109 protein-coding genes and 2 tRNA genes (2 of these 111 cut by a window edge) are annotated in these 112562 nt (G+C 65.1%); 53 read left to right on the top strand and 58 right to left on the bottom strand.

From position 1 onward, the window contains the following. The 3 genes in view from hisA to GQ651_RS02005 are tightly spaced (at most 43 nt apart) and all read left to right on the top strand, a layout consistent with a single transcriptional unit that may run on beyond the window. Positions 1-209 carry the final stretch of a 1-(5-phosphoribosyl)-5-[(5-phosphoribosylamino)methylideneamino]imidazole-4-carboxamide isomerase gene (hisA, locus tag GQ651_RS02015; protein WP_160762544.1) on the top strand. It extends 511 nt beyond the left edge of the window, so the window shows 209 of its 720 coding nt (coding positions 512-720); its start codon lies beyond the left edge, outside the window; it ends in the stop codon at positions 207-209. A gap of 43 nt (positions 210-252) precedes the next feature. Then, positions 253-1014: an imidazole glycerol phosphate synthase subunit HisF gene (hisF, locus tag GQ651_RS02010; protein WP_160762543.1), complete on the top strand. Its 762-nt coding sequence runs from the start codon at positions 253-255 to the stop codon at positions 1012-1014. Further along, positions 1011-1325, top strand: coding sequence for a phosphoribosyl-ATP diphosphatase (locus GQ651_RS02005; protein ID WP_160762542.1), 315 nt, complete (start codon positions 1011-1013; stop codon positions 1323-1325). The genes hisF and GQ651_RS02005 overlap by 4 nt, the downstream gene beginning before the upstream one ends. Here the strand turns inward: GQ651_RS02005 and GQ651_RS02000 are convergent. The 4 genes from GQ651_RS02000 to rlmB form a co-directional block, all read right to left on the bottom strand. Next, positions 1319-1753 (bottom strand): CoA-binding protein, encoded by a 435-nt coding sequence (locus tag GQ651_RS02000; RefSeq protein ID WP_160762541.1) that lies wholly within the window; start codon positions 1751-1753, stop codon positions 1319-1321. The two genes, GQ651_RS02005 and GQ651_RS02000, sit on opposite strands and share 7 nt — an antisense overlap. 167 nt (positions 1754-1920) lie before the next feature. Next, the gene (locus GQ651_RS01995) at positions 1921-2376 is read right to left on the bottom strand and encodes a YHS domain-containing (seleno)protein (protein WP_160762540.1); all 456 of its coding nucleotides are present in this window, start codon (positions 2374-2376) and stop codon (positions 1921-1923) included. Between the two features lie 108 nt (positions 2377-2484). After that, positions 2485-2811, bottom strand: coding sequence for a hypothetical protein (locus GQ651_RS01990; RefSeq protein WP_160762539.1), 327 nt, complete (start codon positions 2809-2811; stop codon positions 2485-2487). An 8-nt stretch (positions 2812-2819) separates the two neighbouring features. After that, positions 2820-3593 (bottom strand): 23S rRNA (guanosine(2251)-2'-O)-methyltransferase RlmB, encoded by a 774-nt coding sequence (gene rlmB / locus GQ651_RS01985; RefSeq protein WP_160762538.1) that lies wholly within the window; start codon positions 3591-3593, stop codon positions 2820-2822. 143 nt (positions 3594-3736) lie between these two features. On the opposite strand from rlmB, the gene GQ651_RS01980 reads away from it, so the two are divergent. Beyond that, positions 3737-3820 (top strand) — tRNA-Tyr (locus GQ651_RS01980). A gap of 187 nt (positions 3821-4007) precedes the next feature. Here GQ651_RS01980 and GQ651_RS18870 read toward each other — a convergent pair. From GQ651_RS18870 to GQ651_RS01965, 4 genes are all read right to left on the bottom strand, one after another. Beyond that, positions 4008-4133: a hypothetical protein gene (locus tag GQ651_RS18870; RefSeq protein ID WP_264464678.1), complete on the bottom strand. Its 126-nt coding sequence runs from the start codon at positions 4131-4133 to the stop codon at positions 4008-4010. A 12-nt stretch (positions 4134-4145) separates the two neighbouring features. Then, a complete protein-coding gene (locus GQ651_RS01975; protein WP_160762537.1) occupies positions 4146-4427 on the bottom strand; it encodes a hypothetical protein in 282 nt (93 codons plus the stop codon). 29 nt (positions 4428-4456) lie between these two features. Continuing rightward, a complete protein-coding gene (locus GQ651_RS01970; protein WP_160762536.1) occupies positions 4457-4972 on the bottom strand; it encodes a sensor histidine kinase in 516 nt (171 codons plus the stop codon). A 129-nt stretch (positions 4973-5101) separates the two neighbouring features. Next, a complete protein-coding gene (locus GQ651_RS01965; protein WP_160762535.1) occupies positions 5102-7387 on the bottom strand; it encodes an arginine/lysine/ornithine decarboxylase in 2286 nt (761 codons plus the stop codon). 458 nt (positions 7388-7845) lie between these two features. On the opposite strand from GQ651_RS01965, the gene GQ651_RS01960 reads away from it, so the two are divergent. After that, complete coding sequence (locus tag GQ651_RS01960; RefSeq protein ID WP_160762534.1) at positions 7846-8871, top strand: methionine synthase; 1026 nt, start codon at positions 7846-7848, stop codon at positions 8869-8871. A 395-nt stretch (positions 8872-9266) separates the two neighbouring features. Here the strand turns inward: GQ651_RS01960 and GQ651_RS01955 are convergent, their stop codons facing one another. The 5 genes from GQ651_RS01955 to GQ651_RS01935 all read right to left on the bottom strand — a co-directional run bounded on the left by GQ651_RS01955 (position 9267) and on the right by GQ651_RS01935 (position 13836). Continuing rightward, positions 9267-9962 (bottom strand): aspartate/glutamate racemase family protein, encoded by a 696-nt coding sequence (locus tag GQ651_RS01955; RefSeq protein WP_160762533.1) that lies wholly within the window; start codon positions 9960-9962, stop codon positions 9267-9269. Further along, positions 9962-11248 carry a TRAP transporter large permease gene (locus tag GQ651_RS01950; protein ID WP_160762532.1) on the bottom strand — a complete coding sequence of 429 codons (1287 nt, stop codon included), beginning with the start codon at positions 11246-11248 and terminating at the stop codon, positions 9962-9964. The genes GQ651_RS01955 and GQ651_RS01950 overlap by 1 nt, the downstream gene beginning before the upstream one ends. Beyond that, on the bottom strand, positions 11248-11769 hold the full coding sequence (locus GQ651_RS01945) for a TRAP transporter small permease (RefSeq protein WP_160762531.1): 522 nt from the start codon (positions 11767-11769) through the stop codon (positions 11248-11250). Before GQ651_RS01945 ends, GQ651_RS01950 begins: the two co-directional genes overlap by 1 nt. Before the next feature lie 21 nt (positions 11770-11790). Beyond that, the gene (locus tag GQ651_RS01940) at positions 11791-12771 is read right to left on the bottom strand and encodes a TRAP transporter substrate-binding protein (protein ID WP_160762530.1); all 981 of its coding nucleotides are present in this window, start codon (positions 12769-12771) and stop codon (positions 11791-11793) included. A 219-nt stretch (positions 12772-12990) separates the two neighbouring features. Next, on the bottom strand, positions 12991-13836 hold the full coding sequence (locus GQ651_RS01935) for a MurR/RpiR family transcriptional regulator (protein ID WP_160762529.1): 846 nt from the start codon (positions 13834-13836) through the stop codon (positions 12991-12993). A 301-nt stretch (positions 13837-14137) separates the two neighbouring features. Between GQ651_RS01935 and GQ651_RS01930 the strand changes: the two genes are divergently transcribed. From GQ651_RS01930 to GQ651_RS01920, 3 genes are read left to right on the top strand one after another with little or no spacing between them, the layout of a single operon-like run. Next, positions 14138-14920, top strand: coding sequence for a citryl-CoA lyase (locus GQ651_RS01930; protein WP_160762528.1), 783 nt, complete (start codon positions 14138-14140; stop codon positions 14918-14920). Beyond that, positions 14917-16230: a phenylacetate--CoA ligase family protein gene (locus tag GQ651_RS01925; RefSeq protein ID WP_160762527.1), complete on the top strand. Its 1314-nt coding sequence runs from the start codon at positions 14917-14919 to the stop codon at positions 16228-16230. Before GQ651_RS01930 ends, GQ651_RS01925 begins: the two co-directional genes overlap by 4 nt. Positions 16231-16270: 40 nt before the next feature. After that, positions 16271-16852 (top strand): VOC family protein, encoded by a 582-nt coding sequence (locus tag GQ651_RS01920; RefSeq protein WP_160763912.1) that lies wholly within the window; start codon positions 16271-16273, stop codon positions 16850-16852. 229 nt (positions 16853-17081) lie between these two features. Here GQ651_RS01920 and GQ651_RS01915 read toward each other — a convergent pair whose 3' ends face one another. The 10 genes from GQ651_RS01915 to GQ651_RS01870 all read right to left on the bottom strand — a co-directional run bounded on the left by GQ651_RS01915 (position 17082) and on the right by GQ651_RS01870 (position 28118). Then, a complete protein-coding gene (locus tag GQ651_RS01915) occupies positions 17082-18254 on the bottom strand; it encodes a serine hydrolase domain-containing protein (protein WP_160762526.1) in 1173 nt (390 codons plus the stop codon). After that, positions 18251-19084 carry a CPBP family intramembrane glutamic endopeptidase gene (locus tag GQ651_RS01910; RefSeq protein WP_160762525.1) on the bottom strand — a complete coding sequence of 278 codons (834 nt, stop codon included), beginning with the start codon at positions 19082-19084 and terminating at the stop codon, positions 18251-18253. Before GQ651_RS01910 ends, GQ651_RS01915 begins: the two co-directional genes overlap by 4 nt. 135 nt (positions 19085-19219) lie before the next feature. Beyond that, positions 19220-19852, bottom strand: coding sequence for a TetR/AcrR family transcriptional regulator (locus GQ651_RS01905; protein ID WP_160762524.1), 633 nt, complete (start codon positions 19850-19852; stop codon positions 19220-19222). Positions 19853-20158: 306 nt separating this feature from the next. Beyond that, a complete protein-coding gene (locus tag GQ651_RS01900) occupies positions 20159-21193 on the bottom strand; it encodes a class 1 fructose-bisphosphatase (protein WP_160762523.1) in 1035 nt (344 codons plus the stop codon). Between the two features lie 332 nt (positions 21194-21525). Beyond that, entirely contained in the window at positions 21526-23169 is a 1644-nt protein-coding gene (locus GQ651_RS01895) for a ComEC/Rec2 family competence protein (protein WP_160762522.1), read from the bottom strand. A 283-nt stretch (positions 23170-23452) separates the two neighbouring features. Further along, entirely contained in the window at positions 23453-24397 is a 945-nt protein-coding gene (gene tal, locus GQ651_RS01890; protein ID WP_160762521.1) for a transaldolase, read from the bottom strand. A gap of 77 nt (positions 24398-24474) precedes the next feature. Then, on the bottom strand, positions 24475-25143 hold the full coding sequence (locus tag GQ651_RS01885) for a nucleoside/nucleotide kinase family protein (protein ID WP_160762520.1): 669 nt from the start codon (positions 25141-25143) through the stop codon (positions 24475-24477). Next, positions 25130-25906 (bottom strand): ATP-binding cassette domain-containing protein, encoded by a 777-nt coding sequence (locus GQ651_RS01880; RefSeq protein ID WP_160762519.1) that lies wholly within the window; start codon positions 25904-25906, stop codon positions 25130-25132. The genes GQ651_RS01885 and GQ651_RS01880 overlap by 14 nt, the downstream gene beginning before the upstream one ends. Continuing rightward, positions 25906-26976 (bottom strand): ABC transporter permease, encoded by a 1071-nt coding sequence (locus GQ651_RS01875; protein WP_160762518.1) that lies wholly within the window; start codon positions 26974-26976, stop codon positions 25906-25908. Before GQ651_RS01875 ends, GQ651_RS01880 begins: the two co-directional genes overlap by 1 nt. A gap of 122 nt (positions 26977-27098) precedes the next feature. Further along, positions 27099-28118, bottom strand: coding sequence for a sugar ABC transporter substrate-binding protein (locus tag GQ651_RS01870; RefSeq protein WP_160762517.1), 1020 nt, complete (start codon positions 28116-28118; stop codon positions 27099-27101). Positions 28119-28273: 155 nt separating this feature from the next. Here GQ651_RS01870 and GQ651_RS01865 point away from each other — a divergent pair, with 155 nt between their 5' ends. The 4 genes from GQ651_RS01865 to GQ651_RS01850 all read left to right on the top strand — a co-directional run bounded on the left by GQ651_RS01865 (position 28274) and on the right by GQ651_RS01850 (position 33619). Then, complete coding sequence (locus GQ651_RS01865; protein ID WP_160762516.1) at positions 28274-29461, top strand: ROK family transcriptional regulator; 1188 nt, start codon at positions 28274-28276, stop codon at positions 29459-29461. A gap of 302 nt (positions 29462-29763) precedes the next feature. Then, complete coding sequence (gene dctP / locus GQ651_RS01860; protein WP_227257931.1) at positions 29764-30858, top strand: TRAP transporter substrate-binding protein DctP; 1095 nt, start codon at positions 29764-29766, stop codon at positions 30856-30858. 91 nt (positions 30859-30949) lie between these two features. Further along, positions 30950-32260 carry a TRAP transporter small permease subunit gene (locus tag GQ651_RS01855; RefSeq protein WP_160762514.1) on the top strand — a complete coding sequence of 437 codons (1311 nt, stop codon included), beginning with the start codon at positions 30950-30952 and terminating at the stop codon, positions 32258-32260. A 3-nt stretch (positions 32261-32263) separates the two neighbouring features. Further along, positions 32264-33619, top strand: a complete 1356-nt coding sequence (locus GQ651_RS01850) for a TRAP transporter large permease (RefSeq protein ID WP_160762513.1) — start codon at positions 32264-32266, stop codon at positions 33617-33619. A gap of 233 nt (positions 33620-33852) precedes the next feature. Here the strand turns inward: GQ651_RS01850 and map are convergent, their stop codons facing one another. Together map and sfsA are read right to left on the bottom strand one after the other, a co-directional pair. After that, positions 33853-34665, bottom strand: a complete 813-nt coding sequence (gene map / locus GQ651_RS01845) for a type I methionyl aminopeptidase (RefSeq protein ID WP_160762512.1) — start codon at positions 34663-34665, stop codon at positions 33853-33855. Positions 34666-34738: 73 nt separating this feature from the next. Beyond that, entirely contained in the window at positions 34739-35446 is a 708-nt protein-coding gene (gene sfsA, locus GQ651_RS01840) for a DNA/RNA nuclease SfsA (RefSeq protein ID WP_160762511.1), read from the bottom strand. Positions 35447-35493: 47 nt separating this feature from the next. On the opposite strand from sfsA, the gene GQ651_RS01835 reads away from it, so the two are divergent. Genes GQ651_RS01835 through GQ651_RS01825 form a run of 3 tightly spaced genes read left to right on the top strand, consistent with a single transcriptional unit; the run spans position 35494 to position 37909 of the window. After that, positions 35494-36228 carry a competence/damage-inducible protein A gene (locus GQ651_RS01835; protein WP_160762510.1) on the top strand — a complete coding sequence of 245 codons (735 nt, stop codon included), beginning with the start codon at positions 35494-35496 and terminating at the stop codon, positions 36226-36228. After that, entirely contained in the window at positions 36225-36959 is a 735-nt protein-coding gene (locus GQ651_RS01830; protein WP_160762509.1) for a GNAT family N-acetyltransferase, read from the top strand. The genes GQ651_RS01835 and GQ651_RS01830 overlap by 4 nt, the downstream gene beginning before the upstream one ends. After that, positions 36956-37909, top strand: a complete 954-nt coding sequence (locus GQ651_RS01825; protein WP_319637287.1) for an OmpA family protein — start codon at positions 36956-36958, stop codon at positions 37907-37909. The genes GQ651_RS01830 and GQ651_RS01825 overlap by 4 nt, the downstream gene beginning before the upstream one ends. Before the next feature lie 77 nt (positions 37910-37986). Here GQ651_RS01825 and GQ651_RS01820 read toward each other — a convergent pair whose 3' ends face one another. Beyond that, the gene (locus GQ651_RS01820) at positions 37987-38892 is read right to left on the bottom strand and encodes a LysR family transcriptional regulator (RefSeq protein ID WP_160762507.1); all 906 of its coding nucleotides are present in this window, start codon (positions 38890-38892) and stop codon (positions 37987-37989) included. A gap of 226 nt (positions 38893-39118) precedes the next feature. Next, complete coding sequence (locus GQ651_RS01815; RefSeq protein ID WP_160762506.1) at positions 39119-41140, bottom strand: NADPH-dependent 2,4-dienoyl-CoA reductase; 2022 nt, start codon at positions 41138-41140, stop codon at positions 39119-39121. A 133-nt stretch (positions 41141-41273) separates the two neighbouring features. Here GQ651_RS01815 and GQ651_RS01810 point away from each other — a divergent pair, with 133 nt between their 5' ends. Next, positions 41274-42224, top strand: a complete 951-nt coding sequence (locus GQ651_RS01810) for a hypothetical protein (RefSeq protein ID WP_160762505.1) — start codon at positions 41274-41276, stop codon at positions 42222-42224. Between the two features lie 3 nt (positions 42225-42227). On the opposite strand, the gene upp is transcribed toward GQ651_RS01810, so the two are convergent. From upp to GQ651_RS01785, 5 genes are read right to left on the bottom strand one after another with little or no spacing between them, the layout of a single operon-like run. After that, the gene (gene upp, locus GQ651_RS01805; RefSeq protein ID WP_160762504.1) at positions 42228-42860 is read right to left on the bottom strand and encodes a uracil phosphoribosyltransferase; all 633 of its coding nucleotides are present in this window, start codon (positions 42858-42860) and stop codon (positions 42228-42230) included. Then, on the bottom strand, positions 42857-43840 hold the full coding sequence (locus GQ651_RS01800) for an adenosine deaminase (RefSeq protein WP_160762503.1): 984 nt from the start codon (positions 43838-43840) through the stop codon (positions 42857-42859). Before GQ651_RS01800 ends, upp begins: the two co-directional genes overlap by 4 nt. Then, the gene (locus GQ651_RS01795) at positions 43837-45045 is read right to left on the bottom strand and encodes a phosphopentomutase (RefSeq protein WP_160762502.1); all 1209 of its coding nucleotides are present in this window, start codon (positions 45043-45045) and stop codon (positions 43837-43839) included. Before GQ651_RS01795 ends, GQ651_RS01800 begins: the two co-directional genes overlap by 4 nt. Continuing rightward, positions 45045-46346 (bottom strand): thymidine phosphorylase, encoded by a 1302-nt coding sequence (locus tag GQ651_RS01790; protein WP_160762501.1) that lies wholly within the window; start codon positions 46344-46346, stop codon positions 45045-45047. Before GQ651_RS01790 ends, GQ651_RS01795 begins: the two co-directional genes overlap by 1 nt. Position 46347: 1 nt before the next feature. Next, entirely contained in the window at positions 46348-46734 is a 387-nt protein-coding gene (locus tag GQ651_RS01785; RefSeq protein WP_160762500.1) for a cytidine deaminase, read from the bottom strand. A 104-nt stretch (positions 46735-46838) separates the two neighbouring features. Here GQ651_RS01785 and GQ651_RS01780 point away from each other — a divergent pair, with 104 nt between their 5' ends. The 9 genes from GQ651_RS01780 to pncB all read left to right on the top strand — a co-directional run bounded on the left by GQ651_RS01780 (position 46839) and on the right by pncB (position 60561). After that, positions 46839-47072, top strand: a complete 234-nt coding sequence (locus GQ651_RS01780) for a DUF3072 domain-containing protein (protein WP_160762499.1) — start codon at positions 46839-46841, stop codon at positions 47070-47072. A 120-nt stretch (positions 47073-47192) separates the two neighbouring features. Next, positions 47193-49475 carry an NADP-dependent malic enzyme gene (locus GQ651_RS01775; RefSeq protein WP_160762498.1) on the top strand — a complete coding sequence of 761 codons (2283 nt, stop codon included), beginning with the start codon at positions 47193-47195 and terminating at the stop codon, positions 49473-49475. 367 nt (positions 49476-49842) lie between these two features. Further along, positions 49843-51738, top strand: a complete 1896-nt coding sequence (locus GQ651_RS01770) for a propionyl-CoA synthetase (protein ID WP_160762497.1) — start codon at positions 49843-49845, stop codon at positions 51736-51738. A 104-nt stretch (positions 51739-51842) separates the two neighbouring features. Continuing rightward, positions 51843-53129 carry a hypothetical protein gene (locus GQ651_RS01765; protein WP_160762496.1) on the top strand — a complete coding sequence of 429 codons (1287 nt, stop codon included), beginning with the start codon at positions 51843-51845 and terminating at the stop codon, positions 53127-53129. A 12-nt stretch (positions 53130-53141) separates the two neighbouring features. Continuing rightward, positions 53142-55247 (top strand): glycosyltransferase family 2 protein, encoded by a 2106-nt coding sequence (locus tag GQ651_RS01760; protein ID WP_160762495.1) that lies wholly within the window; start codon positions 53142-53144, stop codon positions 55245-55247. Positions 55248-55282: 35 nt separating this feature from the next. Further along, positions 55283-56275, top strand: a complete 993-nt coding sequence (locus GQ651_RS01755; protein WP_160762494.1) for a hypothetical protein — start codon at positions 55283-55285, stop codon at positions 56273-56275. An 86-nt stretch (positions 56276-56361) separates the two neighbouring features. Further along, positions 56362-57246 (top strand): PAS domain-containing protein, encoded by an 885-nt coding sequence (locus GQ651_RS01750; RefSeq protein ID WP_160762493.1) that lies wholly within the window; start codon positions 56362-56364, stop codon positions 57244-57246. A gap of 672 nt (positions 57247-57918) precedes the next feature. After that, entirely contained in the window at positions 57919-59208 is a 1290-nt protein-coding gene (locus tag GQ651_RS01745; RefSeq protein WP_160762492.1) for an O-acetylhomoserine aminocarboxypropyltransferase/cysteine synthase family protein, read from the top strand. A 60-nt stretch (positions 59209-59268) separates the two neighbouring features. Next, positions 59269-60561, top strand: a complete 1293-nt coding sequence (gene pncB / locus GQ651_RS01740) for a nicotinate phosphoribosyltransferase (RefSeq protein WP_160762491.1) — start codon at positions 59269-59271, stop codon at positions 60559-60561. A 287-nt stretch (positions 60562-60848) separates the two neighbouring features. Here pncB and GQ651_RS01735 read toward each other — a convergent pair whose 3' ends face one another. Then, a complete protein-coding gene (locus GQ651_RS01735; RefSeq protein ID WP_160762490.1) occupies positions 60849-61541 on the bottom strand; it encodes an endonuclease/exonuclease/phosphatase family protein in 693 nt (230 codons plus the stop codon). Positions 61542-61589: 48 nt separating this feature from the next. Here GQ651_RS01735 and GQ651_RS01730 point away from each other — a divergent pair, with 48 nt between their 5' ends. The 3 genes from GQ651_RS01730 (at position 61590) to GQ651_RS01720 (ending at position 63281) form a co-directional block, all read left to right on the top strand. Further along, a complete protein-coding gene (locus tag GQ651_RS01730; protein WP_227257930.1) occupies positions 61590-62267 on the top strand; it encodes a hypothetical protein in 678 nt (225 codons plus the stop codon). Beyond that, complete coding sequence (locus GQ651_RS01725) at positions 62267-62515, top strand: hypothetical protein (RefSeq protein ID WP_160762489.1); 249 nt, start codon at positions 62267-62269, stop codon at positions 62513-62515. The genes GQ651_RS01730 and GQ651_RS01725 overlap by 1 nt, the downstream gene beginning before the upstream one ends. 286 nt (positions 62516-62801) lie before the next feature. After that, complete coding sequence (locus GQ651_RS01720; RefSeq protein WP_160762488.1) at positions 62802-63281, top strand: MmcB family DNA repair protein; 480 nt, start codon at positions 62802-62804, stop codon at positions 63279-63281. Here the strand turns inward: GQ651_RS01720 and GQ651_RS01715 are convergent. Further along, positions 63259-63474 carry a DUF6324 family protein gene (locus tag GQ651_RS01715; RefSeq protein WP_160762487.1) on the bottom strand — a complete coding sequence of 72 codons (216 nt, stop codon included), beginning with the start codon at positions 63472-63474 and terminating at the stop codon, positions 63259-63261. The two genes, GQ651_RS01720 and GQ651_RS01715, sit on opposite strands and share 23 nt — an antisense overlap. 86 nt (positions 63475-63560) lie before the next feature. Here GQ651_RS01715 and GQ651_RS01710 point away from each other — a divergent pair, with 86 nt between their 5' ends. The 3 genes from GQ651_RS01710 (at position 63561) to GQ651_RS01700 (ending at position 65005) form a co-directional block, all read left to right on the top strand. Continuing rightward, positions 63561-64073: a GNAT family N-acetyltransferase gene (locus GQ651_RS01710; protein ID WP_227257929.1), complete on the top strand. Its 513-nt coding sequence runs from the start codon at positions 63561-63563 to the stop codon at positions 64071-64073. Between the two features lie 47 nt (positions 64074-64120). Next, a tRNA-His gene (locus GQ651_RS01705) sits at positions 64121-64197 on the top strand. Between the two features lie 58 nt (positions 64198-64255). Then, on the top strand, positions 64256-65005 hold the full coding sequence (locus GQ651_RS01700) for a metallophosphoesterase family protein (protein WP_160762486.1): 750 nt from the start codon (positions 64256-64258) through the stop codon (positions 65003-65005). On the opposite strand, the gene GQ651_RS01695 is transcribed toward GQ651_RS01700, so the two are convergent. After that, complete coding sequence (locus GQ651_RS01695) at positions 64989-65306, bottom strand: DUF6476 family protein (protein WP_227257928.1); 318 nt, start codon at positions 65304-65306, stop codon at positions 64989-64991. The genes GQ651_RS01700 and GQ651_RS01695 overlap by 17 nt on opposite strands. Between GQ651_RS01695 and GQ651_RS01690 the strand changes: the two genes are divergently transcribed. The 3 genes from GQ651_RS01690 to GQ651_RS18865 all read left to right on the top strand — a co-directional run bounded on the left by GQ651_RS01690 (position 65296) and on the right by GQ651_RS18865 (position 69395). After that, positions 65296-66309, top strand: coding sequence for an RluA family pseudouridine synthase (locus GQ651_RS01690; protein WP_160762485.1), 1014 nt, complete (start codon positions 65296-65298; stop codon positions 66307-66309). The genes GQ651_RS01695 and GQ651_RS01690 overlap by 11 nt on opposite strands. 210 nt (positions 66310-66519) lie before the next feature. Continuing rightward, complete coding sequence (gene rpoH, locus GQ651_RS01685) at positions 66520-67416, top strand: RNA polymerase sigma factor RpoH (RefSeq protein ID WP_160762484.1); 897 nt, start codon at positions 66520-66522, stop codon at positions 67414-67416. Positions 67417-67919: 503 nt separating this feature from the next. Continuing rightward, entirely contained in the window at positions 67920-69395 is a 1476-nt protein-coding gene (locus tag GQ651_RS18865; RefSeq protein ID WP_160762483.1) for a calcium-binding protein, read from the top strand. A 169-nt stretch (positions 69396-69564) separates the two neighbouring features. On the opposite strand, the gene GQ651_RS01675 is transcribed toward GQ651_RS18865, so the two are convergent. Next, positions 69565-70764 carry a BaiN/RdsA family NAD(P)/FAD-dependent oxidoreductase gene (locus tag GQ651_RS01675; RefSeq protein ID WP_160762482.1) on the bottom strand — a complete coding sequence of 400 codons (1200 nt, stop codon included), beginning with the start codon at positions 70762-70764 and terminating at the stop codon, positions 69565-69567. Positions 70765-70925: 161 nt separating this feature from the next. Here GQ651_RS01675 and GQ651_RS01670 point away from each other — a divergent pair, with 161 nt between their 5' ends. The 4 genes from GQ651_RS01670 (at position 70926) to GQ651_RS01655 (ending at position 75356) form a co-directional block, all read left to right on the top strand. Then, a complete protein-coding gene (locus tag GQ651_RS01670) occupies positions 70926-72092 on the top strand; it encodes a peptidoglycan glycosyltransferase FtsW (RefSeq protein ID WP_160762481.1) in 1167 nt (388 codons plus the stop codon). Further along, positions 72089-73186, top strand: a complete 1098-nt coding sequence (locus tag GQ651_RS01665) for a UDP-N-acetylglucosamine--N-acetylmuramyl-(pentapeptide) pyrophosphoryl-undecaprenol N-acetylglucosamine transferase (RefSeq protein ID WP_160762480.1) — start codon at positions 72089-72091, stop codon at positions 73184-73186. The genes GQ651_RS01670 and GQ651_RS01665 overlap by 4 nt, the downstream gene beginning before the upstream one ends. Beyond that, complete coding sequence (gene murC / locus GQ651_RS01660) at positions 73183-74595, top strand: UDP-N-acetylmuramate--L-alanine ligase (RefSeq protein ID WP_160762479.1); 1413 nt, start codon at positions 73183-73185, stop codon at positions 74593-74595. The genes GQ651_RS01665 and murC overlap by 4 nt, the downstream gene beginning before the upstream one ends. A 155-nt stretch (positions 74596-74750) precedes the next feature. After that, positions 74751-75356, top strand: a complete 606-nt coding sequence (locus tag GQ651_RS01655) for a J domain-containing protein (protein ID WP_160762478.1) — start codon at positions 74751-74753, stop codon at positions 75354-75356. A 4-nt stretch (positions 75357-75360) separates the two neighbouring features. Here the strand turns inward: GQ651_RS01655 and GQ651_RS01650 are convergent, their stop codons facing one another. From GQ651_RS01650 to GQ651_RS01600, 11 genes are all read right to left on the bottom strand, one after another. Then, on the bottom strand, positions 75361-76326 hold the full coding sequence (locus GQ651_RS01650; protein WP_160762477.1) for a Gfo/Idh/MocA family protein: 966 nt from the start codon (positions 76324-76326) through the stop codon (positions 75361-75363). Between the two features lie 12 nt (positions 76327-76338). Then, the gene (murD, locus tag GQ651_RS01645) at positions 76339-77754 is read right to left on the bottom strand and encodes a UDP-N-acetylmuramoyl-L-alanine--D-glutamate ligase (RefSeq protein WP_160762476.1); all 1416 of its coding nucleotides are present in this window, start codon (positions 77752-77754) and stop codon (positions 76339-76341) included. A 67-nt stretch (positions 77755-77821) separates the two neighbouring features. Beyond that, the gene (locus GQ651_RS01640; RefSeq protein WP_160762475.1) at positions 77822-78220 is read right to left on the bottom strand and encodes a DUF6524 family protein; all 399 of its coding nucleotides are present in this window, start codon (positions 78218-78220) and stop codon (positions 77822-77824) included. Between the two features lie 10 nt (positions 78221-78230). Further along, positions 78231-79316, bottom strand: coding sequence for a phospho-N-acetylmuramoyl-pentapeptide-transferase (gene mraY, locus GQ651_RS01635; protein WP_160762474.1), 1086 nt, complete (start codon positions 79314-79316; stop codon positions 78231-78233). A 1-nt stretch (position 79317) separates the two neighbouring features. Beyond that, positions 79318-80775 carry a UDP-N-acetylmuramoyl-tripeptide--D-alanyl-D-alanine ligase gene (locus GQ651_RS01630; protein WP_160762473.1) on the bottom strand — a complete coding sequence of 486 codons (1458 nt, stop codon included), beginning with the start codon at positions 80773-80775 and terminating at the stop codon, positions 79318-79320. After that, entirely contained in the window at positions 80772-82274 is a 1503-nt protein-coding gene (locus tag GQ651_RS01625) for a UDP-N-acetylmuramoyl-L-alanyl-D-glutamate--2,6-diaminopimelate ligase (protein WP_160762472.1), read from the bottom strand. Before GQ651_RS01625 ends, GQ651_RS01630 begins: the two co-directional genes overlap by 4 nt. 18 nt (positions 82275-82292) lie before the next feature. Continuing rightward, positions 82293-84077, bottom strand: coding sequence for a peptidoglycan D,D-transpeptidase FtsI family protein (locus tag GQ651_RS01620; RefSeq protein ID WP_160762471.1), 1785 nt, complete (start codon positions 84075-84077; stop codon positions 82293-82295). Further along, positions 84074-84421, bottom strand: a complete 348-nt coding sequence (ftsL, locus tag GQ651_RS01615) for a cell division protein FtsL (RefSeq protein WP_160762470.1) — start codon at positions 84419-84421, stop codon at positions 84074-84076. Before ftsL ends, GQ651_RS01620 begins: the two co-directional genes overlap by 4 nt. Continuing rightward, positions 84418-85422: a 16S rRNA (cytosine(1402)-N(4))-methyltransferase RsmH gene (gene rsmH / locus GQ651_RS01610; protein ID WP_160762469.1), complete on the bottom strand. Its 1005-nt coding sequence runs from the start codon at positions 85420-85422 to the stop codon at positions 84418-84420. The genes ftsL and rsmH overlap by 4 nt, the downstream gene beginning before the upstream one ends. Before the next feature lie 3 nt (positions 85423-85425). Further along, a complete protein-coding gene (mraZ, locus tag GQ651_RS01605) occupies positions 85426-85923 on the bottom strand; it encodes a division/cell wall cluster transcriptional repressor MraZ (RefSeq protein ID WP_319637284.1) in 498 nt (165 codons plus the stop codon). 659 nt (positions 85924-86582) lie between these two features. Further along, complete coding sequence (locus GQ651_RS01600) at positions 86583-87686, bottom strand: Mrp/NBP35 family ATP-binding protein (protein ID WP_160762467.1); 1104 nt, start codon at positions 87684-87686, stop codon at positions 86583-86585. A 236-nt stretch (positions 87687-87922) separates the two neighbouring features. Between GQ651_RS01600 and GQ651_RS01595 the strand changes: the two genes are divergently transcribed. Both GQ651_RS01595 and GQ651_RS01590 read left to right on the top strand, forming a co-directional pair. Then, positions 87923-88138: a DUF1127 domain-containing protein gene (locus GQ651_RS01595; protein ID WP_160762466.1), complete on the top strand. Its 216-nt coding sequence runs from the start codon at positions 87923-87925 to the stop codon at positions 88136-88138. Positions 88139-88548: 410 nt separating this feature from the next. Continuing rightward, complete coding sequence (locus GQ651_RS01590) at positions 88549-89346, top strand: hypothetical protein (RefSeq protein ID WP_160762465.1); 798 nt, start codon at positions 88549-88551, stop codon at positions 89344-89346. A gap of 144 nt (positions 89347-89490) precedes the next feature. Here GQ651_RS01590 and GQ651_RS01585 read toward each other — a convergent pair whose 3' ends face one another. Beyond that, positions 89491-89700, bottom strand: a complete 210-nt coding sequence (locus tag GQ651_RS01585; RefSeq protein WP_160762464.1) for a DUF6356 family protein — start codon at positions 89698-89700, stop codon at positions 89491-89493. Positions 89701-89824: 124 nt separating this feature from the next. Here GQ651_RS01585 and GQ651_RS01580 point away from each other — a divergent pair, with 124 nt between their 5' ends. Further along, positions 89825-90274, top strand: a complete 450-nt coding sequence (locus GQ651_RS01580; RefSeq protein WP_160762463.1) for an Lrp/AsnC family transcriptional regulator — start codon at positions 89825-89827, stop codon at positions 90272-90274. Positions 90275-90313: 39 nt separating this feature from the next. On the opposite strand, the gene GQ651_RS01575 is transcribed toward GQ651_RS01580, so the two are convergent. Then, positions 90314-91411: a polysaccharide pyruvyl transferase family protein gene (locus GQ651_RS01575; RefSeq protein WP_160762462.1), complete on the bottom strand. Its 1098-nt coding sequence runs from the start codon at positions 91409-91411 to the stop codon at positions 90314-90316. Between the two features lie 326 nt (positions 91412-91737). Here GQ651_RS01575 and GQ651_RS01570 point away from each other — a divergent pair, with 326 nt between their 5' ends. Continuing rightward, positions 91738-92319 carry a rhodanese-like domain-containing protein gene (locus tag GQ651_RS01570; RefSeq protein ID WP_160762461.1) on the top strand — a complete coding sequence of 194 codons (582 nt, stop codon included), beginning with the start codon at positions 91738-91740 and terminating at the stop codon, positions 92317-92319. A 12-nt stretch (positions 92320-92331) separates the two neighbouring features. Here the strand turns inward: GQ651_RS01570 and betB are convergent, their stop codons facing one another. Then, a complete protein-coding gene (betB, locus tag GQ651_RS01565; RefSeq protein ID WP_160762460.1) occupies positions 92332-93786 on the bottom strand; it encodes a betaine-aldehyde dehydrogenase in 1455 nt (484 codons plus the stop codon). Between the two features lie 170 nt (positions 93787-93956). On the opposite strand from betB, the gene GQ651_RS01560 reads away from it, so the two are divergent. After that, positions 93957-94904: a DMT family transporter gene (locus GQ651_RS01560; protein ID WP_160762459.1), complete on the top strand. Its 948-nt coding sequence runs from the start codon at positions 93957-93959 to the stop codon at positions 94902-94904. Here GQ651_RS01560 and GQ651_RS01555 read toward each other — a convergent pair. Then, a complete protein-coding gene (locus GQ651_RS01555) occupies positions 94852-95511 on the bottom strand; it encodes a thiamine diphosphokinase (RefSeq protein ID WP_160762458.1) in 660 nt (219 codons plus the stop codon). The two genes, GQ651_RS01560 and GQ651_RS01555, sit on opposite strands and share 53 nt — an antisense overlap. A 142-nt stretch (positions 95512-95653) precedes the next feature. Here GQ651_RS01555 and GQ651_RS01550 point away from each other — a divergent pair, with 142 nt between their 5' ends. The 4 genes from GQ651_RS01550 to GQ651_RS01535 all read left to right on the top strand — a co-directional run bounded on the left by GQ651_RS01550 (position 95654) and on the right by GQ651_RS01535 (position 100561). Further along, positions 95654-97792, top strand: a complete 2139-nt coding sequence (locus GQ651_RS01550; RefSeq protein WP_160762457.1) for a hypothetical protein — start codon at positions 95654-95656, stop codon at positions 97790-97792. Between the two features lie 162 nt (positions 97793-97954). Next, entirely contained in the window at positions 97955-98803 is an 849-nt protein-coding gene (sseA, locus tag GQ651_RS01545; protein WP_160762456.1) for a 3-mercaptopyruvate sulfurtransferase, read from the top strand. After that, on the top strand, positions 98800-99366 hold the full coding sequence (locus GQ651_RS01540; RefSeq protein ID WP_160762455.1) for a GNAT family N-acetyltransferase: 567 nt from the start codon (positions 98800-98802) through the stop codon (positions 99364-99366). Before sseA ends, GQ651_RS01540 begins: the two co-directional genes overlap by 4 nt. 10 nt (positions 99367-99376) lie before the next feature. Next, positions 99377-100561, top strand: a complete 1185-nt coding sequence (locus GQ651_RS01535; RefSeq protein ID WP_160762454.1) for an amino acid aminotransferase — start codon at positions 99377-99379, stop codon at positions 100559-100561. A 224-nt stretch (positions 100562-100785) separates the two neighbouring features. Here GQ651_RS01535 and GQ651_RS01530 read toward each other — a convergent pair whose 3' ends face one another. The 3 genes from GQ651_RS01530 to GQ651_RS01520 all read right to left on the bottom strand — a co-directional run bounded on the left by GQ651_RS01530 (position 100786) and on the right by GQ651_RS01520 (position 103985). Then, the gene (locus GQ651_RS01530) at positions 100786-102057 is read right to left on the bottom strand and encodes a bifunctional folylpolyglutamate synthase/dihydrofolate synthase (RefSeq protein ID WP_160762453.1); all 1272 of its coding nucleotides are present in this window, start codon (positions 102055-102057) and stop codon (positions 100786-100788) included. Between the two features lie 28 nt (positions 102058-102085). Beyond that, positions 102086-103018: an acetyl-CoA carboxylase, carboxyltransferase subunit beta gene (accD, locus tag GQ651_RS01525; protein WP_160762452.1), complete on the bottom strand. Its 933-nt coding sequence runs from the start codon at positions 103016-103018 to the stop codon at positions 102086-102088. A 70-nt stretch (positions 103019-103088) separates the two neighbouring features. After that, positions 103089-103985: a CPBP family intramembrane glutamic endopeptidase gene (locus GQ651_RS01520; protein ID WP_160762451.1), complete on the bottom strand. Its 897-nt coding sequence runs from the start codon at positions 103983-103985 to the stop codon at positions 103089-103091. 153 nt (positions 103986-104138) lie between these two features. Between GQ651_RS01520 and GQ651_RS01515 the strand changes: the two genes are divergently transcribed. From GQ651_RS01515 to GQ651_RS01495, 5 genes are all read left to right on the top strand, one after another. Next, positions 104139-104537, top strand: a complete 399-nt coding sequence (locus GQ651_RS01515) for a hypothetical protein (RefSeq protein WP_160762450.1) — start codon at positions 104139-104141, stop codon at positions 104535-104537. A gap of 67 nt (positions 104538-104604) precedes the next feature. After that, a complete protein-coding gene (gene ilvD, locus GQ651_RS01510; RefSeq protein ID WP_160762449.1) occupies positions 104605-106338 on the top strand; it encodes a dihydroxy-acid dehydratase in 1734 nt (577 codons plus the stop codon). Continuing rightward, positions 106319-106924, top strand: coding sequence for a hypothetical protein (locus GQ651_RS01505; RefSeq protein ID WP_160762448.1), 606 nt, complete (start codon positions 106319-106321; stop codon positions 106922-106924). Before ilvD ends, GQ651_RS01505 begins: the two co-directional genes overlap by 20 nt. 127 nt (positions 106925-107051) lie before the next feature. Continuing rightward, positions 107052-107813, top strand: a complete 762-nt coding sequence (locus GQ651_RS01500; RefSeq protein WP_160762447.1) for a DUF6478 family protein — start codon at positions 107052-107054, stop codon at positions 107811-107813. 2 nt (positions 107814-107815) lie between these two features. Then, positions 107816-108175, top strand: coding sequence for a hypothetical protein (locus tag GQ651_RS01495; protein WP_160762446.1), 360 nt, complete (start codon positions 107816-107818; stop codon positions 108173-108175). On the opposite strand, the gene GQ651_RS01490 is transcribed toward GQ651_RS01495, so the two are convergent. The 3 genes from GQ651_RS01490 to GQ651_RS01480 form a co-directional block, all read right to left on the bottom strand. Next, entirely contained in the window at positions 108157-109092 is a 936-nt protein-coding gene (locus tag GQ651_RS01490; RefSeq protein WP_160762445.1) for a DMT family transporter, read from the bottom strand. The two genes, GQ651_RS01495 and GQ651_RS01490, sit on opposite strands and share 19 nt — an antisense overlap. A 31-nt stretch (positions 109093-109123) precedes the next feature. Further along, a complete protein-coding gene (locus GQ651_RS01485; RefSeq protein ID WP_160762444.1) occupies positions 109124-109723 on the bottom strand; it encodes a LysE/ArgO family amino acid transporter in 600 nt (199 codons plus the stop codon). 120 nt (positions 109724-109843) lie between these two features. Beyond that, positions 109844-110590 carry a YebC/PmpR family DNA-binding transcriptional regulator gene (locus GQ651_RS01480; protein WP_160762443.1) on the bottom strand — a complete coding sequence of 249 codons (747 nt, stop codon included), beginning with the start codon at positions 110588-110590 and terminating at the stop codon, positions 109844-109846. A 321-nt stretch (positions 110591-110911) separates the two neighbouring features. On the opposite strand from GQ651_RS01480, the gene GQ651_RS01475 reads away from it, so the two are divergent. Continuing rightward, a complete protein-coding gene (locus GQ651_RS01475; RefSeq protein WP_160762442.1) occupies positions 110912-111286 on the top strand; it encodes a hypothetical protein in 375 nt (124 codons plus the stop codon). Between the two features lie 6 nt (positions 111287-111292). On the opposite strand, the gene GQ651_RS01470 is transcribed toward GQ651_RS01475, so the two are convergent. Next, positions 111293-112562, bottom strand: the 3' portion of a protein-coding gene (locus GQ651_RS01470; RefSeq protein ID WP_160762441.1) for an SLC13 family permease. It continues 518 nt past the right edge of the window; the window shows 1270 of its 1788 coding nt (coding positions 519-1788); the start codon falls outside the window, past its right edge; it ends in the stop codon at positions 111293-111295.

Genomic DNA, 112562 nt, shown 5'->3' with positions numbered 1-112562 from the left:
ACGGCGCGATGGGCGGCCCCAACGTGGCCGCGACCGAGGCGCTGGCCCGTGCCGTGGACGTGCCGGTCATCGCCTCTGGCGGCGTGTCATCGATGGACGACCTGACCCGTCTTCGCGACACCGGCGTCATCGCGGGCGCGATCTCGGGCCGGGCGCTTTATGACGGGGCGATCGACCTTGGCGAGGCACTCGCTGCGCTACGGGCGTAATCTCCCTCTGGCCCGCCGGGCCGCTTGGCGTTATCACGCCCCCATGCTGAAGACGCGCATCATTCCCTGTCTGGACGTGGCCGATGGCCGCGTGGTCAAGGGCGTCAACTTCGTCGACCTGATCGACGCGGGCGACCCCGTGGAAGCCGCCATCGCCTATAACGAGGCGGGCGCGGACGAGCTGTGCTTTCTCGACATTCACGCCACCCACGAGAACCGGGGCACGATGTACGACCTCGCCACCCGGACGGCGGAGCAGTGCTTCATGCCGCTCACCGTCGGCGGCGGCGTCCGGACAGTCGAGGACGTGCGAAACCTGCTTCTGGCGGGCGCCGACAAGGTCAGCTTCAACTCGGCCGCTGTGGCCGACCCCGACGTGATCGCGCGCGCCGCCGACAAGTTCGGAAGCCAGTGCATCGTCTGTGCCATCGACGCGAAAACCGTCGAGCCGGGCCGGTGGGAGATCTTCACCCATGGCGGACGCAAGCCCACGGGCATCGACGCCGTCGAATTCGCGCGGACCGTGACCGCCAAGGGCGCGGGCGAAATCCTTCTGACCTCGATGGACCGCGACGGCACGCGCGCCGGCTTCAACATCCCGCTCACCCGCGCCATCGCGGATGCGGTGGACGTGCCCGTGATCGCCTCCGGCGGCGTTGGCACGCTGGACCACCTCGTCGAAGGCGTGACCGAGGGCCACGCGAGCGCGGTGCTGGCCGCGTCGATCTTCCATTTCGGGGATTACACCATCGGAGAGGCCAAGGCCCACATGGCCGCCGCCGGCATTCCCATGAGGCTCGCATGACCAACGCACTCGACCGCCTTGCCGCCACCATCGAGGCCCGCAAGAGCGCAGCGCCGGACGAAAGCTGGACCGCACGGCTGCTCGCTGCGGGACCCGAGAAGTGCGCCGAAAAATTCGGGGAAGAAGCCGTCGAAGCCATCATCGAGGCTACCAAGGGCGACCGTGACCGGCTGACCGCAGAGGCGGCGGATGTGCTCTATCACCTGCTGGTGATGCTGGCCGCGCGCGACGTGTCGCTGGCCGACGTGCTGGCCGAACTGGCCCGCCGGGAGGGCACGTCAGGGCTCGATGAGAAAGCCGCCCGTCAGTAGCGCCCCCGGATCAGGCGGCGGTGCTCGATCAGGAGGCACCGGTCCTCGACCACGGTCAACCCCTTCGCCTCGGCCATCGCGCGCCCCTCGACATTCGAGAGACCAAGCTGCATCCAGACGCTTTTGAGGCCCGGCAGCGCGGCAAGCCCCTCTTCCACAACCGGGGCGATCTGATCCGAGCGGCGAAAGATATTCAGCATGTCCACGGGGACATCGATATCGGCCAGCGAGGCGACGACCGTTTCCCCGAACAGGGTCTTGCCCGCATGGCCCGGATTGACCGGGATCACGCGATAGCCGCTTGCCGCCATGTATTCGCCTACGCCGTGGCTCGGGCGCGCAGGCTTCAACGACGCGCCGACCATCGCGATCACGCGGGTCTCCAGGAGAAGGCGGGTCAGGCGTTCATCGGCAGGTATCATGGTCATCGCGCCCTTTCCGGCGCAGGGTAAAGAAAAAGACGCCCGATCAGAAATCGGGCGCCAGTCACGGAACGAGGGACAGTGATCGGGAACCGGGTGTTCCGAACCCGGTCCGTTTTATTGATGTGGGGACGCAACACCGCCTTGGAAAGTGCAGGTGCCAAAAATGTGATCTAGCCAAGAACGGACGGCCAGTTGGCATCGGCGCGCTCGATATGCCCTTCCTTGTCGACCGCCCAAAGGGCACGGACGGCGCGGGAATAATTGAGATACAGCCGGTCGTTATAGACCGACCACGCCTTCGGGTCGGTGGTGGCGGTATAGCCCTTGGACACGGCATAGGCGCAATAGCCGCCATATTGCGGGGCGTATTTGGCGGGATTCGCCTCGAACATCTCGCGGTTCTCGGCGGAGGCGAAGAGGAAATCGGCGCCCATATAGGTCAGCCGTTCGGCGTCGCTGCCCTCGACGGGCTTGGCTTGGGTGAAATAGGCGACCGGGTCGATCCCGTTGATGGCGACACCGCCCATCTGAAAAACCGGAGGCTCGGCGGCCATGGCGGGGCTGGCAAGGCTTCCGGCCAGCGGCAGCGCGGCGGCGGACAGGATGAGGTGACGGCGCGAGATCATGGGTTGGGCTCCTTGGCTCTGACGAGCAGAAGATGCGCCCTCGGCAGGCTTGCGGAAACCCCGGATACGCGGACGTGACCGGCAGGCACGCCGCCCGTGAGAATTGTTTCAATCGAAGATGTCGAACACGTCGTCGAAGACGTCTTCCGCCGCATCCGCCAGCTTGTAGAGCAGGAAGCCCGTCAGCCCGCGCCGCTTGTTCCCCTTCCTGGGTTTCGGCGCGCGGTGCTGCTTGGACATTCGGTTGTCGACCCGGACGGGCGACGGCTTTACCAGCTCCCGCTCGCCCCGCGTGTCGGAAGGCAGCTTTTTCAGCTCATGGAGCGGCGCACCGCAACTGGAACAGGCCAGTTCGTGGCGCTCGCGCCCTTTGAGCACCAGCGCGGCGCGCGCGCCGCAATAACAGCAAGTGGCGATCTTGGTCGAATGGGGCATCTTATCCCTCAGCGGTTCATCACCGCATATAGGGACACCGCAGCCGCATTTGAAACGTTGAGCGAACCGAAATCCCGCGCGAAGGGAATGCGGGCCAGACGGTCGCAGGTCTCTTTCGTCTTGTCGCGAAGGCCCGGCCCCTCGGCCCCGAGCACCAGCGCGACGGGCCGGGTACCTGCGTCCTTGAGCGCGGCGCCAAGCTCGGCCTCGGCCTCGCCATCCAGACCGATCAGGTGATAGCCCAGCTCGCGGAGCATGCCCATGGAAGCGGCGAGGTTTCGCACCCTGAGATAGGGCTGCCGCTCAAGCGCGCCCGAGGCCGTCTTGGCCAGCGCCCCTGTTTCCGGTGCGGCATGGCGCGCAGGCGCGATGACCGCCGCCGCGCCGAACACCTCGGCCGAGCGCAGAACGGCGCCCACATTATGCGGATCGGTCACCCGGTCGAGACACAGCACCGGCGCGCCCCCTGCCCCCGAGATCAGTTCAAGAGGGTCGCCCCAGTCGAGCGGCCGCACCTCAAGCGCGGCCCCCTGATGGACCGAGCCGGGGTCGAGCGGTGCGGGAAACTTTCTCGGATCGGCGATCTCCGGCTCGATCCCGGCGGCCGAAAGCGCATCGCCAAGCCGGTCAGCGGCGTTGCGCGTCAGGATCAGCCGCAGTTTCTCGCGTCGCGGATTGGCCAGCGCGTCGCGGACGGCATGCAGCCCGAAGAGCCAGACTGTGGCATTCGCCTCGGCCTTGCGGGCCGCTTCCTTCTCGACCACCCATTTCGGTTTTTTCATGCTCCGGCTCCTCGCACGTGTTGTCCGTCCCTAGCGCCCCGTGCGGCGTCTCACAAGCATCACCCGAAGGGCGATTTTCGTATTGACCGGAACCGCAGCCGAAGCTATCCCGCCCCCCGTGCCGGACGCGTGCCGGCGCAAGTGGGCGACAGGCCGCAAGGTGTGGCAGGGGACTGTAACTCCCTCGCGGAGACGCACGCCTGGTTCGATTCCAGGGTCGCCCACCACTCACCTTTTCCCGAACAGTCGGATAATTGCGCCTTGAAGATAATGGCGTTTTTTCCGTAGGTTGCAGGGCATTGCAAGGTGGCAAAGCCCCAATCTGGTCTCTGCAAGCGGCCTTATCCGGGCAATTTCGCCAGAAGTCTCTGCGGGCGAGTTCCGCGTGATATCTCTAGGGGGCTCAGAGGCGATTCAGGCGGCAGTAAAGCCGAGAACGCGGCGCTGCTCCGCCCAATCGAGGGGAAGGTCGGGAAGATCACGCAGCTTTTTGGCAGTCAGATCGAACGGCTGTCGCCCTTCTTGAATCGCGGAAGCCATGTCCGGGGCAAGCTAGGCGAGCGGCAGGACTCGGCTGACATTACCCGGGCGCAGCTGCTCGCGTTCCGTGATCTCTGCAACGGTCGCGACCTTGCCTTTGATCAAGTCGCCCATCCAACGCCGCGCGTCAGCGACGAGTGCGATGAGGTCCGGTTCACGCTGCGGCGCGCCCTTGTCAGCGCGCAAGACGATCGGGCGGTTCCGCCCATTGCGTCGGAACGTGATCGGCACCTCAAAAGGCGGCGCCAGGACCTCCGGTGCTTCCGATTGATCGAGGAGCGGCGCAAGGTTCATCTGAATGCGTAGCGCGGAACCTGCGAAGTCTATGCGATGAAGGTATCGCGCACCAAGGTTTTCAAGGCGACCGGCTGAAGGCTGGACCGGCCAGACCGGTGTATCACCATCGCGTTAGCCAGAAGCTGGTTCGTCAGTCGCACCGTGCGCTTGGCCTGCCTGTCCGCCTTGATCAGCCGGGAGCGCATCTGTTCGGGGCTATCCGGGTCGACGGCCAGCGACAAATGCCCCTGCAGGGCGGATAGCGAGGTGCGCGTCTGGTGCGCAACATCAGCAATGAAGGTTTCGGTCAGCGCTCGGCTGCGGCTCAGCCTGTCGATGAACCCATTGATCGCGTCAGAAAGCCCCTTGATTTCGCGCGGAGGCGTGCCAACGACTTCGCCAAGATCAGCCGGTTCGCGCTGCGCGAGGTCGGCGTCGACCTGGCGCAATGGAGCCAGCAAGGTTCGGATCGCAAACCAGACGAATCCGAGACCGATGAGCGAAAGGCCCGCGAGGCCGATCAGACCCGTTGCAAAAAACGAGCGCTGTTGCGCCTTGCGCAACTCAACGGTCTGGCTGCCCCGGCAAAATGACTACTCGATGTCCGCAGCGTCACCTCCAGCCCGTTGCACGAAATGACATCACGCACGGCAAAGGACCGAATTGTCGGGCGACACCTAATTCCTCGCCAATCAAACCTTCACGCAGTCGGCGAAGAAGTCGACCTCTCCCTTGCCACCTGTCTCGCTCATTAGCCCGTGAATATCGGTCTCAAATCCCGGGCACTCGCGTGCAAATTCACGGTTGAAACGCAGGTAGTCGACGATCTTGGCGTTGAAGACTTCGCCTGGCACAAGAAGCGGGATACCGGGCGGGTACGGCGTCACCAGGCTGGTGGTCACACGGCCTTCGAGATCGTCGATGGCGACCCTTTCGGTCGTCCGCCGCGCAATGTGAGAGAATGCCTCGGAGGGTGTCATGGCCGGGTGGTGATCGCCAAGGTAGATTTCGGTCGAGAGCCGCGCCACGTCGTACTTCCGGTAAAGCTCATGGACGTGCTGAGACAGATCCCTCAGACCCATACCTTCGTAGCGCGGCTGCTTGGCGCAGAACTCCGGCATGATCCGCCAGAGCGGCTGGTTTCGGTCGTAGTCGTCCTTGCACTGCTGGAGCGCCGCCAGAAGCGTGTTCCAGCGCCCCTTGGTGATGCCGATCGTGAACATGATGAAGAAGCTGTAGAGGCCGGTCTTCTCGACAACGACCCCGTGCTCGGCAAGGTACTTGGACACGATGGCGGCCGGAATGCCCGTGTCCTCGAACCGGCCGTCGATATTCAGCCCCGGCGTGATGATGGTCGCCTTGATCGGGTCCAGCATATTGAAGCCGCGCGCGATGTCTCCAAAGCCATGCCATGCGTCCTCGCCCGAACTCTCGACGCCAGCGCTGTCCGTCTTCTTGAGCTCCCAGTCACGCGCGCGCCCTATACCCTCGGCCGAGAGGTCTTCCGGCCCCCAGACCTGGAACCACCAGTCTTCGCCGAACTCTTCGTCGACCTTTCGCATGGCGCGCCGGAAATCGAGTGCCTCCATAAGGCTTTCCTCGACCAGCGCGGTGCCGCCGGGCGGCTCCATCATGGCTGCCGCCACATCACAGCTGGCGATGATCGAATACTGGGGACTGGTGGAGGTGTGCATGAGATAGGATTCGTTGAACAACTGCCGATCCAGATGATCTTCTTCGGAATCCTGCACCAGGATGTGGCTCGCCTGGCTGATGCCCGCCAGCAGCTTGTGGACGGACTGCGTCGCATAGGTCATCGAGCGCTTCATCCGTGGCCGCTTGCGGCCCATCGCATGATAGGTGCCATAGAACGAGTGAAAGGCAGCATGGGGCAGCCATGCCTCGTCGAAATGCAGTGTGTCCACATAGCCGTCGAGCAATTGCTTGATCTCTTCGGTGTTGTAGAGGACGCCGTCATAGGTCGACTGGGTAAGCGACAGGATGCGGGGCTTCACCTTATCCGTGTCCACCCCTTCGAGAAGCGGGTTGGTCTTGATCTTTGCCTTGATCGCCTCGGGCTCGAAGTCCGCTCGCTGGATCGGGCCGATGATGCCCCAATGGTTTCGCGTCGGCTTGAGAAAGATCGGGATCGCGCCGGTCATGATGATCGAGTGCAGGATGGACTTGTGGCAGTTCCGGTCGACCAGCACCACGTCTCCCGGGGCCACGTTGTGGTGCCAGACCATCTTGTTCGAAGTCGATGTCCCGTTCGTGACAAAAAAGCAGTGGTCGGCGTTGAAGATCCGCGCGGCATTTCGCTCCGACGCTCCGATTGCCCCGTTGTGATCCAGAAGCTGGCCCAGTTCCTCGACCGCATTGCAGACATCGGCGCGAAGCATGTTCTCGCCATAGAACTGATGATACATCTGTCCGACTGGCGACTTCAGGAACGCGACGCCTCCGGAGTGACCCGGGCAGTGCCAGGAATAGGAACCGTCCTCGGCGTAATCCAGAAGCGCCTTGAAGAACGGCGGCTGGATGCCTTCGAGGTAGCTTTTGGCCTCGCGAATGATGTGTCGGGCCACGAACTCGGGAGTATCCTCGAACATGTGGATGAAGCCGTGCAACTCACGCAGAATATCGTTGGGCAGGTGCCGCGACGTCTTTGTTTCCCCGTAGACATATATCGGGACGTCCGCGTTCTTGCTGCGGACCTCCTCGATGAAGCTGCGAAGATTCAGGACAGCAGGGTCCAGCTCGGGTCCCGGGGTGAATTCCTCGTCATCGATCGAAAGGATAAAGGCCGAAGCGCGGCTTTGCTGCTGTGCGAATTGCGACAGGTCCCCATAGCTTGTTGCGCCCAGAACCTCGAAACCCTCACTTTCGAAAGCCTGAGCCAACGCGCGAATCCCTAGCCCGGAGGTGTTCTCGGATCGGAAATCCTCGTCGATTACAATGATGGGAAAGCGGAACTTCATTAGCCTATCCTTCGAAGGAGCGCTGGCGGTGAGCCGTTACTCAACGCCGTGTCGAGCGGCGTCAAGGCTCGCCAACGCGACTAGAGCGAGTGTTTCGTGCACATTCCAGCGTTAAAGACATCTCTACCGGCCAGCCCGCAACTTTCGCATCCCAACGTCGAATGACATCGCCGCGAAAAGCGACCTCGATGACAACCTCTGCGCCGAGGCGCTGGAGCGAATATCAGAAGGTGGAAGGGTCGAGAAATGGGAGTAACCGCCTCCAATCGGCATGAAATAACCAGACATTGTCCCGCACGGACCAGGAAGAGCTTCCGTATGCCCTAAAGTCGAGGAAGACGGATCCAATTCATAAGGTAATCGTTCTGAGCTCGAGGCGGACAGAAATTCTCGGTACCTTATCGACCCATCTGGTTGTACTGATTGTTGAAATTGCGGTTCTCAAACAGAGGTCAAGGATGATTCAGACAACAATTGCGGGGAGTCTGCCAAAGACGAGCTGGCTTGCCGAGCCCGAAAAACTTTGGGCTGGGTGGCGGCTGGAAGGTGATCAGCTGATCGAGGGGCAGCAGGATGCCGCACTCTGCTGGCTCAAGATCCAGGACGAGGCCGGTATCGACATTCAGTCCGACGGTGAGCAATTCCGGAAGCATTTTGTCCACGGTTTCCTGGAAGAGGTCGACGGCATCGACTGGAACCTGATGACCACGATGGGCATCCGGGACAACCGGTATGACGCCTCGGTGCCGACAGTCACATCGGAGGTCAGGCGGAAGAAATCCGTGCATGGCGACAGCGTGAAGTTCCTCCGCAAACATGCCACGCAGCAGCTGAAGTTCACCCTGCCGGGGCCGATGACGATCTGTGACACGATTGCCGACAATCACTATGGCGAGCGGTCGAAGATGGCGATGGCATTCGCCGAGTTGCTGAACGAAGAGGCCCTAGAACTGGAAGCGCTTGGAGTCGACGTAATCCAGTTCGACGAGCCTGCTTTCAATGCCTTCATGCACCTCGTTCCGGAATGGGGCGTCGACTGTCTTCACCGCGCCATTCAGGGCCTGAAGTGCAAGACCGCCGTGCACATCTGCTACGGCTATGGCATCAAGCAGAACATCGACTGGAAGGAAACGCTCGGCGATGAATGGCGGCAGTATGAGGAATTCTTCCCCGCCCTGAATGCCAGCCGCATCGATCAGGTTTCTCTGGAATGCGCGGACTCGCACGTGCCCCTGTCAGTGATGTCGGAGTTGAAGGAAAAGGAAGTTTTGGTCGGCGCCATCAACGTCGCGACGAACGAAATCGAGACACCCGAGAAAGTCGCTTCGACCCTTCGAGCAGCGATGGAATTCGTCGATCCCGAGCGGCTGATCGCCTGCACCAACTGCGGTATGGCGCCGTTGCCACGAAGTGTTGCCGAAGGCAAATTACACGCTTTGGGAAGAGGGGCTGAAATCATACGGAAAGAGCTGGCGGCACGCTAGAACCCGACGCCACTGCCCGGTCCGAATGTCGGTTTCGTCCGCAGAGCGGTCATTCAGCGGTTTGTAGTTACTGAGAGCCTGCTGAACTCGTCAGATGTCCGCTGAAAGCCCGATGCGGACACTTTTGCCGTATGGTGATATGGTCCCACAATTAGAGGCGCTCATGCATCCAAGAACCGCGCTTTTCGAGGATGGATGAATGATCATGCACTAGCAAACACATCGGACCAATCAGATCAGGCTAGCCAGTTGCGCATCCCGATCGAGCGGGATTACGGAAATTTCCCGATGTCTTTTCGTGCTTAACCCTACCGGATGCCGACCTTCGAGGATCGCCGAGGAACTGCGACCATCAGCGCCCGCGCTCAACGTTCCGGATCGTCGGTCACGATGTGTCAGGGCTTTGCCGACATCCGGCCACCGACCGTGGCACTTTGTGCCGAGGGCACGATGATCGTTCGCATCAGATTGACCGCCGCCTGGGTTCCATCGATGACCGGCACGGGACAGTTGGTCGACAACCGGCGCGCAAGACCTGCAAGCGGTCCGCCGCCCAGGACGATGCAGGCAGCTCCACGACGGGACATCTGGGCACAAAGCTCTGCCAGCTGTCCCTCGTACCGTGTCTGGACCGTGCCCGGATCGCCGAAATCGTCATCTTCGACAAAAGTGATGTCCAGCAAAGAGTCGCTCAGATCCGCCTCTTCGACCTTCGCGCGAAGGCCGGGAACGAGGCCACGGCCGAACGTCACGATCCCGAAGGGGCCACCGATGGATTGCGCCGTCAGGAAGGCCGCGCTGGCGATGCCGATGACCGGGATATCGGGCCGGATCGCGCGGACTTGCTCGGCGCCTGTGTTGCCGAAGGACGCCAGAACGATACCGTCGCAGGGCGCGTCGTAGGCGTGTACCGTTTCGACGACGGCACGGGTGGCCTCCTCCGCATCATGATCGGTGACGATCAGCTCCGGCCCCCAGCTCGGGCAAAGCGTAGTAAAGTGGTCGCCCGGCAATGCCGCGGCATTCGCAGCGACCCGGATGCGGTCTGTGACTCCACGCGACGTGTTCGGGTTTATGACCAGAAGCCGCATCAGAGAATGACCGACGGAAGCCAGAGCGAGAGCGCCGGGATCAGGTTGACCAGAAGAAGCGCAACCAGCATCGCCGCGATGAACATCAGCATGGACGGCACGATTTTGGCGATTGAAATCTTCGCAATGGCGCAGGTGATCAGAACCACCGAGGCGACCGGCGGCGTCTGCTGCCCGATCCCGAGATTGATCGTCAGGATCAGGCCGAAATGCACCCTGTCGATGCCGAGCTGATCCGCCAGTGGCAGGAAAATCGGGACCAGCATCAGGATCGCGGGCGTTCCGTGGATGATCGTGCCGGCCAGCAGGAAGAAGACGTTGATCGCAAGGAGCACGACCCAGTAATTCTCGGAAATGCCGAGAATTGCCTGCGCGATATCCTGCGGAATGCGCTGGTTGGTCAGATACCAGCCGAGGAGTGTCGAGGTCGCCACGATGAACATCAGCATGGCCGAGCGCTTGCCCGCGATCCGAAGCGTATCGACCAGCGTCCCGAGCTTCACCGTGCGGTAGACCAGCATCGCCAGCACGATGGACCAGAAGGCTGCGATGGCGCCCGCCTCGGTCGCGGTGAATATTCCGCCAAGGATACCGGCCAGCACGAGGATCGGCAGCGTCAGGGGTATCGCTGCGTCCTTTCCGGTCTCGATGACGCGGGCAAACGAGAATGCGCCTTCTGTCGGGTAACCCCGTTTCACCGAGATGATGTATGCCGTACCCATCAGCAGCCCGCAGACCAGGAAGCCCGGCAGGATGCCCGCCGCAAAAAGCTCGGCGATCGAGGTGTTCGCGACATAGGCGTAGAGAATGAGGTTCAGGCTGGGCGGGACGATGATGGCCATCGTGGCCGAGGTCGACGTCACCGCCGCTGCAAAGGCGGCGGGATAGCCCCTCTTCCGCATCTGCGGGATCATCACCGACCCGATCGCGGCGGCATCCGATGTGGCGGTCCCGGAGATTTCGGAGAAGAACAGCGAAGTCAGAATGTTGACATGCGCGAGACCGCCGCGAATGTGCCCCACGAGCGACGAAGCGAAGGCGATCAGTTTCTCCGCGATCCTGCCCTGGTTCATGATCTCGCCCGCGATCATGAACAAAAGCGCCGCGACCAGAAGATAGTTGTTGGCCCCGCCGAAGGGTATCAGCCCCATGATCTGGGGCACGACGCCGGGGTCCAGCAGGATCATCACCGCAGCCGTGACGCCCAGAACGAAGGCGATCGGCAGACCGGCGATCAGAAGGGTGACGAGCAGGATCAGAATGATCCATCCGGGTTCCAGAAACATCACGCGTCGCTTTCCGGCAAGAGATCCATGGGGTCGATCCGACCGGTGGCAATGCCGACCAGACGCACCATGCAGACAAGGGTGATCAGGGCGCCTCCGAAGGGCATGGCAGCCCGAAACAGCGCCATCGGCGCGTCGATCGAGATGAGCGAACGTCCGACGAAACTGGCCGCGGCAAGCCCCCCGTACCACGCCAGAAGCGCGCCGAAGCCCGCCATCAGGACAAGGTTCAAGGCGGTGACGATCCGCTGCATCGCCGGTGGCATAACCCTGAGGACCGCGTCGAAGCCCAGATGTTCGTTGGTGCGGGTCAGGTAGGCGGCACCGACGAAAGTCAGCGTAGCCAGCAGATAGGCAGGGAGTTCCTCGCCCCATGACACACTGTCGTTGAGAACGAACCGGGCGAAGACCGCCCAGTTCAGCAGGATCAGCAAGAGGCCCGCAAGTCCGACCACGATGGCATCCAACAAGGCGCTGAGCCAACGGTCCGTCTTCAGGATGAGCACTTCGAGCAGGTTCATGTCGGGCCTCTGTCTGCGGGATTATTCGATTCCGAGCGCGTCTTTGGTCGCCGCGATCATGTCGGCGCCGATGACGTCGACGAATGTCGGGCTTTCATAAAGCGGAGCCGCCGCCGACTGGAACGCCGCGAAGTCGATCTCGTTGACCTCGAGCTTGTCGGAAAGGGCCGCGATCGTCTCGGTGTCGGTGTTCTCGCCCCATTCGAAGGACCATGGCGCGACCTCTTTGGCGACCGAGATGACGGTGTCGCGCAGGTCCTCGTCAAGCGAGGCGAGGAAGGGCTCACCGATGACGAGGAAGGTCGGAAGGTAAACGTGGTTCGACAGGGACATGTAGCCCTGCACCTCGTAGAGTTTCGCCGTATCGACAACGTTCGCCGGATTCTCCTGTCCGTCGATGGTGCCCTGATCCAGCGCGGAATAGACCTCGCCAAAGGACAGAGGGGTCGCGTTGGCGCCAAGCGTGTTGAACATCTCGACGCGCTGCCGGTTGGTGGGAGTGCGGATCTTGAGACCATCCAGATCGGCCGGCGTCACGATCGGACGCACATTGTTGGTGATCTGACGGAACCCGTTGTCCCACATCGCTGCCAGAACCATACCAGAGCCTTCAAAGCCTTCGGCCAGCATCTCGCCCGCCGGGCTGTCGATGAAGGTCTGAACCGCGGCGCGGTCCTCGAACAGGTAGGGCAGATCGAAAATCGACGTCCGTGTGTTGATCTGCGAGACTGCGGAGGCGGACAGGGACGCCTGATGAGTGCCGAAGCCGAGCCCCTGAAGGACGTCTTCTTCCTTCCCGAGCGTGTTCGACATGAAGATCTGCACGTCGATCTCGCCGGGCGCGGCCGCTTCCAGCCGTTTCTCGTATTCCTGCAGGAAGACGTGGGCAAAGGAGCCCTCGGGCAGCGACGAATTGATCTGCATGACAGCTTCTGCAGAGGCCGCGATCGGCAGGGCGAACAGGCTGGTGGCGGCAATCAGACTCAAGCGGGAGATCGTCATTTGATGGTCCTTTCGGTCATTGATTGAGAGTGGGGCGACTCGACCTCCACTTGTGAAAAATCATTTTCCCAATACGGCAATCATGAAAATCATTTTTCTCAAAAAATCAAACGCCAGACAAGAACTGCCCGAAAAAACGGCGCAGAAGCGGGTGAGATCCGGGTGATTTGTGCGCCGCGCGAATTCTCGGCGCGGATTGCGGCGCGCGAGTCTGCGCGATCAAAGTTCGTCGAAACGCCTGTGTCCGTCCTCGATCGCGGCCATCCGGCCCCGACCCGCCGCGCCTGAGAGTTCGATGACCCGGGCAGCGACCAGATTGCATACCGCCATGCTTGCTACATGGTTCATCAGCGGCCCGGCGGTCGTGGTCGCGCAGGTCAGGTACCAATCCGCCTCCGCCAGCTCGGGGCTCGGCCGATCCTGAAGAACGGCAAGCCCCGCCCCAGCCTTTCGCGCCGCGTCCGCGACCGCGCCAACGAGCTTTGGCTTGCGCCGCAGCGCAATCAGCATCACCACGTCCTCCGCCCTGAGCGACGCGAGACTTTCCGCCATCGTCTCGCCTGCCCGCGGCAGCACGGTCACATTCGGCAGCACCTGAGACGTCTGCCAGCCCAGATACTGCGCGAAGGACTGGCCGGCCCTGAAGCCGATGAACCAGACCCGCGGCGCCGCCAGCATCGCCCGCGCGAGCCCGTCGATCAGCTCATCCTCCAGACCGCTGTAGGTCACCTCAAGGTTCTGCTGCGAGGTTTCGAAATGCCGTGCCACGGCTCCGTTGCCGGTCGGCATGGTGTTGGAGAACCGAAGGAGCGCGGTTCCCGCCCGCTGCTCGTCACGGACTGCACGGCGCGCTTCGTCAAAGGACCCATAGCCGATCCGGCGAACGAAACGCGACACCGTCGCATTCGAGACGCTGGCCAGCTCGGCAATCTCCGTCGCCGTGTAGCCGACCATCTCTCCCGGAAAGTCCAGCACAAGGTCCGCGAGCTTGCGCTCGCTCGGATTGAGCTCGGGAAGCGCTTCGGTCACGCGCGCCAGAAAAGGTTTGGTCTGATCAATACTCATCGCCGACAAGATGCGTGCCATCGCCTCCCGCGTAAACCGATTAGTGACGTCCGCCGAGGGGCGCCGGTGACAGTTCTCCAAGCAGAGCCACAGACCCGTATGCAAGGAAGCGGGCCGCCCGTAGCAGCCCCAGCGTGACTGCGATTCGGTGATCCCGCCACACCTAGTGCCACCGGCGCCTTCCATGAGGATATTCTCAGGTGAGCGGCGGTCCGTGCTTCGGCATTAATGGCATCGCCGCACCCGAAGCTGTTTAACCCGGAGAGTTTCGAGCTACAGTTGCCGTCACGGGAGGACGGACATGCAAATTGGGAAAGCCGGCAAGGCCACGACGTCGATTTCCACCGCAACGCCAGACGCGATCACGGTGAGAGGCCAGGATTTGGTCACGGATCTGATGGGGCACCTCAGCTTCACGGAATATTTTTATCTGCTGACGACCGGCCGCAAGCCCACCGAAGAGCAGACATTCTTTCTGGACCTGCTGCTTGTGTCGATTGCAGAGCACGGCCTCGTGCCGACAAATCAGGCCGCGCGAATGACATACGCCGCCGACCCGGACTTCCTTCAAGGCGCTGTCGCCGCCGGCCTCCTCGGGTGCGGAAAGGTCATTCTCGGAACCACGGAAATCGCCGGCCAGTTTCTGCGGGAGACGAAAACCCGGATGGATCAGAATGGCGAGACCGTGGACGACATCATTGCCCGGATGCGGGACGAGAACCTGCGCATCCCCGGGTTCGGACACCCGCTGCACAAGCCGGTTGATCCGCGGGCGCAGCGTATTCTCGCACTGGCAGAAGAACGCGGTGTCGCGGGCCCCTATTCCAGGCTCGCCCGCGACATCGAAGATGCCGTTGCGCGCATCTGGCCCAAGCCGATCCCCATGAATGTGTCCTTCGCAATTCCGGCCGTGCTCTTGGACCTCGACTTTCCGGTCGCCGTTCTGAAGGCAATTCCGATCCTTGCCAGAACCGCGAGCCTGCTGGCCCATCTGGCGGAAGAAAGCGAGACGCCGATCGGCTTCGCGCTGGCACACCATGCGGAAATGGGGATCACGTTTGTCCCCACGGCGTCGACCGAATGAACCCGGCGACCGCAGAGGACCTGCCTTGGCATGAACGGCAGTTGACGGCGGACCCCGCCTACCGGTCCCAGCTGGACTATCTTCTCGGCAATTCTCTTTTCTACAGAGAGAAACTTGCGGCTGCAGGAGTGGCCTCGGCAGAGGACGCGGGTGGTCTCGCCGATATCCACGAACTTCCCTTCACTGAAAAGGACGAGTTGCGGGCCTCGCGTGACGAACAGCACCCCATCGGCAAGCACCTCGCGGCGCCCATGGAGGACGTGGTCCGCGTCTATTCGACCAGCGGAACGACGGGAACCCCAAGCTACATCCCGCTGACCGCCGACGACCTGAGCGCCTGGATCGAGATCTCGACCCGCTCCTACGGGGCAAGCGGGCTGACATCCGGCGAACGGATGGTCACCACCTACAACGCAGGTCCCTTCGTGGCCGGAGTGACGCTCGACGCGTTCGCCGAGATCGGCGTTTGCCATATTCCGGTCGGCGCCGGGAACACCGAGCGTCTGATGACGGCCGTACAGCTTCTGAAACCAACGGTCCTTGGGTGCACGCCGTCCTATGCGCTGCATCTCGCCGAATGGGCACTCGACCGTGGCATCGACACTGCGTCCTCAGCGGTCAACAAGATACTCGTCGCCGGTGAACCAGGCGGCGGCGAGCCAGAGATGCGGAAGCGCATCGAAGAGGCCTGGGGCGCCAAGGTGACCGAAGCGATGGGGATCGGAGACATCTCGGTCTCGCTCTGGGGCGAATGCCACGAGCAGAACGGAATGCATTTCTCTGGAGAGGGCTTCGTTCACGTCGAACTGATCGACCCCGAAACCGGTGCGCCGCTGCCCTTTGAGGACGGCGCGGAAGGCGAGCTTGTCTACACCCATCTTCGGCACCGGGCGGCGCCCCTTCTGCGGTTTCGGTCGCGGGACCGGGTGCGGGTCGCAGCAGGGACCTGTCCGTGCGGCCGCACCACACCTCGCGTCCGCTGCATAGGGCGAACCGACGATCTTCTGATCGTCCGGGGCGTGAATGTGTATCCGTCCGCCATCCGGGACGTGGTCGGCAGGTTCGGCCATGTCGTGAGCGGAACAGTTTCGATCCGGCCGAAAGCGCGAGCCGTCAAACAGACGCCCCCGTTGCCCGTGACAGTTGAACTTGGGCGGGATGCCCGCCCCGAAGAAGACCTCGCGGACCGTATTCGCACGCGCATTCGCGACGAACTCCTTGTAACAACTGAAGTAGCATTGGTCCCCTTCGGAACACTGCCAAGGACGGACTACAAATCGAAACTGGTAGACTGGTCCCAGGCGGACTAACTGTCAGATCGGGAGGAACGATATGTCGAAATCAAATGAGATCAGAAAGATCCAGACGCAGGGCGTGCATCACATCACGCTCAACGGTGCTGACCGGCAGACGTCGATTGACTTCTGGGAAGGCGTTCTCGGGATGCCATTCGTCTTCGATCAGCCAAACCTCGACAATCCGAAAGAGGGTCATCTCTACTTCGATCCGGGCGATGGCCGCCTCATCACGATCTTCACCAACGAAGAGCGCAAGCCCGATCCCACCCCGCCCCCTGAGGCCATTGGGTCGCTTCATCACCTCGCTCTGAATGTCAGCCAGGCCACGTTCTGGCAGGTCGCGGCACGGCTGGATGCGCGCGGCGTCAAGCACTCGGGCCCGGTCGACCGCGGCTTTATGGATTCCATCTACTTCCGCGATCCTCTTGGTCTCAGGCTCGAACTCGCAAGCTACAGGTTCGAGCCACCGGAAGGGTGCCGGCATGCCGACGTGATGATCGAAGCGCATAGAATTCGCGTCGAGCGTGGAGACCATCATATCGATCGGGAGCACCTTGCTGACGCAATCGAGCTGCTCGTCGAACGCCGGCAAAGTTCGTTGTCCGACGACAGATCACCGCGAAAGGCCTACTAAACCGGGCTCTTGTCGCCTGCCCCCACTGCCGTTGCCAGCAGCGCCGGTCACAGCGGCCTTAAGCTGGCCGGCAAATGGCTGTTTCGGGCGCGGAACGGACATATGACAAGGCAGCATATGCCCCGGCGGCCCCGAAGGCGGGCGCGTATACGTCTCGCATCCTCTGCCTCCGCATGCCCGGCACACAGCAGTGCCAGCTAATGTGCCGCCTCTTTGCAGGCGGCAGATTTCATTGGGACGCAGTTCCAAGGACAACCTCTGCCAGCGCCGCCTCCAGCGCGGGCACTAGGTCGGTGGAGTCATCGACAACACCAACGTCGGAATTGATCTGAAACGCGATGGTAAGGTCGTGATCGGCGTAGTGCCTCAGACTTGAAACGTAACCGGGGATCCAGCCGCCATGCCCCAGAACGGTCCCGTAGGGCGTGCCCTGATAGATCGCGACCCCGCTTCCATAGAAGACCCCCGGTGCATCCGCGTGTACGGAAACGCCATCGCGTAAATCGGGCAGGTAATCCGATGGCAGGACACGTCCGGTGAACAAAGCGTTCCCCCACAGGGCGAGGTCCGCCGAGGTCGAGGCAAAACCGCCCCCTGTCCATTCGATGGCGGGATTCCAGGTCAGCTTTCCGGTTTCGTCCATCGTACGCACAGGCAGGCCGAAGGGGTTGTCGGGCGTGGTGTACCCGACGGCGAGCCCTTCGAGTTCAGGCGCGTCGGATGGGGTGGTAGACCGAAGACCGACCGGGGCCAGAAGTCGATCCTGAGCAAGTGAAAAGACAGACTCACCGGTGGCTGCCTCAATCACAAGACCAAGAAGCAGGTAGCCTGTGTCGGTGTATGCCCAGGCAGTGCCGGCCTCGAAGAGGGGTGGCGCGTCCAGCACCAGCGCGACGGCCTTCGCCGGATCGAAAGGGCTGGTTTCGCCCAGTGCGATCAGCGCCTCGGCGGCCCCATCCATGTGAACATGATCCGGGAGGCCGGAGGTATGCGTCAGAAGCTGACCGACAGTCATGGTGTCAGCATTCGGAAGGTGCGCAAACCAAGGCTGAGACCCCAGATAGACGGAGACGAGATCAGACCGATCCAGCGACCCGTCCGCTTCCAGAGAGAGTGTCAGGGCACCCCAGACCGTCTTGCCGATACTGGCAGCCAGCATCCTGCTTTCGGGCCGCATCGGAGTGTTCGCCTCAACGTCCGCCATACCGACAGCGACGGTGTCGATATCGCCGGTTCTGTTTACGACGGCCACGGTTGCGCCGGGAAAGCCATAGTCCTCGTGGAAGGCTTCGAGCACGTCCTGAATGGCGTTTTTCAACTCCGAAGGACCCGCGAGGGTCTGCTGCGCAAAGGCTCCGGCGGGCAAGAGCAGTGCGATGGCAATTGCAAGGGCACGTTTCATTGGTCTGCCCCCTGTTCGCCGGGGATGACTTCGGTCACGGCACCCGTGCGGTGCAGCATGGTCTCGCGGTTCCACCAGACGACAACAACCGTGACGGCAAGGTAAAGCCATGTGTCGTAGGGCTGGGCATCCGGCCAGATCGGGAAGATCAGTTGCCAGTGAAAAAGCATCGGCCACAAAAGGCTGCCGCGGGACGCATTGAAAATCGGTGTCACGAGAACCGCCAACGTGATGTTGCCAATGAAAAACGGCAGGAAGTTCCATGTCGCGAAAACCGTTCCCGACAGGAAGAACGCGGGAAGGTGCCAAATTCCCCAGATCGTGCCGATGATCATCCCGGCCCAGAGCGGCGCCACGTGGCGTTGCAGGATGGGTTGTGCGACGCCGCGCCAGCCGAATTCCTCGATGGGTCCAAGGAAGAGCATCATGAAAGTGAGGGCGATCATCGCGCTGACGCCTTCGGGGGGCAGCGGCGCAAGCAGCGGACCACCTTTCGCCAGAGAGCCAAGCATGTAGATGGCGGGAAGTCCGACGGCGATGAGCAGGATCCAAGGAGACGGAATGCGCCACAGGAAAAGTCGGGAGAGAAAGCCTTTCAGGCCTGCCGTGCCGCCGTAGATCAGAACGAGGCCAAAGGCCGAGATCGCCGGCGCCCAGGTTGCAAGGAAGAAGAACGGATGAGACCCGGTGATCTCGCCGAAGCGCGCACTCGACCAGTCAGGCGCCACGATGTAGATCGCGACTATACCCCATGTGATCGCGAAGGTGACGGCGACGAAGACGAAAAGTGCGTAGGACGGGATGCGTTTCGGTGCAGCTATTTGTGCCATGGGATGACTCCCCCGGATATGTGGTTGAAGAGAGCAGTCCCGGACAGCGCGGTCCGGTGACTTGCTTGGCTCCGTCGCCATTGCCGCCGCCTAATGGCGCGTTGGCGATCACTGTGTGTTGGACTGCTCATGCCCCTACCCCATGGTCCCGGCTGGGTTCATGAAGTGAAAACTGCCCGGTTTTGCCCCAAGCGCCTTTTCGATCACCGACTGCATTACAAGGCGCCGCTCGCGGAGTTCGGCCTCGGTAAAGCCGAACATGCCGCCGTCGGTCAGAAACTGTGCTCCGGTGAATAGAAACTGAATGGTCTCAAGGGGTCTCTCGACGTCGAACTCCCCCTCCGCGATCCCTTGCTCGACGATCGTCGCAAGGATTGGCGAAAGCCGAAGAATAGTCTGGATATTCGTCAGTTCGTGAAGTGCGCGGTTCTCCGGGAGATGCAGCATTTCGGCGACTTCGGGACCGTCGTCGTTTCCGATATGGCTGTTGCCGAGCAGCGCCTCCATTTTTTGAAGAGCCGAGAGCGACGCATCGTCCGCGACACCCTGCGCCATCTCGACAATCTGATCGAGCGTCTTGTCCACGATCGCCTGAAGGATCTCGGGCTTGGACTTGAAGTAATAGTAGAACGTGCCCTTCGCGACGCCGATCTCGCGAATAATCATCTCGACCGAACACTTGTCGTAGCCATGCGCTCGAAACAGGCGACCCGCCGTCTCGATGATCTCCTCGCGCCGCTCTTCCGGGGCTTTGACTATTCGGGCCAATGCGATTCTCCGTTTCGACAATCCTTACTGACTGACGGTCAGTCAGTCAAGAAGTGAGCGAAGAGCCCGAGACATCTGCCGACGCAGATCCCACGTTGACTCTAGCTGAAGTGTTTGTGCTTTCGGGCTGGCCGAAGTCTTCCGACGGGAACGGTCGGCTTTCTTTGGACCCGAATCCTGTCGCGCCGCCGTTCGCCGGACCGCGCTCGCCAAAGTGGTATTATTTCGGTCGCGCGAACGCTCTCGGCCTAGCCCAAGCTGCCAGTCCTGAATGGCGCCGCCGCAAGACGATGCCGATAGCCGGGATCAGGAAACCGAAGAGCGCGACGCCTCGTCATACTCTTTGTGCAGCCTCTCAACCAACTCGACCTCATCGCGCGAGCCCAGAATGACAGGGACACGCTGGTGCGGCGTGAGCGGTTGCACATCCAGAATACGTTCCCGCCCGGTCGAGGCCGCGCCTCCGGCCTGTTCGATCAGGAACGCCATGGGATTGGCTTCGTAGAACAGCCGCAGTTTGCCGCCGGCATCCGAGTTCCGCTCATCGATAGGGTAAAGGAAGATCCCTCCGCGCAGGAGTATGCGATGGACTTCGGCGACCATCGAAGCAATCCACCGCATGTTGAAGTATTTGCCGCGCGGCCCGTTTTCTCCGGCGACGCAGTCGTCGATGTAGCGCTTCACCGGGGGCTCCCACCATTGTGCCCGCGAGGCATTGATCGAGAACTCCGCCGCTTCCGGAGGAATGGAAATACTGCTGTGCGTGTGACGGAATTCGCCGATATTGCCATCCAGCGTAAAGCCGTCGACGCCTCGGCCGATCGACAGGACAAGCATGGTCGACGGACCGTAAAGAGCGTAGCCGGCGGCCACCTGCTCGACACCCGGCCTCAGAACGGTCTCGTATGTAATAACGTCCGGCACCTCCGGCAGGCGCAGGATCGAAAAGATCGAGCCCACAGAGACGTTGATGTCGATATTCGATGAGCCGTCGAGCGGATCGAAGAAGAGCACGTATTGCCCTTTCGGAAAACGCTCCGGGATCTGATAGATTTCTTCAAGCTCTTCCGAGACCATTGCCGCCAGAACACCGCTGAATTCGCAGCGCCTCAGAAAGATGTCGTTGGCGATCACGTCGAGCTTCTTTTGCGTCTCTCCCTGCACGTTCTCGGATTCGAGGCTGCCGAGGACATCGGCAAGCGCGCCATTCTTCAGACTGTTCGAGATCGCCTTGCAGGCAGTTGCCACGCCGTGGAGCAAGGTCATCAAGTCCCGGTCGCTCTCTGACCGACGGCGCTCGTTCAGCAGGAACTGCATGTACGTCATCGAGGTGTCGGTCATCTTCATTCCTTCCTGTTCGTCCGTCAGGCCTGGGGACCCGTCAGCTCTGAATATGCGCGTTCCCCGCGCGTGATCTGCTTCCAAAGAACACTCTTTGCGAGATCGACCTCGCCAGATTTCAGATACTCGACGATCTCTGCGTGTTCGGCAAATGACACGTCGGTACGGTGCGCCCGCGCGCCCGAAGATCGTGAAGAAATTCGGCTATACCCTTCGGATTCCCTGACAAACGAGAAATTCCCGCGGGGACCGGGAGAGTGACACAGGCGGCGTCCGGCTCAATCGCCGTAGCGCCGAGCTGGCTGCCAACGGTGCCGGAGGCTATGGCCGCGTCAGTGCGGATCGTATTCGTACATCCCCGTCTTGTCGTTGTGGTGCAGCTCGTAGAGGTCCCATTTCTCGCCCTCCGAGCGCGGCTCTTCCAGTTTCTGCGCCAGAAGGATCGTGTCGCCGAGCGCGCGGAGCGTGATCATCCCGTAGACGGCGACGTTCCGGTCCTTCTTCTCCTGCATGTCCTGCTCGATCTCGCGCCGTTTATCGGGATCGGCCTCCGCTTCAAGTCTCGCCTCGAACGCCCTGAGAATGTTCAGGTAATTGATGACAGGCGTGAATTCGCGCGTGGACCGTGCCAGTTCCGTCGAGAAGATCAATGGCCGCCGCCCCCGGCCATGCTTGCCAAAAGTTCCAAGCGCATCGGGCCGCGGGTGGGAATGGCTTTCCTCATCCCCCGATGAGATGACCGTCACCACGGGGTTCAGCGCGGCAAGGAAGGCGTCCATGATGTGGGACGACCCGTGATGGCAGGCTTTTGCGACATCCACCTGAAAGGTCTGCCGCGCGGTCTGGATGATCCCGTCCAGCTTCGCGCGATCGCGGTCCAGCTTGGCCTGATCCTCGGCGGTGATCTGGTTGCCCTCCGCCTCGAACCCCGCAATCTTCTTCTCAAGAGACGACGTCTTCTTCGGTCCTCCGGCATAAAGACTGAGCAGAAAGTCCTGCGCCTGTGTGTTCAGATCGCCGCCCAGCATGACGGCCAGCTTGCCGTAGGTCAGCTTCAGGATCACGGAATGCCCGTTCTTGGTCACGCCCTCTGCGCCGAGCTTCCGCAGGCCGTCCCGCGTCTGACCGTCATGGGTGACCGGCTCGTAGATCGGGCCGAGCACCTCGAAGGCAAGCGGGCTGCCCGTGCCGTCGAACTTGTCGAAGAACACACGGGTGCCGTTCTCCAGCTGCGACCGCTTCCGCCCGAGGGATCGGAAGGTCGCCGTCTTCGTGTTCGCAAGGCAGGCCCGATAGGTCGAGATTAACTGCTTTCGCGTGTCGGGGAACGCGTTGACGATCTCCTTCAGGCGCTTGTTCGTATGCGCCACATCCCACAGCATCTTCGGGCTCCCGTCGACATAGCCGCCCAGGTCGTCGGGATAGGACAAGGCGGGGTCTTCAGGCTCGTCGGGGCGTTCTACGATACCGTTGTGGAAGACCTTGTCGAAGGACAGCTTCGGGTTGTCGAAGACCTGGCGGAAGCCGAGGTAATGGTCATTGTCGGGATGCGAGACGACGACATAGTCGATCTTCCATGGCTCGCGCTCGGGCTTGGCCGGATCGAAGTCCGGCGCACGTCGCACGTTCCGGCTGCGGAGATTGTACCGCCAGCTCAGGAACCGCTCCATGTTCGTGCCGACGCCCGCGTCGATCAGGATAATCTCGTCATCGGGTGTCACGATATGACAGCCGTCGCCCTGCCCGATATCGACGAAATTGATCTCGAGCGCGCGAGTCTCGGTCACGTCGTCCTCGTGGACCCATCCTTCGTCGCCCCGGCATCTGATCCTGATGAACTCGCCATCGGTATCGCCGAGATAGCGCAGCCAATCGCCCAGAATGAGGTGGTTGCGCGCACTACCGCCCCCAGGCGCAGATTTCAAAACGACATCCGGCCGGGCGATGAAATAGCTTTTATCTGTCGAAAACGGCATTTCCGGACTCCGTGAATGACACTATCGAATGGCATCACAATAGCACAAAATGGGTGTTTCCGCCCGACATGCCATGCACCCTCCCGCATCGCATCAATGCTGGGCGTGACGACGAAGCCCCCCGGGGATGTGTTCGTTCGAGCGCAGCCGCAGTCGCACGCCGGGGATCGCGGGCCGATGACCCGGCACCGACGCGGTACCGGCAAAACAGAAAAGGCACCGGCGCGATGCGTCCGGTGCCTTTTCCTTGTCTCGGCGCCTTCTCGGGCGTTGCCCGCGCGGCTCAGCCCATCCGGTCGGCCACGATGCCGATCAGCTTCTGGTGGTCCGCGTTGAACTTGCGGATGCCCTCGGCCAGCTTCTCGGTCGCCATCGGGTCCTCGTTCATGGCCCAGCGGAAGCCCGCCTCGTCATAGGTCTCTTTGTCCGAGGCCTCGACATCGTCGGGCGACAGAACGCGGGTCAGGTCGGACTGGTCGTTGCTCATCTCTTCCAGCAGCTTCGGCGCGATGGTCAGCCGGTCGCAGCCAGCAAGCGCGGTGATCTGGCCGGTGTTCCGGAAGGACGCGCCCATGACGATCGTGTCGATGCCATGTGCCTTGTAATACGAATAGATGCTGCGAACAGACTTCACGCCCGGATCTTCTTCCGGCGCATAGCTGTCGCGGCCCTCGGCGGCCTTGTACCAATCGGTGATCCGCCCCACGAAAGGCGAGATCAGGAAGGCGCCCGCATCGGCGGCAGCCACGGCCTGCGCCTTGGCGAAGAGAAGCGTCAGGTTGCAGTCGATGCCCTCGTCCTGAAGGATCTCGGCCGCGCGGATGCCTTCCCACGTCGATGCCAGCTTGATCAGGATGCGCTCCTTGCCCAGGCCGCGCTCGGCATAATCCGCGATGATCTCGCGTCCCCGCGCGACCGAAGCCTCGGTGTCGAAGGACAGGTTGGCGTCCACCTCGGTCGAGACCCGGCCTTCGACCAGCCCGGCCAGTTCGGCGCCCACCGCGACGGTCAGCTTTGCAACGACCGCTTCCGCGTCGAGACCCGCCTTCTTGCCCGCTTCGATCTCGCGCGTGATCAGGTCTTCCGACGACGGGTCGGACAGAGCACCCAGAACGAGCGACGGGTTGGTGGTGCAATCGACCGGCTGATACTTCTTCACGGCCTCGACTTCGCCCGTATCCGCGACGACGACGCTCATCTCACGAAGCTGATCAAGTACGCTTGGCATGGTTTCTCCTTTCGGGTGGCCGCGGCTCACCGGGCCATGGCGGTTTGTTTCGCGCGTCTCTTAACGTGCCTCTCGGCTTACGTCACGTCCGCGCGCTCTCTTTGTGGTTCGGGCACGACGATGTCCGCCGGCAGGCGACCGGCAATGACCCGCCGTGCGTTTGGCAGATCGTTCTGTTCGGCGCGGGCGCGGGCGGCGTCCGGGCCGAACCCGTGGTCCAGCCAGCGCTGCACGCAGCGCTGCAGCACCGTCGCCTCGCTTGTCTCGACCCAGACCGACAGGTCCCAGATATCGGTCAGCGCCGTCCACGGCGCCTCGTTGAACAGAAGGTAATTCCCCTCGACGACGACCAGAGGGCATTCGGCAGGTACAAGCCCTGCCCCCGCAATCGCCTGATCCTGCCCACGGTCGAAGACCGGATAGACGACCTGTTCTTCTGTGCGTAGCCGCCGCATCAGCGCGACGAAGCCCGCGCCGTCGAAGGTCTCGGGCGCGCCCTTCCGCGCCCTGAGCCCACGCTCGTCCAGAAGCCGGTTGTCCAGATGGAACCCGTCCATCGGCACGTTCGCCGCCCTCACCCCCTTCGCGACAAGCGCGTCGGTCAGCGCGGCGGCGAGCGTCGACTTCCCGCCCGCGGGCGTCCCGGCAATGGCCACCAGACGGCGCCGCGCGCCGGTATCGAGCGCGAGGACGCGGTCAAGAAGGCCGTCAGGCAGTCCGAAGGATGATGGCTCAGGCGGCGGCATCTTGGGCGTCGGGCTCTTTCGCACCGGTCATCAGGGCGACGGCATCGCTCATCGTATGCTTCTTGGGGTCGATCACGCAGAGCCGGCGTCCGAGACGGTGCACATGGATGCGGTCGGCCACCTCGAAGACATGAGGCATGTTGTGGCTGATGAGAATGATCGGAATGCCGCGCGATTTCACGTCCTGGATCAGCTCCAGCACCTTGCGGCTTTCCTTGACACCAAGGGCCGCCGTCGGCTCGTCCAGAATGATGACCTTCGAACCGAAGGCGGCGGCGCGTGCCACCGCGACGCCCTGGCGCTGACCGCCCGAAAGCGTCTCGACCGCCTGGTTGATGTTCTGAATGGTCATCAGACCGAGATCGTTCAGCTTGTCGCGGGCGAATTTCTCCATCGCGGCCCGGTCGAGCTGACGAAGCCACTTGCCCATGAAGCCCGACTTCCGGATCTCGCGCCCCATGAACATGTTGTCCGTGATCGACAGCGCGGGCGACATGGCGAGCGTCTGGTACACCGTCTCGATGCCAGCGTCGCGGGCGTCCATCGGAGAGCTGAAGCTCACCTTCTCGCCGTTGAGAAAGACCTCGCCCTCGTCCGGGATCACGGCGCCCGAGACCGCCTTGATCAGGCTCGACTTGCCGGCGCCGTTGTCCCCGATGACGGCGAGGATCTCGCCCGGCATCAGATCGAAGTCGCAGTGATCGAGTGCGGTGACGCGACCGTAGCGCTTTACGAGATTACGTCCTTTGAGAATGGGTTCCATTATCCCGACACCTTTCTGATCCACTGGTCGACCGCGACGGCGGCGATGATGAGAAGACCGATGAGAAGATAGGTCCACTGCGCATCCGCCCCCATCAGGCGTAGACCCAGCGTGAAGACACCGACGATCAGCGCCCCGAAGAGCGTTCCCAGGATCGAGCCGCGCCCCCCGAAGAGCGAGATGCCCCCGATCACCACGGCGGTGATGCTTTCGATGTTGGCCAACTGGCCCGAGGTGGGTGAGACCGAGCCGATCCTTCCGATCAGGGCCCAGCCCGCGAAGGCGCAGATAAGACCGGCCAGCGCGTAGACCTGGATGAGCGTCCGCTTGACGTTAACACCGGACAGCTCAGCCGCCTCCGGATCGTCCCCGACCGCGTAGACATGTCGACCCCAGGCCGTGTGTTTCAACACATAGGCCAGAACGAAAACGAGGATCAGCATGAACACGACCCCCACGGTCAGCACTGCACCACCGACATCGAATTTAGCGCCGAAAAGCTGAAGAAGCGGAGCCTGAGCCTCGATATCCTGGCTGCGGATCGTTTCATTCGCGGAATAGAGGAAATTCGTCGCCAGAACGATTTGCCACATCCCAAGCGTGACGATGAAGGGCGGCAGCTTCACGCGCGCGACAAGCCAGCCGTTCAGCGCACCGATGGCGGTGCCCACTGCAAGACCGCAGGCGATCGCTATCGTGGGCGGCAACCCGTAGCGGAACGTGAACTGGCCCATGACGACCGAGGAAAAGACCATGATCGCCCCGACAGACAGGTCGATGCCCGCCGTCAGGATGACCAGCGACTGCGCCGCCGCGACGATACCCACGATCTGCACCTGTTGCAGGATGAGCGTCAGCGCGAAGGGGGAAAAGAATTTCGAGCCGAGAAGAAGGCCGAACATCAGGATCGAGCCGAGAAGGACGATCAGCGGCACGAAGGACGGGTTCAGATGCAGGATATGCTGCAGCCGACCGACAAATCCGCGATTGTGCTGTTCGAACTCGGCAACTCTCTCTGCGCGGTTGGCCGCGGACTCGTAGCTGTCTGAACTTTGCGTGGTTTCTGACATGATCCCCCCTAGTGCGGCGGCATTTTTCGCCGTCCGCATCGGAATATTACTTCATTGTCGGAGAAAAGTTGACCCTGCTTCGGGGGGCGGATGATCCGCCCCCCGAAAAGGCATTCAATGGGTCAGCCCCAGCACTTGGCGAGACCTTCCTCGACCGAGATCGACTCGACGCCATCGACCGGCTGGTCTGTGACAAGGCCGACGCCGGTGTCGAAGAAATCCTTGCCCGGGGTGGGCTCGGGCTTCTGGCCGTTTTCGGCCCAGTTCTTGATCGCCTCGATGCCGAGCGACGCCATCAGAAGCGGATACTGCTGCGACGTGGCGCCGATGACGCCTTCGGCGACGTTCTGAACACCGGGGCAGCCGCCGTCGACCGACACGATCAGGACATCGTCCTCGCGGCCAAGTGCCTTGAGCGCCTCGTAGGCGCCGGCGGCGGCCGGTTCGTTGATCGTGTAGACGACGTTGATTTCTGCGTCCTGGGCAAGCAGGTTTTCCATGCCCTTGCGGCCGCCTTCTTCGTTGCCGTCAGACACGTCGTGACCGACGATGCGCGGATCGGTCTCGTCGCCCCACTTGGAGGGATCGCCCAGATCGACGCCGAAGCCTTCGAGGAAGCCCTGGTTGCGAAGCACGCCGACGGTCGGCTGCGACACGTTGATGTTCAGGAGGCCGATCTTGGCATCCGCGGCGGCATCGCCCATCTGCGCCTTGGCCCACTGCCCGATCAGAAGACCGGCACGGTAGTTGTCCGTGGCAAAGGTCGCGTCAGCGGCGTCGATCGGGTTCAGCGGCGTGTCGAGCGCGATGACGACGAGACCGGCGTCACGGGCCTGCTGCACCGACGACGTGATGGACGAGGTGTCGGAGGCGGTCAGAAGGATACCCTTCGCACCGTCGAGAATGCAGGTTTCGATCGCCTGAACCTGGGTTTCGTGGTCGCCGTCGAACTTGCCGGCGAAGGTCTTGAGTTCGACGCCAAGCTCTTCGGCTTTGGCGGTCGCACCTTCCTTCATCTTGACGAAGAAGGGGTTCGTGTCGGTCTTGGTAATGAGACACGCGGTTGTGGCGTGGCCTCCTGCCATCGCACTTCCGGCCAGTGCAAAAGTGGCAAGTGCAGAGCCGAGCATAAGCTTTTTCATGGGTTCCTCCCCTTTGGTGTCCTTTTCCCGGATTCCCTCCGGAACGACCGTCAAACTGAGGCACCCGAGCGCAAAAGTCAATAAATAAATAAAAGTGATTTATAAATTGACAAATACCTGTATAGCCGCCAGTTTTTTCAAAGGGAGAACAGTGCATGGACGACGAAACGGACAGCCTGGTGCGGGATCCGGTCGCTGGTGCGAACCAGTCGGGCCTTCGCGATCAGAACGCGCGGCTGGTCCTGTCCTACCTTCGCAGACACGGTCAGATGGCCGGGGCCGAGATCGCCCGGCGTTCGGGTCTGTCAGCGCAGACCGTCTCCAATATCCTTCGCGCGCTCGAGGGGCAGGAGCTGCTCCGAAGGGGCGAGGCCGTCCGCGGCAGAGGCAAGGTCGGCAAACCGTCCGTACCGATGGAGCTGAACCCCGGTGGCGTTTACTCCATCGGCCTGAATATCGGCCGGCGCTCGGCCGAACTCGTGCTGGTTGATTTCCACGGCACGCCGCTGGCGTCGCTCACGCTGACCTATCCCTATCCGGAAATCAAAACCGTGTTCGATTTCATCGAAAGCGGCCTCAAACGCATTTACGAGGATATACCGCCGGCGCGACCGCGCACGACGGGGATGGGCGTCGCACGTCCTCGGGAGATCTGGAACTGGCTCGAACAGGTGAATGCGCCCGAGGCCGCCATGCGACAGTGGAAGAACCTGTCGCTCGAGGACGAGATCGCGGCAGTCACCGGACTCGACGTCTTCATCGAGAACGACGCGACATCGGCCTGCATCGCCGAGCACCTTCTGGGACGCGGCAGCGAATTCACGGATTTTGCCCATATCTTCGTCGGCGCCTTCGTGGGCGGCGGACTGGTGCTCGACGGCAAGATCATCTGGGGTCCGACACGCAATGCCGCGGCGCTCGGCCCCCTCCCCGTCCCGGACGGCGCGGGCGGGGTCACGCCGCTTCTGAACGTCGCCTCGCTTTACCTTCTGGAAGAGGCCCTGGCGCGAGACGGCGTGGACCCGGCCGCGCTCAGGCAGTCTCCGACCGACTGGCGGGCGTTCGAGGCACAGGTCGCGCCCTGGATCGACAAGACCGCGCGCAATCTTGCCATCGCGTCGCTTTCCATCGCTTCGGTGGTCGAGGTCGAAGCCATTCTCATCGACGGCGCCATGCCGGACGACGTGCGCCAACGCCTCGCAGCGGCCACGGACCGCCATTTCGGAGAGCTTGACCTGACCGGTCTCGACCGTCCTCGGATCGAGACCGCCTCGGTCGGTCGGCGCGCCCGTTCGATCGGCGCGGCCCTCCTGCCCATCCACTCGAGATTCTTCGTCGCGTGACCCTGTCGATTCGGCGCCGCGCCTCGGCTGCGCGTTAAGGTTACCGCAAACAGTCTTCGGCCTGCCGTCCAAGCCATCGCGCAAACGCCCTTATTTTGCGGTAATTGGGCAATTAACCTGTCCAATTTCAGGTTTTTCCTTGCCCATGAGCCTGCGAGATATAGAACCTTGCATGTGACGGCTTGCCGCAGATCGCGCGAGGAACCGCCCGAAACCATCCGGGCGGTGCGGCGCGAGGGAGGACGCGGCAGTCGGTTCAGGCCGATCCTGACGCCGTCACGCGACATGGGAGGACTACAATGATGAAATCGACGAATCGCCGCATGGCGCTGCGTACGCTTGCCGGCGCGGGTGCCGCGACGCTTGCCGCGCCGCATATCGCAACCGCGGCCAGCCACACGACCACATGGCGGATGCAGACGTCCTGGCCGGGCGGCGCGGGCCTTCAGATTTTCAAGGACTGGGCCAACAGCATCGTGGAAAAGACCGGCGGCGAACTGGCGATCCAGCCTTTCGGCGCGAATGACGTCGTGGGCGACTTCCAGCTTGCCGATGCCGTCAAGAACGGCGTGCTCGAGGCGATCAACCCCTTCACCATCTACTATCAGGGCATCATCCCGGCAGCGACGTTCCTGACGTCCTATCCGATGGGCCTTCGCAACCCGCACGAGTTCGACGTGTTCTACTACGGGCTCGGCGGCATCGACATCGCGCGCGAGCTGATGGCGGCGCAGGGCCTGATGTTCGTCGGTCCCGTCCACCACGGTCCGAACATCATCCACTCCAAGGTGCCGATCCGCTCGATCGACGACTTCGCGGGCCGCAAGATGCGCCTGCCGGGCGGTATGGTTGCCGAACTCTTCAGCCAGATCGGCGCCGAAACCACCGTTCTTCCGGGTTCGGAGATCTTCCCCGCGCTCGAACGTGGCACGATCGACGTGGCCGACTACGTGGGGCCCGCCGTGAACTACGCCCTCGGCTTCAGCCAGGTCACCGACTACATCGTCATGGGCCCTCCGGGCTTCATGTCGGTCTACCAGCCGGTCGACATCATGGACATCACCGTCGGCATGGACGCATGGAACGCGCTCAGCCCGCAGATGCAGCAGTTCATGGAAATGGAAACGCATGTGTACTCCGACATGCACCATGCGGCCATCCAGAAAGCGGACCAAGAGGCCTGGGTCAAGTTCGAGGAAGACGGCACCGAGGTCACGCGCCTCAGCCAGGACGACGTCGAGCTTCTGACCGAGATCGCGGTTCCGATCTGGTTCGACTACGCCAACCGCGACCCGAACGCGGCGCGCGTCTTCAAGATGCAGCTCGACTACATGCAGTCCGGCTCGCTCGGCTATGTCGACCCGGCGCTCACACAGGGCCTCGAACTCAAGCTCTGAGCCGGCTCTGAGTACACACACATCACGCGTCGCCCGGAACATCTGATCCGGGCGACGTTTCCGACCGTTCCTAACCCCTGGATACACGCCCATGCCCGATATCAGCTTTACGCTGCCGCATTGGCTTTACTGGGTCGGCCTGATCGTCTTCCCCCTCATCGCAATGGTGTTGGCGCGGAGACAAGGGCGCGACCGGAATGCCTATAGCGCGCCGCTCGCCTACTTCATCCTGGTCACCGGCGGCATCCTCGGGCTGCACCGCTTCTATCTGAAAAGCCTTCTGGGCCTGCTCTTCATCCCGGTCTTCCTGTTCATTCTCTATTCGAACGGTCAGGCCACGCTCGCCCGCTCGGTCGTGTCGGACCTCCAGAACGAAACCCGCACCGCCGAACGTGCTCTGGCCCGCGAAGAGCCGCGCCTCGAAGAGGCGCAGGCGACCGTGGCAGAGCTGCAGGCGACCCTTGCCGAGGCCGAGGCCGGCTCCGTGGCCGAACGCCTCGCGCAGCGCCGGATCGAGCGCGCCGAGGCCGCCATCCCGCAGGCGGAAGAGCGTATTGCCGAAGCGCGCGCCACGCTCGAACAGATCGGCACCGGTCTGGATGACGCGGTGGCCGAGCGCGCCCGGTGGAATTCCTACGCGCGCTACGCCTTCTATCTGATCCTTGCCTTCATGGCGATCGACGCGCTTCTGATCCCCATGATGGTCCGCCGCGCCAATGCCTCGATCCCCGAGGAAACCCGCTCCGAGGCCGAGATCGCGCTCGAACGCGCCGAGGCCGAAAGCGACCGGAAGGCGGATCACGAATATGCCGAGAACTGGATCGACCGCCTGTCGCTCTTCTGCGGCGAATTCGTCGCCTACTGGGCGGTCATCGCGGTCTTCGTCTACTACTTCGAGGTGATCAGCCGTTATGTCTTCGGCATCCCGACGAACTGGGCGCACGAGTCCATGTACCTGATGTTCGGGATGCAGTACCTGATCGCCGGCTCCTACGCGATGCTGACCGAAAGCCATGTGCGGGTCGACATCTTCTACGCGCCGCTCTCGCGCCCGAAAAAGGCCTGGGCCGACCTCGTGACGTCGATCTTCTTCTTCATCTTCGCCGGCACGCTGCTCTGGACCTCCTACGTCTTCGCCATGGACGCCATGGCGGTCCCCACCGGCAACAGCATCGTGTCGAACTGGGCGCGGGGCGAGATGGGCTTCCTCCAGATGGTCTCGGGCTTTACCGCTGACCAGTGGACCGACCCGAATATCCGCTGGGGCGAACTCAGCTTCAATGAATGGGAAGTGCCGCTCTGGCCCATGAAATGGGTCATGGTCATGGGGGGCCTGCTTCTGGTGCTTCAGGGCATCTCGAAACTGTCGAAAGACATCCGCGCCATCGCGAGGGGGGAATAAGTCATGGGTCTCGATATCGGAATCGAGCTTCTGACGCTCATCATGTTCGGATCGCTTCTGGCGCTCCTCATGGCGGGCCTGCCGCTCGCCTTCGTCACGGGCGGTCTGGCCTGCGTGTTCCTGTTCATCCTCGGAGACGAACGGGCGCTCAACATCGTGCCAAGCCGCATCTTCCCGCTGATGACCAACTATCAGCTTTCGGCCATCCCGCTCTTCATCTTCATGGCGGCGATGCTCGAAAGGGCGGGCATCATCAACGACATGTTCGACGTGATCTACAAGGTGCTTGGCGGCGTCAAAGGCGGCCTCGCCGCCGCGACGATCCTCGCCTCGACGATCCTTGCGGCCATGGTCGGCGTGATCGGCGCAGCGGTGGTGACCATGGGGATCATCGCGCTCCCTGCGATGCTGAAGCGTGGCTATGACCCCAAGATCGCCATGGGCTCGATCATGGCGGGCGGCACGCTGGGTATCCTGATCCCGCCCTCGATCCTCGCCATCATCTACGCGGTCGTGGCCGAACAGTCGGTGGGCGAACTCTTCATCGGCGCGGTCATCCCGGGCCTGATGCTGTCGGGCATGTACATCCTCTACGTGGTCACCCGCTCCTTCATCAACCCCGAGCTCGGGCCCCCGATCCCGATGGAGGAACGCGTCTCGACGCGCGAGAAGTTCCAGCTCATCGGCAAGATGTCGGCGCCCATCGCACTGATCGTCGTGGTGCTCGGCGTGATCTTCACCGGCGTCGCCACGCCCGTGGAGGCCGCAGGCATCGGCACCTTCGGCGCCTTCATCGTGGCGGCGATCCACCGCAAGCTCGACTGGCCCACCATCCGCGAGGCCTGCCTGACCACGCTCAAGGCCAGCGCCATGGTCATCTGGATCATGTTCGGCGCTACGATCTTCGTGGGCCTCTACGTGCTCGAAGGCGGTCAGCAATTCGTTCAGGACGCGCTGGCGGCCACGGGCCTCGGCCCCTGGGGCATCCTGATCCTGATGCAGATCCTGCTGGTGATCCTCGGCATGTTCCTCGACTGGGTGGGCATCCTGCTGCTCTGCGTCCCGATCTTCGTGCCGATCATCAAGGCGCTCGGCGCGGCCGCCTTCGGCCTCTCCGACCCCGACGACCTCGTCCTCTGGTTCGGCGTGCTCTACCTCGTGAACATGCAGATGAGCTTCCTCAGCCCGCCCTTCGGCTATGCGCTCTTCTACCTGCGGGGCGTGGCCCCGGCCGAGATCCCGATGTCGGACATCTTCAAATCGGCGCTGCCCTTCCTCTTCCTGCAACTGGTGGGTCTGGTGCTCTGCATGCTCTTCCCGCAGATCATCACGTGGCTGCCGAACATCGTCTACGGCTAGGGGCTCTGCGGAGCCCCTTCCAAACCCCGACTCCATTATCGGCCCTCAAATATCCCGGGGGGTGAGGTCGTTTCGTGTCGGAGCGGCAGCACCAATCGCTACCTCGCGCCGCAGGCGCGAACGCAATTGGTGCTGCGCTATTCATCTGCGGGACCCGAAACGGCTGAGGGGGGCAGCGCCCCCCCTCTTCCCCGCGACGGGCCGAAGGCCCGGCGCAAAACCTTCAAAAGACATCAGCCCCAGGTCGGGTGAAACCTGCCGCCGGGCGAGAGAGTGAAAATCTCGACCCCGTCCTCGGTCACACCGACCGAATGCTCGAACTGCGCCGAGAGCGACTTGTCCCGCGTCACGGCGGTCCAGTCGTCGGCCAGGACCTTGGTCTCGGGTCGGCCGAGGTTCACCATCGGCTCGATGGTGAAGAACATGCCCGGCTCCAGCACGGCGCCCGTTCCCGGACGCCCGTAATGCAGCACGTTGGGCGGCGCATGGAACACGCGGCCCAGCCCGTGGCCGCAGAAATCACGGACGACCGACATCCGGTGCGCCTCGACATAGGCCTGAATGGCGTGACCGATATCGCCGAACGTGTTGCCGGGCCGGACCGCCTCGATCCCCTTGAACAGGGCGTCATGGGTGACCTGGATCAGCCGCTCGGCCTTCCGGCTGAGCTTGCCCGCCACATACATGCGGCTCGTATCGCCGTACCAGCCATCGACGATCACGGTCACGTCGATGTTCAGGATATCGCCGTCCTTCAGCCGCTTGTCGCCCGGAATGCCGTGGCAGACCACATGGTTCACGCTGATGCAGCTCGCGTGCTGGTATCCCTTGTACCCGATCGTGGCCGAGGTCGCGCCAGCCTCGTCGACCATGCGCGTGATCGCCTCGTCGATCTCGGCGGTGCTGGCCCCCGGCACGACCAGACCAGCGACATCGTCCAGAATGCGCGCGGCCAGTTCGCCCGCACGGTGCATACCGGCGAAGTCGCTCGGGTCATAGAGTCTGATTCCGTCTTTGGTCAGACGGCGTTCGGCACGTTCATCCACGGCGTTCTGTCCTCAGCTTTCCTGCCCGATATAGGATAGAGACCGGCAAAGTGCCAGCGGGCGCGGCAATCTGTTAGGCTTGGACCGGAAGTGCCGGCCCAAGCGTGACGCCCGACCGGTCGATCGACGTGCCATAGGCGATGGCCTCGACGCCCGCCTCCCGTGCCCGGTCGAAGGCGCGGCCATAGGCGGGGTCGATATCGCGGGCGAAGCCGACGGCGTCGCAATCGGTCCTCTGCACGAGGTAGAGCATCACCGCCCGCGCCCCCGCCGCCACCATCGCCGCCAGATCGTCCAGATGCCGCGCACCCCGTAGGGTCACGCAGTCGGGGAACTCGGCCAGCCTCCCGTCCCGCCTCAGATGCACGTTCTTGACCTCGACGAATGTGTCGGGCCGCCCCGCCCCGGTCAGAAGGAAATCCACCCGGCTTTTTTCGGCATAGGGCACCTCGGCCCGCACGGTCTCATAGGGGCGCAGCTCTGCAATCGCCCGGGCCTCCAGCGCCTCTTTCACCACGCGGTTCGGCACGCCCGTATCGATCCCCGCCAGATGGCCGCCGTCCAGTTCGACCAGCCGCCAGCCGAATTTCAGCTTCTTCCGGGGGTCGTCATTGGGCTCCAGCCAGATGCGCATGCCGTCCTCGGCCAGCCCCAGCATCGCGCCGGGGTTCGGGCAATGCACCGTCACCTCGCGCCCGTCGGCCTCCAGCACGGCATCCGCGAGAAAGCGTTTATACCGCCGGATCAGCCGCGCAGGCACGAGTTCGGTTTGAAAGCGCATGAGCGCCGCCCTATACCGCGAAGAGGATGGGAACAAGGACGGTGACAATGGCGAACCCGACGGCCGCAATGCTCGTGATCGGCGACGAGATCCTGTCGGGCCGCACCCGCGACGCCAATATGCACCACCTTGCCGGTCGTCTGACCGAGATGGGCATCGACCTGAAGGAGGTGCGCGTGGTCTCGGACGACCATGACGCCATCGTCTCGGCGGTCCGCGCGCTTTCCGGCAGCTATGCCCATGTCTTCACCTCGGGCGGCATCGGCCCCACCCATGACGACATCACCGCCGACGCCGTGGCCGCCGCCTTCGGGGCCGGAATCGACGTCCGCGCCGACGCGCTCGAGCGGCTTCAGGCGCATTACGACCGGCAGGGAACCCAGATCAACGATGCCCGCCGCCGGATGGCGCGTATCCCCGACGGCGCGGCCCTGATCGACAACCCCATTTCCGCCGCCCCCGGCTTCTCCATCGGCAATGTCCACGTGATGGCAGGGGTGCCCGCGATCTTCGAGGCGATGGTCGCCTCGCTCCTGCCGACGCTGACGGGCGGCGCGCCTCTCCGCTCGGTGACGCTCCGGATCGCGCGGGGCGAAGGCGACGTGGCCGCCGCGCTGAGTGCCCTTGCAACCGATATGGCCCAGGTCAGCTTCGGCTCCTACCCGTTCATCCAGAACGGCGTTTACGGCACGAATATCGTCATGCGTTCGTCGGACGAAGACGCGCTCGACATGGCCGCCGCCCGTCTTGCGCAAGCCTTCCCCGAGGCCGAGCGGCAATGACCGGAACGCCCACGCCACAACAGGTCTTCGACCTGCTCGACCGGACATGGCCGGCCCTCCGCATGATCGGGGACGGCCCCTGGACACTTCGCGAGGGCGCGGGCGGCGGCCAGAGGGTGTCTGCGGCAACCGCCCGAAGCACGGTCACCGATGCCGATATCGACCGGGCCGAGGCCGGGATGCGCGGCCTCGGCCAGCGCCCGCTCTTCATGGTCCGGCCCGAAGACGGCCCCCTCGACGCATGGCTCGACACGCGCGGCTACGAGGTCGTGGACCCGGTCCATATCTACGCGGCCCGGACCGAAAGCCTTGCCCGTGACCTGAAGCCCACCCTTGCCTATCCCGTCTGGCCGCCCGTCGCGGCAGAGCGCGAGATCTGGGCCGAAGGTGGCATCGGCCCGGCCCGTCTCGCGATCATGGAACGCGCCACCTGCCCCCGCGTGTCGATCCTCGCCCGCTCCGGCAATCGCCCCGCGGCGGCTGTCTATGTGGGCGCCGAGGGGGGCCTCGCCATGCTTCACGCTTTGGAGACGAGGGCCTCGGAACGGCGCAAAGGCGTGGGCCGGACGCTTGTCCACGCGGCCGCGAACTGGGCGCGGGAGACGGGCGCAGCATGGCTGACCCTTGCCGTCACCCGCGCGAACGAGGCGGCAAATGCGCTCTATGCCGATGTGGGGATGACCGTCATTACCGGCTACCACTACCGCCGCGCGCCCAAGGCTGGCGCGTGACGGGCCGCGCACCTCTCCTGACCGCGGCCGCCCTCGCCGCCCTGCTGGCGCTTCCGGCACAGGCGCTCGACCTGACGCTGCCGGGCGCGCAGATCACCGCCACGGACGAAACCCCGGCCGGTTCGGTCCGCCTGCCCGACAGGCCATGGTCGGAAGATGTCGCGCCGCCTCAGGCGGAGGGTGCCATCACCCGCACGGTCTACCGCTCTCCCCAAGGCACGCGCACCACGCTGCAGCTTCTGACGCCGTTTCGCGAACAGCTCGAGGCCGAGGGGTACGAGACCGTCTTCACCTGCGCCGACCGCGCCTGCGGCGGCTTCGACTTCCGCTTTCAGCTCGACCTGATCGGCGAGCCGGACATGCATGTGGACCTTGGCGATTACCGCTACCTCCTGATGCGCCGCGACGGGCCCGCGCCCCAGACCGTGGCGGTTGTCACCTCGCGGGCCACGAATAACGGCTACGCGCAGGTGATTACTGTCGGCCCTGCCCGCGCCGCGGATGCCGGTCCGCTCCCGGCGACCGAAAGCGGGCCGATCGCCACGGCCCCGGCGGTCGATATCGCGGACGAAGGCGCGCTCGCCTCGGCGCTGACCACGCGCGGGCACGTGATCCTCTCGGACCTCGCCTTCCCCTCGGGCAGCGCCACGCTGCCGCCCCTTGGCGTCGCGTCGCTCGACGCGCTGGCGCTCTGGATGACGCGGAACGCGGGCGCGCGCGTCGCGCTTGTCGGCCACACCGACAGCGTGGGCAACGCGGATGCCAACCGGGCGCTCTCGCGTGCGCGTGCGGAGGCCGTGCGCGAACGCCTGATCAGCGTCTACGGAATCGCCCCCGGCCGGATCGAGGCGGATGGTGTGGGCTATCTCTCGCCCATCGCGCCCAACACGAGCGATGAAGGCCGCGCGCGCAACCGCCGCGTCGAAGCCGTTCTTCTGACCCTTGAATGAAAAACAGGCGCCCGGGTGGGGCGCCTGTGAGTTGGGTTACAACGAGGGAAGAAAACTCATCACATACGAGGGAGATCTTACCACTTGTCGGGACCCTTCTCGGCGAAGGCGTTGACAAGGAAATCGATGAAGGCGCGCACCTTGGGCTGCGTGAAGCGGCCCGGCGGATAGACCGCGAAGATGCCCTGCGTATCGATCGGCAGTTCGGGGATCGCTTCTTCGACCATACCCTCTTCCATCGCCTCGGCGTAGAGGAAGGACGGCAGGTAGGCGATGCCCAGACCCGCGATCGCGGCGTTCAGAAGCGACTGTCCGTCATTGACGGTCAGCCAGCCGGCGGTACGGACCTGACGCTTTTCGCCCGAAGGCGCGGTCAGCTTCCAGACGTTGCCGGCGGAGTTGTTCGAATAATGCAGAAGCTTGTGCTCGTTCAGATCGTCGATCTTCTGCGGGCGCCCGTATTTCTCGAAATAGGCGGGGCTCGCGATCATGCGGCGGTTCGTCTCGCAGAGTTTGCGGGCCCTGAGCGTCGAGTCTTCCAGCTCACCGATCCGGATGGCCAGGTCGAAGCCTTCGGAGATCAGTTCCACATACCGGTTGTTCAGCACCATGTTCACGGTGATGTCGGGGAATTCCTGCAGGAACTCGCCCAGGACCGGCGACAGGTGGTTCACGCCGAAATCCGTGGCGACAGAGATGCGCAACAGGCCCGAGGGCGCAGATTGCATCGAGGTCACAAGGGCATCCGCCTCGCCCGCGTCGTTCAGGACGCGGCGGGCGCGGTCGTAATAGGCAAGGCCGATCTCGGTGGGAGAGACGCGGCGCGTCGTGCGGTTCAAGAGCCGTGCGCCAAGCCGGGCTTCGAGCGACGACACGTGCTTGGACACGGCCGATTTCGAAATTCCCATCTTCTTTGCGGCATCGGTGAACCCACCCTGATCCACGACGGTTGCAAACGCTTCCATTTCGGTCAGTCGGTCCATCAGGTTTGTTACCTTTGTCTTCGCGCCCCTCGCCAGAACGGTTTGGCTGTGAAATCGGGCAAGAATGGGGAAAGGCTCCGACAATTTCCCGGTAATCTCGGGATCGTTTTGAGAACGGAAACGAGCGAAATTCGCCCAACGCATTGATATTTATTGACTTTCGGGAAATCGGCCAGAAATGACCCTGCGGCAGGCCAGGGCCTGCCGCGCAACAATCGCAGGTGCGTCAGAGAATTGCGGCCAACCGCGAGCCCTGATTGATCGCACGCTTCGCGTCCAGTTCGGCCGCCACGTCGGCCCCGCCGATCACGTGAACGGTCTTGCCCGCCGCTTCAAGCGCGTCGGCGAGGCTGCGCTCGCTCAACTGTCCCGCGCAAAGAACGACCGTATCCGCTGGGATGACCTCGGCCGTGCCGTCCTGCCGCGTGACGTGCAGACCCTCCGGCGTGATCCGGTCATAGGTCACGCCGCCCAGCATCTTGACGCCCTTCATCTGAAGGCTGGCCCGGTGAATCCATCCCGTGGTCTTGCCCAGCCGCTTGCCGGGCCGCTCGGCCTTTCTCTGCAACAGCGTCACCTGACGCGGGCTGGCTGCAGGCTGCGGCCCCTCGGGGTCCAGACCGCCCCGCGCCTCGGCAGGGTCAGCGACGCCCCATTCCTCCAGCCAGTGGGCCAGGTTCTCGGTCGGGCTTTCGCCCTCGGCGGTCAGGTATTCCGACACGTCGAAGCCGATACCGCCCGCGCCCACAACCGCCACGCGGTCACCTGCCGTCTCGCGGCCTGTCAGGATGTCGATGTAGCTCACCACATGCGCGTCGCCCTCGACCGGGATGCCCGGATCGCGCGGCACGACGCCGGTGGCCACGACGATCTCGTCGAAGCCCTCCAGCACCTCCGCCGTCGCCTCGGTGTTCAGACGGCAGGTCACGCCGGTCTCGTCCAGCATCGTCCTGTACCAGTCGACAAGGCCGTGGAACTCTTCCTTGCCTGGCACCATCTTGGCCATGTTGAGCTGCCCGCCGATCTTGTCGGACCGGTCGAACAGCGTCACCTCATGCCCCCGCTCGGCCGCGACAAGCGCAGTCGACAGCCCCGCCGGCCCCGCGCCCACGATGGCGACCCGCTTGGGCGCGTCGGTCTTCGAATAGACCAACTCGGTCTCGTACGCAGCCTGCGGGTTCACGAGGCAGGTGGCGACCTTCATCTCGAACGTGTGGTCCAGACAGGCCTGATTGCAGGCGATGCAGGGCGCGATGGTCGCCGCCCGGCCCGCCTTGGCCTTGGCCACGAAGGCCGGATCGGCAAGGAAGGGGCGCGCCATCGACACCATGTCGGCACAGCCATCGGCCAGAACGGCCTCGGCCACCTCGGGCGTGTTGATCCGGTTCGACGTGATGATCGGGATCGCCACCTCGCCCATCAGCTTCTTCGTGACCCATGTAAACGCCCGGCGCGGCACGCTGGTGGCGATTGTGGGCACGCGCGCCTCGTGCCAGCCGATGCCGGTGTTCAGGATCGACGCGCCCGCGCCCTCGATGGCCTTGGCAAGCGTCACCACCTCGTCCCAGGTCGAGCCGCCCGGCACGAGGTCGATCAGGCTGATCCGGTAGATCACGATGAAATCCGGGCCGACCGCCTCGCGCACGCGCCGGACGACCTCGACCGGCAGACGCATCCGGTTCTCGTAAGACCCGCCCCAGCGGTCCTCGCGCTTGTTGGTATGGGTCACCAGAAACTGGTTCAGGAAATACCCTTCCGAGCCCATCACCTCGACCCCGTCATAGCCCGCCTCACGCGCCCGGACGGCGGCGGTGACGATATCCGCGATTTGCTTCTCGATTCCCTCCTCGTCCAGCTCCCTGGGCGCGAAAGGAGAGATCGGGGACTTGACGGCAGATGGCGCCACGCATTCGGGGCTGTAGGCATAGCGCCCGGCATGCAGGATCTGCATCGCGATCCGACCGCCCTCGTCATGCACCCGTGCCGTGACCTTGCCGTGATTGGCGATGTCCTTGTCCGAGAACAGCCCCGCCGCCCCCGGCATCACGCCGCCTTCGCGGTTGGGCGCCATGCCACCCGTCACCATAAGACCCACGCCGCCCCGCGCCCGAGCGGCATAGAAAGCGGCCACGCGGTCGAAATCGCCCATCTCTTCCAGCCCGGTATGCATCGAGCCCATGAGGACGCGGTTCGGCAGCGTGACATGGCCCAGATCGAGCGGCTGAAGCAGACGGGAATAATCGGACATCTCGGAACCTCCTGAAGTGGCGCGACACTGGCGTTTATCGCCGCCGCTGTCACGTCCGACGCCGCGTCAGAGCAGCGATTGAGCGCGCCCTCCCGATCCGGTAGGCTCCGCCCAAACCACATGCGAGGCAGCGTTGGGGCGCGCAACCGTTCTAGAGCAATACCAGCGGCTGGAAGCCGAAGGCGTCTGGCGGCCCGAGCCGGAGGCGCAGCGCCGCGATGTGATCGTCTCGATCGGTGAAGCCACGCTGACCATCTCGGACCTGAACGAGCGCGTTCTGACCCACTGGTCGCTTCCCGCCGTCGAGCGCATGAACCCCGGCACGCGCCCCGCGCTCTACCGACCGGGCGAGGATGCCGAAGAGAGCCTCGAAATCGCGGACGCGCAGATGATCGACGCGCTCGCCAAGGTGTCTCGCGCGATCCGGCGCGGTCAGGCCCGGCCCGGACGCCTGCGCGCGGGCATCGTCGGCGTCGTCTCGATCCTGATCCTTGCGCTTGTCGTCTTCTGGCTGCCCGGCGCGCTGACGCGCTATGCGGCCTCGATCATCCCGGACGCGGCACGCGCCTCCATCGGGCAGGACGTTCTGGCCCATGTCGCCCGCGTGGCGGGGGCGCCCTGCGCCGATCAGTCGGGCCGCCAGTCGCTCGCCGTTCTGGAAAACCGGCTCTTCCCCGACACGACCCGCCGCCTCGTCATCGTGCGCTCGGCGCTGACCGGCGCGGCGCGCATTCCGGGCGGTATCCTTCTGGCCGGTCACGAACTGGTCGAGGATCACGAGACGCCGCTGGCGCTTTCGACCGCGCTTCTCTCGGCGGAACTGGCCTCGGTCCGCGAAGACCCGATCGAGCGCCTTCTCGACGTGGCCGGCATCCGCGCGTCGCTCCGGCTTCTGACCACGGGGCATCTGTCCGACGAAGATCTTGCCGCCTATGCCGCCGACCTCATCGCGCGCCCCGGCCCGGCCCCCGCGCCCGGCGCGCTCCGCGCGATCCTCTCGGCGCGCTCGGTCAGCGAGGATGCGTCCCCGACGATCCTCGCCGACGGCGACTGGATCGCGCTTCAGCAAATCTGCGAAAGCTGAGCTCTACTTCGTCCCGAACATCCGGTCGCCCGCGTCACCCAGACCCGGCACGATATAGCCCAGCTCGTTCAGCCGCTCGTCCAGCGCCGCCGTCACCACCGGAACATCGGGATGCGCCTCTTTCATCCGCGCCACGCCCTCGGGCGCGGCCAGAAGGCAGAGAAACCGGATATTCGTCGCCCCCGCCTCTTTCAGCAGGTCGATGGCCGCGGCCGAGGAGTTGCCAGTCGCCAGCATAGGATCGACCGCGATCACCAGCCGCTCGTCCAGCTCGCCCGGCAGCTTGCAGTAATACTGAATGGGCTTCAGCGTCTCTTCGTCCCGGTAAAGCCCTACAAAGCCCACCCGCGCCGAGGGGATGAGGTCGAGCATCCCGTCCAGAAGCCCGTTCCCCGCCCGAAGGATCGACACCAGCGCCAATTTCCGGCCATCGAGCACGGGCGCGTCCATCTCGGTCAGCGGGGTCTCGATCCGGCGGGTCGTCATCTTCAGCGGCCGCGTCACCTCATAGGCCAGAAGCTGGCTGATCTCGCGCAGAAGCTGCCGGAACACCGCCGTGGACGTGTCCTTGTCGCGCATCAGCGTCAGCTTGTGCTGCACCAGCGGGTGATCGACGATTGTGAGGTGATCGGTCATCGGGTCTCCAGTCTTTTCAGTATGCGCGCGCGGGTCTCGCCGTCGCAGAACGCCGCCTCGGCCGAGGTCCGCGCGATATCCGCGAAAGCGCCCTCGTCCCAGTCGAAGGCATCAGCCAGCCGGTCGTATTCATTGTTCATGGTGGTGTGGAAGAAGGGCGGGTCATCGGTCGATACAGTGACCTTCACCCCCCGCTCGTAAAGCTTCGAGATCGGATGGTCGCGCCAGCGCCGATAGACGCCAAGCGCCACGTTCGACCCCGGACAGACCTCCAGCACGATCCCGTCCTCGGCCAGCCGGTCAACGAGCGCCAGGTCCTCGATCGCGCGAACCCCGTGGCCAATGCGGGTCACACCAAGCGTCAGCGCATCCCGCACGCTTTCCGGTCCGCCCCACTCGCCCGCATGGGCGGTCAGGTTCAGCCCCGCCTCGCGCGCACAGTCGAAGGACCACGCGAAATCCTGCGGTTTCCCGGCCAGCTCGTCGCCCGCGATGCCGAAACCCACGATCCAGTCGCCCGCCGTCTCGGCCGCGCAGACCGCGGTCTCCCGAGCCTTCTCCGGTCCGAAATGCCGGATACAGGTGATAATGCCCCGCAGGACGACTCCGTCCCGCGCCTCGGCCCGGTCGGCGGCCTCCCGGATCGCGGCAAGATATTCGCGCCACGCGCCCACGTCCCGCCCGCCGCAGAAATCCGGCGACAGGAACGTCTCGCCATAGATCACGCCGGACGCCGCGCTTTCCTCCAGAACGGCGGTGGTCAGGCGGGCGTAATCCTCGGGCGTTTCCAGCACCGAGGTCGCGGCCTCATAGACCTTCAGGAAGTCCCAGAAGTCCTTGTACTTGTAAGCGCCCCGCTCGTCGAAGATGCCGGACAGATCGACGGACTTCTCCTTCGCCAACCCCCGGATGAAGGCGGGCGGCGCGGCGCCTTCCAGATGCAGGTGCAACTCGACCTTGGGCAGATGCGAAAGGCTCACAGGAAACTCCTCCCCGGCCCTTCTGCCGGCACGCCCAGATGATCCGCGACCGATGCCGCGACGTCGACGAAGGCCACCTGCCCGACGGCCTTCGCGCCCACGCCGCGGCCCAAAACCGGCACTCGCTCGCGGGTGTGGTCGGTCCCGATCCATGTCGGGTCGTTGCCATGGTCGGCGGTGAAGAGGAACAGGTCGCCCTCCCGCGCCGCCTCGAAAAGCCTCGGCAATTGCGCGTCGAACCATTCCAGCGCACGGGCATAGCCCGACACGTCGCGCCGGTGGCCGAACCGGCTGTCGAACTCGACGAAATTGGCGAAGGTCAGGCTGCCGTCCTCGGCCTCGCCCACGAGGTCCACGAGATGCTCCATGAGCTTCACATCCGCGCCCTTCCGCACCTCGTCGATCCCCTGCATCGAGAAGATATCGCCGATCTTGCCCACCGCATAGACCCGCCGCCCCGCGCCCTGCACCCAGTCGCAGAGCGTGGGCGCGGCGGGCGCGATCGCATAGTCGCGCCGGTTCGCCGTCCGCTCGAAGGCACCCGGCGCGCCCACGAAGGGCCGCGCAATGACCCGGCCCACCTTCATCTCGTGGAGCGTCGGCGCCAGCTCGCGGCAGAGCGTCAGCAGCCGCTCCAGCCCAAAGGTCTCCTCATGCGCCGCGATCTGGAACACGCTGTCGGCAGAGGTATAGCAGATCGGCCAGCCGGTCCTCAGATGCTCTTCCCCCAGCCGCTCGATGATCTCGGTGCCTGACGCGTGGCAGTTCCCAAGAATGCCCGTGGTGCCCGCCAGCCCTGCGACACGGCCAACAAGATCGTCGGGAAAGGCAGGGACATCGTCCGGAAAATAGGTCCAGTCCCACGGCACCGGCACCCCGGCCAGCTCCCAGTGCCCCGACGGCGTGTCCTTGCCCGGCGACACCTCGGTCGCGGCCCCCCAGAGGCCCTCAGGCTCGTCATCCATCCCGGCCGTGCCGTCGCCGCTCGCCAAATCCAGCGCCCGGCCCAGTCCGAGCGCCGCGAGATTCGGCAAGGACAACGGCCCCGACCGCCCCTCCTCCGCCCGGCCATCGGCGGCAGCGGCGGCTATGTGGCCCAGAGTGTTCGCGCCCGTGTCCGGCACGTCACCGTTGAAGAACGCGCCCGCATCGGGTGCGCCGCCGATGCCCACGCTGTCCATGACGACCAGAAAGGCGCGCGCCATCAGCCCACCCTCTCGATGATCAGATCCGGCGCGTCCACGGCATCCCCCAGCCGGATCGCACCGGCCAGCGACGCCTCGGCCGCCTGCGCCGCCCGGTCGCTCGACGCGTGAATGCGCAACAAAGGCGCACCCTTCTCGACCCGCTGCCCGAGCGACACGATCTCATCCAGCCCGACGGACGGATCGATCCTGTCACCGTCGCGCATCCGCCCACCGCCCAGCCGGACCACCGCCATGCCAAGCGCGTGACCGTCGATGGCGGTCACGTACCCCGCCTCGGGCGCGGACAGTTCGCGGATGATGTTCGCCTCGGGCAGGCGCGTCGCCCATGTGTGGATGAAATCCGACGGCCCGCCCAGCGCACCGACCATCCGCCCGAACGCCTCCGCCGCCTTGCCGGAAGTGAGCGTTTCCAACAGCTTCGCTCCCGCCTTGCCCGCGTCGGCCTCGATCCCGGCGAGGCAGAGAAGCTCCGCGCCCAGGGCCAGCGTTACATCGGTCAGACGGCTGGTCCTCGGGTCGCTCAGCGCCCGCATGACCTCGACCACTTCCAGCGCATTGCCCGCAGCAGGCACCAGCGGCTGGTTCATGTCCGTCAGCAACGCCGCCGTCCGGCACCCCGCCCCGTTCGCCGTGGACACCAGCGACCGCGCCAGCGCGCGGGCATCCTCCAGCGTTTCCATGAAAGCGCCCGAGCCGGTCTTCACATCCAGGATCAGCGCGTCCAGCCCCGCCGCCAGCTTCTTCGACAGGATCGACGCGGTGATCAGATCGATGCTCTCCACCGTCGAAGTCACGTCGCGCACGGCATAAAGCCGCCGGTCAGCGGGCGCCATGTCGGCGGTGGCCGAGACGATGGCGCAGCCGACCGCCTTGGTGATCCGGTGGAACTGGTCCTCGGTGACGTCGGTCCTGAGGCCGGGAATAGCCTCCAGCTTGTCCAGCGTCCCGCCCGTGTGGCCCAGACCCCGCCCCGAGATCATCGGAACGTAAGCCCCCGCCGCCGCCAGCATCGGCGCAAGCAAGAGCGACACACAATCCCCGATGCCTCCCGTCGAATGCTTGTCGATGGCCGGCCCGCCCAGGTCCCAGGACAGCACGTCGCCCGAATCCCGCATCGCCAGCGTCAGCGCGACCCGCGCCTCCTCGCTCAGCCCCTTCAGACAGACCGCCATGGCGAATGCGCCCGCCTGAGCATCGCTCACCGCGCCCGAAGCCAGCCCCTTCGCGAACCAGTTCAGTTGCGCCTGCGTCGGCTCGCCCCCGTCGCGGAGCGTCTCGATGATCGTCCTGGCATCCATTTCAGCGCATATGCCCCGCGCCGAAAGCTCCGGGCAAGAGGTCGGTCACAGCCATCTCGGTCGTCTTGCCGTCGGTCGTGGCCATGGTGATCCGCGCGCCCTCGGCGGCGAACTCGGCTAGTTTCTGACGGCACCCGCCGCAGGGCGGCACGGGCGCGGGGCTCTCCGCGATGACCGCTGCCTCGACGAAGGCTGTCTCTCCGGCGGCGATCATGGCCGCGATGGCGCCCGCCTCGGCGCAGGTGCCTTCGGGATAGGCCACGTTTTCCACGTTGCAGCCGAGAAAGACCTCGCCCGAGGCCGTCTTCAGCGCCGCGCCCACCTTGAATCTCGAATATGGCGCATAGGCATTTTCGCGCACGCGCGCGGCGTCATCGACCAGGGTCATCGGGCGTCCTCTCGGTTTTCGTCCAAGGTGCAGCGACGGCCCCCCGAGCGCAAGCCGGAACCCGACGCAAGGGGCGCGGGTTTCTTCCCTGAAAGGAGCTTCTCATGACCAATGACAAGAAAGCCGATCCGATCGCCGCTGCGGCGACACCTCTGACAGGGATTGCCAGCGTGGACGAGCATGGCGACGAGCCGATGACCTCGCAGCAGGCCGACGAATTGCGCGCGCTCTGCGAAGAGCACGGCGAGACATTCGACCAGACGCTTTCGCGCGATGCGGCGGCGGCGAAAATCGCCGAGCTCAGGGGCGATGACGGCGTCGCACCGCCGCAATCCTGAACTGACCCCTTCCCTTCCCGCCGGATTGGTCGCACTCTGGCATCGTTGACCTTCAGGAACCCATGCGCTACGCGCCGGTCGAAGATTGTTCAACGCTAAACTATCCTTGGGAGGGACGGGATGACGAGCGATCCGAGGCAAGAGGCCCTGCGCCAGGCGGCGCTCGATTATCACGCTTATCCGAAGCCCGGCAAACTCGAAATCCGGGCGACCAAGCCGCTCGCCAACGGCCGCGACCTTGCCCGCGCCTATTCGCCGGGCGTGGCCGAGGCCTGCCTCGAGATCAAGGCCAACCCGATGACCGCCCGCGACTATACCGCGCGCGGCAACCTCGTCGCTGTCGTTACCAACGGGTCGGCGGTTCTCGGCCTCGGCAATATCGGCGGCCTCGCCTCCAAGCCGGTGATGGAGGGCAAGGCCGTCCTCTTCAAGAAATTCGCCAATATCGACTGTTTCGACATCGAACTGAACGAGACCGACCCCGAAAAGCTGGCAGATATCGTCTGCGCGCTGGAACCCACCTTCGGCGCCATCAACCTCGAAGACATCAAGGCGCCCGACTGTTTCATCGTCGAAGAGATCTGCCGCGCCCGAATGAACATCCCCGTCTTCCACGACGACCAGCACGGCACCGCCATCGTCGTGGGCGCGGCGGTCCTGAACGCGCTCCGCGTCGCCAAGAAGGACTTCGCGGATATCAAGATCGTCTCCACGGGCGGCGGCGCGGCCGGGATCGCCTGCCTCAACATGCTTCTGAAACTGGGCGTCAAACGCGAGAACGTCTGGCTCTGCGATCTCCACGGCCTCGTCCACGAAGGCCGGACCGAGGACATGACGCCTCAGAAAGAGGCCTATGCCCAGCCGGGCGGCCCACGTCAGCTTGCCGATGTGATCGAGGGCGCGGACCTCTTCCTCGGTCTCTCCGGCCCCGGCGTCCTGACGCAGGACATGGTCCGCCGCATGGCCGACCGCCCGATCATCTTCGCGCTCGCCAACCCCACGCCCGAGATCATGCCGGACCTCGCCCGCGAGGTGGCGCCCGGCGCGATCATCGCCACGGGCCGGTCGGATTTTCCGAACCAGGTCAACAACGTGCTCTGCTTCCCCTTCATCTTTCGGGGCGCGCTGGACGTGGGCGCAAGCACGATCAACGACGAGATGAAGATCGCCTGCATCGAAGGCATCGCCGCTCTGGCCCGCGCCACCACCAGCGCCGAGGCCGCGGCCGCTTATCAGGGCGAACAACTGACCTTCGGCGCCGACTACCTGATCCCCAAGCCCTTCGATCCGCGCCTGATGGGCGTCGTCGCCAGCGCCGTCGCCAAGGCGGCGATGGAAACCGGCGTCGCCGCGCGACCCATCGAGGACCTCGCCGCCTACAAGCAGAAGCTCGACGGGTCGGTCTTCAAATCCGCGCTCATCATGCGCCCCGTCTTCGAGGCCGCAGCCACCGCCGAACGCCGCATAGTCTTTGCCGAGGGCGAGGACGAGCGCGTCCTGCGCGCCGCCAACGCCATGCTGGAAGAAACCACTGACGCGCCCATCCTGATCGGCCGCCCCGAGGTGATCGAATCCCGCGCCGAGCGCATCGGCCTGCCGATCCGGCCCGGCACCGATTTCGAGATCGTGAACCCCGAGAACGATCCCCGCTACCGCGAGTACTGGACGACCTATCACGCGCTGATGCAGCGGAAGGGCGTCACGCCCGACCTTGCGCGGGCCGTTATGCGGACCAACACCACCGCCATCGGCGCGGTCATGGTCCACCGGGGCGAGGCCGACAGCCTGATCTGCGGAACTTTCGGACAGTATCTCTGGCACCTCAACTATATCACCCAGGTCCTCGCCACGGACGGGCTGCACCCCGTGGGCGCGCTCAGCCTGATGATCCTCGAAGACGGCCCGCTCTTCATCGCGGACACCCATGTCCATCCCGAGCCCACGCCCGAACAGATCGCCGAGACCTGCATCGCCGCCGCACGCCACACCCGCCGCTTCGGGCTCGAGCCCAAGATCGCGCTCTGCTCGCACAGCCAGTTCGGCAATCTCGACTGCGAGACCGGGCGCCGGATGCGCGCGGCCATCGCCATCCTCGACAGCCAGCCGCGCGACTTCGCCTATGAGGGCGAGATGCATGCCGACGCCGCGCTCGACATGGACCTCCGCGCGCGGATCATGCCGGAAAGCCGGTTCGAAGGCGCCGCCAACGTGCTCGTCTTCGCCAATACCGATGCGGCCTCCGGCGTCAGGAACATCCTCAAGATGAAGGCGGGCGGGCTGGAAGTCGGGCCGATCCTCATGGGGATGGGCAACCGCGCCCACATCACCACCACGTCCATCACCGCGCGCGGCCTTCTGAACATGTCGGCCCTCGCCGGCACGCCGGTCGCGCATTACGGGTGATCGCCGCTCCGGGCGGTTTCGTCTCCTTCGGAGCCGACCGGCCGGGGGGGGCTCGGCCCCCCTCGGTCGTTTCGCGACGCGAAACGACCTCACCCCCCGGGATATTTCTGAACAGGCGAAGATGAAGCCCGGGACCTACCGGGCACCGCGGCACTTGGCAAATTCCCGACAGCGTTTTGCAAAGTCTCCGGGCGGCGCGTGGTATTTCGTTAAATTTCGGGTGGGTTTGCAAATATTTGCAGATCATCCCGGCGGAAATATGCAAACTTATTGTCGCAGGCACCGCACCGCCGCTTCATCGCGCTTGCCCGGCTGAGCGCCCGTCACGTATGTCCAAGTCAGGGACACATGAGGGAGGGTTCACCCGATGGGCTACAGCGACATCTACGCGGCATGGAAGGCCGATCCGGAAGTCTTCTGGATGGACGCGGCCAAGGGGATCGACTGGATCACGCCGCCCTCCCGCGCGCTCGATGACAGCAACGCACCGCTTTACGAGTGGTTCACCGATGCCGAGGTCAACACCTGCTGGAACGCCGTCGACCGCCATGTCGAAGCCGGGAACGGCGGCCGCACCGCGATCATCTACGACAGCCCGGTCACGGACACGATCTCCTACATCACCTATGACGAACTCAGAATGCGTGTGGCCCGCCTCGCCGGTGCGCTCGCCGCGAAAGGCGTGACCAAGGGCGACCGGGTCGTCATCTACATGTCCATGGTGCCCGAGGCACTGGTCGCGATGCTGGCCGTGTCGCGCTTGGGCGCGATCCATTCGGTCGTCTTCGGGGGCTTTGCGGCGAACGAACTCGCCGTCCGCATCGACGACGCCAGGCCCAAGGCGATCATCGCCACCTCCTGTGGGATCGAGCCGGGCCGGACCGTCCATTACAAACCCCTCCTCGACGCCGCCATCGAAGAGGCCACGCACAAGCCCGACTTCTGCGTCATCTTCCAGCGCGAACAGGAACCGGCCGAGCTGATCCCGGGCCGCGACCACGACTGGCACGTGTTCCAGGACGGCGCCGAGCTGGCCGACTGCGTGCCCGTCAAAGGGTCCGACCCCGCCTATATCCTTTATACCTCCGGGACCACGGGCCAGCCCAAGGGTGTCGTCCGCCCCACCGCCGGGCATCTGGTGGCGCTCAACTGGACGATGAAGAACATCTACAATGTCGATCCGGGCGACGTGTACTGGGCCGCCTCCGACGTGGGCTGGGTCGTGGGGCACAGCTATATCTGCTATGCGCCGCTGATCCACGGCAACACAACGATCGTGTTCGAAGGCAAGCCCGTCGGCACACCCGACGCCGGCACCTTCTGGCGCGTGATCGACCAGCACAAGGTCAAGGTGCTTTTCACCGCGCCCACCGCCTTCCGCGCCATCAAGCGGCAGGATTCCAAGGGCGAATTCGTCGGCAAATACGACATCTCGTCCCTTCAGGCGCTGTTCCTCGCCGGTGAGCGTGCCGACCCCGACACGATCGAATGGGCCGAGAAACTGCTCGGCGTGCCGGTCATCGACCACTGGTGGCAGACCGAAACCGGCTGGGCGATCGCGGCCAACCCCCTCGGGATCGAGAAGCTGCCGGTCAAGATCGGCTCGCCCTCGGTTCCGATGCCAGGCTGGGACGTGCAGATCCTCGACGAGGCGGGCCATCCCGTCGCCGCCGGTGAACTGGGGGCCATCGCCGCCAAACTGCCGCTTCCGCCGGGCACACTGCCGACGCTCTGGCACGCCGAAGAGCGGTTCCGCAAAAGCTATCTCGACCACTTCCCCGGCTATTACGAGACGGGGGACGCGGGCTACATGGACGAGGACGGCTATCTCTACATCATGGCCCGCACCGATGACGTCATCAACGTCGCGGGGCATCGTCTGTCCACCGGCGGCATGGAAGAGGTTCTGGCCAGCCACCCCGACGTGGCAGAATGCGCCGTGATCGGCGTGACGGATGAACTCAAGGGCCAGTTGCCGCTCGGCTTCCTCTGCACCAACGCAGGCACCGAGAAGCCCGACGCAGAGATCGTTGCGGAATGCGTCAAGCTGGTCCGCGACAAGATCGGCCCCGTGGCGGCCTTCAAGCTGGCCGTCGTGGTCGACCGCCTGCCCAAGACGCGCTCGGGCAAGATCCTGCGTGCCACCATGGTCAAGATCGCCGATGGCGCCGAATTCAAGACGCCCGCCACCATCGACGACCCCGCCATCCTCGACGAGATCCGCGTGGCGCTGAAGGGCATCGGCTACGCCCCCGACGCGTAAAATTCGATACGAATTCTAGACAGAAAACCGGGTCCGATGTGGCCCGGTTTTTCATTTGGAAACACTCAAACTCTAGGCTCTGAACAGTTTTTCGGGACCTGGACATGTTGGGAAGTCGCAAGATCAGGGTGGCTGCCGGGATCTTCGTCCTCGCAGCCGTGTGGAACCTGCTTTGGCCGCGGGTCCACTTCTACGTCTCCACCGACGCCGTCATCGACGCGCCGGTCATCGCCGTGCGCGCGCCCGTGGACGGCACCATCGTCGCGGCGTCCCCCGGCCTCGGCGCTCCGGTGCGCCCCGAGACGACCCTCCTCCGGCTTCAGCGGAACCCGGATATGGAACTTGGCGCCGCCCGGCTGAGGGGCGAGGCGCTTGCCGCCCGGGCCGAGGTCGACGCGCTCGACGCCGAAATCGCCCGCACGAAGGGGCGCATCGCCGCGCTCGAAGACCGCGCGCGGCAGGAGGCGCGGATCGAGATCGCCTTCCTCACCGCCCGGCTGACCGAGGCTGTGGAAGAGCGCCGCCGATACGAGGCGCTCTGGGATCAGGCGGTCCGCGCGCTCGACCGGCAGCGCCGTCTGGGCGAGGCAGGCTCGGTGGCCGACGCCCGCGTCGAGGCCGCCGAAGGCGAGGTCGCCGTCGCCGACGCTCTGATCGCCGGGGCCGACGCCCGCATCGCCGCCATCCGTCTGGAGATCGAGGCGCTCGAAGCCGGGCTGCCCACGCCCTCCGGCACCGGACGGCGCGACGCGGCGCTCGACCGGCTGGAAGACCTCGGCCTGCTGGTCAGTGACCTCGCCACCCGCCGCGCCATCGCCCAAGGCCGTCTCGACGGGCTGACCGCGCGGCTGAGGGAGACCGGCGATCTCCCCGACATGCCCGAGCATTTCGCCCCCGCCGCCGCCACCACCGGTGTGATCTGGCGCCCGTCGCCGCCCGCCGGGGCCAGCGCGGCGCGGGGCGCCGACCTGGCCGAGGTGCTGGATTGCTCACGCCGCTTCCTCGAAGTCGTGCTGGACGAAAGCATTATCGAGCAGGTGCCGCCCGGCACGCCCGCGCGGGTGCGCCTCAGGGGGGCCGAGACGTCCTTCCTCGCCCGTGTCGCCTTTCGCCGGGCGGTCGGCGGCGGCACCGCGCTGACCCAGGAATTGCAGGACGAGCCCGCGAACATGCGGGGCGGCGGCGTCCGGGTCTACCTGACGCTGCCGCCTGCCGACATTGCCGCCGACGGGGTTGCCGAGCGTTTCTGCGATGTCGGGCGCACGGCCGAGGTTCAGATCGACCGCCCGCCGGTCCTGCCGCGCGTCGCCGCGTGGATCGAACGCGCCCGCGACTTTTTCGAACCCGAAGGCACGATCGCCGGAACCGGCCGCGCGGCCTCGTCGGGATAGGCGCGCCGCCCCGTGCCCGACACCACCCTGATCCCGTTTCTCCTGGTCATCGCGGCCGCCCTTCTGGTGCCGGCGCGCCGCGAGGGCGCACGGACCCGCACGGCGGCCATGACGCTCGGCTTCGCCGCGCTCCTCGCCGTCTATCTCTGGTGGCGCCTGACCCAGACCGTGCTGGTGGCCGAAGGGCTTTCGCCCGCCACCGTCTTCGTCTGGGTGGTGTTCCTGGCCGAGCTCTGGCTCTGGTACGAAACTCTGCATCTGATGACGATCCTTCTGGGCCAGACCGACCGCCGCGCGGAAGCCGACGCACATGAGGCGCGGCTCCGCGCGCTTCCGCCCGAAGACCTCCCCGATGTCGACGTCCTGATCGCCACCTATAACGAGCCGCTCGACGTGCTGGAAAAGACCATCGCGGGCGCCCTTGCGCTCGACTGGCCGGCGGAGCGGCTTCATATCCACGTGCTCGACGACGGTCGGCGCGACTGGCTTGCGCGCTACTGCGCCGAGCGGGGTGTGAACCACATGACGCGCCCCGACAACGCCCACGCCAAGGCGGGCAATATCAACGCCGCCATCCCCCGCACCCGCGCGCCCTTCCTTCTGGTGCTCGATGCCGATTTCGTCCCCCAGCGCCCCTTCCTCATGCGCGCCATCGGCTTTTTCGACGACCCGCGCATCGGCATCGTCCAGGCGCCCCATTTCTTCTTCAACGACACGCCCTTGCAGGCCAATGCCGAGATGCGCGACGCGCTCCCCGACGAGCAGAGGTTCTTCTTCGATGCGATCCAGCCGGGGCGCGACGGCTGGGACTGCGCCTTTTGCTGCGGCTCGAACGGCATCCTCCGGCGCAGCGCCATGGAAGAGATCGGCGGCGGGCTGCCCACCGACTCGATCACCGAGGATATGCTGCTGACCCTTGCGCTGATGCGGAAAGGCTACGTCACCCGCTACCTGGGCGAGCGTCTTGCGGTGGGCCTCGCGCCCGAAAGCATCGACGCCTATTTCGTCCAGCGCGAACGCTGGGCGCGGGGTGCGATCCAGATGCTCTACACGCCCCACGGCCCGCTCGGCCCCGGCCTGACGCTGCGCCAGCGCCTGATGTTCCTGCCCAGCCACTGGCTGTCGCAAAGCCTGTGCCAGCCGCTTGCGATGGCGACGCCCGCCATCTTCCTCTTCACCGGCTGGTCGCCCCTTCTGAATGCGGGGCTTGGCGATATCCTGTTCTACCAGATTCCGGCCATCGCCGCCGCCATGGCCTTCCTCGGCTTTCTGGCGCCGCGAGATTTCGCGCCCATCGCCTCGACCGTGGAAAGCGTGCTGCAATCGTTCCGCCTCGCGCCCAGCACGCTCCTGACGCTTGTCCGACCCCACGGCCACGCCTTCCGCGTCACGCCCAAGGGCAGCGATGCGGCCATGGGCGGCGAGGACCGCTTCACCATATCCGTCGCACTCTTTCTCCTTCTGGCGACGGGCACCGGCCTGTTCCTGAACGCCGATCTGGACCTGCGCCTCGTCGACGACATACAGCTTCTGCCCATGGTCGCCTTCTGGGCGGTGTTCAACATGGTCGTGCTGCTGATCGTGATCATGATGGCGGTCCCCCGCCCGCGCCTCCGCACCGAGGAACGCTTTCCACTCCGCGCGCTCTGCCGGGCCGAGGGGCCCGGCATCCGGGCGACGGGCGAGACGCGGAATGTCTCGCTGACCGGCGCGCTGATCGACTGCCATCCGTCCCCGGACGGGCCCTGCCCCGAGCGGGGCGACTGGGTGGCCCTGACCATCGCCGGCGTCGGGACAATCGCCGCCCGGATCGAGCGGGTCATGGACCACGGCGGGACCCCATCCTTGGGCGTCTCGTTCTGTCTTCCCGGCGGCCCCGTGCGCGACCGGCTGATCCAGACGCTCTTCGCCTCGGGCCTAGACACTCACGGCGCCCTGCCCGCGCGCGGGACCGGAACCCTCTTCCTGCTCCTTCACCGTGCGCTCCGCCGGGTCGAGCCGCCACCCGTCTTTCGCCGCCTCCAGGCCGAAGACCCGCCCCTCTGGCTGACCGAAAAGGTCGCCACCGCCGAGACCCCGTCGCTTGACGGTTCCGAAGGCCTGAGATGGGCGGTATAGTCGGGTCAGGACCAACCACGAACAACGGGACAAAGGTGGACCGACCACAGCCCCCCACGCTGCTGATCGTCGCCCAGGCCGGGCGCCTGACCTATGAGGCGGTGCTCTTTCTCGCCTCGCTTCGGCAGGCGGCCCCCGGCTGGACGGGTCGCGTGGTCTTGGCCGAACCGCTGCCCGGCCCGCTCTGGCCCGGCGATCCCGGCATCGACGACGATGAGGCCCGCGCCCTCCTGATCGAGATGGGGGCCGAGATCCGGGGCTTCGACAGCCTGCATTTCGGCGCCGCCTACCCCCATGGCAACAAGGTCGAGGCGCTGTCGGTGCTCGACCCCGACGAGCCGTTCCTCTTCTTCGACACGGACACGCTCATCACCGGCCCGCTCGACACCGTCGCCTTCGACCTCGACCGCCCCTCCGCGTCGATGGCGCGCGAGGGGACATGGCCCGAGATTCAGCTCTACGGCCCCGGCTACACCGAGACATGGCGCGCCATCTACGACCGCTTCGGCGTGCCGTTCGAGCCGACGCTCGACCTCGCCCAGCCCGACGAGCACTGGGAGCGGTACCTCTATTTCAACGCCGGCTGGTTCTACTACAGACGCGCCGGCGTCTTCCGCGCCGACATGCTCCGCGTGATGCTCGGCCTCCGCGACGATCCCCTGCCCGAGCTGGTCTGCCAGTCCTTCGACCCCTGGCTCGACCAGGTGGCGCTCCCGGTGGTGATCGCGGGGCTCGGCGGCGGCCGCCCCGGACCCGAGCTTGCCGGGCTCGACGGCGACATCACCTGGCACTGGCGCGCGCTGCCGCTGCTCTATGCCCGCGCCTCAGACGCGCAACTGGCCGCCTTCGAAGAGCTGACCGCCCCCAACCGGATCAAACGCGTCCTCAAACGCTACGAGCCCTTCCGCCGCATGATCTACCAGAACCGCGGCGGCAAGGTGCGCGCGCTTTTCGATCAGACCCGCCTGCCCCGCCCCGAACGCGCCCTCCGAAGCCGGATCAAGCGCGAGCGGCTCTGGCTACGGTGAGTTTCCTTGCAATCCCGCGCCCGGCCCCGCACTCTTGACCGCGAACGGCGCCCCAACCCGACAGACCCAACCGCCGGAGAGCCCTGATGACCGACACGCTCAAAGACAGCGACATCGCCGATCTGGTTGCGAAAAGCGTCGCACCCACCGGTCACGACGCCGTCAGGCAGTTGTTCAACGACGCCGGCGCCCGCGCGCCCGAGGTGATCTGGTCCCCGGGCACGGCGGATGTGCGCAACCCGCTCCTGAGGCAATTCCAGGCCATCGTCAAAGGCTACAAGGTCGACGGCCGTGTGCCCGCGAAATCGCTTCGGCTCGAGGATTTCGGCGGCCTGACCGAATGGCTGATGCTGCTTCAGCCCGTCGAGGACGGCGCCGATTTCGAGTACCTCGCCTATGGCTCCTCCATCACCGACAGCTTCGGCATGGACATGACGGGCCACCGCACGTCCGAATTCGGCGGCTATATCTCGACCTTCTTCCTCGGCCTCTACCGCGCCGTTCTCGCGCAGAAAGCCTGCGTCTATTCCGAGCACGAACCGCCCCGGAACGTCTTCGTCCGCGTCTGGCAGCGCCTCATCGTGCCGCTCTTCGACGAGGCCGGCGAGGTGGCGCGCATCCTCGTCCTGAACGTGCCCGATAACGAGCTTCGCGCGGGTCTCGAACTGATGGTGGACCCGGTCTTCGTCCTCCGGGGCGACGAAAGCGTGATCTACGCCAACCGCGCCGCGCAAAGCATCTTCCGCTTCACCCAGCGCGACGCCATCGGGCAATCGCTCGAAGCGGCAACCGGCGTGCCGCTGGAACTCGGCTGGGCGCCCGAAGACATGCTCAGCCAGCACAAGATCGACGACAGCGTGCGGCTGACCATCCGGGACGGCATCGTCGAACGCCTCGTGATGACCGTCAGCGCGACCCAGCACCGGGACGAGGCGTTCTACGTCGTCGTCATGCGCCTCATCGGTACCTGAGCCGCGCCGCCTAAAAACCCGGCTCGCCACCTCCGCCTCCGGTCTCCCTCCACCGCGACGCCACTCCGGCCCTCCCCGCCATGGCCGGCCCTGCACGCACACCACTTCCGCCTCCGGCCTCCCTCCACCGCGACGCCACATCGGCCCTCCCGCCATGGCCGGCCCTGCACGCACACCACTTCCGCCTCCGGCTTCCCCGCTTCGGGCCTCCTCCAGACCTCCCCGCGCGTCGGCCCCCGGCTCCGCCGCCCCGCCTCCCGCGCGCCCTCCCGGGGACCATGGCGGGTCACTCGCCTTCACGCCGCCCACCCGGCCCGCCCCACGTTTCCCGGTCGCGCCACCCTCCCGCGCAATCCCCCCACCTCGCACAGCGCCCCATCGTTTCTTCTGTTCGGAAATACTCCGGGGAGGTCCGGAGGGGTGGAACCCCTCAGGCGGATCGGACGCGAAGCGTCCGAATACCCCCCTCCGGCAGTCGCGTCCGAGCCTGAGCCGAGAGGCAGCGACGGTCGCCTCCATGCCGGTCTGAAAAACCCAGAGCCTTCCTGAACCCCTTGCAAATTCAAGCAACCGCTTTCGTGTCCGAGCCTGAGGAGAGAGGCCGCGAAATGCGGTTCCATGCGGTTCGGAAAGGCTCTAGTGTCGCGCCGGACCAATAACGGAGACAGGGACATGTCTGACAGGAAACAGGGATTCGACACCCTTCAGATTCACGCCGGCGCGAACCCGGATGCGGCCACGGGCGCCCGGCAGGTGCCAATCTATCAATCCACCGCCTTCGTCTTCAAGGATGCCGATCACGCCGCGCGGCTCTTCAACCTTCAGGAAGTGGGCTTCATCTATTCCCGCCTGACCAACCCCACGGTCATGGCGCTGGCCGAGCGGATCACCCATCTCGAAGGCGGCGCCGGCGGCGTCTGCTGCTCGTCGGGTCACGCGGCGCAGATCATGGCGCTCTACCCGCTGATGATGCCGGGCAGGAACATCGTCGCCTCCACGCGCCTCTACGGCGGCACCTATGCCCAGTTCCAGCACGTCTTCAAGCGCTTCGGCTGGGAATGCACCTTCGTCGATTTCGACGATCTGGACGCGGTCAAGGCGGCGATCAATGACGACACCCGCGCGATCTTCTGCGAGTCGATCGCCAACCCGGGCGGCTATATCACCGATCTCGACGCCATCGGGGACGTCGCGCGCGAGGCGGGACTGCCGCTCATCGTCGACAACACCTCGGCCACGCCCTATCTCTGCAACCCGATCAAGCACGGCGCCACGCTGGTCGTCCATTCGACAACCAAGTATCTGACCGGCAACGGCACCGTCACCGGCGGCTGCATCGTGGATTCGGGCACGTTCGACTGGTCGGCCTCGGGCAAGTTCCCGTCGCTCTCGGACCCCGAGCCCGCCTATCACGGGCTGAAGTTCCACGAGGCGCTCGGCCCCATGGCCTTCACCTTCCACTCCATCGCCATCGGCCTCCGCGATCTCGGCATGACCATGAACCCGCAGGGCGCGCATTACACGCTGATGGGGATCGAGACGCTGTCCTTGCGCATGCAGAAGCATGTCGAGAACGCGGTGAAGGTCGCCAAATGGCTCGAGGCCGACGACCGGATCGAGACGGTCACCTATGCCGGCCTGGAAAGCTCGCCCTACCACGACCGCGTGGCCAAGATCTGCCCGCGCGGCGCCGGCGGTCTCTTCACCTTCGCCGTCAAGGGCGGCTACGAGAACTGCGTCAAGCTGATCGATGCGGTCGAGCTTTTCAGCCATGTCGCCAACCTCGGTGACGCCCGCTCGCTCATCATCCACTCGGCCTCCACCACCCACCGCCAGCTGACCGACGAGCAGCGCGCGGCGGCGGGCGCGGGCGACAACGTGGTGCGCGTCTCCATCGGGATCGAGGATGCCGACGACATCATCGCCGATCTCGACCAGGCCCTGACCAAGGCGCTGGCCTGACACAAAAGGGCGGGGCGCGGCAAGCCGCCTGCCCCGGCCCAATTCTGCGGGAGGACAGCAATGGTCGACATCGCGACCAGGGTCTGGAACCACAAGTGGAAGATCGACCCGATCGTCCGCTCGCTCATCGACACTGATTTCTACAAGCTCCTGATGTGCCAGTCGATTTTCCGCAACAAGCCGGACACGACCGTCACGTTCAGCCTGATCAACCGCACCAAATCCGTCCGCCTCGCCGACCTCGTGGACGAGGGCGAGCTTCGCGAACAGCTCGACCACGTGCGGTCGCTCTCCCTCAGCCGCGGCGAATCCACCTGGCTCCGCGGCAACACCTTCTACGGCAAGCGCCAGATGTTCCGCTCCGACTTCATGGAGTGGTTCGAGACGATGTCGCTGCCCGACTACCACCTCGAAAAACGCGACGGCCAGTACGAGCTGACCTTTGAAGGCCGCTGGCACGAGGTCATGCTCTGGGAAATCCCGGCGCTCGCCATCCTGATGGAGCTTCGGGGCCGCGCCGTCCTCAGGGACATGGGCCGGTTCGAGCTTCAGGTCCTCTACGCCCGCGCCATGACCCGCGTCTGGGAAAAGGTCGAGGCGCTCCGCGACCTCCCCGATCTCAGGCTGGCCGATTTCGGCACCCGCCGGCGGCACTCCTTCCTCTGGCAGGACTGGTGCGTGCAGGCGCTCCACGAAGGGCTGGAAGACAGCTTCACCGGCACGTCGAACTGCCTCATCGCCAAGAACCGCGATCTCGAGGCGATCGGGACCAACGCCCACGAACTGCCCATGGTCTATTCCGCGCTCGCCCGGGACGACGCCGAACTTGCCCGCGCGCCCTATGACGTCCTCGCCGACTGGCACGAGGAACACGAGGGCAACCTCCGCATCATCCTGCCCGACACCTACGGCACGGATCAGTTCCTTGCCAACGCACCCGACTGGCTCGCCGGCTGGACGGGTATCCGGATCGACTCGGGCGACCCCGTCCAGGGCGCGGAAACCGCGATCCGCTGGTGGCAGGACCGGGGCGAGGACCCGACCGAAAAGCTCGTGATCTTCTCAGACGGGCTCGATGTCGACAAGATCCGCGAGCTGTCCGAGACCTTCCGGGGTCGCGTCCGCGTCAGCTTCGGCTGGGGCACGATGCTGACGAACGACTTCCGCGGGCTGGTGCCGGGCGACGCTCTCGCCCCCTTCAGCCTCGTCTGCAAAGCGGTCGCCGCCAACGGCCACCCCACGGTCAAACTCTCGGACAACCCGAGGAAAGCCATGGGCCCGGCGGAGGAAATCGAACGCTACAAACGCGTCTTCGGCGTCGGGCGCCAGGAGGAACTGGAGGTCGTCGTCTGAGCCGCCACGCTCTCCCCCGCAGACCGCCCGCGCCCCGCCGCACGCCCTGCTCCCGAGAGCGCCCCTTCTCCCCCCTTCGCCTGTTCTCAAATATCCCGGGGGAGTCGCGGTCACGCGGACCCGCATTTCGATCTTCAATTGCAGCACCAATCGCTGCCTCGCGCCTCCAGCGCGACCGCAATTGGTGAAACAATTCTCGTGGATCGAAACGCTTGCGGAGGCAGAGCCCCCGAACAAAACATCGCGTGCGCGCGCCAGCGCGCTCCGCTGGATCACGGCCCGCCGGCCTAGCGCCGCGTGAACCGTCCCGATATCGGCAAATGGTCCGAGGCGATGCGCGTCACCGGCGTCTCGATAACCCGCGCGTCCTCGATGGCCACGTCCCGCGACACCACGAACCGGTCTAGGCTCGCCACAGGCCGCGACGCGTGGAACGTCCGCCCCGGCGCGTGCACCTCGTAGTCCGCGAAAGCGTCGAACCCCTTGGTGGCGGACCATTCGTTGAAATCGCCCATGATGATCGTGGGTCGCCGGTCGCGGGCGGCCAGCGCCTCGCGGATCGCCGTTTTCTGCGCCTGCCGGGATTGCCGGAGCAGGCCCAGATGCACCGCCACCACGCGCCAGTCCAGCCCGTCCAGCCCGAAATCCACGATCAGCGCGCCCCTCGGCTCCAGCCCAGGCAGATGGATCGCGTCGGCCTCATGCAGATCGACCCGGCCCGTGACCAGAACCGCGTTCCCGTGCCAGCCGAGGCTGCCGGGGTGGCTGTCCACCTCGACCGGGCGATACTGCGTCTCGGCGGCGATCAGGTGCCCCGGCAGGGACGCCGGCCGGTTCCCCAGCCGCTTGTCCGCCTCCTGCAGCGCCACGATATCGGCCTCCAGCCCCGCCAGCACCCGCGCCGTCCGGCGCGGATCGCGGCGCCAGTCGAGGCCGACGCATTTCCGGATATTCCAACTGGCAGCTTGCAGGGCGGACATGTAGGTCTAATTCCGATAGGTTGGTTCTGGTTCAGATATGGTGGCCGTATGCCTCTTCAAACAAAAGACATTCCCTATCTGACGTGGATCGTCTGGGTGATCATGCTCGCGGCCGGCGTTTTCGCGCTCGTGACGCAACACTGGTCCAACGTCTTCATGATCGTGACCGCTTTGTTTTTCACCGTTCTTCCGGCCATCTTCTCTCGCCGCTTCGCGATCCGTCTGCCCCTCAGCTTCCTCGCCGCGATTTCGCTTTTCGTCTTCGGCACGCTCTTTCTGGGCGAGGTCTTCGACTTCTACGACCGTTTCTGGTGGTGGGACGTGCTCCTCCACGGCGCCTCCGCCGTAGGTCTGGGCATCATCGGCTTCGTCTTTGTCTTCTACCTTTTTGAAGGCGACAAATACGCCGCCCCGCCCTGGGCGCTCGCCTTCATCGCCTTCTGCTTCGCGGTGATGATCGGCGCGGTCTGGGAGATCTTCGAGTTCGGGATGGACCAGATCTTCGGCCTGAACATGCAGAAAAGCGGGCTTGTCGACACCATGGCCGACCTGATCGTCGACTGCATCGGCGCCTTCCTCGGGGCCTTCTCGGGCTTCCTCTGGCTCAAGGGCACGCAGCTTGGACCGTCCGGCATGATCGAGGAATTCGTCGTCCTGAACCGCCGCGGCTTCGAGCGGCTGAAGGACGCGCGCGAGCGTCGCCGTGCCAGGCGGGAAAACGGCTGATGCCGCGTCTCGTCCGTCTCTATATCCGTCAATGCCTTCTGGGGCTGGCGCTCGGGATCGCCTTCTCGATGCTGCTCGTGGTGCTGAACGTCGCCAATCTCGGCCATCTCGTCATCCATGTGGACGGCGGCTGGCTGGCCTTTGCGCTTCTGTCGCTCTTCAACGGGCTTGTCTTCGCCGGGGTCCAGTTCGGGATCACCGTCATGGGCATGGACGACGGCACGAACGGCCGGAACGGGGAAAAGTGACGGGACCACCGCGACCGTAGGGGCAACTCAATTCCCGAGGACCTGTTTGCACAGGTGGGCGCCAGGTAACCGGACCACGATCCAGCCAGAGCCAGCTCCCTCGGAAGTATTTAAGGCCACCGGAATTTGTCCCCGGCACGGGAAGGGCAGAACCCGCCACGCGCTGGACATAAGCCGGAGAGCGGTCTCCGGCAAGGGGTGTGCGGAAAAGTCATGCCCCCCGCCCGGCCCCGCGACCCTTTGTTAAGACTTGTAAAATGTTCCTTATTTGTTCACAGTTGTGAACATGCCCGACGACCGCCTCTCCTCCCTGCCCGACACCCCCGTTCCGAAGCCGGGTCAGCTTCTGGCGCGCGGCGTCTGCCGGCATCTCGACAGCCATGATTTCGTGACCGTGGAAGAGCTGATTCCGACGGCGGGTCTCCGCGTCGATGTGATGGCGCTCGGTCCCAAGGGAGAAGTCTGGATAATCGAATGCAAGTCGAGCCGGGCGGATTTCCAGTCGGATCAGAAGTGGCAGGGCTATCTGGAATGGTGCGACCGGTATTTCTGGGCGGTCGACGATGCCTTCCCGACCGACCTTCTGCCCGAGGGGACGGGGCTGATGATCGCCGACGCCTATGACGCCGAGATCCTGCGGATGGGCCCGGAGTCCAAACTGGCTCCGGCGCGGAGGAAGGTCATGGTCCAGAAATTCGCCCGTCACGCGGCGCGGCGCTGGCACGCGGCGCGCGATCCGGGCTTTACGTCTTCTTGGGGCCTTTAGCGCCTTTCGACGCCATGGCGCGCGCACGCTGCGCGGCGGCGCGGATCTCGTCGGCGATCTCTTCGGCCTCGTCGGGCTCGAAATCCATCGGCACCTCGACACCGTCCCCCTCGACATAGATGCGCACCATGCCAAGGCTGGTCGGGCCGATCTGAAGATTGGCGGTCACGTCGCTTTCGGAATTGATGCCCATGGCACGAAGACTCCTGAAGTTCGCCGAAGCCCTAGCGAGGGGTGTCGCGGAGGGCAAGTCATTTGCCTTGTTTCTCTCCCCGGCAGATGCCAGCCTCCGCCGCCATGAAGGCGGACGATATCTCATTCCGACGGGCGACTGCGGACGACGCGGACTGGCTCGTCACGCGTCATGCCGAACTCTACCGGGAAAGCGACGGTTTCGACGAGACTTTCGGTGAATTCGTCGCGCGCATCGTTGACGACTACTTCATGAACGAGAACCGGAGGCTCGAACGGGGCTGGATCGCGGAAGCGGATGGCAGGCGGCTGGGGTCGATCTTCTGCACCGTGACCGACACCCCCGAGATCGCCCGGCTGCGCCTGTTCTTCCTCGAGCCCGAAGCGCGCGGGCTGGGGTTGGGGGGGCGCCTTCTCGATTCATGCCTCGGCTTCGCGAGAGAGGCGGGGTATCGCCGGATCGTCCTCTGGACGCGCGAAAGTCACCGCGCCGCATGCCGTCTCTATGAAAGCCGGGGCTTTGAGAAGGGCGCATCGACCACGACGACCAGCTTCGGCGCGCGGATGATCGAGGTCGACTATGCCCGCGATCTCGACTGACCAGCCTCTTGCAATCGTCGGCTTCGGGCGCTAATTCCCGCGGGCGTGCCGCCTTAGCTCAGTTGGTTAGAGCGCTGGATTGTGGATCCAGAGGTCCCCTGTTCAAGCCAGGGAGGCGGTACCACCTCTCCCTGACCGAGCAAGTGCTTTACCGACGCGCCCGGAACGTGCAAGTTCGCCCCATGCGCATCGCCGTCCTGTCGGATATCCACGGAAATATCGCCGCGTTGGAAGCGGTTATCGCGGATATCGCACGCCGGTCCGTGGATGCGACCGTGAACCTTGGTGACACGCTGTCCGGCCCGTTCGACGCGGCCGCCGTGGCCGACCGGGTGATGGCCGAGGGCTGGCCCACGGTAAGCGGGAATCACGACCACGCCCTCTGGGACCGCTCGCGCGACCAGATGGGGCTTTGGGAAACATGGATCATCGACGACCTGTCGGAAGCCCATCTGGACTGGCTCCGCGCCCTGCCCACGACCCAGACGCTGGAGGACGCGTTTTTCTGCCACGCCACGCCCGAGAGCGATGAAGAGGACTGGCTGGACTATCGCAGCAGCCTGAACCGCGTGGCCGCGCGGGACCTGCCCGAGGTGATGGCCCGCCTTGGCGGCGTGACCGCGCCCGCCATCGGCTGCGGGCATACCCATACGCCGCGCGCTGTGCGCCTGCCCACGGGACAGCTTGTGGTCAATCCGGGCTCGGTCGGGTGCCCCGCCTATCACGACACGCGGTTCGACCCGGCCTTCATTCAGGAAAGCGGCGCGCCGGATGCGCGCTATGCGATCCTTGAACGATCCGAGGACGGCTGGACCGGCACCCTTCTGACGGTGCCCTATGACAGCCGCGAGATGGCGGCGATGGCTCGCGCCAAGGGGGCCGAAAGCTGGGCACGTGCGGTCGAGACCGGGTGGATCACCGGGGAAGGCTGACCGGCACGTCCTGAAGCACGGCGCCCGTCGTCCGATCGAGGATCAGGATACGCCCGTCCCCTGTCACAACCGCGATCCAGCCGCGGCCGAAGGTCACCGCCTCGGCCGTCACCCCTTCGGGCAGGGTCAGACCGTCAGGCAGGGACGGCGAGGGCGGCGTCTGCAAGCGGATGACAAGCAGCACGACGATCGTTAGAACGCCGAAAATCATCGTGGCGGTCAGGACCGTCACCAGCCGCCTGAGGAACACAAGGTTCCGGTCATCTGGCCGGGTGCCGTCGTCATCATCCATGTCAGACATATCCATCACCGTCCGGATCGGCGCCCTGCCGCCGTCGCGCCTTGATAAGGCGCTTGCCCGCGATGTGCCAGAGGAGGCGCATCTGTCGCGGTCGCGCCTTGCCCGGCTGATCGCCGAGGGTGCGGTCCGGCGGGACGGCGTCGCGGTGACCGATACCAAGGCCGCCGTGGCAGAGGGCGATCTGTTCGAGATCACCGTCGCAGAAGCGGTCGAAAGCGACATGGTGGCCGAGGCGATCCCGCTGGATATCCTGTTCGAGGATGACGACCTGCTGGTGGTGAACAAGCCCGCCGGCATGGTCGTCCATCCAGCGCCAGGCTCGCCCACCGGCACGCTGGTCAATGCGCTGATGCACCATTTCGGGGACAACCTCTCGGGGGTCGGCGGCGAGAAGCGGCCCGGCATCGTTCACCGAATCGACAAGGATACTTCGGGTCTTCTGGTGGTGGCCAAATCCGACGCCGCGCATCACGGGCTGGCGGCGCAATTCGCAGATCACTCGATCGAGCGGCAGTATCTGGCGCTTTGCTACGGGGTGCCGGATGCGGGGTCGCCCCGGCTGAGGGGTGTCCGGGGCGTCAGCATCGAACAAGGCAACACGATCAAGATCACGACCAACCTTGCCCGACACAAAACCGACCGCCAGAAGCAGGCGGTTCTGTTTCAGGGCGGGCGGCACGCGGTGACGCGGGTTCAGGTGCTTGAAACATTCGGGGATCATGCGGCGCTGATTTCGTGCCGGCTTGAAACAGGACGCACGCATCAGATCCGGGTGCATCTGGCCCATGCGGGGCATGGTCTGATCGGTGATCCGGTCTATGGCGGGCGGCGGAAGATGCCGGCGACTGCGGCAGGTGCGGAGGCGGCGAAAACCTTTTCCCGTCAGGCACTTCACGCGGCCACGCTGGGATTCGATCACCCGGTGACGGGGGACGGGATGCGTTTTGAAGCGCCCCTGCCGGAGGATCTTGCCGCGCTTCTGGCCGCGCTGAGGGGTCTGTGAGCATTTGCACAGACGCCCCGCCAATTCTGCTGATTACCTGCACATATATGTGATGTAACGGTCCCGTGTCTGGAACACGGAACAGATGACGTCCACTTTTCATTCATTCCGCAGAGATATTTTTGCGGCGCGACACTTGAACTGAACGGATCAGTTCACCACCTATGTTAAGCGTCGATACATGGACGCGCACGACCAGGGAGAACAACGATGGCGAATTATGCGAACCTTCCCGCGCCGTCCCCGGAAGGCGGGCTGAACCGGTACCTTCAGGAAATCCGGAAGTTTCCGATGCTGGAGCCGGAAGAGGAATACATGCTGGCCAAGCGGTGGGTCGAAGACCAGGACACCGAGGCGGCCCACAAGATGGTCACGTCGCATCTGCGTCTCGCCGCCAAGATCGCCATGGGCTATCGCGGCTATGGCCTGCCGCAGGCCGAGGTGATCTCGGAGGCGAATGTGGGCCTGATGCAGGCGGTCAAGCGGTTCGACCCGGAAAAGGGGTTCCGGCTGGCGACCTATGCGATGTGGTGGATCCGCGCCTCGATCCAGGAATACATCCTGCGCTCGTGGAGCCTTGTGAAGCTGGGCACGACCTCGGCGCAGAAGAAGCTGTTCTTCAACCTGCGGAAGGCCAAGGCGCGCATCGGTGCGCTGGAAGACGGCGACCTGCGGCCCGAGCATGTCGAGAAGATCGCCCATGATCTGAATGTGACCGTGGACGAGGTCATCTCGATGAACCGGCGCCTTTCGGGCGGCGACGCGTCGCTGAACGCGACGATCTCGGCCGATGGCGAGGGTGCCGCGCAGTGGCAGGACTGGCTGGAGGACGAGGACGCCGATCAGGCGAGCGACTTTGAAGCGAAAGACGAGCTGGAAGTGCGGCGCGAACTGCTGGCCGCGGCGATGGACGTGCTGAACGAGCGCGAGCAGGACATCCTGACCCAGCGGCGGCTGATGGACAATCCGGTGACGCTGGAAGAGCTGTCGGGCCAGTACGACGTGAGCCGCGAGCGCATCCGGCAGATCGAGGTCCGGGCCTTCGAGAAGCTGCAGAAGCGGATGCAGGAGCTGGCCAAGGACAAGGGAATTCTCGAAACGGCGTGAGGCCCTCCCTCCTCATGACCGGGTCGTGACAGAGCCCCGCGCCGTTCCCCCCGGCGCGGGGCCTTTTTTTTGTGTGTGCGTCTCAGACGCGGCGGGCAGAGGGGCTGTCCGCGCGTGGCGACTTTGAGCCCAAGCATTGCTTTCAGGTGTCGCCAGCCTGCGCTGCGCCCGAGGTGAAGGGCGGGTTTGAGCCCAATGTAGCCGTTTGACGAGTAAGGCACACAGGCTCTCGCCAAACTCCGTTCGAACCAACGACAGTCGGCAAGAAACGATTGGTTTTTAAGGGGCAGGCTGCCGGTGTTTTGCCGTAGCAACCGACTTTAGTGCACATGAGCAATGGAAAAAACGAATTGTTTCCCAAGGTCTTTTGACGCAGATCAATTCTGCTCCCTACTCTGCGTTTTACCTTTTTGAAGTTCACGTAGCGGTGGCAGGGATCAGATCGCGGTAGAAATAGATGTTGACTGCGATTTCTCTCTACCTCTTGGGGGGAGGCGCACAGCATGCCAAGAATCGAAGGAACGAAACGAAGTGACGTCCTGTCAGGTACGCCCGATGCCGACGAGATAATTGGCCTTGCCGGAAATGACACCGCCCACGGAAATGGTGGCGGTGACGTATTTGACATGGGTCGGGGCGACGACGTTGCCTTTGGAAGTGACGCGTTCGACGTGTTCATCATGGGGAGAGGGGATGACGTCGCCTTTGGGAACGGTGGCGGCGATCTTTTTGACATGGGAGCCGGCGACGACACAGCCTACGGCGGTGACGGAGCGGACTACTTCGATCTCGGCTCAGGCGACGACATCGCCCATGGGGGCGAATTCGATTGGTTCGACCCCGGCCCGGGTGACGACACGCTCTATGGCGGCATGGGCTCGGTGGCCTACGGATCGCCTGGAAGTGACACATACATTGGGGTCGAGAACCTGTTCTTCTTCGGGTTCGGCAGCGATACAGGCCTCGGAGAGCCGCCGGAATTCGGCCCCAATGGCGTGACAGTCGATCTCGAAGGTGGCTGGGCGATTGATACCTGGGGCGATACCGACACGATCATCGGTACCAAGGACGTCTATGGCTCGGCGTATGACGACGTCATCTACGGCGACGCCCAGAACAACTACTTCAATGGCAATACCGGCGCAGACGCATTCTATGGCCGCGAGGGCAGCGACGCGGTGACCTATAACACCGACATCTATTCAGGCACCGGTCCCATGAGCATGTATATCGACCTCGATGCCGGATACGCGATGACCATCGATGGCGACTGCGAGATCCTCGACAGTATCGAGAACATCCGCGCCAGCCACTACGACGATGTCGTTATCGGGTCGGATGAGGACAACACGATCATGGGGCTGGACGGGGCCGATACGCTGGACGGCGGGGATGGGATCGACACGGTGCGCTACGATCGCGATGCCGCATATTGGAGCCCGACAAGCGGACAGGGGTCGCTCGGCGTCGTGGTCTATCTTGAGGCGTTCGAGGAAGGCGAAGGGTGGCCCGATCATCCGTTTGCCTGGGACGGCTACGGAAATACAGACACCCTAGCGAATTTCGAGAACGTGACCGGCACGCGCACCGATGACTTCATCTACGGCGATGGCGGCGGAAACGTCCTGACCGGGCTTGGCGGAAATGACAGGCTTAGGGGACGTGACGGCGACGATACGCTTTATGGTGGCGGCGGTAACGACAAAATCGACGGCCAAGAGGGTGACGATCACCTCTGGGGCGGCTCGGGTCGCGACGTTTTCCAGTTCAGACGGGCGATCAACGGCGATGACGTTATCCACGACTACGACACGTCTGAAGGGGACGTCATCTTCTTTGGTATCGAGGCGTCACCCGTGAAGACCGAGAGCGACTACGTCGTCACGCAGGTGGGTGCGGACGCTTTGATCACTTTCGAGGCGGGGAGCATTCTGGTTCTGGACGTGGACGCGGCGACGTTGAGTATCGAAATCGCCTAGCCTGTGAGATACCGAGGTTCACTCGGGATTGATAAAGTGCCGCTCCGTCCAGCACCGCGGACGTTCCCCGTGATCGCGGACGCGCGCCCAAAGCCTTTCAAAGGCTTTGGGGCGAACTCTTTTGAAGAGTTCGCTGCGGATATTTATGGGCCGATAAAGAGGTTGGCGCTCAGCCGAGCGCCTCGCGGATCGCGGTGCCGGCGGCCCAACCGGAGGACCATGCCCACTGGAAGTTGTAGCCGCCGAGCCAGCCGGTGACGTCGACCGCCTCGCCGATGACGTAAAGGCCGGGGACGGTTTGCGCCATCATCGTGCGGGAGGAGAGCGCGTCGGTGTCGATCCCGCCGAGTGTCACTTCGGCGGTGCGGTAGCCTTCGGTGGCGGTGGGTTTGAGCGTCCAGGCGTTGAGGGCGTGGCCGATCTCGGTGAGCCGTTTGTCGGACTGGTCGGCAAGGCGGGCGTCGCCGCCCATGCGCGCCATCATCTCGGTGGCGAGGCGGGCCGGCAGATGCGCCTCCAGCACGGTCGCGATCTGGCGGCGGCCGCGCTCTTTCTTCTCGTGGGAGAGCCACTGGCCGAGATCGGTGCCGGGGGCGAGGTCGAGGGTGATCTCGTCGCCCTCGCGCCAGTAGGAAGACGCCTGCAGGATCGCGGGGCCCGAGAGGCCGCGATGGGTGAAAAGAATGGCCTCGTCGAAGACGGTGCCATTGGCGGTGGCGCGGCCCATGACGGAGAGGCCGGAGAGCGCCTTGAGGTCGGCGAGGCTGTCGCCGAAGGTGAAGGGGACGAGCGCGGGGCGGGTTTCCGTCAGGGCCAAGCCGAATTGTTCGGCGATGGCGTACGCCCGGCCGGTGGCGCCCATCTTTGGGATGGACTTGCCGCCGGTGGCGACGACGAGGTTCCGCGCGACGGCCTGCGTCTCGCGCCCCTCGCGGGTGAGGGTGACGTGGAAGGCGCCGTCGCGGTGGGCGATCTCGCCGATGTCGGTCCGGAGCCAGAGCTCGGCCCCGGCCTTCGCCATCTCGTCGGTGAGCATGTCGATGATGTCGCGGGCGCTGTCGTCGCAGAAGAGCTGGCCCAGGGTCTTCTCGTGCCAGGGGATGCCGTGGCGCTGGACGAGGTCCAGAAAATCCCATTGGGTATAGCGGCTTAGCGCCGACTTGGCGAAATGGGGGTTCCGGCTGAGAAAGCGGTCGGGCGCGGTGTGGAGGTTGGTGAAGTTGCAGCGCCCGCCGCCCGAGATCCGGATTTTCTCGCCCGGTGCCTTTGCGTGATCGACGACAAGAGTGCGCCCGCCCGAATGGGCGGCGCACATCATGCCGGCGGCGCCGGCGCCAAGGATCAGGGTGTCGACGCGGGTCTCTTTCATGGCGGGGCGGGGTCTCCGGGTGGACCCTTTGCCTAGCGGCTTCGAACGCGATTCGCCATCTGCCGGAATCGTGATGTTTTTCTGGCACTTTGGGGGGGTATTCGTTACTCTGAAGGTCAGACCCGGACAACCGGGCGGAACGAGGCAGACGAGCGACGCTCATGACGGAAATGGTTTACGGCTCTGTCCCCACGCGGGACGGAGAGCCCATCCTACCCAGGTGGTGGCGGACGATCGACAAATGGTCGATCAGCTGCGTGTTGATCCTGTTCGGCATCGGCCTTTTGCTGGGCCTCGCGGCGTCGCCGCCCTTGGCCGAGCGTAACGGGTTCGGCGCGTTTCACTATGTCGAGCGGCAGGTCGCCTTCGGCATGATGGCGATGGTCACGATGTTCGCGCTGACGCTGATGTCGCCGCAGACGATCCGGCGGCTTGGTGTCCTGGGCTTCGCGGCGGCTTTCGTGGCGTTGCTGCTGCTGCCGGTTTTCGGGACGGATTACGGCAAGGGCGCGACCCGGTGGTTCTCACTGGGGTTCGGGTCGGTGCAGCCGTCGGAATTCCTGAAGCCCGGTTTCATCATCGTCGCGGGCTGGATGATTGCCGCCTCGAACGAGGTGGCGGGACCGCCGGGCAAGACGTGGTCTTTCGCGATCGCGCTCTTCATCGCGCTTCTTCTCGCGCTTCAGCCCGATTTCGGGCAGGCCTGTCTGGTCCTGTTCGGCTGGGGCGTGATGTATTTCGTGGGCGGCGCGCCCTTCTTCGTGCTGGCGGGCATCCTCGGTCTGACACTCCTCGGCGGCGCGGTCGCCTATCAGAATTCCGAGCATTTCGCCCGGCGGATCGACGGGTTTCTCTCGGCCGAGGTCGATCCGACGACGCAGCTTGGCTATGCCGCGAACGCCATTCGCGAGGGCGGGTTCCTTGGCGTGGGCGTGGGCGAAGGCACGGTGAAATGGTCGCTGCCGGATGCGCATACGGATTTCATCATCGCGGTCGCGGCCGAGGAATACGGGCTGATCCTGGTTCTCGTGATCATCGCGCTTTACATGACGATCGTTCTGCGCTCGCTCTTCCGGCTGATGCGCGAGCGTGACCCGTTCATCCGGCTGGCCGGAACGGGGCTGGCCTGCACCTTTGCCGTGCAGGCGATGATCAACATGTCGGTGGCCGTGCGCCTTTTGCCGGCCAAGGGCATGACGCTGCCCTTCGTGTCCTATGGCGGGTCGTCCGTCATCGCGAGCGGTATCCTGATCGGGATGCTTCTGGCGCTGACGCGGGTGCGCCCGCAGGGCGAGATCCGCGACTATCTGATCCGGAGCGGACGGTGAGCGCCGCGCCCCATCTTGTCATCGCCGCGGGCGGCACGGGCGGGCATATGTTCCCCGCTCAGGCGCTGGCCGAAGCGATGCTGGAGCGGGGCTGGCGCGTAACGCTGACGACGGACGCGCGGGGTGCGCGCTATACGGGCGGCTTTCCCTCTGCCGTGACCATCCGCGAGATGCCGAGCGCGACCTTCGCGCGGGGCGGCGCGCTCGCCAAGGCGCTGGTGCCGTTCCGGCTGGCGGCGGGGCTCTTGACGGCGCTCGGGCGCTTTCTGTCGGACCGGCCCACGGTGGTGGCGGGCTTTGGCGGCTATCCGTCGATCCCGGCGCTTGGCGCGGCATGGGCGCTTCGCATCCCGCGCATGATCCACGAACAGAACGGCGTTCTGGGCCGCGTGAACGAGGTCTTCGCCCCCCGCGTCGACCGCGTGGCCTGCGGAACGTGGCCCACGGCGCTTCCCTCGGGCGTCGTGGGCGCGCGCACCGGCAACCCGGTCCGCTCGGCGGTTCTGGACCGGGCGGGCGCGCCCTATCCCGGCCTTGATGGCGATCTGGGTATCCTCGTCATGGGCGGCAGTCAGGGCGCGCGCATCCTGTCCGAGATCGTGCCCGAGGCCATCACCCGCCTGCCCTCGTCCATCCGCGACCGGCTGGCCGTTTCGCATCAGGCGCGGGCCGAGGACGAGGCACGGGTGCGGGAGCATTACGAAGCGGCGGGCATCCGGGCCACCGTGCGCCCCTTCTTCGACGACGTGCCGAAGCGCCTGGCCGAAGCCGCGCTGGTCGTGAGCCGGGCGGGCGCGTCCTCGGTCGCGGATATCAGCGTGGTCGGGCGCCCGTCGATCCTGATCCCCTTCGCCGCCGCGACCGCCGACCATCAGACAGCCAATGCGCGCGGTCTGGCCGAGGCAGGCGGCGCTTTGCTCATCCAGGAATCCGAGCTTGACCCCGCTTCTCTCTCCGAACACATGCTCGCCATCCTGACGACGCCCGCCACCGCAGATCGTATGCGGCAGGGGGCGCTTTCGCACGGAATGCCAGATGCCACGGATCGCCTTGTCTCGCTTGTCGAGGAGCTGGGCGGGAAAGGAACGCCATGAACGCCGCCGCCGTTACCAAGCTGCCCACCGATATGGGGCCGATTCACTTTGTGGGTATCGGCGGGATCGGGATGTCGGGGATCGCCGAGGTGCTGCTGTCGGCGGGCTATACCATTCAGGGCTCGGACCTGAAGCGGTCGAAGATCACCAACCGGCTGGAGGAGCTGGGGGCCACGATCTTCGAAGGGCAGAAGGCCGAGAACCTGGAAGGCGCCGAGGTCATCGTGATCTCGTCCGCGATCAAGCGCGGCAACCCCGAACTGGACGAGGCGCGGCGGCTGGGCCTGCCCGTCGTGCGGCGGGCCGAGATGCTGGCCGAGCTGATGCGCCTTCGCTCGAACATCGCGGTGGCGGGCACGCACGGCAAGACGACCACCACGACGATGGTGGCGGCCCTTTTGGATGCGGGCGGGATCGACCCGACGGTGATCAATGGCGGGATCATCCACGCCTATGGATCGAACGCGCGTGTGGGTGCGGGCGAATGGATGGTGGTCGAGGCCGACGAGTCGGACGGCACCTTCAACCGCCTGCCTGCGACGATCGCCATCGTCACCAATATCGACCCCGAGCACATGGAGCACTGGGGCACGGTCGAAAACCTGCGGAAGGGTTTCGACGATTTCGTGTCAAACATCCCCTTCTACGGGCTGGCCGTTCTCTGCACCGACCACCCCGAGGTGCAGGCGCTAGTGGGGCGCGTCACAGACCGGCGGGTCGTGACCTTTGGCTTCAACGCGCAGGCGGACGTGCGGGCGGTGAACCTGCGCTACGAGCGCGGGATCGCGCATTTCGATATTGCGCTCTCGAATGACGAGATGCTGATCGAGGGCTGCACATTGCCGATGCCGGGGGACCACAACGTCTCGAACGCGCTGGCCGCCGTGGCGGTGGCCCGGCATCTGGGCATGAAGGCCGTCGAGATCCGCGAGGCGCTGGCCGCGTTCAAGGGCGTCAACCGTCGCTTCACCAAGGTGGGCGAAGTGGACGGTGTGACGATCATCGACGATTACGGCCACCACCCGGTCGAGATCGCCGCCGTGCTGAAGGCCGCGCGGCAGGCGACGGATGGCCGGGTGATCGCCGTCCATCAGCCGCACCGCTTTTCACGGCTGTCGAACCTGTTCGAGGATTTCTGCACCTGTTTCAACGATGCCGATGTGGTGGGCATCGCCGAGGTGTTCGGCGCGGGCGAGGACCCGATCCCCGGCGCGACTCGCGAAGACCTCGTGGCCGGTCTGATCCGCCACGGGCACCGGCACGCGCGCGCCATCGTGTCAGAGGACGATTTGGAACGGCTGGTCCGCGAGCAGGCCCGGCCGGGCGACATGGTGGTCTGTCTCGGCGCGGGCACGATCAGCGCATGGGCGGGCAACCTGCCGGGACGGCTGATGAAAAAGGCGGGCTGACGGGCGGAAACAGTCTGTTCCCGGCCCTTCGGGGCATTTATGTCGAATTTGTGGCAGTAATTTGGTAAACAGAGGGCGAATGTCCGCTGCGGATGTTCGGTTTGTACAAGTATCCCAACCGGCAGAATGCCGGAAAGTAACGAGTGAAGACTGCCATGTCCCCTATCGAACGCGTTCGCCAGCGCTCGAAGGCCCGGTCGATTCTTGGCCTCGACGGCGCACCCTCGCTGGAAGAAATCCGCAAGGCCTATCGCCGGAAGGCCTTCGACATCCATCCTGATCGCGGCCATGGATCGAGCGACGATCTGGCCGAGCTGAACGCCGCCTATGCGCTGCTGACAGGCGATATGCCGGAGGCGGCCAATGCCGCGCCCGAAGAGCGCAAAGTCTCTGCGCGACGCCCTACCCGGCCCGAACTGGGCATTCGCGTCCTTGCCGTGGACGAGATGACGATGAAGCGTGCCGAGCGGCTTCTGGCCGAGACGCGCGAGGATGCGTCGGCCGAGCATGTCGCGGTGAATATCCGCCAGACGGGCCGCCGCCTGACCTATCTCTTCTCCAGCCGGTTGTCCCAGGGGCGGAACCGCATCGCGCTTCCGGCTGAGATCCTCGCCTCGCCCGTGCGGAACACGCCGCGCATCATCACCTTCCGTTCGGCCAATGCGGGGCGCGGTCAGGTGCGCCTGCCCCGCGATCTGGTGACGGCGAATTTCCCCGGCGCGACCGAGGTGGTCCTGCAATTCGGCGTGGCGGTGAACTGACCGGCTAGGTCGCCGAGGCGAAGGCCATGTCGATCATCCGCTGCGTGCCGCGGCTGAATTCGAGCGGGACGGGATAGGCCTCTTCGCCCCGGAGGGCGCGGCCGAAAGCCTCGACCTGTAGAACGTATTGCCGTGCTTCGGGCCAGCGCCAGGTTTGCTCGCTGCCGCCCGCATCCAGAGTGACGGACGCCTCCTTGTAGACGCCCGCGTTGAAGGGCGCCGTCAGGATGACCCGCCCCTTGTCGCCCAGAAACTCGACCCGCTGGTTGGGGTGCATCCGCATGGAGAGAAGCGCCTCCATCCGCACCTCGCCGAAGCGCGCGCGGACCGAGGCGATGGTGTCCACGTCGTTCTCCCATGTGATGTCGGCATCGACCGTCTCGGGTTCGGCGCCAAGGACGAAGCGGGTGGCGCCGAAGGGATAGACCCCGATGTCCCGGATGCCGCCCCCCGCCGTTTCGGGGCGGTTGCGGATGTTTCCGGGGCTGGCGGCGTTGTTGTAGGCGAAGATGCTGTGGACGTGGCGAAGCGTGCCGATGGCGCCGTTTGCCACGAGGTCGCGCGCCTTGTGCCACTGGGGATGGTGCAGGATCATGTAGGCCTCGGCGGCCAGAAGCCCGGCCTTGTCCCGCGCGGCGATGAGGCTGTCGAACTCGTCTTCGGTCAACGCGATGGGCTTCTCGGTCAGGACCGGTTTGCCGGCGGCGAGCGCCTTGAGCGTCCATTCCACGTGGAGGTGGTTGGGGAGCGGTACGTAGACGGCGTCGATATCCGGGTCGGCCAGAAGCGCGTCGTAATCGTCGAAGACGCGCAGGCCCGGCGCCATGGCGGCGAACGGCGCGGCCTTGTCCGGCGACGAGGTGGCAAGGCCCGCGAGGACGGCGTTACCGGCCTGATGAATGGCGGGGGCCATGTAGTTCTGGGCGAATTTGGCGGCGCCGAGAACGCCCCAGCGGATCGGATCGGTCATGCGGTTTCCCTGTCAGTTGGCGGATGTCACGCCCGGAAGCGCGGCGACGAGCCGGGCGAAATGCTCGCCCCGCTTCTCGAAATTGTCGTACTGGTCGAAGCTGGCGGCGGCGGGGGCTAGGAGGACGGTGTCGCCCTCCTCTGCCTCTTCTGCGGCGCGGGCGACGGCGGTCTCCATCGTCTCGCAGACCTCCAAGGGCAGGTCGCCAAGGTCGAGCGCGGTCTCGGCGGCGTGGCGTCCGATGACGTAAGCCTTGACCACGTTTTCGGTGGCATTGGAGAGGCTGCCGAGGCCGCCCTCCTTCACCTGCCCGCCGACGATCCAGCGGATGCGCGGGAAGGCGGCGAGCGCCTTGGCGGCGCTGTCCACATTGGTGGCCTTCGAGTCGTTGACGAAAGTCACGCCGTCTTTCTCGCCCACCCGCTGGCTGCGGTGGGGAAGGCCACGGAAGCTCTTGAACCCTGCCTCGATCTGACGGGGCCCGAGACCGATGGCACGGAGTGCTGCATAAGCCGCGGTGGCGTTCTGGTGGTTGTGGGCGCCCGGCAGACCCGCGATCTCGCGCATGTCGATCGAGCCCACCTGTTTGCCCTTGCGCGTCTCGGAGAGGAACCCCTTGCGGACGAAGACCGACCAGCCCGGCCCGCCCAGCTTGGTGCCCGACGAGATGCGGATGACGCGCATGTCCTCGGGGCCTTCGGAGAGCTGGTTGGCGAGGAAGCGGCCTTCGGCCTCGTCCACGCCGATGACGGCGCGGTCCGGTCCGCCCTCGCTGAAGAGCCGCCGCTTGGCCGCGAAATAGCCGCCCATGCCGCCGTGGCGGTCGAGATGGTCGGGCGAGAGGTTGGTGAAGACGGCGACGTCGGGCGTGAGCGCGCGGGCGAGTTCCGTCTGGTAGGACGAGAGTTCGAGCACAACCACGCCGCCGTCGCCCGGCGGGTCTATATCAAGGACGCCGCGCCCGATATTACCCGCCAGCTGCGCCTCGCGCCCGTCTTCCACCAGAACGTGGTGGATCAGCGCCGAGGTGGTGGATTTGCCGTTCGAGCCGGTCACCGCGATGACGCGGGGGGGGGTGTCGAAGCTGTCCCAGTCGGACTGACCGAGCGAGCGGAAGAACAGGCCGATATCGTTGTCCACGGGCACGCCCCTATCGAGCGCGGCGGCGATCCAGCGGTTGGGCTCGGGGTAGAGATGGGGGATGCCGGGCGATACGACGAGGGCGGCGAGGTTTTCCCATGTCTCAGAGCGGGACGGATCGGCCAGCTTCAGGCCCTGCGCCTCGGCTGCCTCGCGCGCGGTGGCGCTGTCGTCCCAGACCAGCGCCTCGGCGCCACCCGCGGCCAGCGAGGCCGCCGCCGCCTGCCCGGTACGGCCAAGGCCCAGCACCAGAACGCGCCGCCCGTCGAAGCCAAGTGTCGGAATCATGCCTGCCCCCGTCTTTCGGGGCGGAGATTAACGGCGGTGACGGGTGGGCGCCAGCGGATCACGGGGATCAGGCGGCGTCTTCGTCATCGACTTCGAACTGGCCGGACATGCGGCGCCAGAGGATGCCCCAGTACATGCCGATGGCGAGCACGATGGAGAGCGCGAGCAGCACCGCCCATGTCAGCGCTCCGGGGTTGTTCAGGCTGACGATGCCGTAATCCACCAGGACCCAGATCAGTGCGGCGATCACGGCAAGGATCAGGAGCGCGCCCAACCGGCCGATGCCCCGGAAGAGTGCGGTCAGGAACAGCGCATAGGCCACCAGCAGAAGAAGCCCGACCAGCACAACCATGGGCGTCGCATCGGACCACGAGGCGCGCGCCCAGTCGTAATAATCGTAGCGGGTCGGGTTGAAGGTGAGCGCCAGCAGAAGGAATGCGGCGATCCAGCGGATGAGAAATCCCATTGTGAGCTCCCTAACGGACTTTCAGCGTGGCCAGCCCGACAAGGGCGAGGATCAGAGAGATGATCCAGAACCGGATGACGATCTGGCTTTCGGCCCAGCCGCGTTTCTCGAAATGATGGTGGATGGGGGCCATGAGGAAGACGCGCTTGCCCGTGGCCTTGAAATAGGCGACCTGAATGATGACGCTCAGCGCCTCGACCACGAAGAGGCCGCCGATGATGGCGAGCACGATCTCGTGCTTGGTGGCGACGGCGACGGCCCCGAGCGCCCCGCCAAGGGCGAGCGATCCGGTATCGCCCATGAAAACGGCGGCGGGCGGCGCGTTGTACCAGAGAAAGCCCAGCCCCCCGCCGATCAGACCGGCGGCGATCACGAGGACTTCGCCGGTGCCGGGGACGTAGTTGATGCCGAGGTAATCGGTGAAGTCGGTGCGGCCCACGGCATAGGCGATGACGCCGAGCGACCCCGCGGCGATCATCACCGGCATGATGGCCAGCCCGTCAAGGCCGTCGGTCAGGTTCACGGCATTGGCCGCGCCCACGATGACGAGCATCGAGAAGGGGATGAACAGGAAGCCAAGATTGATCAGCACGTCCTTGAAGACCGGGAGCGCAAGCTGGTTCTGCAGCTCGACCGGGTGCAACTGCGTCGCCCAGACGCCTGCGATGGCGGCGATGGCGAAGCCGATGGCAAGACGCGTCTTGCCCGAGATACCCGCATGCGTATTTCGTGTAACCTTCTGATAATCATCGATAAAGCCGATTGCACCAAAGGCGATCGTGACGAAGAGCACCATCCAGACATAGCCGATATCGAGCCGCGCCCAGAGAAGCGACGAGGTGATCAGCGCGCCAAGGATCAGGACCCCGCCCATGGTGGGCGTGCCTGCCTTGGTCAGGATATGGCTTTCCGGCCCATCATCGCGGATCGGCTGGCCGTGGCGCTGGCGTTTCCTGAGAAGGTCGATCAGGGGCCGACCGAAAAGGAAGCCGAAGACGAGCGCCGTGAAGAACGCTCCGCCTGCGCGGAAGGTGATGTAGCGGAACAGGTTGAAGACGTCGCCGCCATCGGAAAAGGCCGTCAGCCAGTAGAGCATGTCATTCTCCCGTCTCGTCCTCGGGCGCCGCATGGCGGTCGCGGCCCAGTTTGCGCAGCGCCTCGACGACAAGGCTTACTTTCGAGCCTTTCGATCCCTTGACCAGGACCACGTCGCCTGCGTCGACCAGCGCGTGGGACTTGGACGCCATTTCCTCGGCGGTTTCAGTCCAGCGGCCCCGCCGGGATGGCGGCAGCGCGTCGTAGAGAACGCGCATCCGGTGGCCCACGCAGTCGACGCGGTCGACTTGCGCCATTGCGGGGTGATCGGCAAGGCCTGCGTGAAGCGCGGCCTCGGATGTGCCGAGTTCCAGCATGTCGCCAAGGATGGCGATGCGCCGACCCTGCCCCACGCGGCCTACCCCGTCCTTGGGCGTGATCGAGATCAGCACCCAGAGCGCGGCGCCCACAGAGGCCGGGTTGGCGTTGAACGCGTCGTCGATCAGCTCGATGGTCAGGTCTTCGACCGGGTCGATGGGCAGCGTCTCGCGCCGCCCCCGCCCGCGCGGCACGCGCCACTGGCCCAGATCGCAGGCGGCGACATCGGCATCGGCGCCCACGATTACCGCGACGCCGTAGACGGCGAGCGCGTTCATCGCGAAATGCCGGCCCGGTGCGCCGACCTTGAAAAGGAACTCCGCGCCCCGGAAGGTGCCGTGGACGACGCTCGCCCCTTCGGAGAGCGAGATATCGGTCGCCCGGAGCGCCGCGCCCGGCAAAGCGCCGAAGCCGATGGCGTCTTCCGCATGGGCCTTTGCCGCATCTGCCAGAATGCGTGCGGTTTCGACATCGGCGTTGAAGAGCGCCGTGCCGCCGGGCTCAAGCCCTTCGAAGATCGACGCCTTCTCGCGCGCGATGCCCTCGATCGACTCGAAGGCTTCCAAATGGGCGGCTGCGACGGTGGTGACGACCGCCACATGGGGGCGCGTCAGGCGGCTGAGGGGGGCGATTTCACCGGGGGCGTTCATGCCGATCTCGACCACGGCGAAATCGGTGTCCTCGGGCATTCGCGCCAGCGTCAGGGGCACGCCCCAGTGGTTGTTGTAGCTGGCCTCGGCGGCGTGACAATTCCCTTGCCGTTCAAGGACATGGCGGAGCATCTCCTTGGTCGAGGTCTTGCCCGCAGAGCCGGTGATCGCGACGACCTTCGCGCCTGTTCGGGCCCGGGCGGCGCGGCCAAGGTCGGTGAGACCGTCGAGCACGTCGGTGACGATCAGAAGGGGTGCGTCTGCCGCCACGCCCTCGGGGCGGCGGCTGACCAGCGCGGCGGCGGCACCCTTGGCGAGAGCGTCGGCCACGAAATCATGGCCGTCGCGCTCGGCCTTGAGTGCGACGAAAAGATCGCCCGGCTGGATCGTGCGCGTGTCGATGGAGACGCCGGTAACCTGCCAGTCGGCCCGGCCCTCAAGCGTGCCGCCTGTCGCCTCGCGCGCGGCTTCTGCCGTCCAGAGCGCGCTCACGCGGGTCTCCCGTCGAGAGCGGCGACGGCGACGCTGGCCTGTTCGACGTCGTCGAAGGGCAGGACCGCGTCGCCCACGATCTGGCCGGTCTCATGGCCCTTGCCCGCGATCAGAAGCGTGTCGCCGGGGCCGAGCGCGTCGACGCCGCGCAGGATCGCCTCGGCCCGGTCGGCCACTTCGGACACATCGGCGCCCCCCAGATTCGCGCCCTTGAGGATCGCGGCGCGGATGGCGGCAGGGTCTTCGCTGCGGGGGTTGTCGTCGGTCACGATGGCGATGTCGGCATGGTCGGCGGCGGCGCGGCCCATGAGCGGGCGTTTGCCGCTGTCGCGGTCGCCGCCCGCGCCGAAGACGACGATGAGCCGGCCCATGACATGGGGGCGGATCGCCTTGAGCGCGGTGGCAAGCGCGTCGGGCGTGTGGGCGTAATCGACAAAGACCGCCGCACCGTTGTCGCGGCGCGCGGCGAACTGCATCCGGCCCCGGACGGTCTGAAGCGCGTGGAGGCTGTCGAACACCTCGTCCGGGTCCGATCCGGTACCGATGCAGAGACCGGCGGCCAGAAGCGCGTTATCCGCCTGAAACCCACCGATCAGGCCAAGCGAGACGTGACGCACGCGCCCCGCCCATTCGAAGCGCAGCTCCTGCCCCGTCTGGCTGAAGCGCTGGCCGAGAATGCGGAGTGCCACGCCGTCGTCGCGCCCCACGGTCAGGAGGTCCTGCCCCATATCCTCGGCGATCTCGGCCATGCGGGGGCCCCAGTCGTCATCCATGTTGACGACGGCGGTGCCGTCCTCGTCCAGAACGCGGTTGAAGAGACCCGCCTTGGCCTGAAAATAGTCTTCAAAATCAGTGTGATAGTCCAGGTGATCCTGGCTGAGATTGGTGAAGGCCGCAGCCGCCAGACGGACCCCGTCGCAGCGCCGCTGCGCGAGGCCGTGGGACGAGGCCTCCATCGCCGCGTGGGTGATCCCCGCCTCGGCCAGCCGGGCCAGCATCCGGTGCAGAGTGATCGGCTCGGGCGTGGTGTGTTTGAGCGGCGCGGTGAAGGCGCCTTCGACGCCGGTGGTGCCGAGGTTGACCGCCTCGCGGCCCATCTCGATCCAGAGCTGGCGGGCGAAGGTGGATACGCTGGTCTTGCCGTTGGTGCCGGTGACTGCGACCATGGTTTCCGGCTGCGCCTCGAACCAGAGGGCGGCGGTGAAGGCGAGCGCCTCGCGCGGGTCCTCGGCCACGACGACCGGCACGCCGGCGGCGGCGATCTCGTTCGCGGCGATGGCCGCGCCCTCGCGGTCGGTCAGGATGGCGCCCGCCCGCATCCGAAGCGCGTATTGGATGAATTCGGCGCCATGGACCTTGGTGCCGGGAAGCGCGGCGAAGAGGTGGCCCTCTTTCACGTCGCGGCTGTCGACCGAAAGGCCCGTGATCCGGGTCTCGGCCCCGCCGCGCGCGGCCAGCCCGAGCTCGGCCAGTGTCTTTGTCTTCGCTCGGGTCTGCATCCGCTCAGCCTCTTTTTATCAGTCGCTGCGCGCCAGTGTTACACCTGTCAGCGCGGGGGGTTCAACGGCTGGTGCCAGCCCGAGAAGCGGGGCGGCGCGGCGAATGACCTCGGCGGCGACGGGAACGGCGGTCCAGCCGGCGGTGCGGCGGGGTTCGGTGCCGCTGGTCTCGACCGGCTCGTCCAGCGTCACGACAAGGACATAGCGGGGATCGTCTGCGGGGAAGACGGTGGCGAAGGTCGCGATCACCTTGTCTTCGTAATAGCCGCCCTGCGGGCGCGGCTTGTCGGCGGTGCCGGTCTTGCCGCCGACGCGGTAGCCCGGCACCTCGCCAAAGCTGGCCGTGCCACGGGTGACGACGGCGCGCAGCATCTCGCGGGCCTGCCGGCTGGTATCCTCGCTGACGACGCGCGGGCCGAGGGTGGGCGCGTCCTGCCTCAGGATCGTCGGCGTCACCTTGCGCCCGCCGTTCAGAAGCGAGGCATAGGCGGTCGCCAGATGCAGCGGGCTCGCCGAAATGCCGTGGCCGTAGCTGATGGTCATGGTCGAGATCTCGGACCAGTTTGGCGGCAGAAGCGGGCGCGCCCCTGTGGCCTCGATCAGCTCGATGGGGGCCGCTTCGAGGAGGCCGAGCTGGCCGAGGAAATCCTGCTGGCGCTCGGTCCCGATCATCATGGCGATGCGCGCGGTACCGATGTTGGAGGATTTGACGATGATGTCCTCGACACTGAGTTCCGAGCCGTAGTTGCGGAAATCGCGGATCTTGTGGCGGCCCCATGTAAGCGGGCCGCGCGTGTCGATGACGGTCGAGCGGCTGACGAGGCGTTCTTCGATGCCCTGGGCGGCGGCGAAGATCTTGTAGGTCGAGCCAAGCTCGTAGACGCCCTGCACCGCACGGTTGAAGAGCGGCGAGTCGCCCGGATCGCCCGAAGTCAGCGGGCGGGGCCGGTCGTTGGGGTCGAAGTCGGGAAGGCTTGCCAGCGAGACGATCTCGCCCGTGTGCACATCCATCAGGACCGCCGCCGCGCCCTTGGCGTTCATCAGGCGCATACCGCCTTCGAGCACGCGCTCGACCGCCGCCTGCACGGTCAGGTCCAGCGACAGGGCCAGCGGCACGTCGCCCCGGCCCGGATCGCGGAGGACGTCGTCCATCGCCTTTTCCACGCCGGCGACACCCACGACCTCGGCCGAGGACACGCCCTCGCGCCCGAAGCCCGCGCCGCCAAGGACGTGGCTTGCCACCTTGCCGTTCGGATAGAGCCGCATCTCGCGCGGGCCGAAGAGAAGCCCCGGCTCGCCGATGTCGAAGACGGCCTGTTGCTGTTCGGGGCTGATGCGGCGCTTGATCCAGATGAATTTCCGCTCGCCGGTGAACTGGCGGATGAGCCGCTCTTCGTCGAGATCGGGGAAGATGCGCGCCAGCGCCCTGGCCGCGCGCACCGGTTCGATCATCTGGGGCGGCTGCGCATAGAGGGAATGGGTGGTCAGGTTGGTGGCCAGAATGCGGCCGTTCCGGTCGGTGATGTCGGCGCGGGTCGCCACGATCTGCGCGCCCGAGGCCGCCGCGCGCGGCTCGGCCGGGTCGGAGGCGGCAAGCGCCGTCATCTTGAGCGCGACCATGAAGAAGGCGCAGAGGAACACGACGCCAAGGACCAGAAGCCTTCCTTCGGCGCGTTCACGCTGTCCGTCGCGGGCCGCTTCGTGGCGGCGGGCGAGGTTTTCGCGCTCGATCGCGTCGGGGTTCTCGCCCTCTTTCCGGGCGGCGAGGATGCGGGCGAGCGGTCTGAGCGGCGTGCGGGTCATTGGTCGGCCTCGTCGCGGAGCATGACCTCGACCGGGTCCATGACCGGACCGAGAACCGGTTCGGGATAGCTGATCTGGTCGATATGGCCGAAATGGTCGGGGCGGAGCGGCAGAAGGCCGAGGCGGTCGAAATTCATGTCGGCCAGATCGGCAAGGCGTTCGGGACGGTTCAGATAGGCCCATTCGGCGCGAAGGACGCCGGCGCGCTCGCGCAGGTCGGCGATTTCGGTGCGAAGCTCGCGGACTTCGCGGAGGCTGGCCTGGGTCTGGTAGTTCTGGTGATAGGCCCAGACGGCAAGCCCCATGACGAGGCAGGCGGTGACGATGTAAAGAAGCGATTTCATCGGCGGTCCTCTCCTCTCAATGCGAGGCGCGGCAGCCCGAGTGTGCTGCGGTCCACCGGCCCGGCGGGTGCGTCGGTGCGCCGCCCGACGCGGAGCGTGGCGGAACGGGAGCGCGGGTTGCGGTCGATCTCGTCCTTGTCGGCGGTGATGCCCTTGTTCCGGGCGTCGAAGCGGGGGGCGTTCGTGGCCTCTTCCGGCTGGTAGCGGTTGCCGCCCCCGCCCTTGCCGGAACGCGCCTGAAAAAAGCGTTTCACGACGCGGTCTTCCAGAGAATGGAACGATACGACGGCCAGCCAGCCGCCGGGTTTCAACACGCGTTCCGCGGCCTCCAGCCCGTCGACCAACTCGCCGAATTCGTTGTTCACCGCGATGCGAAGCGCCTGGAACGTGCGGGTGGCCGGGTGGCTCTGGCCCGGTTTGGGCCGGGGCAGCACGCGCTCCACGATGGCGGCCAGCGCACGGGTGGTGACGATGGGGTCGGTGTCGCGCGCCGTGACGATGGCGCGGGCGATCCGGCGCGAGGCGCGTTCCTCGCCGTAGTGAAAGAGGATGTCGGCCAGCGCGGTCTCATCGGCCTCGGCCACGAGGTCGGCGGCGGAGGGGCCGGACTGACTCATCCGCATATCCAGGGGGCCGTCGGCCATGAAGGAAAAGCCACGCTCGGCCTGATCGAGCTGCATGGACGAGACGCCAAGGTCGAGGACGACGCCGTCGACCGGGGCGTCAACCGCCTGATCCAGCTTGGAAAACGTGCTTTCGACCAGCGTGAGCCGGGGGCCGTAGTCGTCGGCCCAACCGGCCGCCATCTGAAAGGCGAGCGGGTCGCGGTCGATGCCGATCACGCGCTCGGCGCCCCCGTCGAGCAGGCGGCGCGTGTAGCCGCCCGCGCCGAAAGTGCCGTCGATCCAGACGCCCCCGATGGGCGCGCAGGCGTCAAGGATCGCGTCGATCAGAACGGGGATATGCGGTGCGTCCTGCGGTGCCCGGGCAGCGGCGGCCATCGCTCAGACCTCCTCCTCGCTTTCGAGGAGGGTCCAGATGTCGGCCCCGCCAAGGTTGTCGAGAAGCTCTTCCACGGCGCTGTCGTGACGCTCGTGCGTCTCGGGCTTCCAGATCTGGAAGGTGTCGCCCATGGCGATGAAATAGGCCTCGCCGTCGATCCCGATCTTCTGCCGGAGCTTCGCGGGAAGGACGATGCGCCCCGTCTCGTCGACGGTCAGCGGCATGGACTGGCCGTGAAAGACCTTTTCCATCGCGCGCCGCTTGGTCGAGCCGCGCGGAAGCGCCGCGATGGCGGCATCGACCTCGTTCGCGGCGTCGATGGTGAAACATTCAAGAAAATCACGGCGCTCGTCGCCATAGACGATGACGAACTCGGGCGCCTTGCCTTCGGTCCAGGACGGGTCACCGGCCTCCAGAACACGGCGAAAATGGGCCGGGATGGACACCCTGCCCTTCGCGTCCACCTTCTGGACGCCTTCGCCTCTGAACATCCGAACCACTGTCCCGCGGCCCTTTCAAATTCTGCCCCGTCAAACCGAAAACGGCGGATCGAACTGCTGCCAGTGTTCGATCCGCCGCCCTCGTCCCGTCTCCGGGATAGTCCAGCTGCGCGCGCCACCTGGGGGGATGTCTGCTCGCCCGCGCGCCGGATCCTTCGTGTTGGAAAAGCGGTGCCTGTATGAAACCTGCTCTTTTTTGGGTCGCCGGGGTCGTTGTCTGCCCCGTTGTGCGCTGTCCCGCTCTTCCGATGTTTGGAAGGTGCCATGGGAAAACATGGGAAGCAATAGAAAATTTGGGAAATCATGGGAACGGACGGCGCCATTGAGCGTTGAGCCCGGTCGCTCTGGCCGAGATATTGGGTCTATATTTAGATTTTTGGCGCTTTAAATACTATATATTGATCCATTAGAAGCCCTCAAGAATTTCCCAAAAATTCCCGGACTTCTGGGAAAACAAGGTCAGGAGCGCCTCAAACACACCCAGAATCGCTTGAATCACCCCGCGTGAAGACAGGCAAGCCCATGCGGACCCGCAGGATAGAAGCTCGTCCCATGGATGCCCACATGGCTGCACAGCCGGATGGCCCGGGCGCGGGTCTCGCTCGCCTGCGGCTGCGGATAGGGACGTTCGGTGTTGATACGGGACGCCGGCGGCGCGGTCAGCCCATGCCGCCGCCGATCAGGCGGCGCGCCAGATGGCCATAGGCCTCGGCCACCGGCCCGTCGCCCAGGGCCACGGGTGTTCCGCTGTCACCGGCAACGCGCACGTCGAGCGACAGGGGAATCTCGCCCAGGAACGGCGCGCCGAGCGCTTCGGCCTCGGCCCGGACGCCGCCATGGCCGAAGAGGTGCTCTTCATGGCCGCAATTCGGGCAGACATAGGTGGACATGTTTTCGATCAGGCCCAGCACCGGGGTTTTCAGGGTCGCGAACATGTCGATGGCTTTCCGCGCATCGAGAAGCGCCACGTCCTGCGGGGTGGAGACGACGATGGCCCCCGTCACCTGCGCGCGCTGGCAGAGCGTGAGCTGCACGTCGCCCGTGCCCGGCGGCAGATCGACCAGCAGAACGTCGAGTTCGCCCCATTCGACCTGTGTCAGCATCTGCTGGAGCGCGCCCATCAGCATCGGCCCGCGCCAGACCACCGCCTTGGCGGGGTCGAGCATGAAGCCGATGGACATGAGCGTCACGCCGTGGGCGTGGAGCGGGATGATCGTCTTGCCGTCGGGCGAGCCGGGGCGCTTGTTGATGCCCATCATCTTGGGCTGGGACGGACCGTATATATCTGCGTCCAGAAGCCCAACGCGCCGCCCCTCTTTCGCCAGCGCCACGGCGAGGTTGGACGAGACGGTGGATTTGCCCACCCCGCCCTTGCCCGAGCCGATGGCGATGATGCGGTCGATGCCCGCGATCCGCTCGGGCCCGCCACGCTGGGGTGTGGGATGGCCGCCGATCTTGAGCGAAGGGGGCGCGCCGGCGCCCGGCTGCGGGGTGGCCGGGGGCGCTTTGGCCGCCGGGCCGTGAGCGGTGAGGACCGCGGACACCTTGTCGACGCCATCGAGAGCCGCCACGGCGCGTTCGGCCGCATCGCGCAGAGGCGCAAGAGCGCGGGCAGTCTCGGCATCGGGCGCCTCGATCACGAAGGAGACGGCGCCGCCATCGATGGAAAGGGCACGGATCAGGTCGCGGGAGACCAGATCTCCGCCTCCGGGCGCCTCCAGCGCTTTCAAGCTGTCAAGGATTCCTTCGCGAGAAACTGTCATGGCGGCCGCTTTTTGTTCGGATTGGTAAAGTAATTGTTCCCACCGTGCCGATTTGGCAACCCCACACGGAGACGCTGCCGAATTCATGGGCGTTTTGCTTAATTTACCGAAGGTTACCCATGCAATTGCTGCATAGCAGCATTGAAAACGCGGGCATTGTGCATCCGCAGCATCGGCATATGTTCGGATCATCGAGTTGACGAGCGGACAGAAACGAGCCGCGAAAGGACATGATTATGAGTGCAATGGACATCTTTTCCCGCCAGACCACGGCGCGCCCGAACCGGGTTGCAGGACTGGTCGGTGAGCTGAACGAGCGCGTGCAGCGCTACAAGACCTACCGCCGGACGCTTGACGAGCTGGACAGCCTGTCCGACCGCGAGCTGATGGATCTGGGCCTGTCGCGGTCGATGATCCGCGCCATCGCCTACCGGGCCGCCTACGACGGCTGACGCGAATTCCGAGATCAGAGGCCCCTCCTCCTCCCTGGGCTCTCTGTAAACGGCGGCGGCACCCTCCTCCTCCCTGGTGTCGCCGCACAAATTCCCGGGCCGGTCGCTGACCCGCCCACCCGAGATCAGAGGCCCTTCCTCCTCCCTGGGTTCTCTGACGAGCGCGGCGGCACCTCCTCCTCCCTGGTGTCGCCGCAGAATTCCCGGGACGGTCGATGACCGTCCCGACATCAGATCAGAGGCCCTTCCTCCTCCCTGGGTGCTCTGTAATATGCGGCGGCACCTTCCTCCTCCCTGGTGTCGCCGCTTTTTTTTGCGGGTGCGGGGGATGGCGGGCCAACCGGTGCGCAACTCGCGCGTGGTCCGTCAGGTGGGTCACTTTCGATCATGCGACACAGAGCTCGACGGGCGTGCTCGTTGACAGAGGCAATGTCATCGCTGAAAAATCTGCATGTCGTATCGGGCAAGGCAGCAGGCAGTCAGCGGCGTTGCAAATAGTCTACGAAGAATGGCCACTGAGGGTATGGTATAGTTCCGCGGGTTCTGCGGATAGCCGAGCACTGGCGGTCTCGTTCTCTTCAATTGGCCATGTGCACGAGGAGTACCCGCCACCCGAATTCGTCGGCACCTGTCAAGCGGTTGCGGGGCACGTCTTGTATGTATCCGATATCAGCCGAAGCTGGCTCAACGCTCATGACCTCCATGGGCGCGTTCAAGCGATCATCGAACGGTTTCAGCAAGAGCTCCGAACGGATCGTCTTTTCTTTATCGGCACGTCGATGGGTGCTTTCTCGGCCGTTGTGATGTCGCAGTTGATGACTGTGGACAAAGTGCTGTCGTTCTCGCCACAATATTCACCCATGTACAGACATGTTCCCGAGGAACGGCGCTGGCGGCGCTATCGAAAGCTGCTGAGAAACCACAAGTTTCCGACGATCTGCATCAACTCATCAAGGGCTGCCGACTTACTTGTCCTGCATGGCGGCACTGACGACGAACTGGTCCACGCGAAACGGTTGGACGCACGCAGAGCGGGTGTGGTGCATATCGAATTGCAACTTTACAATCACAATCTGGCGGCACAGTTGAAGGCGGAGGGCATTCTTCTGCCGCTGGCAACGGCTTTCTTTGGTGCTGACAATCAAAAATACCTCGAACTCGTGCCCCGGCCGTATTCAATCCTGTCTGCGTCTCCAAACGACCTCTAGGAAGAGCATTGAGGGTCAAACCGGAGGCAGCACAGCCGACGAGCGACACCGAGATTAGCCGTAGGCGGCTTGGACCAACCACGTGGAGTTCCAGGCTGGCTCGCAGAATGAGAACAAAACCAGCGTCTATAAAGCAACACCGCCCTACCGGTTCACGATGTCGTTGTGCATCGCCCGGATGAGGTTCGAGGCGGTTTTCTCGAACATGAAGGGCAGGATCGCATGGATCAGCGCGGCGCCGCCGGCGGCGAAGAGCCGGGCTGCGAAGCGGGACGCAAAAAGCAGGTGCTCGAAATAGGTTTCGTCGACGCTGGCGGGGTGCTGGGTGAAGGCGCGGGAGAGCGTGGTGATCATGGCGGCGGTCCTTTCGTTCGCGTGTTCGTTTGGACCAAACTACCCGGTCGGCGCCGCAAAGACTTCCCAAATGCCGCGACATACTCCAATATATTGCAACATATGTCACGCGATTTGGAATATCATGGACGATACAGACCGCCGCATCCTGAGCCAGCTTCAGAAAGATTGCGCCCAGCCGCTCGACGCGCTGGCCGAGCGAGTGAAACTCTCGCGGAACGCGCTCTGGCGGCGCATCAGGCGGCTGGAGGACGACGGCGTGATCCGGGGGCGTGTGGCGCTGCTGGATGCCGGGAAGATGGGTGTGGGCCTGTCCACCTTCGTCATGGTCAAGGCGCGCGAGCACACTGCCGAATGGCTGACCGATTTCCGGCGCGTCGTGTCGGAAATGCCCGAGATCACGGGCGCCTACCGGATGAGCGGCGATCTGGACTACATGCTCAGGGTGCGTGTGGCGAGCGTTGCGGATTACGACCGATTCTATCAGCGCTTCATCGGGCGGCTGAAGGCGTCGGACGTGTCGGCCAGCTTCGTGATGGAAGAGATCAAGGAGACGACCGAGGTGCCGGTGTGAGGCAAAGAAATTGAACCATAACTAATGGGAATGCACGCGTCATTGCCCGGATCGCGCGATAGAGACAATTCTGGCGAACAACTCGTCATTTCCAAATCGGATATTCTCGATAATCGGGTTCATCGCCGCGAAGATCGCAAAATCATCCCGCTTGTGTTCCACGATCATGGACAGGAGCGCCTCAGCTGCCATCTCTATCGGCTTTGTTTTCAATGACCTTCGCGTTAGGAGTCGCCCGACAACGGGTTTTCTCACGACATTTCCCTGAATTCGCCAACCTGGCGTCGAAACGCGGAGACCGAGCGAGAGTCCGTAATCCGCCCCCCGGCCGTCCTGCTCGATCAGATAACTAGGCGTTCCACGAGAAAGCGAGCTTACGTGAGCATGAACACGGAAGCCGACATGAAGATCTATTTCATCGTAGATGTTCAAGCCTGTCGTGGGGGTCTCGTAAATTCGCATGAATTCAATCTCATGTGAGCGGCAGAACTCCTCGACCACTGGGTTTTTGCCATGTAACGCACAACGGATTCGGGCGTCCGGAAAGATGCTGGAAAGGCCTCTCCAAAGCCGCTCAAAGCCACCCAAGAACTCGGCTGGATAGTGCGGATCACTTATGACGATCTCGCGAACATGCGGTGTTCTGGACAGCTCACGAGACCTCGTTGGACCGAATGCAACGTCACCGCGGTAGACGGACTGCGTCACACCGTGCGCCTCCAGAAACGCCTGCGTCAGAAAACCTCGGGATGTGAAGGCTTTTGCGTGAAGAGCTGTTCGGGACAGCAGATCAAAATCCACTTGGGAAAAGCCAGTCTGGACCATTTCACCCGACGCCATCTCAAGGTCCGTTCCGGCGGCCACTACTGAGAATGACGCTTTTCTCCGAAGGATTTCTTCCAAGAATCCGTACACCTGAGAAAGGTTGCTTCTTATTGCGAGACAAGCGAAGACTATGTGGTCACAGCCTTTAATGAATTCACTTGCGGCTTCAGCCGAAGTCTCACGCCATATTGACATGATCTCTGCTTGATCATCGTGGCGACGGAGAAATTCCCCGGTGGCATGAGTTATCAATGCGTCTCCGATATTCATGCTTCCGTGTTCGGGATAGGTAGATACGATGCCGTAGCGCATTGCCGATGACCTGCTCTTTTTTCAATTGATCAATGGTTTCGTTTTCCTTGAAATAACGTGATTCTAAAAGGGAGATGGGGCCAGTCTGCGCGCCATGGGAGCGTATAGGTAGCCCTCGCGCTGTTATAGAACGGCACGATGACGGACAGAAGCGGTTGGGCGGTTGAAGGCATCGGCTCGGACACGGCATTCCCTTGTTTGCCAATGCTCAAAACAGGATAACATCTCTGGATCAAGGCGTGAGCCATTTTCGGCACCCTTGGCCACGGTGAGGAACCGCGCCGGTATCTTACGGTTTTGATTCCGCAAACCCGAAAGGACAGAGAATGCGATGCCTGGCTATCCTGATAACGATGTTCTGGCCCCTCTCGGCTCTGGCGGAGCCGGTGAACATCCGCCCCGGCATCGCCTCGGTCACTGTGAAAACGCCGAACGGGCCTCGGGAGATCTCGCGCATTCAGGACAATGCGCATGAGGTCACGGGCGAATGGGCCAGGACCTCGCGCGCCTGTCCGCCGTTCTGCATCCAGCCGATGTCGCCCGCCGAAGGGGTGACGACGATCGGTGAGCTGGAGCTTCTGGAGATGCTGGCCGACCCCGAGACGATGGTGATCGACAGCCGGACACCGGATTGGTACGCGGGCGGCACGATCCCGGGCGCGGTGAACATCCCTTACACGCAGATCATCGACCAGCTTGGGCAACTGGGCTGCGAACCGGATTTCGAGGGCTGGGACTGTGAGAATGCCGAGCGCGTGGCGCTCTTCTGCAACGGGCTCTGGTGCGGGCAGTCTCCGACCGCGATCCGCAACATGATCGAAGTCGGATACCCGGCCGAGCGAATCTTCTATTACCGAGGCGGGATGCAGTCCTGGCGGGTTCTGGGGCTGACGGTGACGGGCGAGTAGCCGGTCCTCCGCTCAGAACGGCGCTTCGACGTCGCCCATGCCCACATAGACCGTTTTCCGCTCGGTATAGTGCTCGATCGCGGCGAGGCTGTTTTCGCGACCCACGCCCGACATCTTCGAGCCGCCGAAGGGCATTTCCACGGGCGCGGCGTTGTAATGGTTGATGTAGCAGGTGCCCGCCCGGAAGGCCGCCGCCACGCGGTGCGCGCGGCGGATGTCGTCGGTGAAGACCCCGGCGGCGAGGCCGAAGGGGGTGTCGTTGGCGCGCCGGATGACCTCGTCCTCGCTGTCGAAATCGAGGACGGAGAGGACGGGTCCGAAGATTTCCTCTTTCGCGATGGTCATGTCATCGGTGACGCCGGTGAAGACCGTGGGCTCAACGAAGAAGCCGTCGCGGTTCGCGCGGCGGCCGCCATGGGCCAGCGTCGCGCCCTCGGCCACGCCTTTCTCGATATAGCCCAGGACGATGTTCATCTGCGCCTCGGACACCATGGGGCCGTAATTCGTGGCCTCGTCCAGAGGATCGCCCATGACCACGCCTTTCAGGCGCTCTCGCAGGCGGTCGACGAAGGCGTCGCGGCATGTGCGCTCGACAAAGACGCGGGTGCCGTTCGAGCAGACCTGACCGGAGGAATAAAAGTTGCCGAGGATCGCGCCCGAGACGGCGCGGTCGAGATCTGCGTCGGCGAAGACGATCATGGGGGATTTGCCGCCCAGCTCCATCGTCACGTGGCGCAGACCCTCGGCGGCGGCGGCGTAGACCTTTTGCCCCGTGGGGACCGAGCCGGTCAGCGAGACCTTGGCCACGCGAGGATCGGTGACGAGAGAGGCGCCCACCCCGCCCCTGCCCTGCAGCACGTTGAAGACGCCGTCGGGCAGGCCCGCTTCCTTCAGGATTTCGGCCACGCGGAGCGCCGAGAGCGGTGTCGTTTCGGAGGGTTTGAAGACCATGGTGTTGCCGCAGGCGAGCGCGGGGGCGGCCTTCCAGCAGGCGATCTGGGTCGGATAGTTCCAGGCGCCGATGCCAACGCAGACGCCAAGCGGATCGCGCGTGGTATAGGCCCAGTCGCCGCCCGGCAGACGAAAGGTTTCGCCCGCGATGGTGGCGGCCAGTCCGCCGAAATATTCAAGCGCATCGGCGCCCGAGGTCGCGTCGGCCACCAGCGTTTCCTGCAAGGGCTTGCCGGTGTCCAGCGTCTCGATCTCGGAGAGCGCGCGGTTCTCGTCCCGCATCATGTCGGCGGCGCGGCGGAGGATGCGGCCCCGCTCGGTTCCCGAGAGCGCCGCCCATTCCGGCCCGGCGCGCTTTGCGGCGGCAAGCGCCTTGTCCACCAGCGCAGGCGTCGCCTCGTGGAGTTCGGCCAGCGTCTCGCCCGTGGCGGGGTAGATGCAGGTGATCGGCGCGCCCGCGTCGTCCTCGATATAGGCGCCGTCGATGAAATGGCTGGCTTTGGGTTGTGCGCGCATGACGGATCCTTTCGAGTTCACTCCGACCGTCTCACCACGGGCAGAGCCAAGGAGCAAGGGGGCTCTGCCCCCGGGCTCCTGCCGGAGCCTCCCCCGGGATATTTTCAAACAGGCGAAGCCAAGTGCGCTTTCATGTTCAAGCGCCCGCGTGTCGCCGCTAGGGTTCGCCAATGAGCCAGCCTGTGAGAGTCGCGGACAACCCGATGCTCGGCATCCTTCTGATGCTGGCCTTTTGCGTGCTCGCGCCGTTCGCGGATGCGGTGGCCAAGCTTTTGGGCACGCGGTTCGACGTGGGGCAACTGGTCCTGATCCGTTTCGCGGCGCAGGCGGCGATCTTTGCGGCAATCGCTCTGGCGATGGGCCGGTTCGAATGGCCGACGGGACGGGTCGGGCGGCTGGTGATCTGGCGGACGGGGCTGCACATCATCGGCACGGGTACGATGTTCCTGGCGCTGACCTTTCTGCCGCTGGCGGACACCATCGCCATCGCCTACGTGATGCCCTTTCTGGTCCTTCTGCTGGGCTTCCTGTTTCTGGGCGAGGCCGTCGGACCGCACCGGATCGCCGCCTGCATCGTCGGCTTCGTCGGCACGCTGATGGTCATCCAGCCGAGTTTCGCCGCCGTAGGCTGGCCCGCACTGCTGCCCGTGGTGGTGGCGGTGGATTTCGCCGCCTTCACGCTGGTCACGCGGGCTGTCGCCAAGGATATCGACCCTGTGGCGCTTCAGGCGGCGTCGGGGATCATGGCGGTGGCGGTTCTGGCTCCGGCGATGCTGATCCTGTCACCCCTCGGGGTGCCGGGGGCCGGTATCACGATGCCGGGCGGCGGAGACTGGGGGCTTCTGGTGCTGATGGGGCTCCTGGCGCCGATCGGGCACCTGTTCTTTGCCTTTGCGCTCAGGATCGCACCGTCCGCCACGCTGGCGCCCATGCAGTACCTGGAAATCCCCGTGGCCGCGGTTCTGGGCTGGCTGATCTTCCGCGAGTTTCCGAACGGGCTGGCGCTGGCCGGGATCGTGGTGACCGTGGCCGCAGGGCTTTACGTCGTGCTGCGGGAGCGCCGGCTCAGCCGCGGAGCGCCGACAACGCCGCGGGGAGTGCCGCCCGCGGAAGGATGATCAGCATTCCGGGCGCGTCGAAGGCGAGGCTCACCTGCCCCGTCGCCTCGTTCGAGGTGCCGACGCGGCCCATCGGGTCGAGGTCCAGCCCGTCGATGGGCCAGCGGAGCCCGGTCGAGCGGCCCCGGACGGGCGCCATCGGGAAGAGAGACACCCGCGTGCCGGGCAAAAGGTCCAGCGTGCAGGCGTCGGGCGCCGCGAAAATCACATCCTCTGCGTCGATGAGCGCGGTCGGCGGCCCGACCCGACGCGCAAGAACCGAGACGGCGGCGAGCGCATGGTCCGACCGGCCGCCGGTAAAGCCCGTGGCGAGGATGAAAGGCGCGTCGATGCGGGACAGGCATTTCTCGAAATCGGTGCTGTCCTGCTCGGCCACGTGGTGGATGCGGTCCTCGGGAAGCGCGTTGCGCGTGGCCGGATCGAGCGAATCGAGGTCGCCGATCACGCGGTCGGGCATATGCCCCCAGCCAAGGACGAAGTCCGCGCCGCCATCGGCTGCCACCAGCGTCGGCGCCGATTTCAACGCTTCGTCAAGGTCTTCGCGCCTAGGATCGCCCGCGCCGATCAAGGTCACGCCGCCCCGGGATTGCACTTGTGCCCTATCCATGTCCGAATAGTCTCATGCCCGGTTCAGCCCGCCACATTTCTGTCGCGAAAATAACCCGCGATTACCATAAGAGCGTTCCTATTTCCGTCCCGTCGCTTGGTAAACAGAATGTTGAACAATCGGCAGAAAAGGCCGCGCACTGATGAGTGACCAGAACAAAATCCTGACCGTTTCCTACGGGACTTTCAGCTGCACGCTCGAAGGGTTCGACGATCCGTTCGGCACGATGCGCGGGATTGCCGAGTATTTCCGGGACCTCGCCGCCGAGGACCGCTATTTCGGGGCCGAGCCGCCGACGCCGGACGTGGAAGCGCTGCAGGCCATTGCGCAGAAGGCGATCCGGAACCGGGTCGATGCCCGCGTGGGCGAGACGGGTATTGCGCTTCGTGCGACAGATACGGTCGAGGATGCCGAGATCGCCGAGGCGCCTGCGCCGCGGTCCGAGCCTGCTTCAGAGGCCGCGCGCGCGCCCGAGCCGGCCCAGCCCGAGGTCGCAGAAGCGCCAGTTGCGGAGGCTGCGCCTGCGCGTGCCGAGGAGGTGTCCGACACCGCGCCTCTGGCGTTTGACGACGATTACCTGATGGCGGACGAGCCAGAGGATGTGCTGACCGTCGACATCGACGCCGCCCCCGCGCGCCGCGAAGGCGCGCCGGAAAGCATCGCGGAAAAACTCCGCCGCATCCGCGCCGTGGTGTCCCGCAATATCGAACCCGCGCAAAGCGCCGTTCCCGGCTTCGACGCCGAGGATCAGGGCGATGACGACGCGTCGGCCCTTGCGCCCCCCCGCCCCCGCCGCGACCGCGCGCTGACCGAGACCATCGCGTCGATCTCTGCCGATATCGCCGAGGACGAGGACGAAACCTTCGAAGCCGCGGACGACGCGCACGCGACTGCGGCGCCTGAAACCGAAGAGAGCCGCGCCGCTGCCGAGACCGCGCCCGAGGCCGGTTCGAATGCGGTGGACGCCGCGGATGATGCCGAAGACGACGAGGTCCACGAGGCGGAATTCCTGTCCGGGGACGCGCCCGACGAGTTCGAGGACGACGACTTTGACGACGACGACTTCGACGACGTTGAGGACATCCGCGATGCCGCTCCTTCTGCGCCGGTCACGGAAACCGGCGAGGATGACGGCGATCACACCGCGCAAGACGCCGCCAGCGTCGCCGCGACGATCGCGGCGCTGAACAAGGCACGCGTCGATGAAGAGCCGGTGACCGAAGCTCTTGATGAAGACGACGAGGACGCTGTTGCCGAGACTGAGACCCCCGAGTGGGATTTGCTGGCCGACGACGATGACATTGCGCCCACGGAAGTGTCGGCAAAGGCCCGCGAGGACGCTGAAGCGCTGGCCTGGGCACCGCCGGTCGATGACGTGGCCGAGTTGGACACTGCCGAAGATGCGGTGGAGCTGGCGCCCACAGCCGATGCAAAGGTTGAGACCGATCTGGACGACCACTCTGACGATGCCGCGGATGCGGATGAGGACGAGGCTCCTGCAGCGACTGCATCGGCGGATGACGTCGAAAAGGCAGAGACGCATGAGGACGACGCCACCCGTTCGGCGGCCGAAACCCTTGAACCGCTGTCGGAAACCAACGGCAATGTCGGCCGCCTTCTGAAGGAGACCGACCAGAAATTCGCAGAGGACGAAGGCGTCCGCCGCCGCCGCGTGATCAGCCAGATGCGCGCCGCCGTGGCCGCGACCAAGGCCGACCGCTTCTTCTCGAAAAGCGTCAGCCCGGAAGAGAAGACCGAGGCCGAGCAGAGCCCCTATCGCCGCGATCTGAACCGGGTCATCACCTCCGAGGTCACACCCGGACCGATCTCGGCGCAGCCCTCCGAAGAACCGGCGGTCAAGGCCGCTCCCGTTCAAGAGGCGGCGCCAGAGCCGCGCAAGCCCGCGCCGCTGGTCCTTGTGTCGTCGCAACGCGTCGATGCCGAGCCGACACCCGTCGCGCCCCGCCCCGCCAAGCCTGTCGGCACATCGGGCAGCTTTGCCGAGTTTGCCGCCGACATGGGTGCGGAAGAGCTTCCCGATCTTCTGGAAGCCGCCGCCGCCTATTCCGCCTTCGTGGAAGGCCAGCCGCATTTCTCGCGCCCCGAGATCATGAAGCGTGTGGCCCGGATCGACCCGGCCCTATCGCTGTCGCGTGAGGCGGGGCTCAGGTCCTTCGGGATGCTGCTCCGGCAGGGGAAGATCCGCAAACTTCAGCGCGGTCAGTTCACCATCGCCGAAGATACGCGTTTCAACCCCGCGCATCGGATCGCCGGGGAATAACAGCCGCGTCCATTCGGACAGAACGCCGCCCGCCGGGCGGCGTTTTCCTTTGCATCATTGGAAAAACCGCGACTGCCACACTCGAATTCCGCCCCGTCCCGCTTGCCTTGTGGCGGGATGCGGCTTAGCACGGGTGCGCAGCGCCGAAAGGACTATCGCCCGATGTCAGACGATCCGAAAACGCTCGTGTCCACCCAGTGGCTGGCCGATCACCTCGGAAACCCGGATCTGCGGATTTTCGACGCGTCTTGGTATCTGCCCGACATGGGCCGCGATGCCCGCGCGGAATACGAGAAAACCCACATTCCGGGCGCGCGCTTTTTCGATATCGACGAGATCAGCGACCACCGCTCCGCCCTGCCCCATACCGTGCCGCCGGTCGAGAAGTTCATCAGCCGGATGCGCGCGATGGGCGTGGGCGACGGTCATCAGGTGGTGGTCTATGACGGCGCGGGACTGTTTTCCGCCGCACGTGTCTGGTGGCTGTTCCGGCTGATGGGCAAGACCGACATCGCCGTTCTGGACGGCGGCTTCGCGAAATGGACCGCCGAGGGCCGCGAGGTCGAGGACATGCCCCCCCTGATGCGCGACCGGCACATCACCGTGACGCGCCAGAACCAACTGATCAAGGACGTGACGCAGGTGGCACGCGCCTCGAAACTGGGTGATCACGAGATACTGGACGCCCGCGCGCCGGGCCGCTTCGCCGGCGCCGAACCCGAGCCGCGGGAAGGTCTGCGCGCGGGTCATATCCCCGGATCGAAGAACGTGCATTACCGGACGCTTCTGAACGATGACGGCACGATGAAGGGCCCGGCCGCGCTTCGTGCAGTGTTCGAGGGGGCGGGCGTGGACCTGTCGCGCCCCGCCATCACCACATGCGGATCAGGCGTGACAGCGGCGATCATCAGCCTGGCGCTGGAACGGATCGGGCATAGGGACCACGCGCTTTATGACGGGTCATGGTCGGAATGGGGCATGTATCCCGACCTGAAGGTCGAGACGGGATGACCATCGAACCGGCCGGAACCAAGCTCGATTACACGGTCACATGGCTCGAGATGACCGAATGCCCCGACTGGGGCTGGCCGCCCTTGCCGGTGTCCTCGAATACCTCGCTTATCCGGTCGGTCAATCCGCCCGTCTGGTGGTTTCTCGCGCTCTACGACGCGGTGGGCCGGGATTATGCGTGGGAAGACATCCACAAGCGCGAGCATGACGAGATCGCGGAGTGGCTGGCAAGCGAGCGCATGTCGCTTTACGTGCTGATGGGCGATGGCTGGCCGCAGGGCTTCTTCCTGCTGGAAGACATGGGCAATGGCGAGGTCGACCTTGCCTATTTCGGGATGGTGCCGGACGCGGTGGGCAAGGGGCTGGGAAGCTGGCTTCTGAAAACCGCGATCCTGACGGCCTGGGCGCGCCCGGGCGTCTCGAAACTGACCGTCAATACCTGCACGCTGGATCACCCGCGTGCGCTCCAGACCTATCAGAAAGCGGGATTCGTGCCGGTCCGGCGCGAAGACCGCAGCCGCATCACGACACGGGACCGCGATCTGTCCCGCATTCCAGACTGAGGACACCCCAATGCTGACCGACCTGAAGCCGCAACCCGCCGACAAGATCCTGGCCCTGATGGAGGCCTTCCGCGCCGACCCGCGCGAGACCAAGATCGACCTGGGCGTCGGCGTCTACCGCAATGCCGAGGGCGTGACGCCCGTGATGCGCGCCGTTAAGGCGGCCGAGCGGCAACTGGTCGAGACGCAGGAGACCAAGGCCTATACCGGTCTTGCCGGCGACCCGGCCTATGCCGCGGCGATGCGCGGCCTGATCCTGGGCGATGCGGCCCCTGCGGACCGGATCGCCGCCGTGGCGACGCCCGGCGGGACCGGCGCGGTCCGGCAGGGGCTGGAGCTGATGCAATATGCCGACCGGGCGGCGACGATCTGGCTTTCGGCGCCCACTTGGCCCAACCACCCGTCCATCGTGCGCTATCTGGGCGTGCCGATGAAGGAATACCGCTATTTCGATGACGCCACCCGGATGGTGGATTTCGACGGCATGATGGCCGACCTGGCCGGAGTCAAGGCGGGCGATCTGGTCCTGCTTCATGGCTGCTGCCACAACCCGACGGGCGCGAACCTGACGGAAGAGCAATGGCAGACGGTGGCGGATCACCTCGAAAAGACCGGGGCGATCCCCTTCATCGACATCGCCTATCAGGGCTTCGGTGACGGTCTGGACGAGGACGCCTATGGCACCCGTCTTCTGGCGAGCCGCCTGCCAGAGGTCATCATCGCGGCGAGCTGTTCGAAGAATTTCGGCGTCTACCGCGAGCGGACGGGCCTTCTGATGGCGATCGCGCCCAACACGAAGGCCCGGGGCGAGGCGCAGGCGACGCTCGCCTTCCTCAACCGCCAGAACTATTCCTTCCCGCCCGATCACGGGGCCCGCGTGGTCCAGATGATCCTCGACACGCCGGAGCTCCGGCAGGACTGGGCATCGGAACTGGAAGACGTGCGGCTCGGAATGCTGGACCTGCGCGAACAGCTGGCCTCGGCCCTGCGTCAGAGAACGAATTCCGACCGGTTCGATTTCATCGCCGGGCACCGGGGCATGTTCTCGCGCCTTGGCGCGACGCCGGAACAGGTGGCCGCAATGCGGGAAGAGCACGGCATCTACATGGTGGGCGACAGCCGGATGAACATCGCGGGGCTGAATGCGGCGACCGTGCCGATCCTGGCCGACGCGATCGTCGCCGCGGGCGTCTGAGAGGGGGGCTGTCTGCCCCCTCCGCGCGCTGGCGCGCGCATTCACCCCCGAGGATTTTCCGGACCCAAAGAAGGAGCCGTTAACCTTAATGCGCGTTAAGGTTAATGCGCCCTTCTTCGCGCCATTGCGGGAAAAAGCTACCGGCTGGCGCGCGTCGGTCTGGTTTTCTTTGGGTCCGGAAAATCCCGGGGGAGGCGTGCAGGGCACGCCGGGGGCAGAGCCCCCTACCCGTTCCGCCGCAAGACCGCTCCGGCAAGGTAGAGCGATCCCGCGATCAGAACCCGCGCATCCGGTGCGTCCCGCACGATATCCGCGAGCGCCGCGTCAAGGCTATCCGACACTTGGGACGGCAGCCCGACACGCCCCGCCGCCGCCGCCGTCGCCTCGGGCGGCAGCGTCGCGCTTTCGCCCGGGATCGCAATGGCGCGCAGAGAGTCAACCTCGGCCGCGAGCGGGCGAAGATATCCTTCCACATCCTTGGTCGACAGCATTCCGCAGATCAGGTGGGTCGGCCGTTTCGGCATGGCCCGCAGCACCGCTGCGAGCGCCTGACCCGCAGCCGGGTTGTGGCCGCCGTCGAGCCAGAGTTCGGCCCTGGGCGCAGCCTCGACCAAGGGTCCGGTCTTCAGGCGCTGCATCCGCGCGGGCCAGTAGGCATTCGTCACGGCGCCCTCGGCGGCCTCTTCCCCGAAGCCGAGGTGGCGAAGGGCCGCGATGGCCATGCCCGCATTGCCGATCTGATGTGCGCCTAGCAGGTTGGGCAACGGCAGGTCGAGCAGCCCGGTCTCGTCCTGATAGATCATGCGGCCACGTTCTTCGAAGGCGTGCCAGTGCTGACCGTGGGCCAGGACCGGCGCACCCAGACGCGCGGCTTCCGCCTCGATCACCTCGAGCGCCTCGTCATGCTGAGGACCGACGACGACAGGGACGCCGCGTTTGATGATCCCCGCCTTCTGGTACGCGATCTCGCCCACGGTCTCGCCCAGGAATTGCTGGTGGTCGAGGTCCACCGTCGTGATGATCGTCAGCGCCGGCTTGTCCACGACATTGGTCGCATCGTGCCGTCCGCCGAGCCCGACCTCGAGAAGCGTCCAGTCGGCGGGCGTCTCCGCAAAGGCGAGAAAGGCCGCCACGGTCGTGATCTCGAAATAGGTGATCTGGCCGCCGCCATTCGCCTCGTAGACCCGGTCGAGGATCTCGGTCAGACGCTCTTCCGAGATGATCTCGCCCGCGACGCGGATACGTTCATGAAACCGCGCCAGATGGGGCGAGGTATAGGCGTGGGCGCTCTGGCCCGCCGCTTCCAGCCCGGCGCGGATCATGGCCTGGGTCGAGCCCTTGCCATTCGTGCCGGCCACATGGATCACGGGTGGAATTTTGAGATGCGGATCGCCCACGGCCTCAAGGCAGCGCCCCATGCGATCGAGCGTCAGGTCGATCACCTTGGGATGAAGCGCCATCATGCGTTCGAGGATGGCGTCGGAACCGTTCGTCATTCTGTCGGACCTACTGGGGTGCGATGCGCTATTCGGCGGCCTTGGGCTCTGGCGTGGGCTCGGGTTCCTCGGCGGGCAAATCCGGCGGCGGCAGGTCGCCCATGACGGCAGGCGGAAGCCCCATGAGCATTCGTGTGATCGTCACCAGTTCGAGCTTCATGTCGCGGCGATGCGTCACCCGGTCGAGCATGCCGTGATCCAGCAGATACTCGGCCCGCTGGAAGCCTTCGGGCAGCTTTTCGCGGATGGTCTGCTCGATCACGCGGGGGCCGGCGAAGCAGATGAGCGCGTTCGGCTCGGCGATATGGACGTCCCCCAGCATCGCGTAGGACGCCGTGACGCCGCCCGTGGTCGGGTGGGTCAGGACCACGATATAGGGCAGGCCCGCATCGCGCAGCATCTCGACGGCAACGGTGGTACGGGGCATCTGCATCAGGGACAGGATACCCTCCTGCATCCGTGCGCCGCCCGCAGCAGAGAACAGGATCAGGGGCCGCTTCAACTCGACCGCGCGCTCGGCGGCGGCGATGATGGCGTTGCCCACATACATGCCCATGGAGCCAGCCATGAAGCTGAAATCCTGCGCCGCCGCGACGATGGGCGTACGCCCGATCTCGCCTTCCGCGACAAGCATCGCCTCTTTCTCGCCGGTCTGTTTCTGGGCGGCCTTGAGGCGTTCGGGATACTTCTTCTGATCGCGGAAATGCAGCGGATCCGCCGTTGGGAGGGGCACTTCGACCTCGACGAAAACACCGTTGTCGAACAGGGCCGTGAACCGGTCACGGGGGACCAGTTGCATATGGTGGTCGCAATTCGTGCAGACGTTCAGATTGTCGGCCAGTTCCCGATGAAACAGCATCGTCCCGCATTCCGGGCACTTGGTCCAGAGGTTCTCAGGGACTTCCCGCCGCGAAAACAGCGAGTTGATCTTGGGTCTGACGTAGTTGGAAATCCAGTTCATGCGCGGGCCTTCGGTTCCCGTTTTGCCTGACAGAAATAATCGTCCCGCCGGGGGAATGCAACGCAAAGGGTCATGACGCGGTCGCCCGGCGGATCGCGTACCAGACCCCGAGCAGGATCAGGACGTCGAACAGCATGAAGGGCGAAAGCGTGATCGGCTCGAGCAGGCTCTCGTTCGTGCGCCAGAACCCAAGCCCCGTGACCGAGCCCTCCGTCGCCACGACGAGGACGGCAAGGGCGTTGTTCCCGAAGTGCCAGCCCCAGGCCGCGCCGAGCGATCCGGTCCGCGCGGTCAGGTCGCCCGCCAGAAGGCCGAAAAGGGCGGCGAAACCCACGTAAAGCCAGGCATTTCCGCCCGGCAGGCCGGGTGCGAAATGCGCGAAACCAAAGAGCAGCGCGGGCAGAACCAGCCAGAGGATCGGACTGCGGAACCGGGCGGCAAGCTGGCTTTGAAGGTATCCCCGGAAGAACAGCTCTTCGGCGCCGGTCTGCATCACAAGCGCCACGAGCGCGAAAGGGAGCCAGAAGAGCCAAGTCGACAGGTCGAGATTGCGCACGACGCCCGTTTCGCCCTGTGCGAGGCTGCGGGCCAGAAAGAGGACGCTCGCCACAAGAAGGGTAATGCCGGCGGCAATGGCGAAATGCCTGAGCACGCGCGGCCCGCGTCCGATCAGCGACTGCCGTGAGCGGCCCTGCCAGAGCGCCGCCGCCGCAAGTGTGGCAAAGGCCAGACCGCCGACCAGCACGAGGTAGAGAATCGAGCGCGAAGGGACATCAGCCGCTCCGCCGAACATCAGCCGCATGGCGCTGGCCAATCCCTCTCCCTCGACAAGGGCCACCGCGAGTATCGCAGCGCCAGCCCACAGGAAGGTCAGAAGGATCGCCGTGACGGCGCCCGCGATCAGCCGCCAGAGCGCAGGGCGATGGCGTGCGGCCTCGATCATTGGGGTGTAGGGCGCGTAAGACATTGCCGAGAGCTATGGTGGCCGGGTGGCAGGGTCAACGCCCAACCCTGTCCGGAGGTGACGCGGTAAGATGGGATTAACCAAAATCGGCTAGGTTGCCCGCATTTGTCGGGGCCTGTCTTGAAAACCCTTTGCCTGATCTCTTTTCTGAGCGCTTTGCCGCTCGTTGCTGCGCCGGGGCCGGTCCTTGGCGGCCATTTGGCCGGGGACGGCGCGCTGATGGCGGAGCCGTTTCAGGGCGCGGGCCTCACCTCGCGCGGCGCGCCGTTTTCCTTTGGGGCCGATACGGACGCGCCGTGGCACGGCCAAAGCTTTCGCGCTGGCAGACCTCTCTGGTCCGAGTGTCCGTCCCGTCCCTGCCTGCCGGCGACTGCGCGACCGATGATGCCCGGGTTCCCGTCAGGCGAAGGACCGCCACCGGGTCTGTCGAAAACGGATATCGGCGTTGTCCCCCTGCCCGGAGCCCTGACGGTCTACGCGGCGGCCCTGTCGGCCATGGGCGTGGGGATTGCCCGCAGGCGGCGCCTAAAACGGCCAATCCGGCCCCGAAAGTGACCAAGGGCGCTTGCCCGCCGCCGCGCCGTCGCCTATCCCTCTGGCGATCTGCCGAGGGAGGCCCATGATGCTCAAGAAGAAATTCGACAAATCCAATCTGCCCAGCCGCCACGTGACCGAGGGCCCCTCGCGCGCGCCGCACCGGTCCTATTACTACGCCATGGGCATCTCGGAAGAAGAGATCGCGCAGCCCTTCGTCGGCGTCGCGACCTGCTGGAACGAAGCGGCCCCCTGCAACATCGCGCTTAACCGTCAGGCGCAGGCGGTGAAGATGGGCGTGAAGGCCGCAAGCGGCACGCCCCGCGAATTCACCACGATCACCGTGACCGACGGGATCGCCATGGGCCACGAGGGCATGCGCTCGTCTCTGGCCAGCCGCGAGGCCATCGCGGACACGGTCGAGCTGACCATGCGCGGCCATTGCTATGACGCGCTGGTGGGTCTGGCGGGCTGCGACAAGTCGCTTCCCGGCATGATGATGGCGATGGTGCGCCTGAACGTGCCGTCGGTCTTCATCTACGGGGGCTCGATCCTTCCGGGCCGGCTGAACGGTCAGGACGTCACCGTGCAGGACGTGTTCGAAGCCGTGGGCCGTCACCAGGCGGGCGATTATTCGGACGAAGAGCTTGCCGTGCTCGAGCGCGTCGCCTGCCCGTCGGCGGGCGCCTGCGGCGGCCAGTTCACGGCGAACACCATGGCCTGCGTCAGCGAGGCGATCGGCCTTGCGCTGCCGAACTCGTCGGGCGCCCCCGCCCCCTATGAGAGCCGCGACCAGTATGGCGAGGCCTCGGGCGAGGCGGTGATGAACCTGCTTGAAAAGAACATCCGCGCCCGCGACATCGTCACGCTGAAGTCGCTGCAGAACGCGGCGCGCGTCGTGGCCTGCACGGGCGGCTCGACCAATGCCGGTCTGCATCTGCCCGCCATCGCGCATGAGGCGGGGATCGACTTCGACCTCGACGATGTCTGCGAGATCTTCCGTGACACGCCCTATTTCGTCGACCTGAAGCCGGGCGGCAAATACGTGGCCAAGGACCTTTACGAGGCTGGCGGCGTACCGGTCGTGATGAACGAGTTGCGGAAGGCCGGTCTGATCCATGAGGACTGCATCACCGCCACCGGCGAGACGATGGGCGAAGAGCTGGACAAGATCACCCGCAAGGCCGATGGCCGCGTGATCTATCCGGTCGAGACGCCGATCACCAAAACGGGCGGTGTCGTCGGGCTGAAGGGCAACCTCGCCCCCGAGGGCGCCATCGTGAAGGTGGCCGGCATGTCCGAAGCCGATCAGGTCTTCACCGGCCCGGCCCGCGTCTTCGAATGCGAGGAAGACGCCTTCGCCGCCGTCCGTGCGCGCGAATACAAGGAAGGCGAGGTCATCGTCATCCGGAACGAAGGCCCTGCCGGCGGCCCCGGCATGCGCGAGATGCTGGCCACCACGGCGGCGCTGTCCGGTCAGGGCATGGGCAAGAAAGTCGCGCTGATCACCGACGGCCGCTTCTCGGGTGCGACGCGCGGGTTCTGCGTGGGCCATGTTGGGCCGGAAGCCGCGCATTGCGGCCCCATCGCCTTGATCCGCAATGGCGACATGATAACCATCGACGCGATCAAAGGGGCCTTGTCGGTCGACCTGACCGACGAGGAGCTGGAAGAACGGAAAAAGGACTGGGCCGGCCCGAAGCCGACGATCTACGCCTCCGGCGCGCTGTGGAAATACGCGCAGCTGGTGGGGTCGACGCGTCTGGGCGCCGTGACCCATCCGGGCGCGAAAGAGGAGGCCCATGTCTACATGGACCTTTAAGATCACCGCTCTGGCCGCCGCCCTCGGGCTGGCGGCCTGTTCGGGGGGCTTCGACATCACCAGGAACGCGCCGCAGGCAGTGAAGCTGCCGAGCGGCGTGGTCGTCAGCGGCACGCGCGGCTGGTGCGTGGACGAGACGACGACCCGTGCCGATGGCGACGCGTCGGTCGTGGTCTTCGGAAGCTGCGCGGCCATCGCCAAGAACGCGCTCCTGCCCCGCCCCGGCGTGCCGGGCGTCATCACCGTTTCCGTGGACAACAGCACATCCGGCACCGCGCCGGCCGAGGTGCTGGACGCGTTCTTCGCTACCGAGCGGGGCCGCGCCGCGCTTGCCCGCGACGGTCGCGCGTCGAGCGTGCGTATTCTCGAGACGCGTCAGTCCCGAAACGCGCTCTTTCTCCACGCGGTCGACCGCAGCCCGCTGGCCGACGATGCCGCCGAGGATTACTGGCGCGCGATATTCGATCTTGGCGGGCGTTTTGTCAGCGTGTCGCTCGTCGGTCTGTCCGAGGCCCCGATCCCGCGCGAAGAGGGTCTGAGAACTCTGGAAGCCCAGATCGAGCGGCTTCGCGCGGCGAACAGCTGACGGCGCAGAGCGCCACGCGAAACCCCGAGTTATCCACAGGAAACCGGCCCTCATATCCGTTTGATCACTTGCCCGGATATGGGGCGGGTGGCTAGACTGGCTACAAGATGATGTGGCGATCAGGCAAATGAGCGGGCTTTTGAGCGGTGTCCTCGACCGGCGCACCCTGCGTCGCTGGTCGCGTGCCGCTGAAGAGGCTGAAACGCTGGACCCCGTGCAGCTTCAGCGGCTGCGTCAGCGGGCCCGCGCGCTTGGCAAGCGGGTGGACAAGGCGCTTTCAATTGCCGAGGGGCGCCTACAGCTTCCGCTTGCGGGTCACGCCGCGATCCGCCGGCCCATGCATTCCGACTGGGCCTGGCGGCCCGATCTCTGGACCTATCCGGCCTCGCCCCCCGGCCTCGCCGCCGTGCGCACCAAGACGCCGTTCGGGAAAGAGGCGAAACTCTTCCATGACTGTCCGCTGTCGGAACTCACGATCCGCCAGATCCGGAACACTTCGCCCGAGGATGTCGCGCCTTTCGGCCTCAGGCTGGACGTTTTCCGCTTCGACGGCTCGTTCCTGAGCCTCGTCCTCGACCTGCCCCGCGAGGCAACCGAGGGTCTGACCCGCCGTCATGTGATCCGCCTTGAGATCCGGGCCGAGACCGAGAGCCCGCTGGAGATCTTCGGGCGGCTGAACGTCAAGCACGGCCCCAATGTCGAGCAGATCGTCCGCGAGTTCGACCGCGACCGGGGCGAGGCGATGGTGGAATTCGATCTCGGCCCGACGGCACTCGACGAGCGGCGGGTCGAGCGCGCGTGGCTGGACCTGATCTTCGAAGGCCCGGACATGAACCAGATCATCCTTGGCGACGTGACCATGTCGCGCCGCCCCCGGGCGGAGGTCTGAGGGTGGCGGGTCTGGTCCTGACACGGATGCGGCTGGCCGGCGGGGTCTGGGAGGGGCTTCTCTCGGGCCGTGGCGAGCTGCCGCCCCTGCGGGTCCGCCACCGCGACCAGCTGGTGGCCGAGCCCGAAGCCGAGGCGGTCGCGGGCGGCTGGTTCGTGCGCTTCCGCCTGCCGCTGGACCGGCTGTCGGACGGGGTGCAGACCTTCGTGATCGAGGACGCCTCGACGGGCGATGCGCTGGCGCATGAAACGATCATCGCGGGCGATGCCGCAGAGCAGGACCTGTCCGCCGAGGTCATGCTGCTCCGCGCCGAGCTCGACATGCTCAAGCGCGCCTTCCGCCGTCACTGCGCCGAGGGCTGATCGTCCGGCGGCCCTGCGACGGGCGGCGCAACACGGGCGCGGCCCTTCAGCATCGCTTCGCGGATCGCGATGAAGCTGACCGAAGCAAGGATGACCATGCCGCCCAGGACGACCCAGATGTCGATCCCCTCTCCGAAGACCAGCCAGCCCAGAAGCGTCGCCCAGACCAGTTGCAGGAAAGTGGCGGGCTGTGTCACCGCGACAGGCGCGGCCCGAAAGGCCAGCGTCATCGTGTAGTGGCCCGCCGTTGCGAAGACGGCGACGAGAAACATCCAGCCCAGCTCTGCCGGTGTCGGCGTCCGCCAGACGGTTGCGGCGAAGGGCACAAGCCCGAGGGTAACCGATAGGGACAAAAGCCCCACGACGACCGCCGGCGACAGGTCGTCCGACAGGCGCTTCGCGCTCAGGTAGCTGACAGCGAACAGGATCGCGGTCGCCAGCATAGCGAGGTGGCCGTCGGTCACCTCGCGCAGACCGGGGCGCAGGATCAGGACTGCGCCGAGGAATGCCACCATCACCGCGGCGATCCGGCGGCGCTGCAGGCGCTCGCCCAGAAAGAGCGCGGCCCCGAGGGTGATGTAGACCGGCGAGAGGTAGTTCATCGCCGTCACCTCGGCCACCGTGATCCGCGTCATCGCGTAGAACCAGAGGATGACGCCAAGGGTATGCGCCATACCGCGGAGCGCCGCCAACCTCAGATGAACAGGCGTGATGCGCGCCGCCAGCATCGGGCGGATCATCGGGATCAGGAACACAAGGCCCAGCGCATAGCGCAGAAACGCCGCCTCCGCCGCCGGCAGGTCCGCCGCGCCATGCTTCACCACTGCCGTGACCGCGACGAAGAAAAGTCCCGTCACCAGCATCCAGAGAACGCCGGCCACGGGTCGCGAGGCTATCGGGCCGGCGGGGTGGGTCATTCTGGCCTTATGCGCCCGCGCCGGCCCGCGCTCAAGACGTCACGAGCAGAACGGCGAGCGACCACATCAAGAGCGCCATTCCCCCGTCGAGAACCCGCCAGGCCGTGGGCGACGCGAAAACCGGCTGCAACAGACGTGCGCCATATCCGAGCGCCAGGAAGAACACGGCCGAGGCACTGAACGCGCCGGTGCCAAAGGCCCAGCGTCCGGCTCCGTAGCCGGACGCGACCGAGCCGAGAAAGACGACCGTATCAAGATAGACATGCGGGTTCAGCCAGGTCAGCGCCAGACAGGTCGCCGCCGCGCGCCCCGCGCTCTCGACGCCATTGGCCGCCGGATCGAGCGCCTTCGGCGGCCCGAGCGCAGCGCGCAGGCTCATAGCGCCATAGACGGCGAGAAACCCGGCGCCCGCCCACTTGATCCAGCGCTCGGCCTCCGGCACCGCCCCGACCAGCGCACCGAAGCCCGCGACGCCTGCAAAGATCAGGATGAATTCCGAGAGGCAGCAGATCGCCACCACGAGGCCCACATGGCTGCCCTTCAGCCCCTGCCGGAGAACGAAGGCATTCTGCGCCCCGATCGCCAGGATCAGCGACGCGCTCAGTGCGAAACCGGCAAGATAGGCGCCCATGTCCCCGTCCTTCTTCTGTTCCGAAATACTCCGGGGGAGGCTCCGTCAGGAGCCGGGGGCAGAGCCCCTGACGCGCGGCCCGGTACGGGCCGCGCGGATCGGCTCCGTCAGGAGACGAAATCAGGCGGAGAGCTGCTCCATGACCTCGTCCGAGATCTCGAAATTCGCGGTGACGCGCTGCACGTCGTCATCGTCTTCCAGCACTTCGATCAGCCGCATCAGCTTCTGAGCGCCGTCGAGGTCCAGTTCCGTTGTGGTCGTGGGCTTCCAGATCAGCTTGGTCGATTCCGCCTCGCCCAGATCGGCTTCGAGCGCGGTCGACACTTCGTTCAGGTCGGTGTCGGCGGTGTAGATCGTGTGGCCCTCTTCCGAGCTTTCCACGTCCTCGGCGCCTGCCTCGATCGCCGCCAGCATGACGGTGTCCTCGTCGCCCACATCCGCCGCGTAGACGATCTCGCCCTTTCGCTCGAACATGAAGCTGACCGAGCCGGTCTCGCCCAGGTTGCCGCCATGCTTGCCGAAGGTCGAGCGCACGGTCGACGCGGTCCGGTTGCGGTTATCGGTCATCGCCTCGACAATGACGGCCACGCCGCCGGGGCCGTAGCCCTCGTAGCGGATTTCCTCGTAATCGTCGCCGTCACCGGCCTGGCTCTTGGAAATCGCACGCTCGATCACGTCCTTGGGGACCGAGTTCGACTTGGCTTCCTTGACGGCCAGACGCAGGCGCGGGTTCTTTTCGGGGTCCGGGTCGCCCATTTTGGCGGCCACGGTGATTTCTTTGGACAGTTTCGAGAACAGCTTCGAGCGGGCCGCATCCTGGCGCCCCTTGCGGTGCTGGATATTCGCCCATTTTGAATGGCCTGCCATGGCGCCTCAACCTTCAACGATGATCGTGATCGGCGACGGTATAGGCCGGTCGGAGTGTCAAGCGCAAGAGCGCCCGCGATTAACCTTCTGCGCGAAAATTTCTCCAAAAATTGAGGCAAATTACCTAAAGCCGTCGCCGCGCGGGCAGAAGTCCGGTTTTCCCCGGTTTTCAGTAATGAGTATCACATGTTCCCAGTCTCCTGCCATTGCGCCGGCCTGCCGGGCCGTGCCGCCCCCCCACGCTCTTTCAGGACGACCGACCGGAGGGCAGCGCCATGAGCGGACCCACGAACGGGCGCGCATTCGGCGCCTCTCTCGGCCATGATCGTCTCGGACAGCATCCCCTTCCAGATCGGCCTGCGCTCGACGCTTCGCGCAACCGGGCTCTTCCGCGAGCTGATATCCCTGACCGACGCCGAGGATGCGCTGCTGACGCTTGCGGACGAGCTCGTGGACATCGTGTTCGTCCATGCCACCCCTGAGGGGGACATCCCGTTGCTGGACAGGGCCGTTGGTTCGGATGTGGCAAGGTCGCTCGAAGGCCGCGTGGTCGTGCTGTGCGAAACGCCCCTGCCCGACGCGGAGGCGACGGCGCTCAAAGCACGGGCCGAGGTCCGCGACATCGTCGGTACGCCTCTCGCGGCCTCCGTGATCGAGCGGCTCGTGGAAGACCTTCCGCCGCGGCACGGCCGATAGGCGCGTTCAGGGCGTCAGAGGCCAGATCAGGGGGATCATGAGCGAGGCGAGCAGGCCGATGGAAAGGTTCAGCGGAACGCCCACTTTAAGGAAGTCGGTGAACCTGTACCCGCCCGGCCCGTAGACCAGCATGTTGGTCTGGTATCCGATGGGCGTCGAAAACGCCGCCGAGGCCGCGACCATGACCGCCACCACGAGCGGCCTTGGATCGACGCCGAGGGCCAGCGCGAGCCCGATGGCGATGGGCGTGATAACGACCGCGACCGCGTTGTTGGTGACGAGTTCTGTCAGGACCGAGGTGACGAGGTAGATCGCCCAGACGATGGCCCAGGGCGGCAAGCTCTGAAGTCCCGGCGCGATGCCGTCGACGATCATCCGCACAGCGCCCGTCGCCTCAAGCGCCGCACCGATGGCCAGCATGGCGAAGATCAGCGCCAGAAGGCGGCCCTCGATCATCTCGAAGGCTTCCTCGGCGTCGATGCAGCCTGTCAGAAGGACGACCGCCACGGCGAGCACCGAGAGAAGGAAGATCGGCGCCACGCCGAACGCGGCCAGCGCGACAATGCCGAGGAGTGCCGCCACCGCGATGGGCGCCTTTTCCCGCCGGTAGGCGCGCTCGGTCGGGCGTGCGACATCGACCATGTCCATGTCCGCGGCGAGACGCTGAATGTCGCCCGGTGCGCCTTCGAGCAGTAGCGTGTCGCCCACGCGGACCACGAGATCGTCGAGCTGCCGCCCGATATTCTGGGACCGGCGATGGACGGCCAGAGGATAGACGCCATAGCGGCGGCGGAGGCGCATCGCTCCAAGGGACCGGCCCACCATGCGGCAGCCCGGCGTGATCAGCACCTCGACCGTCGTGGTCTCAATCGAGGACAGACGGTCGACGCTTTGCAGCGCCTTGCCCTCGGTCAGGCCAAGCACCTCTGCCATCTGGGTTCTGAGGACCACCCGGTCGCCCGGCTGAAGCTCGACGCCCGAGAGGTCTCGCCTGAGCGAGGCGTCGCCCCTCAATACGTCGATCAGCCGGACACCATCGCGCTTGAAGAGGTCGATCTCGCGGACGTTCTGGCCGATGAGCGCGCTTTCCTCAGGAACGGCGAGCTCGGTGAAAAATTTCATCTTCGAGCGGTCCGACAGGAGGCTCGCCATGCTGTCGCGCTCGGGCAGAAGGCGCGGTCCGAAGAGGCGCAGATAGAGCATCCCCCATGCCACAAGGACGATGGCGAGCGGTGTAACCTCGAAGATGGTGAAGGCTTCCAGCCCCTCGGCCCGT

This window comes from Kangsaoukella pontilimi, assembly GCF_009830125.1.
Taxonomy (GTDB): Bacteria; Pseudomonadota; Alphaproteobacteria; order Rhodobacterales; family Rhodobacteraceae; genus Kangsaoukella; species Kangsaoukella pontilimi.
The sequence above is the reverse complement of the archived record's forward strand: the minus strand, read 5'-3'. Positions and strand labels throughout refer to the sequence as shown.

Coding starts and splice junctions, on each gene's coding strand:
- GQ651_RS01965 (WP_160762535.1), bottom strand. CDS start 7,387: ATGAAGTTCCGCTTTCCCATCATTGTAATCGACGAGGATTTCCGATCC.
- GQ651_RS01655 (WP_160762478.1), top strand. CDS start 74,751: ATGTCCCCTATCGAACGCGTTCGCCAGCGCTCGAAGGCCCGGTCGATT.
- GQ651_RS01790 (WP_160762501.1), bottom strand. CDS start 46,346: ATGGATGCCAGGACGATCATCGAGACGCTCCGCGACGGGGGCGAGCCG.
- GQ651_RS01625 (WP_160762472.1), bottom strand. CDS start 82,274: ATGCAGACCCGAGCGAAGACAAAGACACTGGCCGAGCTCGGGCTGGCC.
- GQ651_RS01505 (WP_160762448.1), top strand. CDS start 106,319: ATGTCTACATGGACCTTTAAGATCACCGCTCTGGCCGCCGCCCTCGGG.
- GQ651_RS01670 (WP_160762481.1), top strand. CDS start 70,926: ATGACGGAAATGGTTTACGGCTCTGTCCCCACGCGGGACGGAGAGCCC.
- GQ651_RS01725 (WP_160762489.1), top strand. CDS start 62,267: ATGCCGCGTCTCGTCCGTCTCTATATCCGTCAATGCCTTCTGGGGCTG.
- GQ651_RS01480 (WP_160762443.1), bottom strand. CDS start 110,590: ATGGCAGGCCATTCAAAATGGGCGAATATCCAGCACCGCAAGGGGCGC.
- GQ651_RS01575 (WP_160762462.1), bottom strand. CDS start 91,411: ATGCGCTACGGCATCGTATCTACCTATCCCGAACACGGAAGCATGAAT.
- GQ651_RS01595 (WP_160762466.1), top strand. CDS start 87,923: ATGAGTGCAATGGACATCTTTTCCCGCCAGACCACGGCGCGCCCGAAC.
- rsmH (WP_160762469.1), bottom strand. CDS start 85,422: ATGGCCGCCGCTGCCCGGGCACCGCAGGACGCACCGCATATCCCCGTT.
- GQ651_RS01640 (WP_160762475.1), bottom strand. CDS start 78,220: ATGGGATTTCTCATCCGCTGGATCGCCGCATTCCTTCTGCTGGCGCTC.
- GQ651_RS01695 (WP_227257928.1), bottom strand. CDS start 65,306: ATGTCTGACATGGATGATGACGACGGCACCCGGCCAGATGACCGGAAC.
- GQ651_RS01555 (WP_160762458.1), bottom strand. CDS start 95,511: ATGGATAGGGCACAAGTGCAATCCCGGGGCGGCGTGACCTTGATCGGC.
- GQ651_RS01500 (WP_160762447.1), top strand. CDS start 107,052: ATGAGCGGGCTTTTGAGCGGTGTCCTCGACCGGCGCACCCTGCGTCGC.
- GQ651_RS01960 (WP_160762534.1), top strand. CDS start 7,846: ATGATTCAGACAACAATTGCGGGGAGTCTGCCAAAGACGAGCTGGCTT.
- GQ651_RS01775 (WP_160762498.1), top strand. CDS start 47,193: ATGACGAGCGATCCGAGGCAAGAGGCCCTGCGCCAGGCGGCGCTCGAT.
- GQ651_RS01885 (WP_160762520.1), bottom strand. CDS start 25,143: ATGCCGCCGCCTGAGCCATCATCCTTCGGACTGCCTGACGGCCTTCTT.
- GQ651_RS01710 (WP_227257929.1), top strand. CDS start 63,561: ATGCCAGCCTCCGCCGCCATGAAGGCGGACGATATCTCATTCCGACGG.
- GQ651_RS01895 (WP_160762522.1), bottom strand. CDS start 23,169: ATGCCGTTTTCGACAGATAAAAGCTATTTCATCGCCCGGCCGGATGTC.
- GQ651_RS01940 (WP_160762530.1), bottom strand. CDS start 12,771: ATGACGATCTCCCGCTTGAGTCTGATTGCCGCCACCAGCCTGTTCGCC.
- pncB (WP_160762491.1), top strand. CDS start 59,269: ATGGTCGACATCGCGACCAGGGTCTGGAACCACAAGTGGAAGATCGAC.
- GQ651_RS01870 (WP_160762517.1), bottom strand. CDS start 28,118: ATGAAAAAGCTTATGCTCGGCTCTGCACTTGCCACTTTTGCACTGGCC.
- GQ651_RS01600 (WP_160762467.1), bottom strand. CDS start 87,686: ATGACAGTTTCTCGCGAAGGAATCCTTGACAGCTTGAAAGCGCTGGAG.
- GQ651_RS01750 (WP_160762493.1), top strand. CDS start 56,362: ATGACCGACACGCTCAAAGACAGCGACATCGCCGATCTGGTTGCGAAA.
- GQ651_RS01620 (WP_160762471.1), bottom strand. CDS start 84,077: ATGACCCGCACGCCGCTCAGACCGCTCGCCCGCATCCTCGCCGCCCGG.
- accD (WP_160762452.1), bottom strand. CDS start 103,018: ATGAACTGGATTTCCAACTACGTCAGACCCAAGATCAACTCGCTGTTT.
- tal (WP_160762521.1), bottom strand. CDS start 24,397: ATGCCAAGCGTACTTGATCAGCTTCGTGAGATGAGCGTCGTCGTCGCG.
- ftsL (WP_160762470.1), bottom strand. CDS start 84,421: ATGAAATCGCTTCTTTACATCGTCACCGCCTGCCTCGTCATGGGGCTT.
- GQ651_RS01780 (WP_160762499.1), top strand. CDS start 46,839: ATGACCAATGACAAGAAAGCCGATCCGATCGCCGCTGCGGCGACACCT.
- GQ651_RS01730 (WP_227257930.1), top strand. CDS start 61,590: ATGCCTCTTCAAACAAAAGACATTCCCTATCTGACGTGGATCGTCTGG.
- GQ651_RS01795 (WP_160762502.1), bottom strand. CDS start 45,045: ATGGCGCGCGCCTTTCTGGTCGTCATGGACAGCGTGGGCATCGGCGGC.
- GQ651_RS01910 (WP_160762525.1), bottom strand. CDS start 19,084: ATGGCACAAATAGCTGCACCGAAACGCATCCCGTCCTACGCACTTTTC.
- GQ651_RS01815 (WP_160762506.1), bottom strand. CDS start 41,140: ATGTCCGATTATTCCCGTCTGCTTCAGCCGCTCGATCTGGGCCATGTC.
- GQ651_RS01785 (WP_160762500.1), bottom strand. CDS start 46,734: ATGACCCTGGTCGATGACGCCGCGCGCGTGCGCGAAAATGCCTATGCG.
- rpoH (WP_160762484.1), top strand. CDS start 66,520: ATGGCGAATTATGCGAACCTTCCCGCGCCGTCCCCGGAAGGCGGGCTG.
- GQ651_RS01485 (WP_160762444.1), bottom strand. CDS start 109,723: ATGGGCGCCTATCTTGCCGGTTTCGCACTGAGCGCGTCGCTGATCCTG.
- GQ651_RS18865 (WP_160762483.1), top strand. CDS start 67,920: ATGCCAAGAATCGAAGGAACGAAACGAAGTGACGTCCTGTCAGGTACG.
- GQ651_RS01570 (WP_160762461.1), top strand. CDS start 91,738: ATGCGATGCCTGGCTATCCTGATAACGATGTTCTGGCCCCTCTCGGCT.
- GQ651_RS01475 (WP_160762442.1), top strand. CDS start 110,912: ATGATCGTCTCGGACAGCATCCCCTTCCAGATCGGCCTGCGCTCGACG.
- GQ651_RS02005 (WP_160762542.1), top strand. CDS start 1,011: ATGACCAACGCACTCGACCGCCTTGCCGCCACCATCGAGGCCCGCAAG.
- GQ651_RS01720 (WP_160762488.1), top strand. CDS start 62,802: ATGCCCGACGACCGCCTCTCCTCCCTGCCCGACACCCCCGTTCCGAAG.
- GQ651_RS01715 (WP_160762487.1), bottom strand. CDS start 63,474: ATGGGCATCAATTCCGAAAGCGACGTGACCGCCAATCTTCAGATCGGC.
- GQ651_RS01820 (WP_160762507.1), bottom strand. CDS start 38,892: ATGGACCGACTGACCGAAATGGAAGCGTTTGCAACCGTCGTGGATCAG.
- GQ651_RS01855 (WP_160762514.1), top strand. CDS start 30,950: ATGCCCGATATCAGCTTTACGCTGCCGCATTGGCTTTACTGGGTCGGC.
- GQ651_RS01650 (WP_160762477.1), bottom strand. CDS start 76,326: ATGACCGATCCGATCCGCTGGGGCGTTCTCGGCGCCGCCAAATTCGCC.
- dctP (WP_227257931.1), top strand. CDS start 29,764: ATGAAATCGACGAATCGCCGCATGGCGCTGCGTACGCTTGCCGGCGCG.
- GQ651_RS01995 (WP_160762540.1), bottom strand. CDS start 2,376: ATGATCTCGCGCCGTCACCTCATCCTGTCCGCCGCCGCGCTGCCGCTG.
- GQ651_RS01535 (WP_160762454.1), top strand. CDS start 99,377: ATGCTGACCGACCTGAAGCCGCAACCCGCCGACAAGATCCTGGCCCTG.
- GQ651_RS01520 (WP_160762451.1), bottom strand. CDS start 103,985: ATGTCTTACGCGCCCTACACCCCAATGATCGAGGCCGCACGCCATCGC.
- GQ651_RS01550 (WP_160762457.1), top strand. CDS start 95,654: ATGAGTGACCAGAACAAAATCCTGACCGTTTCCTACGGGACTTTCAGC.
- GQ651_RS01830 (WP_160762509.1), top strand. CDS start 36,225: ATGACCGGAACGCCCACGCCACAACAGGTCTTCGACCTGCTCGACCGG.
- GQ651_RS01585 (WP_160762464.1), bottom strand. CDS start 89,700: ATGATCACCACGCTCTCCCGCGCCTTCACCCAGCACCCCGCCAGCGTC.
- murC (WP_160762479.1), top strand. CDS start 73,183: ATGAACGCCGCCGCCGTTACCAAGCTGCCCACCGATATGGGGCCGATT.
- GQ651_RS01765 (WP_160762496.1), top strand. CDS start 51,843: ATGTTGGGAAGTCGCAAGATCAGGGTGGCTGCCGGGATCTTCGTCCTC.
- GQ651_RS01690 (WP_160762485.1), top strand. CDS start 65,296: ATGTCAGACATATCCATCACCGTCCGGATCGGCGCCCTGCCGCCGTCG.
- GQ651_RS01745 (WP_160762492.1), top strand. CDS start 57,919: ATGTCTGACAGGAAACAGGGATTCGACACCCTTCAGATTCACGCCGGC.
- GQ651_RS01490 (WP_160762445.1), bottom strand. CDS start 109,092: ATGACCCACCCCGCCGGCCCGATAGCCTCGCGACCCGTGGCCGGCGTT.
- GQ651_RS01930 (WP_160762528.1), top strand. CDS start 14,138: ATGCAAATTGGGAAAGCCGGCAAGGCCACGACGTCGATTTCCACCGCA.
- GQ651_RS01675 (WP_160762482.1), bottom strand. CDS start 70,764: ATGAAAGAGACCCGCGTCGACACCCTGATCCTTGGCGCCGGCGCCGCC.
- GQ651_RS18870 (WP_264464678.1), bottom strand. CDS start 4,133: ATGGCTTCCGCGATTCAAGAAGGGCGACAGCCGTTCGATCTGACTGCC.
- GQ651_RS01875 (WP_160762518.1), bottom strand. CDS start 26,976: ATGTCAGAAACCACGCAAAGTTCAGACAGCTACGAGTCCGCGGCCAAC.
- GQ651_RS02000 (WP_160762541.1), bottom strand. CDS start 1,753: ATGACCATGATACCTGCCGATGAACGCCTGACCCGCCTTCTCCTGGAG.
- GQ651_RS01925 (WP_160762527.1), top strand. CDS start 14,917: ATGAACCCGGCGACCGCAGAGGACCTGCCTTGGCATGAACGGCAGTTG.
- GQ651_RS01990 (WP_160762539.1), bottom strand. CDS start 2,811: ATGCCCCATTCGACCAAGATCGCCACTTGCTGTTATTGCGGCGCGCGC.
- murD (WP_160762476.1), bottom strand. CDS start 77,754: ATGATTCCGACACTTGGCTTCGACGGGCGGCGCGTTCTGGTGCTGGGC.
- GQ651_RS01540 (WP_160762455.1), top strand. CDS start 98,800: ATGACCATCGAACCGGCCGGAACCAAGCTCGATTACACGGTCACATGG.
- GQ651_RS01900 (WP_160762523.1), bottom strand. CDS start 21,193: ATGACCGACACCTCGATGACGTACATGCAGTTCCTGCTGAACGAGCGC.
- hisF (WP_160762543.1), top strand. CDS start 253: ATGCTGAAGACGCGCATCATTCCCTGTCTGGACGTGGCCGATGGCCGC.
- sseA (WP_160762456.1), top strand. CDS start 97,955: ATGTCAGACGATCCGAAAACGCTCGTGTCCACCCAGTGGCTGGCCGAT.
- GQ651_RS01700 (WP_160762486.1), top strand. CDS start 64,256: ATGCGCATCGCCGTCCTGTCGGATATCCACGGAAATATCGCCGCGTTG.
- GQ651_RS01945 (WP_160762531.1), bottom strand. CDS start 11,769: ATGAACCTGCTCGAAGTGCTCATCCTGAAGACGGACCGTTGGCTCAGC.
- mraY (WP_160762474.1), bottom strand. CDS start 79,316: ATGCTCTACTGGCTGACGGCCTTTTCCGATGGCGGCGACGTCTTCAAC.
- GQ651_RS01580 (WP_160762463.1), top strand. CDS start 89,825: ATGGACGATACAGACCGCCGCATCCTGAGCCAGCTTCAGAAAGATTGC.
- rlmB (WP_160762538.1), bottom strand. CDS start 3,593: ATGAAAAAACCGAAATGGGTGGTCGAGAAGGAAGCGGCCCGCAAGGCC.
- GQ651_RS01955 (WP_160762533.1), bottom strand. CDS start 9,962: ATGCGGCTTCTGGTCATAAACCCGAACACGTCGCGTGGAGTCACAGAC.
- ilvD (WP_160762449.1), top strand. CDS start 104,605: ATGCTCAAGAAGAAATTCGACAAATCCAATCTGCCCAGCCGCCACGTG.
- GQ651_RS01560 (WP_160762459.1), top strand. CDS start 93,957: ATGAGCCAGCCTGTGAGAGTCGCGGACAACCCGATGCTCGGCATCCTT.
- GQ651_RS01530 (WP_160762453.1), bottom strand. CDS start 102,057: ATGACGAACGGTTCCGACGCCATCCTCGAACGCATGATGGCGCTTCAT.
- GQ651_RS01880 (WP_160762519.1), bottom strand. CDS start 25,906: ATGGAACCCATTCTCAAAGGACGTAATCTCGTAAAGCGCTACGGTCGC.
- GQ651_RS01850 (WP_160762513.1), top strand. CDS start 32,264: ATGGGTCTCGATATCGGAATCGAGCTTCTGACGCTCATCATGTTCGGA.
- GQ651_RS01935 (WP_160762529.1), bottom strand. CDS start 13,836: ATGAGTATTGATCAGACCAAACCTTTTCTGGCGCGCGTGACCGAAGCG.
- GQ651_RS01835 (WP_160762510.1), top strand. CDS start 35,494: ATGGCGAACCCGACGGCCGCAATGCTCGTGATCGGCGACGAGATCCTG.
- GQ651_RS01950 (WP_160762532.1), bottom strand. CDS start 11,248: ATGTTTCTGGAACCCGGATGGATCATTCTGATCCTGCTCGTCACCCTT.
- GQ651_RS01975 (WP_160762537.1), bottom strand. CDS start 4,427: ATGAACCTTGCGCCGCTCCTCGATCAATCGGAAGCACCGGAGGTCCTG.
- betB (WP_160762460.1), bottom strand. CDS start 93,786: ATGCGCGCACAACCCAAAGCCAGCCATTTCATCGACGGCGCCTATATC.
- sfsA (WP_160762511.1), bottom strand. CDS start 35,446: ATGCGCTTTCAAACCGAACTCGTGCCTGCGCGGCTGATCCGGCGGTAT.
- GQ651_RS01735 (WP_160762490.1), bottom strand. CDS start 61,541: ATGTCCGCCCTGCAAGCTGCCAGTTGGAATATCCGGAAATGCGTCGGC.
- GQ651_RS01915 (WP_160762526.1), bottom strand. CDS start 18,254: ATGAAACGTGCCCTTGCAATTGCCATCGCACTGCTCTTGCCCGCCGGA.
- upp (WP_160762504.1), bottom strand. CDS start 42,860: ATGACCGATCACCTCACAATCGTCGATCACCCGCTGGTGCAGCACAAG.
- GQ651_RS01770 (WP_160762497.1), top strand. CDS start 49,843: ATGGGCTACAGCGACATCTACGCGGCATGGAAGGCCGATCCGGAAGTC.
- GQ651_RS01865 (WP_160762516.1), top strand. CDS start 28,274: ATGGACGACGAAACGGACAGCCTGGTGCGGGATCCGGTCGCTGGTGCG.